The sequence below is a fragment of the Anaerovorax odorimutans genome (assembly GCF_024459955.1).
GTDB classification, from domain to species: Bacteria; Bacillota; Clostridia; order Peptostreptococcales; family Anaerovoracaceae; genus Hominibacterium; species Hominibacterium odorimutans_A.
In genome coordinates this window covers 346029-461371 of record NZ_JANFXK010000001.1, presented here as the reverse complement: position 1 = coordinate 461371, position 115343 = coordinate 346029, and the positions used below count along the sequence as shown (strand labels likewise).

The 115343-nt window shown below is 48.0% G+C and carries 112 protein-coding genes, 1 tRNA gene, 1 other RNA gene and 1 other annotated feature (1 of these 115 only partly in view); of the genes, 102 read left to right on the top strand and 12 right to left on the bottom strand.

Annotated features, from left to right (window positions below; all coding sequences use genetic code 11):
- The 7 genes from NE619_RS02055 to cls all read left to right on the top strand — a co-directional run.
- A protein-coding gene (locus NE619_RS02055) for a sensor histidine kinase (protein ID WP_256130687.1) crosses the window boundary here: on the top strand, window positions 1–806 show its 3' portion. Its footprint begins 127 nt before the window's first position; the window shows 806 of its 933 coding nt (coding positions 128–933); its start codon lies off the left edge, out of view; the stop codon is at window positions 804–806.
- A gap of 94 nt (window positions 807–900) precedes the next feature.
- On the top strand, window positions 901–1602 hold the full coding sequence (locus NE619_RS02050; RefSeq protein ID WP_256130686.1) for an ABC transporter ATP-binding protein: 702 nt from the start codon (window positions 901–903) through the stop codon (window positions 1600–1602).
- Between the two features lies 1 nt (window position 1603).
- Window positions 1604–4117 carry an ABC transporter permease gene (locus NE619_RS02045; RefSeq protein ID WP_256130685.1) on the top strand — a complete coding sequence of 838 codons (2514 nt, stop codon included), beginning with the start codon at window positions 1604–1606 and terminating at the stop codon, window positions 4115–4117.
- A 500-nt stretch (window positions 4118–4617) separates the two neighbouring features.
- Window positions 4618–5607 (top strand): ABC transporter substrate-binding protein, encoded by a 990-nt coding sequence (locus NE619_RS02040; RefSeq protein ID WP_256130684.1) that lies wholly within the window; start codon window positions 4618–4620, stop codon window positions 5605–5607.
- Window positions 5608–5610: 3 nt separating this feature from the next.
- Window positions 5611–6513: an ABC transporter permease gene (locus NE619_RS02035; protein ID WP_305146543.1), complete on the top strand. Its 903-nt coding sequence runs from the start codon at window positions 5611–5613 to the stop codon at window positions 6511–6513.
- Window positions 6506–7279 (top strand): ABC transporter ATP-binding protein, encoded by a 774-nt coding sequence (locus tag NE619_RS02030; RefSeq protein ID WP_256130683.1) that lies wholly within the window; start codon window positions 6506–6508, stop codon window positions 7277–7279. The genes NE619_RS02035 and NE619_RS02030 overlap by 8 nt, the downstream gene beginning before the upstream one ends.
- A gap of 29 nt (window positions 7280–7308) precedes the next feature.
- On the top strand, window positions 7309–8784 hold the full coding sequence (cls, locus tag NE619_RS02025; protein ID WP_256130682.1) for a cardiolipin synthase: 1476 nt from the start codon (window positions 7309–7311) through the stop codon (window positions 8782–8784).
- Window positions 8785–8869: 85 nt separating this feature from the next.
- Here cls and NE619_RS02020 read toward each other — a convergent pair whose 3' ends face one another.
- Window positions 8870–9307 carry a LysM peptidoglycan-binding domain-containing protein gene (locus NE619_RS02020; RefSeq protein ID WP_256130681.1) on the bottom strand — a complete coding sequence of 146 codons (438 nt, stop codon included), beginning with the start codon at window positions 9305–9307 and terminating at the stop codon, window positions 8870–8872.
- A 161-nt stretch (window positions 9308–9468) separates the two neighbouring features.
- Between NE619_RS02020 and NE619_RS02015 the strand changes: the two genes are divergently transcribed.
- From NE619_RS02015 to tuf, 36 genes are all read left to right on the top strand, one after another.
- The gene (locus NE619_RS02015; RefSeq protein ID WP_256130680.1) at window positions 9469–10185 is read left to right on the top strand and encodes a site-2 protease family protein; all 717 of its coding nucleotides are present in this window, start codon (window positions 9469–9471) and stop codon (window positions 10183–10185) included.
- Window positions 10186–10197: 12 nt separating this feature from the next.
- Window positions 10198–12414, top strand: coding sequence for an ATP-dependent helicase (locus tag NE619_RS02010; RefSeq protein WP_256130679.1), 2217 nt, complete (start codon window positions 10198–10200; stop codon window positions 12412–12414).
- Window positions 12415–12424: 10 nt separating this feature from the next.
- Complete coding sequence (gene ligA, locus NE619_RS02005) at window positions 12425–14389, top strand: NAD-dependent DNA ligase LigA (RefSeq protein ID WP_256130678.1); 1965 nt, start codon at window positions 12425–12427, stop codon at window positions 14387–14389.
- 34 nt (window positions 14390–14423) lie between these two features.
- Window positions 14424–15428, top strand: a complete 1005-nt coding sequence (locus NE619_RS02000; protein WP_256130677.1) for an AIR synthase family protein — start codon at window positions 14424–14426, stop codon at window positions 15426–15428.
- 457 nt (window positions 15429–15885) lie between these two features.
- Window positions 15886–15985, top strand: an RNA gene (gene ffs / locus NE619_RS01995) — signal recognition particle sRNA small type.
- Window positions 15986–16038: 53 nt separating this feature from the next.
- On the top strand, window positions 16039–17664 hold the full coding sequence (gene dnaX, locus NE619_RS01990) for a DNA polymerase III subunit gamma/tau (RefSeq protein WP_256130676.1): 1626 nt from the start codon (window positions 16039–16041) through the stop codon (window positions 17662–17664).
- Between the two features lie 9 nt (window positions 17665–17673).
- Window positions 17674–18027, top strand: a complete 354-nt coding sequence (locus NE619_RS01985; RefSeq protein WP_330640632.1) for a YbaB/EbfC family nucleoid-associated protein — start codon at window positions 17674–17676, stop codon at window positions 18025–18027.
- A gap of 3 nt (window positions 18028–18030) precedes the next feature.
- The gene (recR, locus tag NE619_RS01980) at window positions 18031–18630 is read left to right on the top strand and encodes a recombination mediator RecR (protein WP_256130675.1); all 600 of its coding nucleotides are present in this window, start codon (window positions 18031–18033) and stop codon (window positions 18628–18630) included.
- 118 nt (window positions 18631–18748) lie between these two features.
- Window positions 18749–19018 carry a pro-sigmaK processing inhibitor BofA family protein gene (locus NE619_RS01975; protein WP_256130674.1) on the top strand — a complete coding sequence of 90 codons (270 nt, stop codon included), beginning with the start codon at window positions 18749–18751 and terminating at the stop codon, window positions 19016–19018.
- A gap of 292 nt (window positions 19019–19310) precedes the next feature.
- Window positions 19311–20816, top strand: a complete 1506-nt coding sequence (locus NE619_RS01970) for an amino acid permease (protein WP_256130673.1) — start codon at window positions 19311–19313, stop codon at window positions 20814–20816.
- A gap of 330 nt (window positions 20817–21146) precedes the next feature.
- Window positions 21147–22691, top strand: a complete 1545-nt coding sequence (locus tag NE619_RS01965) for an amino acid permease (RefSeq protein WP_256130672.1) — start codon at window positions 21147–21149, stop codon at window positions 22689–22691.
- Between the two features lie 177 nt (window positions 22692–22868).
- On the top strand, window positions 22869–24563 hold the full coding sequence (locus tag NE619_RS01960) for an APC family permease (protein WP_256130671.1): 1695 nt from the start codon (window positions 22869–22871) through the stop codon (window positions 24561–24563).
- 400 nt (window positions 24564–24963) lie between these two features.
- Entirely contained in the window at window positions 24964–26895 is a 1932-nt protein-coding gene (locus tag NE619_RS01955; RefSeq protein WP_256130670.1) for an NADH-quinone oxidoreductase subunit L, read from the top strand.
- Window position 26896: 1 nt separating this feature from the next.
- On the top strand, window positions 26897–27760 hold the full coding sequence (locus tag NE619_RS01950; protein ID WP_256130669.1) for a respiratory chain complex I subunit 1 family protein: 864 nt from the start codon (window positions 26897–26899) through the stop codon (window positions 27758–27760).
- Between the two features lie 12 nt (window positions 27761–27772).
- Window positions 27773–28240, top strand: a complete 468-nt coding sequence (locus NE619_RS01945) for an NADH-quinone oxidoreductase subunit B family protein (RefSeq protein ID WP_256130668.1) — start codon at window positions 27773–27775, stop codon at window positions 28238–28240.
- Window positions 28241–28594, top strand: a complete 354-nt coding sequence (locus NE619_RS01940; protein ID WP_256130667.1) for an NADH-quinone oxidoreductase subunit C — start codon at window positions 28241–28243, stop codon at window positions 28592–28594. It abuts the gene before it with no gap.
- Between the two features lie 15 nt (window positions 28595–28609).
- The gene (locus tag NE619_RS01935; RefSeq protein WP_256130666.1) at window positions 28610–29689 is read left to right on the top strand and encodes a nickel-dependent hydrogenase large subunit; all 1080 of its coding nucleotides are present in this window, start codon (window positions 28610–28612) and stop codon (window positions 29687–29689) included.
- A gap of 9 nt (window positions 29690–29698) precedes the next feature.
- On the top strand, window positions 29699–30526 hold the full coding sequence (locus NE619_RS01930) for a 4Fe-4S binding protein (RefSeq protein ID WP_256130664.1): 828 nt from the start codon (window positions 29699–29701) through the stop codon (window positions 30524–30526).
- A gap of 63 nt (window positions 30527–30589) precedes the next feature.
- Window positions 30590–31087 (top strand): hypothetical protein, encoded by a 498-nt coding sequence (locus tag NE619_RS01925; protein ID WP_256130663.1) that lies wholly within the window; start codon window positions 30590–30592, stop codon window positions 31085–31087.
- 24 nt (window positions 31088–31111) lie between these two features.
- Entirely contained in the window at window positions 31112–32749 is a 1638-nt protein-coding gene (locus NE619_RS01920; protein ID WP_256130662.1) for a carbon starvation protein A, read from the top strand.
- A gap of 205 nt (window positions 32750–32954) precedes the next feature.
- Window positions 32955–33164 (top strand): helix-turn-helix transcriptional regulator, encoded by a 210-nt coding sequence (locus tag NE619_RS01915; RefSeq protein ID WP_330640649.1) that lies wholly within the window; start codon window positions 32955–32957, stop codon window positions 33162–33164.
- The gene (locus tag NE619_RS01910; RefSeq protein WP_256130660.1) at window positions 33154–33891 is read left to right on the top strand and encodes a hypothetical protein; all 738 of its coding nucleotides are present in this window, start codon (window positions 33154–33156) and stop codon (window positions 33889–33891) included. Before NE619_RS01915 ends, NE619_RS01910 begins: the two co-directional genes overlap by 11 nt.
- 94 nt (window positions 33892–33985) lie before the next feature.
- Entirely contained in the window at window positions 33986–34486 is a 501-nt protein-coding gene (locus NE619_RS01905) for a PaaI family thioesterase (RefSeq protein WP_256130659.1), read from the top strand.
- A 125-nt stretch (window positions 34487–34611) separates the two neighbouring features.
- A complete protein-coding gene (gene rpmG, locus NE619_RS01900) occupies window positions 34612–34761 on the top strand; it encodes a 50S ribosomal protein L33 (protein WP_256130658.1) in 150 nt (49 codons plus the stop codon).
- A 12-nt stretch (window positions 34762–34773) separates the two neighbouring features.
- A complete protein-coding gene (secE, locus tag NE619_RS01895; protein ID WP_256130657.1) occupies window positions 34774–35025 on the top strand; it encodes a preprotein translocase subunit SecE in 252 nt (83 codons plus the stop codon).
- A 210-nt stretch (window positions 35026–35235) separates the two neighbouring features.
- The gene (gene nusG, locus NE619_RS01890) at window positions 35236–35769 is read left to right on the top strand and encodes a transcription termination/antitermination protein NusG (RefSeq protein ID WP_148396247.1); all 534 of its coding nucleotides are present in this window, start codon (window positions 35236–35238) and stop codon (window positions 35767–35769) included.
- Window positions 35770–35786: 17 nt separating this feature from the next.
- Complete coding sequence (gene rplK, locus NE619_RS01885; RefSeq protein ID WP_256130656.1) at window positions 35787–36212, top strand: 50S ribosomal protein L11; 426 nt, start codon at window positions 35787–35789, stop codon at window positions 36210–36212.
- Between the two features lie 46 nt (window positions 36213–36258).
- Window positions 36259–36954 (top strand): 50S ribosomal protein L1, encoded by a 696-nt coding sequence (rplA, locus tag NE619_RS01880; protein ID WP_256130655.1) that lies wholly within the window; start codon window positions 36259–36261, stop codon window positions 36952–36954.
- Between the two features lie 8 nt (window positions 36955–36962).
- Window positions 36963–37099 (top strand) — a sequence feature (ribosomal protein L10 leader region).
- 37 nt (window positions 37100–37136) lie between these two features.
- Window positions 37137–37658 carry a 50S ribosomal protein L10 gene (gene rplJ, locus NE619_RS01875; RefSeq protein WP_256130654.1) on the top strand — a complete coding sequence of 174 codons (522 nt, stop codon included), beginning with the start codon at window positions 37137–37139 and terminating at the stop codon, window positions 37656–37658.
- A gap of 64 nt (window positions 37659–37722) precedes the next feature.
- Window positions 37723–38100: a 50S ribosomal protein L7/L12 gene (gene rplL / locus NE619_RS01870; protein WP_256130653.1), complete on the top strand. Its 378-nt coding sequence runs from the start codon at window positions 37723–37725 to the stop codon at window positions 38098–38100.
- A gap of 357 nt (window positions 38101–38457) precedes the next feature.
- On the top strand, window positions 38458–42156 hold the full coding sequence (rpoB, locus tag NE619_RS01865) for a DNA-directed RNA polymerase subunit beta (protein WP_256130652.1): 3699 nt from the start codon (window positions 38458–38460) through the stop codon (window positions 42154–42156).
- A 100-nt stretch (window positions 42157–42256) separates the two neighbouring features.
- Window positions 42257–46039 carry a DNA-directed RNA polymerase subunit beta' gene (gene rpoC, locus NE619_RS01860; protein ID WP_256130651.1) on the top strand — a complete coding sequence of 1261 codons (3783 nt, stop codon included), beginning with the start codon at window positions 42257–42259 and terminating at the stop codon, window positions 46037–46039.
- Between the two features lie 162 nt (window positions 46040–46201).
- Window positions 46202–46615, top strand: a complete 414-nt coding sequence (gene rpsL, locus NE619_RS01855; protein WP_256130650.1) for a 30S ribosomal protein S12 — start codon at window positions 46202–46204, stop codon at window positions 46613–46615.
- 204 nt (window positions 46616–46819) lie between these two features.
- The gene (gene rpsG / locus NE619_RS01850; protein WP_256130648.1) at window positions 46820–47290 is read left to right on the top strand and encodes a 30S ribosomal protein S7; all 471 of its coding nucleotides are present in this window, start codon (window positions 46820–46822) and stop codon (window positions 47288–47290) included.
- Between the two features lie 170 nt (window positions 47291–47460).
- Window positions 47461–49524, top strand: coding sequence for an elongation factor G (gene fusA / locus NE619_RS01845; RefSeq protein ID WP_256130647.1), 2064 nt, complete (start codon window positions 47461–47463; stop codon window positions 49522–49524).
- A gap of 88 nt (window positions 49525–49612) precedes the next feature.
- Complete coding sequence (tuf, locus tag NE619_RS01840; protein WP_256130646.1) at window positions 49613–50806, top strand: elongation factor Tu; 1194 nt, start codon at window positions 49613–49615, stop codon at window positions 50804–50806.
- 1040 nt (window positions 50807–51846) lie between these two features.
- On the opposite strand, the gene NE619_RS01835 is transcribed toward tuf, so the two are convergent.
- From NE619_RS01835 to NE619_RS01825, 3 genes are all read right to left on the bottom strand, one after another.
- Window positions 51847–53334, bottom strand: coding sequence for a Na+/H+ antiporter NhaC family protein (locus tag NE619_RS01835; protein WP_256130645.1), 1488 nt, complete (start codon window positions 53332–53334; stop codon window positions 51847–51849).
- A gap of 108 nt (window positions 53335–53442) precedes the next feature.
- Window positions 53443–54210 carry a response regulator gene (locus tag NE619_RS01830; protein WP_256130644.1) on the bottom strand — a complete coding sequence of 256 codons (768 nt, stop codon included), beginning with the start codon at window positions 54208–54210 and terminating at the stop codon, window positions 53443–53445.
- Window positions 54207–55943 (bottom strand): ATP-binding protein, encoded by a 1737-nt coding sequence (locus NE619_RS01825; RefSeq protein WP_256130643.1) that lies wholly within the window; start codon window positions 55941–55943, stop codon window positions 54207–54209. Before NE619_RS01825 ends, NE619_RS01830 begins: the two co-directional genes overlap by 4 nt.
- 810 nt (window positions 55944–56753) lie before the next feature.
- On the opposite strand from NE619_RS01825, the gene aroD reads away from it, so the two are divergent.
- The 7 genes from aroD to NE619_RS01790 all read left to right on the top strand — a co-directional run bounded on the left by aroD (window position 56754) and on the right by NE619_RS01790 (window position 70287).
- Window positions 56754–57539 carry a type I 3-dehydroquinate dehydratase gene (aroD, locus tag NE619_RS01820; protein WP_256130642.1) on the top strand — a complete coding sequence of 262 codons (786 nt, stop codon included), beginning with the start codon at window positions 56754–56756 and terminating at the stop codon, window positions 57537–57539.
- Between the two features lie 66 nt (window positions 57540–57605).
- A complete protein-coding gene (locus NE619_RS01815; RefSeq protein ID WP_256130641.1) occupies window positions 57606–58343 on the top strand; it encodes a hypothetical protein in 738 nt (245 codons plus the stop codon).
- A complete protein-coding gene (locus NE619_RS01810) occupies window positions 58344–59183 on the top strand; it encodes an energy-coupling factor transporter ATPase (RefSeq protein WP_256130640.1) in 840 nt (279 codons plus the stop codon).
- Window positions 59168–60031, top strand: a complete 864-nt coding sequence (locus NE619_RS01805) for an energy-coupling factor transporter ATPase (protein WP_256130639.1) — start codon at window positions 59168–59170, stop codon at window positions 60029–60031. The genes NE619_RS01810 and NE619_RS01805 overlap by 16 nt, the downstream gene beginning before the upstream one ends.
- Window positions 60028–60828 (top strand): energy-coupling factor transporter transmembrane component T family protein, encoded by an 801-nt coding sequence (locus NE619_RS01800; protein ID WP_256130638.1) that lies wholly within the window; start codon window positions 60028–60030, stop codon window positions 60826–60828. The genes NE619_RS01805 and NE619_RS01800 overlap by 4 nt, the downstream gene beginning before the upstream one ends.
- A gap of 62 nt (window positions 60829–60890) precedes the next feature.
- Window positions 60891–61523 (top strand): tRNA (guanosine(46)-N7)-methyltransferase TrmB, encoded by a 633-nt coding sequence (gene trmB / locus NE619_RS01795; RefSeq protein WP_256130637.1) that lies wholly within the window; start codon window positions 60891–60893, stop codon window positions 61521–61523.
- A gap of 241 nt (window positions 61524–61764) precedes the next feature.
- Window positions 61765–70287, top strand: a complete 8523-nt coding sequence (locus NE619_RS01790; RefSeq protein ID WP_256130636.1) for a Cna B-type domain-containing protein — start codon at window positions 61765–61767, stop codon at window positions 70285–70287.
- 134 nt (window positions 70288–70421) lie between these two features.
- Here the strand turns inward: NE619_RS01790 and NE619_RS01785 are convergent, their stop codons facing one another.
- Complete coding sequence (locus NE619_RS01785) at window positions 70422–71072, bottom strand: M23 family metallopeptidase (protein WP_256130635.1); 651 nt, start codon at window positions 71070–71072, stop codon at window positions 70422–70424.
- Window positions 71073–71224: 152 nt separating this feature from the next.
- On the opposite strand from NE619_RS01785, the gene NE619_RS01780 reads away from it, so the two are divergent.
- Complete coding sequence (locus tag NE619_RS01780) at window positions 71225–72463, top strand: pyridoxal phosphate-dependent aminotransferase (protein ID WP_256130634.1); 1239 nt, start codon at window positions 71225–71227, stop codon at window positions 72461–72463.
- Between the two features lie 353 nt (window positions 72464–72816).
- Window positions 72817–72890: transfer RNA gene (locus NE619_RS01775), tRNA-Gly, on the top strand.
- Between the two features lie 124 nt (window positions 72891–73014).
- Here the strand turns inward: NE619_RS01775 and NE619_RS01770 are convergent.
- A complete protein-coding gene (locus NE619_RS01770; RefSeq protein ID WP_256130633.1) occupies window positions 73015–73980 on the bottom strand; it encodes a DUF4352 domain-containing protein in 966 nt (321 codons plus the stop codon).
- A 223-nt stretch (window positions 73981–74203) separates the two neighbouring features.
- Between NE619_RS01770 and NE619_RS01765 the strand changes: the two genes are divergently transcribed.
- The 12 genes from NE619_RS01765 (at window position 74204) to NE619_RS01710 (ending at window position 83537) form a co-directional block, all read left to right on the top strand.
- Complete coding sequence (locus NE619_RS01765; RefSeq protein WP_256130632.1) at window positions 74204–74947, top strand: TraX family protein; 744 nt, start codon at window positions 74204–74206, stop codon at window positions 74945–74947.
- Window positions 74948–75355: 408 nt separating this feature from the next.
- The gene (locus tag NE619_RS01760; RefSeq protein ID WP_256130631.1) at window positions 75356–76711 is read left to right on the top strand and encodes an FAD-dependent oxidoreductase; all 1356 of its coding nucleotides are present in this window, start codon (window positions 75356–75358) and stop codon (window positions 76709–76711) included.
- Window positions 76708–77583: a tocopherol cyclase family protein gene (locus tag NE619_RS01755; protein WP_256130630.1), complete on the top strand. Its 876-nt coding sequence runs from the start codon at window positions 76708–76710 to the stop codon at window positions 77581–77583. The genes NE619_RS01760 and NE619_RS01755 overlap by 4 nt, the downstream gene beginning before the upstream one ends.
- Window positions 77584–77651: 68 nt before the next feature.
- A complete protein-coding gene (locus NE619_RS01750; protein WP_256130629.1) occupies window positions 77652–78215 on the top strand; it encodes a TetR/AcrR family transcriptional regulator in 564 nt (187 codons plus the stop codon).
- A gap of 109 nt (window positions 78216–78324) precedes the next feature.
- The gene (locus tag NE619_RS01745; RefSeq protein WP_256130628.1) at window positions 78325–79710 is read left to right on the top strand and encodes an MATE family efflux transporter; all 1386 of its coding nucleotides are present in this window, start codon (window positions 78325–78327) and stop codon (window positions 79708–79710) included.
- Between the two features lie 27 nt (window positions 79711–79737).
- Complete coding sequence (locus tag NE619_RS19275) at window positions 79738–79809, top strand: DUF4160 domain-containing protein (protein ID WP_420314497.1); 72 nt, start codon at window positions 79738–79740, stop codon at window positions 79807–79809.
- Window positions 79810–79894: 85 nt separating this feature from the next.
- On the top strand, window positions 79895–80167 hold the full coding sequence (locus NE619_RS01735) for a hypothetical protein (RefSeq protein WP_256130626.1): 273 nt from the start codon (window positions 79895–79897) through the stop codon (window positions 80165–80167).
- Window positions 80160–80417: a DUF4160 domain-containing protein gene (locus tag NE619_RS01730; protein WP_256130625.1), complete on the top strand. Its 258-nt coding sequence runs from the start codon at window positions 80160–80162 to the stop codon at window positions 80415–80417. The genes NE619_RS01735 and NE619_RS01730 overlap by 8 nt, the downstream gene beginning before the upstream one ends.
- A gap of 201 nt (window positions 80418–80618) precedes the next feature.
- The gene (locus tag NE619_RS01725) at window positions 80619–80783 is read left to right on the top strand and encodes a hypothetical protein (protein WP_256130624.1); all 165 of its coding nucleotides are present in this window, start codon (window positions 80619–80621) and stop codon (window positions 80781–80783) included.
- Window positions 80784–80991: 208 nt separating this feature from the next.
- Window positions 80992–82995, top strand: a complete 2004-nt coding sequence (locus NE619_RS01720) for a thioredoxin domain-containing protein (protein WP_256130623.1) — start codon at window positions 80992–80994, stop codon at window positions 82993–82995.
- A gap of 81 nt (window positions 82996–83076) precedes the next feature.
- Window positions 83077–83313 (top strand): YdbC family protein, encoded by a 237-nt coding sequence (locus tag NE619_RS01715; RefSeq protein ID WP_256130622.1) that lies wholly within the window; start codon window positions 83077–83079, stop codon window positions 83311–83313.
- A 68-nt stretch (window positions 83314–83381) separates the two neighbouring features.
- Window positions 83382–83537: a hypothetical protein gene (locus NE619_RS01710; protein WP_256130621.1), complete on the top strand. Its 156-nt coding sequence runs from the start codon at window positions 83382–83384 to the stop codon at window positions 83535–83537.
- 36 nt (window positions 83538–83573) lie between these two features.
- On the opposite strand, the gene NE619_RS01705 is transcribed toward NE619_RS01710, so the two are convergent.
- Entirely contained in the window at window positions 83574–83771 is a 198-nt protein-coding gene (locus tag NE619_RS01705) for a DUF378 domain-containing protein (protein WP_305146542.1), read from the bottom strand.
- Between the two features lie 87 nt (window positions 83772–83858).
- On the opposite strand from NE619_RS01705, the gene NE619_RS01700 reads away from it, so the two are divergent.
- The 4 genes from NE619_RS01700 to NE619_RS01685 all read left to right on the top strand — a co-directional run bounded on the left by NE619_RS01700 (window position 83859) and on the right by NE619_RS01685 (window position 87985).
- On the top strand, window positions 83859–85523 hold the full coding sequence (locus tag NE619_RS01700) for a nucleoside kinase (RefSeq protein WP_256130619.1): 1665 nt from the start codon (window positions 83859–83861) through the stop codon (window positions 85521–85523).
- A gap of 30 nt (window positions 85524–85553) precedes the next feature.
- The gene (locus NE619_RS01695) at window positions 85554–86456 is read left to right on the top strand and encodes a PfkB family carbohydrate kinase (RefSeq protein ID WP_256130618.1); all 903 of its coding nucleotides are present in this window, start codon (window positions 85554–85556) and stop codon (window positions 86454–86456) included.
- The gene (locus NE619_RS01690; RefSeq protein WP_256130617.1) at window positions 86453–87073 is read left to right on the top strand and encodes a lactate utilization protein; all 621 of its coding nucleotides are present in this window, start codon (window positions 86453–86455) and stop codon (window positions 87071–87073) included. The genes NE619_RS01695 and NE619_RS01690 overlap by 4 nt, the downstream gene beginning before the upstream one ends.
- Window positions 87074–87172: 99 nt before the next feature.
- A complete protein-coding gene (locus tag NE619_RS01685) occupies window positions 87173–87985 on the top strand; it encodes a PhzF family phenazine biosynthesis protein (RefSeq protein WP_256130616.1) in 813 nt (270 codons plus the stop codon).
- 31 nt (window positions 87986–88016) lie between these two features.
- Here NE619_RS01685 and NE619_RS01680 read toward each other — a convergent pair whose 3' ends face one another.
- Window positions 88017–88898, bottom strand: coding sequence for a hypothetical protein (locus NE619_RS01680; protein WP_256130615.1), 882 nt, complete (start codon window positions 88896–88898; stop codon window positions 88017–88019).
- Between the two features lie 530 nt (window positions 88899–89428).
- On the opposite strand from NE619_RS01680, the gene rpsJ reads away from it, so the two are divergent.
- From rpsJ to rplQ, 31 genes are all read left to right on the top strand, one after another.
- Entirely contained in the window at window positions 89429–89740 is a 312-nt protein-coding gene (gene rpsJ / locus NE619_RS01675; RefSeq protein ID WP_256130614.1) for a 30S ribosomal protein S10, read from the top strand.
- A 161-nt stretch (window positions 89741–89901) separates the two neighbouring features.
- The gene (gene rplC, locus NE619_RS01670; RefSeq protein WP_256130613.1) at window positions 89902–90537 is read left to right on the top strand and encodes a 50S ribosomal protein L3; all 636 of its coding nucleotides are present in this window, start codon (window positions 89902–89904) and stop codon (window positions 90535–90537) included.
- A gap of 25 nt (window positions 90538–90562) precedes the next feature.
- On the top strand, window positions 90563–91186 hold the full coding sequence (rplD, locus tag NE619_RS01665; RefSeq protein ID WP_256130612.1) for a 50S ribosomal protein L4: 624 nt from the start codon (window positions 90563–90565) through the stop codon (window positions 91184–91186).
- Window positions 91186–91476 carry a 50S ribosomal protein L23 gene (gene rplW, locus NE619_RS01660; protein WP_256130611.1) on the top strand — a complete coding sequence of 97 codons (291 nt, stop codon included), beginning with the start codon at window positions 91186–91188 and terminating at the stop codon, window positions 91474–91476. Before rplD ends, rplW begins: the two co-directional genes overlap by 1 nt.
- Window positions 91477–91491: 15 nt before the next feature.
- The gene (gene rplB, locus NE619_RS01655; protein WP_256130610.1) at window positions 91492–92325 is read left to right on the top strand and encodes a 50S ribosomal protein L2; all 834 of its coding nucleotides are present in this window, start codon (window positions 91492–91494) and stop codon (window positions 92323–92325) included.
- Between the two features lie 17 nt (window positions 92326–92342).
- Entirely contained in the window at window positions 92343–92621 is a 279-nt protein-coding gene (gene rpsS / locus NE619_RS01650; protein ID WP_256130609.1) for a 30S ribosomal protein S19, read from the top strand.
- Between the two features lie 19 nt (window positions 92622–92640).
- Window positions 92641–92973 (top strand): 50S ribosomal protein L22, encoded by a 333-nt coding sequence (rplV, locus tag NE619_RS01645; RefSeq protein ID WP_148396179.1) that lies wholly within the window; start codon window positions 92641–92643, stop codon window positions 92971–92973.
- Window positions 92974–92990: 17 nt separating this feature from the next.
- A complete protein-coding gene (rpsC, locus tag NE619_RS01640; RefSeq protein ID WP_256130608.1) occupies window positions 92991–93899 on the top strand; it encodes a 30S ribosomal protein S3 in 909 nt (302 codons plus the stop codon).
- A gap of 23 nt (window positions 93900–93922) precedes the next feature.
- On the top strand, window positions 93923–94354 hold the full coding sequence (rplP, locus tag NE619_RS01635; protein WP_148396181.1) for a 50S ribosomal protein L16: 432 nt from the start codon (window positions 93923–93925) through the stop codon (window positions 94352–94354).
- Window positions 94354–94557, top strand: a complete 204-nt coding sequence (gene rpmC, locus NE619_RS01630; protein WP_148396182.1) for a 50S ribosomal protein L29 — start codon at window positions 94354–94356, stop codon at window positions 94555–94557. Before rplP ends, rpmC begins: the two co-directional genes overlap by 1 nt.
- Window positions 94558–94575: 18 nt before the next feature.
- A complete protein-coding gene (rpsQ, locus tag NE619_RS01625) occupies window positions 94576–94836 on the top strand; it encodes a 30S ribosomal protein S17 (protein ID WP_148396183.1) in 261 nt (86 codons plus the stop codon).
- A gap of 12 nt (window positions 94837–94848) precedes the next feature.
- Window positions 94849–95217, top strand: coding sequence for a 50S ribosomal protein L14 (gene rplN / locus NE619_RS01620; protein ID WP_256130607.1), 369 nt, complete (start codon window positions 94849–94851; stop codon window positions 95215–95217).
- Between the two features lie 11 nt (window positions 95218–95228).
- On the top strand, window positions 95229–95534 hold the full coding sequence (rplX, locus tag NE619_RS01615; protein ID WP_256130606.1) for a 50S ribosomal protein L24: 306 nt from the start codon (window positions 95229–95231) through the stop codon (window positions 95532–95534).
- Window positions 95535–95551: 17 nt separating this feature from the next.
- Window positions 95552–96094, top strand: coding sequence for a 50S ribosomal protein L5 (rplE, locus tag NE619_RS01610; RefSeq protein WP_256130604.1), 543 nt, complete (start codon window positions 95552–95554; stop codon window positions 96092–96094).
- Between the two features lie 12 nt (window positions 96095–96106).
- Complete coding sequence (locus NE619_RS01605) at window positions 96107–96292, top strand: type Z 30S ribosomal protein S14 (protein WP_148396187.1); 186 nt, start codon at window positions 96107–96109, stop codon at window positions 96290–96292.
- 63 nt (window positions 96293–96355) lie between these two features.
- A complete protein-coding gene (gene rpsH / locus NE619_RS01600; protein WP_256130603.1) occupies window positions 96356–96754 on the top strand; it encodes a 30S ribosomal protein S8 in 399 nt (132 codons plus the stop codon).
- Between the two features lie 10 nt (window positions 96755–96764).
- Window positions 96765–97307, top strand: coding sequence for a 50S ribosomal protein L6 (gene rplF, locus NE619_RS01595; RefSeq protein ID WP_256130602.1), 543 nt, complete (start codon window positions 96765–96767; stop codon window positions 97305–97307).
- A gap of 18 nt (window positions 97308–97325) precedes the next feature.
- Window positions 97326–97688: a 50S ribosomal protein L18 gene (rplR, locus tag NE619_RS01590; protein ID WP_256130601.1), complete on the top strand. Its 363-nt coding sequence runs from the start codon at window positions 97326–97328 to the stop codon at window positions 97686–97688.
- Between the two features lie 16 nt (window positions 97689–97704).
- On the top strand, window positions 97705–98208 hold the full coding sequence (gene rpsE / locus NE619_RS01585; protein WP_256130600.1) for a 30S ribosomal protein S5: 504 nt from the start codon (window positions 97705–97707) through the stop codon (window positions 98206–98208).
- Between the two features lie 12 nt (window positions 98209–98220).
- On the top strand, window positions 98221–98403 hold the full coding sequence (rpmD, locus tag NE619_RS01580) for a 50S ribosomal protein L30 (RefSeq protein ID WP_256130599.1): 183 nt from the start codon (window positions 98221–98223) through the stop codon (window positions 98401–98403).
- An 18-nt stretch (window positions 98404–98421) separates the two neighbouring features.
- Window positions 98422–98862 carry a 50S ribosomal protein L15 gene (gene rplO / locus NE619_RS01575; RefSeq protein ID WP_256130597.1) on the top strand — a complete coding sequence of 147 codons (441 nt, stop codon included), beginning with the start codon at window positions 98422–98424 and terminating at the stop codon, window positions 98860–98862.
- A gap of 7 nt (window positions 98863–98869) precedes the next feature.
- A complete protein-coding gene (gene secY, locus NE619_RS01570; protein WP_256130736.1) occupies window positions 98870–100147 on the top strand; it encodes a preprotein translocase subunit SecY in 1278 nt (425 codons plus the stop codon).
- Window positions 100148–100159: 12 nt separating this feature from the next.
- Window positions 100160–100804: an adenylate kinase gene (locus tag NE619_RS01565; protein WP_256130596.1), complete on the top strand. Its 645-nt coding sequence runs from the start codon at window positions 100160–100162 to the stop codon at window positions 100802–100804.
- A gap of 2 nt (window positions 100805–100806) precedes the next feature.
- On the top strand, window positions 100807–101553 hold the full coding sequence (map, locus tag NE619_RS01560; protein WP_256130595.1) for a type I methionyl aminopeptidase: 747 nt from the start codon (window positions 100807–100809) through the stop codon (window positions 101551–101553).
- A 16-nt stretch (window positions 101554–101569) separates the two neighbouring features.
- Entirely contained in the window at window positions 101570–101791 is a 222-nt protein-coding gene (infA, locus tag NE619_RS01555; RefSeq protein WP_148396196.1) for a translation initiation factor IF-1, read from the top strand.
- A gap of 26 nt (window positions 101792–101817) precedes the next feature.
- Entirely contained in the window at window positions 101818–101931 is a 114-nt protein-coding gene (rpmJ, locus tag NE619_RS01550) for a 50S ribosomal protein L36 (RefSeq protein WP_147592648.1), read from the top strand.
- Window positions 101932–102265: 334 nt separating this feature from the next.
- Window positions 102266–102634 carry a 30S ribosomal protein S13 gene (gene rpsM, locus NE619_RS01545; RefSeq protein ID WP_256130593.1) on the top strand — a complete coding sequence of 123 codons (369 nt, stop codon included), beginning with the start codon at window positions 102266–102268 and terminating at the stop codon, window positions 102632–102634.
- A gap of 12 nt (window positions 102635–102646) precedes the next feature.
- A complete protein-coding gene (gene rpsK / locus NE619_RS01540; RefSeq protein ID WP_148396198.1) occupies window positions 102647–103045 on the top strand; it encodes a 30S ribosomal protein S11 in 399 nt (132 codons plus the stop codon).
- A 22-nt stretch (window positions 103046–103067) separates the two neighbouring features.
- Window positions 103068–103688, top strand: coding sequence for a 30S ribosomal protein S4 (gene rpsD / locus NE619_RS01535; protein WP_256130592.1), 621 nt, complete (start codon window positions 103068–103070; stop codon window positions 103686–103688).
- Window positions 103689–103744: 56 nt separating this feature from the next.
- Window positions 103745–104692: a DNA-directed RNA polymerase subunit alpha gene (locus NE619_RS01530; RefSeq protein WP_256130591.1), complete on the top strand. Its 948-nt coding sequence runs from the start codon at window positions 103745–103747 to the stop codon at window positions 104690–104692.
- A 14-nt stretch (window positions 104693–104706) separates the two neighbouring features.
- Window positions 104707–105048 carry a 50S ribosomal protein L17 gene (gene rplQ, locus NE619_RS01525; protein ID WP_148396201.1) on the top strand — a complete coding sequence of 114 codons (342 nt, stop codon included), beginning with the start codon at window positions 104707–104709 and terminating at the stop codon, window positions 105046–105048.
- A gap of 175 nt (window positions 105049–105223) precedes the next feature.
- Here rplQ and NE619_RS01520 read toward each other — a convergent pair whose 3' ends face one another.
- The 4 genes from NE619_RS01520 to NE619_RS01505 are packed head-to-tail and all read right to left on the bottom strand — an operon-like array spanning window position 105224 to window position 107186.
- A complete protein-coding gene (locus tag NE619_RS01520; RefSeq protein ID WP_256130590.1) occupies window positions 105224–105790 on the bottom strand; it encodes a hypothetical protein in 567 nt (188 codons plus the stop codon).
- Between the two features lie 10 nt (window positions 105791–105800).
- Window positions 105801–106307 carry a YeeE/YedE thiosulfate transporter family protein gene (locus NE619_RS01515; protein ID WP_256130589.1) on the bottom strand — a complete coding sequence of 169 codons (507 nt, stop codon included), beginning with the start codon at window positions 106305–106307 and terminating at the stop codon, window positions 105801–105803.
- Window positions 106308–106318: 11 nt separating this feature from the next.
- Entirely contained in the window at window positions 106319–106543 is a 225-nt protein-coding gene (locus NE619_RS01510) for a sulfurtransferase TusA family protein (protein ID WP_256130588.1), read from the bottom strand.
- Window positions 106544–106568: 25 nt separating this feature from the next.
- The gene (locus tag NE619_RS01505; RefSeq protein WP_256130587.1) at window positions 106569–107186 is read right to left on the bottom strand and encodes a YeeE/YedE thiosulfate transporter family protein; all 618 of its coding nucleotides are present in this window, start codon (window positions 107184–107186) and stop codon (window positions 106569–106571) included.
- Window positions 107187–107453: 267 nt separating this feature from the next.
- Between NE619_RS01505 and NE619_RS01500 the strand changes: the two genes are divergently transcribed.
- The 3 genes from NE619_RS01500 to amrS all read left to right on the top strand — a co-directional run bounded on the left by NE619_RS01500 (window position 107454) and on the right by amrS (window position 115234).
- Window positions 107454–112787: a fibronectin type III domain-containing protein gene (locus tag NE619_RS01500; protein ID WP_256130586.1), complete on the top strand. Its 5334-nt coding sequence runs from the start codon at window positions 107454–107456 to the stop codon at window positions 112785–112787.
- A 231-nt stretch (window positions 112788–113018) separates the two neighbouring features.
- Window positions 113019–114404: an AmmeMemoRadiSam system protein A gene (gene amrA / locus NE619_RS01495; RefSeq protein WP_256130585.1), complete on the top strand. Its 1386-nt coding sequence runs from the start codon at window positions 113019–113021 to the stop codon at window positions 114402–114404.
- A complete protein-coding gene (gene amrS, locus NE619_RS01490; RefSeq protein WP_256130584.1) occupies window positions 114401–115234 on the top strand; it encodes an AmmeMemoRadiSam system radical SAM enzyme in 834 nt (277 codons plus the stop codon). The genes amrA and amrS overlap by 4 nt, the downstream gene beginning before the upstream one ends.
- Window positions 115235–115343 lie beyond the last annotated feature (109 nt).

Sequence of the window (115343 nt, the reverse complement as noted above, 5' to 3'; positions counted from 1 at the left end):
GCGGCAAAGAGGAAATCGTTTTTGACGAGGAAAATGAGACGCTGACGGCAAAAATCCAGCTAAAGCTGCGGCAGCTCTACGAAATCCTGAGAGAGCGGAGCAGGCAGAGTCAAGAGGAAAAAAAGGAAATTCAGGAGATCGTTTCCGATATCTCCCACCAGATTAAGACGCCCATGGCCAATGTGCGGATGTACCATCAGATCATGATGAACCGGGAGCTGTCGGAAGAAAAGCAAAAGGAATTCCTGCAGGCCGCGGACAGTCAGGTGGAAAAGCTGGATTCCCTGATGCAGAGCCTGATTAAGCTGTCGCGTCTGGAAACGGGGATCATAGAAGTATCTCCGAAAACGGAACGGATCTACCCCCTGATCCAGCAGGCCGTATGTGATATCGCGCTGAAAGCGGAGAGCAAGGGGATCCGTATCGCTGCGGATTGCGGTGAGGACATCCGGGCCGTGTGCGACTATAAATGGACGCTGGAAGCAGTGTTCAACCTTTTGGACAACGCAGTAAAATATACGCCGGAGGGCGGCCGCGTTCGCATCGACGTTTCCAGGACGGATTTCTTTGTTAAAATCTCCGTAAGTGATACCGGAAAGGGAATCCCTCCCGACCATTTGAACCAAGTGTTCCAACGCTTTTACCGGGAGGCTGATGTCCACGAAACGGAAGGGGTGGGCATCGGGCTGTTTTTAACCCAAAAAATTGTTGAGAATCAGAAAGGCTTCGTCGATGCTTCTTCACGCGTGGGCGAAGGCTCCGTTTTTTCCGTACACCTGCCCGGTGAAGCGGAGACGGTGGCATGACGAGCAGATTATCACAAAGCTGTAACAATGTTGAGAAGCGTTTGTGATAATCTTTTTTTATACTAAAGCCATCAACGAAAAGAGAGGTACGAAGATGAGCTATATCTTGCAGGCAAAAGACCTGAAAAAATACTACGGAAAAGAACCAAACCTGACGAAGGCTCTGGATGGAGTAAGTCTGAACATCCGCCAGGGAGAATTTGTTTCCATCATCGGAACTTCCGGTTCCGGAAAATCCACCCTTTTAAATATGCTGGGAGGCCTGGACAATCCCACCTCCGGGAGCGTCGTTATCCGCGGCAAAGAGATCGAGCGGATGAACGATGAGCAGCTGACCGTATTCCGCCGCCGCAACATCGGTTTTATCTTTCAGGACTACAACCTGGTTCCGGTGCTGAACGTTTATCAGAATATCATCCTCCCCATTGAGCTGGACGGCAATAAGGTGGACCGGGAATATATTGACCGGATTATTCACTTCCTCCATTTGGAAGAAAAGCTTTCCAACCTTTCCAGCAATCTTTCCGGCGGCCAGCAGCAAAGGGTGGCCATAGCCCGGGCGCTGGCCAGCAAGCCGGCGATTATCCTTGCCGATGAGCCCACCGGCAATCTGGATTCCAAGACCAGTCAGGACGTACTGCGGCTGATGAAAGTCACCTGCAAACAGTTTCATCAGACACTGGTTATGATTACCCATAACCCCGAAATTGCGCTGATGGCAGACCGCATGATCCGCATCGAGGACGGCAGGATCGTCCGGGAATCTCAGACCGAAACCAGCGGGGGAGGTAGATAACATGCTGCGGAATAACAACAAGAAATTTATCAAAACCCTTTCCCAAAGCTGTCTAAAAGCCAGCAGATCCAGGAACATCATTGCTGTCGTGGCGATTATCCTCACCGCTATGCTCTTTACTTCCGTGGCGACGATTCTGCAGGGCAGCATGTACTGTATCAAAGAGCAGGCTATCCGCCAGTCGGGAACAAAGGCAATGGTTTCTCTCAAATATATGCCGGAAAAGAAGGCGGAGCAGATCAAGCGCGACCCGGCTTTTGAGGAAATAGGCACAATGCGTTTTGTAGGCACCAGTACCGACCCCAGACTGGAACGGCTCGCAGTCAATGTCGCCTGGCTGGACGAAACGCTGTGCGATCTGAATTTTATGGAACTGAAAGAAGGACAGCGTCCTGAGAAGGAAAACGAGGTGGCAGTGGATACCACAGTGCTGGATCTTCTGGACCTTCCCCATCGGGCGGGAGCCTCCTTTGATCTGTCCTATGAAGTAAACGGCAGGCAAGAGACGAAAAAAGTAACCGTCAGCGGCTTCTGGGAAGGGGAAAAAGACGAAACGTCTTCCAATATCGCGGTATCTGAGGCATTTGCGGACCGCGCCCTTTCCGGCGAAGCAAAACCAGAGGACGGAGAAACAGCGGCCGGCTGTCTGATTCTCATGGGAACCCTCAAATCCGATGAGAACATCAGCGAGCAGCTGGACAGCATTGTAAAGAGCGCAGGCTACGATCCCGGCGCGGATGTGGGAGAAAAAGGCTTTCTGCGGGCAAACGTAAACCCGGCTTATGAGCAGAGTGCTTCCCTGGCGCCGGAAATGATCGCAGCCGTTATCGGTGCGGCAATCCTGATCCTGGTTGCCGGTTACCTGATTATTTACAACATTTTTCAGATTTCCGTGCTAAAGGACATCCGTCTCTACGGGCAGCTGAAAACCATCGGAACTTCACCGAAACAGCTGGCCTATATCGTAAAACGGCAGGGCCTGCGGCTGTCTGTCATCGGAATACCGGCAGGGCTCATTCTGGGCTGGCTGCTGGGAAACGCGCTGCTGCCCCTGATTATGAAGTCGCTGGATGGGAGAACCGCGTACTTTGTAGCGCCCAATCTTTGGGTTATGCTGGCATCGGGTATTTTCGCCCTGCTGACCGTGTGGATCAGCTGCAAGAAACCGGGACGCACGGCAGCAAGGATTTCGCCCATTGAAGCCCTGCGGTACAACGGACAGGAAAACAGCAAGAAGGCGGTCAAGCGGGGAAAAGAATCGAAAATGCGTATCGTGCGTATGGCGTCGGCCAATCTGACGGGAAATAAAGGAAAGACTCTGCTGGTGGTTCTGTCCATCGCCCTCAGCATTGTAATCTTCAACAGTATCCTCAATCTGACCGACTGTTTTGATAAAGAAACCTATGCCAAGGGACGGGTTGCCGCGGATTTCCTTGTAAAAAGCTCCGATTCCGGCCAAACCGATTCACCCAACTACATGATCCCGGAAAATTTTTCGCAGTTTATCAAGGATCAGCCGCAGGTCAAAGACCTATCAAGCGTCTATTACCATCACGATATCAATGACATTTCCGCAGACCCCGCAGTAATCAAAACCAGGAACGGAAAGCCCTATGAGGACGAAAACGATCTGGGAGGAAAACAGGTCTACGGGTTCGATGAAAACGCCCTGAAACGCTGTAAAGTTTCCGAGGGAAAACTGGATATGAAAAAGTTTGCTTCCGGAAATTATGTGCTGGAGGTGGGTCCCCTGGACGATACCGGGCAGAAGGTCGACGCAGACACCTTTTCCCTTCATCCCGGAGATCGGATTACTGCCGATTTCCACGGAAAAGAAAAAACCTACGAGGTTATGGCATGTGTAGCTGTCAACTATGCATTGCTTTATGAAAGCAGCATCGGCGATTTTGGATGTCTGCTGCTGCCAAAGGAACAGTTCCAATCCCTGTATCCCCAGGAGGATCGGCCCATACGCCACATCTTTGATGCCGAAAAGGGAGGCTTTGCTGAACTCAATAAAGCCATTGAGAAATACCAGGATCAGCCGGGAGCCAATATCCGCGTGCAGACGCGAACCAGCGTGGACGCAGCGTTCGAGGAAACGAGACAGACCTACAGCATCAGCGGTACGGTGATCGCGGCGATCTTCGGAATAATAGGGCTGCTCAATCTGCTCAACGTGATTCTGACCGGAGCCATTGCCCGCCAGAGAGAATTCGCAGTGATGCAGAGCGTGGGCATGACCCGAAAACAGCTGCGCAGGCTCTTCGTTCTGGAAGGACTGTTCTATGCTGTGGCGGCAGCCCTTGCGGGAATTGTCCTCAGCGCGGCAGCCTCGGTGACGATTGTAAAGGGCCTGACCGCAGGATGGTGGTTCACATTGTACCATATGACCCTGCTGCCCGCATGCGCGCTGGCGCCGGTATACCTGCTGGCCGCCGCAGTGATATCCGCTCTGGTGGACCGCATGTGGAACAAGGGCAGCGTCGTGGAACGGCTCAGGCGCAGTAAATAAGTGTGTATATGGTTTCATTTTTGCCCGGTTAGTGCCCGGTTTGCGTCTGATTGGCACCCGGCCTTCCGGGCGTCAGCGTCAAAATGCAGGAAGAATATTGACACCGCCGGAATCAGGTGGTAAGATAGTCGCATATGAATGACGAAACCGAAGACGAGGGAGTAAAGCTGAGGGACGGTCTTCCAGCGAGTCCGGGGCGGTGTGAGCCGGACAGACGACAGTTTTGGCAGAATGGGCCTCTGAGGGCGAAGTGAAAGGCGGAAGGCCGCGGCGGAAAGCAAATGCATGTTCCGAACGCACAGCCGAAAACCGAGTAGCCGAGACGCGATGCCGGCGTAACGGGCAGAGAGTGTGATGGCACTCGCTAGAGAGGACGCACATGCGTCAAACAAGGTGGTACCGCAGGTCAAGCACTTGTCCTTGTAACGAGGACAAGTGTTTTTTTGTGGAAAATCTCTGGCAGAGAACATCCAAAAAACATGGATAAGGAGAGAGAAAAAATGAAAAAGAGAAGTTTAGCGATTTTAATGGCACTGGTAATGGTGCTGGCGGGCCTTTTGGCAGGCTGCGGATCAGGAGACAGCGGATCGGACAAGGAAACGGTCAAGATCGGACTTGTCCAGCTGGTGGAACATCCGTCGCTGGATACGATTCGTGAAAGCATCATCAAGCAGCTGGAGGAAGAAGGCTATAAGGAAGGGGATAATGTAACCATTGATTATCAGAACGCCCAGAATGAGCAGGCCAACCTGAAGACGATCTGCCAGGGCTTCGTGTCCGATAAATGCGATCTGATTATCGCCATCTCCACGCCGGCAGCCCAGGCGGCTTATGGAGAAACCAAGGACATTCCCATCATATTCTCCGCAGTAACCGATCCGGTGGCGGCACAGCTGGTGGAAAGCTTTGAAAAGCCGGGTGGAAACATCACCGGAACCTCCGACCTGATCGCAGTGGATAAAATCATGGGTCTGGCGCAGCAGATCACGCCGGAAATAAAGACCATCGGCGCAATGTACAATTCCAGTGAAGTCAACTCCGTATCCGTGGTAAACGACCTGAAAGAGTTTGCCAAGAAAAACGGTCTGACGGTAAAGGAAGCGGCAGTGACCAACTCCAACGAGATTCAGCAGGCTGCTCAGAGCATGGCGGGAAAATGCGACGCCGTATTCTCCCCGATTGATAATACGGTAGCTTCTGCCATGTCCGTGGCAACCACCGTGTTCAACGACGCTAAGATTCCGTTCTATGTGGGCGCCGACTCCATGGTAAAAGACGGCGGACTGGCAACCTATGGCATCAACTACGAGGTCCTGGGAGCAGAAACCGCCAAGATGGCCGCGGAAGTCCTGAAGGGCGGAGATACCAGCACAATGCCGGTCAAAGTCATGGACGACATGCAGGCTTATATCAATCAAGCGACAGCCGATGCCATCGGAGCAAAAATTCCGCAGGACATCCTGGACAGCGCGAAGAATTTGGGAGAATAGGAAATGATAACAGTCGGTGCACTCATAGGCTCCGTAGAATTGGGAATGATATATGCTATACTGGCATTAGGTGTTTTCCTGTCATTCCGAACACTCAATACGCCTGACCTTACAGTGGACGGGAGCATCGTCACAGGGGCAGCGGCTTCGGCCATGCTTTGCACCCTGGGCGTCCATCCGGTCCTGGCCCTTGTGGCGGCCTTCATCGGCGGAGCCTGCGCAGGCGCAGTTACTGCCCTGCTGAATACAAAACTGAAAATACAGGCGCTTTTGGCCGGAATTCTGGTTATGCTGGGCGTCTACTCGATTAATCTGCGCATCATGGGAAACAAGGCCAACCTGCCGCTGATGAAAAGCGAGACCCTCTATACGAAAGCGGAAGAACTCTTCCCTTCCCAGTGGGCCAAGCTGCTGGTGGGGGCCATCGTGCTGGTGGTAGTCATCGCCATATTCTTCTTCTTCCTTAAAACACGGATGGGCTTTGCCCTGCGGGCGACCGGGGATAATGAAGAAATGGTTCGGGCTGCCGGAATCAGCAGCGACAATATGAAGCTTTTGGGGCTTTCCGTTTCCAACGGATTCGTGGGACTGGCCGGCGGTCTGCTGGCGCAGTACCAGGGATACTGCGATATCGGTATGGGTGTCGGCATGGTGGTGATCGGACTGGCTTCGGTCATCATCGGCGAAGTGATCTTCGGTACCAGCAATTTGCTGAGAAGGTTGATTGCCGTGGCTCTGGGGGCTATTGTTTACCGGCTGATACTGGCCGTTGCCCTGAACTTGGGTATGCAGGCCACGGATATGAAGCTGGTTTCCGCGGTTATCGTAGTCATCGCGTTGTCCATGGGCGTGCTGGGGGAAAGCTTCTCCGCCAGAAAGAAGAAGAGGGGGGCGAAAAATGCTTGAAATCACCAATCTGACAAAGATATTCAGCCCGGGTACGGTCAATGAAAAGCTGGCTTTGAACAAGGTGAACCTCTCTTTGAAAAAAGGTGACTTTGTTACGATTATAGGAAGCAACGGAGCAGGAAAGTCCACTTTGATGAATTGTATCGCGGGCGTTCACGGCGCCGACGGCGGGAAGATTCTTCTGGACGGACAGGATATTACCCGCCTGCCGGAGCACAGACGGGCGAAAAAAATCGGCCGCGTATTCCAGGACCCGCTGAAGGGGACTGCCTTTGACATGACCATTGAAGAAAATCTTTCCATTGCCTATAATAAGATCCGCAGCAGGGGCTTTCAGCCGGGGATCAGCAAGAAGGACAGAGAGCTGTTCAGAGAAAAGCTGAGGCTTCTGGACATGGGCCTGGAGGACAGAATGAAGGAAAAGGCCCGGCTGCTGTCAGGGGGACAGCGTCAGGCGCTGACCCTCTTCATGGCAGTGATCGCCCGGCCAAAGCTGCTGCTCTTGGACGAGCACACAGCGGCGCTGGACCCTTCGGCGGCGAAAAAGGTTCTCGAGCTGACCGACCTGTTCGCGGGGGAAGACGGCATGTGTACCCTGATGATTACCCATAATATGAAGGCTGCCCTGGAACATGGAAACCGGACGATTCTCATGCGCGACGGACAGGTAGTCATGGATATCACCGGGGCGGAACGGGATGCGATGACCGTGGAAAAACTTATTGAGAAATTTGAAATCGATAATGACAGAATGCTTCTGTAGGTATATACTGGGGGAAAAGGGAGTTTACAATGTTTGACTGGTTTGGGATATGGCAGGAGCTGCCGCATTTCGCACAATTTACAAGCGTACTGTTTGTAGTGAATCTGATTATAGCGCTCACTATCATATTCCTTGAGCGTAAAAACCCGTCTGCAACCCTGGCATGGATCATGATATTATTCCTGCTGCCCATAGCAGGAATAATTTTTTATTTTTTGTTCTCTCAGAACATTGCCAGAAAAAAGATCTTCCGCCTGACCCGGGCGGAGGAAGAGGCCATAGACGGCAGCCTGCACCAGCAAATGCGGGAAATCAAAGAAGGCTCCTATCATTTTGCCAACCCGGAGGCTGAGCTGTGGAAGGATATGATCCACCTCAATCAGCTGTACGGCGAGGCTTACTATACCCAGAACAACCGCATCACCATCATGACCGGGGGCCGTCATAAGTTCCGCACACTTTTGCGGGATATTGAAAACGCCACCACTTCCATTAATATCATGTATTTTATCATTAAGAACGATGCGGTGGGCCGTCGTTTTATCGAAGCTCTGACGAAAAAGGCCAGGGAGGGCGTTGAGGTGCGCCTCCTGATGGACGCCATGGGCAGCCGGCAGATCAATGACCGTGTACTTAAAGACTTTATTGAAGCCGGGGGCAAACGGGCCTATTTCTTTCCGCCTAAATTTAAGATCGTCAACATCCGCTTCAATTACCGCAACCATAGAAAGCTGGCGGTCATAGACGGCGAAGTGGGTTATATAGGGGGATTCAACATTGCCCGCGAATATCTGGGCATGAAAAAGAAATTCGGCTACTGGCGGGATACCCATCTGCGGGTGATGGGCAGCTGCGTTCAGGATATCAATGCCCGGTTTTTGCTGGACTGGAGATTTGCGGCAAAGGAGAAGCTGGCAGTTTCACAGGCTTATTACAGCGATGTGATTGAGGTGGGAAACACCGGCGTGCAGATCGTTTCCAGCGGCCCGGATTCCGATCGGGTGAAAGTAAAGCGGGCTTACCTGAAGATGATTTCTTCCGCGCAAAAGAATATTTATCTGCAGACTCCCTACTTCGTACCCGATGCCAGCATTTTGGAAGCGCTGAAGATGGCGGCCCAGAGCGGTGTGGATGTGCGGATCATGATCCCCTGTGTACCGGATCATATATTCGTGTACTGGGCGACGTATGCCTATGTGGGTGAGCTGATCCATTCCGGCGGCAGGGCGTTTATTTATGACAAGGGTTTTCTTCACGCCAAGACCATTGTGGTGGACAGCGAAGTGGCAAGCGTGGGCTCGGCCAACTTTGACCGGCGCAGCTTTACCCTTAACTTTGAGGCCAATGCCTTTATCTACGACGGTGAAGAGGCCCGCAGGCTGGAAGCCATTTTCGAGAAGGATATGGAGGAATGTCACGAGCTGACTTTGGAGCTGTATGATAACCGTTCCCTTTGGATTCGCTTCAAGGAGAGCGTGGCGCGGCTGCTGTCCGATCTTCTGTGACGGCGGCTTTCCGGCGGCAGACCTTTTGTGCGGGCAAATTCCGCAGCCCTTAGCGGGCCGGGATTTTGCCTGCGCAAATTTTTTTTTAGAGCGGAATACAGATTTCCGTTCCGATCTGCAAGTTGTAGGGGTCGATCTTCGGGTTGGCGTTCATCAGCGCGTCCAGCGTTACCTTGTGCATCTTTGCGATCATGTACAGGGTGTCTCCGGCTTTTACCGTGTGCGTCTCCCGGCAGCACTGTTCCGGCGGAGTGTCCGGCTGCGGCTCCGGCGACTCTGGCGGTTGCGGTCCCGGTTCCGGGTTTTCCCCGGGATTGATTTCCGGAAGCGGTCGGGGAACCGATTCCTCCTGTGCGGGTCCCGGAATGCAGAGCTTGGTCCCGATCCTGAGATTGTAAGGGTTGTGTACTCGGTTGGCCCGCATCAAAAGGCCGACATCCACATTGCAGCGCTGAGCGATGGAATAAAGCGTATCTCCTGCCTGGACGGTATAAACATCCACGCAGACATATTTATTAGCCATAAAAACTGTCTCTCCTCCCTGGCCGGTTACGGCCGATTTCTTTCTCATTTATCATATTTAAAAACGGCCTGAATTGTGATAGAATATATAATACTTTATGTACAGGAACAAAAGTTTGCCGGATGGGACCGGCTAAAAGGTAAAAAGAAAGGATGAAGGATTTGAGAAGAAGAATAATTGACCCTGTTTTTTTGATATTTCTGGCGCTGATGCTGTTTACGTCGCTGCGCGCTTATTCCAGCCCCATGGAGTGGCTGATGCACACCATATTGATTATACCGGGGGTCGTAGTGGGAATTTCTTTCCATGAGTTCGCTCACGGGTGGGTAGCATACAAGCTGGGGGACCCCACACCGAAGTATCAGGGGAGGGTGACGGTCAATCCTGCGGCACATATCGATCCCATCGGTCTGGTGGCTCTGCTGTTCGCCGGCTTTGGCTGGGGCGTCCCCGTTGAGATTAACCCCAACAACTTTAAAAAACGCAGACGCGACGAGCTGCTCGTTTCTCTAGCGGGCGTGGTGATGAACTTGATTATGGCCGTTGTCTTCGGCTTTATCATGAAGCTGATCGTTATGATCGCGGGCCAGGGCTTCCTCCTGGGAGGTCTCGGAGAGGCTATCTGGGAGATTCTGCTTTATGTGGTACAGATCAATCTGGTGCTGATGATTTTCAACTTGATCCCGGTACCTCCGCTGGACGGTTTTTCCATCGTTACGGAGCTCTTCAACATCAAGCATACGCAGCTTTACTACACCATCTATAACAACGGATTCTTTATACTGATGTTCTTGATTCTGTTCAATATCACCGGTATGATTCTGACGCCGGGCGTGAACTTTTTCATGAATCTGATCTGGAACTATATTATATTTTAAGCGGAGGAAGAAATGGATTATTTAGACAATCTCAATCCGCAGCAAAGAGAGGCGGCTCTGTGTACAGAGGGGCCTCTCCTGATTTTAGCGGGCGCGGGAAGCGGCAAGACAAGCACCATGACCCATCGGATCGCCTACCTGATCGAAGAAAAGGGCGTCAGCCCGTACAACATATTGGCGGTTACCTTTACCAATAAAGCGGCCCAGGAAATGCGGGACCGGGTGGAAAGCCTCATCGGAGGCGGAGTCAACATGTGGATTCTTACCTTCCATTCGGCCTGTCTTCGCGTGCTCAGAAAACATGCCGGGCTTTTGGGGTATAAAAAGGATTTCGCGGTTTACGACCCTACGGATCAGAAGGCTGCCATGAAGAGCATCGTCAAAGAGATGAACCTGACCGATAAGCGGTACACGCCGGCTTTTTTCCTGAAAATCATCAGCGACTGCAAGGAAAAGGCGCTGGATCCGAAGCAGTATCTTGAGACATACGGCGAGGACCCCAGGACGAAGATCGTTTATCAGGTGTACCGCTCTTATGAAGCTCTGCTGAAAAGGAACAATGCCATGGATTTTGACGATCTGCTGCTCAATGCGGTGCGGGTGTTCAAGCAGGATGAGCTGGCTCTTTTGGAGTATCAGAATCGTTTTCGCTATATAATGGTAGACGAATACCAGGATACCAACTTCATCCAGTATACTTTCGTGAAAATGCTGGCGGAAAAGCATAACAATCTCTGCGTGGTAGGCGATGACGACCAGTGCATCTATCAGTGGCGCGGAGCCGATATCCGCAATATTCTGGAATTCGAAAAGGACTTTGCCGACACCAAGGTGGTGAAGCTGGAACAAAACTACAGGTCCACCGGCAATATTCTGGCCGCGGCCCATTCTGTCATTGAGAAGAACCGGGGCAGAAAGGACAAGAAGCTGTGGACCGCGAAAGAGGACGGCAATAAGATCGCCTATTATCGGGCCGATGACGAGCGGGACGAAGCCCGTTACATCGCCCAGGAGATCGACCGCCTTAAAACCGGCGACCGGCTTTACAGCGACTTTGCCATTCTCTACCGGACCAATGCCCAGTCCCGTACCTTTGAAGAGGCCCTTTCCCGGCGGGAGATCCCTTACCGGGTGCTGGGGGGACTGCGGTATTACGACCGCAAGGAAGTAAAGGATATTGTCAGCTATATGCGTCTGGTGCAGAATTCGGACGATGATCTGGCGCTTCTCAGGGTTATCAACGAGCCCAAGAGGGGAATCGGAACCAAGACTGTGGAAAAGCTCCAGGCTCTGGCCCGAGTTCGGAAGGAGAGCCTTTTTGACGTGCTTACCGATGATGAGGTGGTGAGCGGACTTTCTGCCAAGGCCGCCGCGGGAATTCGCGGGATGGTGGAAGTCATTCAGCAGTACAGCAAAGAGCAGTCTACCCTGCGGGTTTCGGATATTTACGATGGGCTGCTGGTCAAAACCGGATATTTAAAGGCTTTGGAGGATCAGAACAATCTGGAGGCGGAGAGCAGAATCGAAAACCTGATGGAATTCAAGTCCGTCATTTACGATTACGAAAAGGATGACGAGCAGCTGACCCTGCCCGAGTTCATGGAGCGGATCGCCCTTCTGGCGGAGGTGGACAACCATGACGAGAGCGAAAACGCCGTCGTGCTGATGACCATGCACAGCGCCAAAGGTCTGGAATTTCCCTTTGTGTTCCTGCCGGGTATGGAGGACGGCCTCTTCCCTGGATGGCGGGCCTTTGAAAAGGAGGACGGCCTGGAGGAGGAGCGTCGGCTCTGTTACGTGGGCATGACCCGGGCCAGAGAACGGCTCTGCCTTACCAGCGCCAATATGAGGACCCTGTACGGCAGAACGGATCTCACCAGAGAATCGCAGTTTTTGCGGGATATGGATAAACGGCTCATTGATGGGGATGCTATTTTTGAAAAGAAAAAAGAGGCCAGGAATTCTCTTTCTCTCGACGGATACAGCAGAGAAACTCCTTTCAATCCCTTCGATCAGCTGAAATACGTCAAGCAGCAGGTGAAAGAGAGAACTGCGGCGGCAGAGACCTTTCAGGAGGGGGACGATGTGACCCATCCCAAGTTCGGGCGGGGCACTGTGCTCAAAGCCAGTGATAAGATCATCGAAGTTTCCTTCCGGGACGGATCGGTAAAAAAGCTGGCGGCAGGCATTGCGCCTCTCACCAGATACATACCAAAAAATGAAAGGTAAGCAGGACAGAATGGAAGATAAACGACAGGAAATACAGGAAAAAGTGGATTTGCTCAATCAGGCCTCCCGCGCCTACTATCAGGAAAGCCGGGAGATCATGAGCAATTTGGAATACGACAAGCTTTACGATGAGCTGGTGCGTCTGGAGAAGGAAACCGGTATCGTGCTGGCCCAGAGTCCTACGGTGAACGTGGGCTACCAGGTGCTGAGCGATTTGCCCAAGGAGCGCCATCCGTCGCCCATGCTTTCGCTGGACAAGACCAAAGAGGTGACTGAGCTGGCGGACTGGCTGGGGGATCAGAAGGGGGTGCTTTCCTGGAAGATCGACGGTCTGACCATTGTGCTCACCTATCGGGATGGGAAGCTCTACAAAGCGGTTACCCGGGGAAACGGCGAGGTGGGAGAAGTCATCACTTCCAATGCCAGAGTTTTTAAAAACATTCCGGTGAATATCCCTTTCCAGGGGGAGCTGATTCTCAGGGGAGAGGCCTGCATCAAATATTCGGATTTTGAAAAGATCAATGAAACCATAGAAGATGTTTCCGCCCGCTATAAGAACCCGCGGAATCTCTGCAGCGGCAGCGTGCGCCAGCTCAACAATGAGATTACGGCCCAGCGGAACGTGCATTTTTTTGCCTTTACACTGGTCAGCGCTGAGGGCATGGACCAGACTTCCCGGGAAGAGCAGTTTGTCTGGCTGACCCGTCAGGGCTTTGAGGTGGTGGAGTATAAGGTCGTCACCCAGGAAAATCTGAGCCGCCAGGTGGAATGGTTTGCCAGTCATGTGGAAAAAAACGATGTGCCTTCCGACGGGCTTGTGCTCATATTGGATGATATCGCCTATGGCGCGTCTCTGGGCGCGACTTCCAAGTTCCCCAGGGATTCCATCGCTTTCAAATGGCGCGATGAAATAAAAGAGACGACCCTCAAGGAAATTGAATGGAGCGCTTCCAGAACCGGACTGATTAATCCGGTGGCTATTTTTGAGCCGGTTGAGCTGGAGGGAACGACGGTCAGCCGGGCTTCGGTTCATAATGTCAGCATACTCAAAGAGCTGCATTTGGGGCTGGGCGATAAAATTGAGGTTTATAAGGCCAACATGATTATCCCGCAGATTGCCGATAATCTGACCAAAAGCGATAATCTGACCATTCCCGATGCCTGTCCGGTATGCGGAGAAGAGGCGGTTATAAAAAAGGAAAAGGATGTGGAGGTGCTGTACTGCACCAATCCTGAGTGCCTGGCAAAGCAGATCAAGTCGTTGACCCATTTTGTCAGCCGCAATGCCATGAACATCGACGGGCTTTCTGAGGCAACGCTGGAAAAGCTGGTATCCCGGGGTTATATCAAGGAGCTGGCCGACCTCTTCCGCCTGGAGCGATATCGGGAGGAGATCACCTCCATGGAAGGGTTTGGAGAAAAGTCCTTTGAGAACCTGATGAAGGCGCTGGAAACGGCCAGAAACACCACTCCGGCCAGGCTGCTCTACAGCCTGGGCATACCCAATATAGGCGTGGCCAACGCCAAGGTGATAGCCAGGGCTTTTAAAAACAAGTGGGAGCAGATTCAAAACGCGACTGAGGAAGCGCTGGATGCTATTGACGGTATCGGGGAGATCATGGCTGCGGGCTATGTGGCTTATTTCCAGGAAGAAAAGCACCGGGAGATCGTCAGGGATTTGCTAAAAGAGCTGGTGCTGGACGAAAGCTTTGAGGAAACCGCGGATCAGGTTTTTTCCGGCAAGACCTTTGTCATCACCGGAAGTCTGGAGCATTACGAGAACCGGGATGCTCTGAAAGCGGTCATTGAGGCGAAGGGCGGCAAAGCTGCCGGATCGGTCAGCAAAAAGACGGATTATTTGATTAACAATGACAGCCAGTCGGCGTCATCGAAAAATAAAAAAGCCAAGGAGCTGGGAATCCCGATCATTACGGAAGAACAGTTTCTGAAACTTCTTGAAGAAGCGGATAATTAGAGTGAAAACAAAAGTCTGAAAAGGAGAAAACGCAATGCTTAAAACAGGAAAACTGGACAGTGAACTGCTGGAAAAAATCGTATTTGACAACATTAAATTTAAGAGGCCGGAGGTCCTGACAAGACCGGGAATCGGCGAGGACTGCGCGGTGGTGGATTTCGGGTCCTATGAGTGCATTATGTCTACGGATCCCATTACAGCGGCGATCAGCGAGATCGGAAGACTGTCCATTCATATTTCCTGCAACGATGTCGCTTCCAACGGTATCCAGCCCCTGGGAATCATGCTGGCGGTCATGCTCCCTGTGGGAACGACGGAGGAACAGATCGAAGAGATGATGCGTCAGGCCGGTGAGGCATCGGAGGAGCTGGGCGTTGAGATCATCGGAGGACATACGGAGATTACCCCTGCCGTGACCAAGCCGGTGATCGTTTCTACAGCCATCGGCAGAGGCGAAAAATGGGCTTCTCAGCATTCCGAAAACATGAGGCCGGGGGATTACATCATGATAACCAAGTCCGCCGGTCTGGAGGGCTCGGGGATCATTGCCTGTGACTTTGAGGACCAGCTGAAAGAAGTGCTGACCCAGGAAGAAATTGAGAAAGCCAAGAGCCTGCTGGGTCAGGTCAGTGTTGTAAAGGAAGGCGTGGCAGCCGGCGAAGTGGGTACCCACGGCATGCACGATGTGACCGAAGGCGGAGTGCTGGGCGCTGTCTGGGAAATGTGCCAGATCGCGGGTACCGGCGCTGAGCTTTGGGTGGACCAGGTTCCGGTGGAGCCGGTGACCAGGAAGATCTGCGATTACTTTGACATTGATTATCTGCGGCTGATCTCCAGCGGCTGCATGATTATCATGGTGGCTCCCGACAAAAAGGAAGAGATGGAAAAGGCAATGGCCGCAGCGGGCGTTGCAGCCTCTTACATAGGTGTCATCAAGGATTCCTCCGCGGGCATCTGCATGAATATTAAGGATGAACTTATTGAGATCGCGCCGCCGGCCAGCGATGAGCTATATAAGGTGGTTGGCGAACAGGAATAAGCGTTATTTGTCCGGGGTGGATTCATGAGAAAGCTGCCTGAAAAAATGCGTAGCTGTGATGGCGGATTTGGAAAAACTGCGTTTTGTGTTCCGTACCATGGTTTCTGCGGCAGAACGGAACATAAAATAAATTTGTTTAAGCTTGCAAAAGCATTAAATTGCTCTAAAACTGTGGATTACATAGATAAATTTGCACTTTTGCTTCCGAAAATGCTGCGAATTGTCTGGATGCTTCGAACAATTTGAGAAAAGTGTGTTCACAGAATTGACGCAGAGTGCCATTTGGAACATAAATCAGCATATTCCTATTTTCCTGAGTCCTGGGATGGATTTTATCTGTGCAATTTAGATTTATATGTAAGCCGTAAGCCTATAGAAAGAAATCCTTGACTAAAGGTAATAAAAATAATATAATTGATAAGCATGAAATTGCCCTTTGATAGCTCCGTCTGGTATGGTTGGGGTCCTGCGCAATAAGACTCCGTGAACCTTGTCAGGTCCGGAAGGAAGCAGCAATAAGCGGAAGCTCTTATGTGCCGCAGATCAGCCTTTGCTAACGCCTTGCGGAGCTTTCAAAGGGCAATTTGTTTTAATTTGAGTGAGGATGAATATGTATACTGCACTATACAGGGCCTACAGACCGGAGGTCTTTGAAGAGATCCTGGGTCAGGGCCATATCATTAAAATATTAAAAAATCAGCTGGCTTCCGATTCGGTGAGCCACGCTTATTTATTCTGCGGGACAAGGGGCACCGGCAAGACGACTACGGCCAGAATTCTGGCAAAGGGCGTCAACTGCACTGCGGACGGAGAGCGTCCCTGCGGTGTCTGCGCCAATTGCACGGCAATAAAAGAAGGCACCTTCATGGACGTGATCGAAATTGACGCGGCTTCCAATAACGGCGTGGAAAACATCCGTGAACTGAGGGAAAGTGTCAAATACCCGCCGGCAGTGGGCAGAAAAAAGGTGTACATCGTAGACGAGGTACATATGCTATCCACAGGAGCCTTCAACGCTTTACTGAAAACGCTGGAAGAGCCGCCGGAAAACGTCATGTTCATACTGGCAACCACGGAGCCCCAGAAGCTGCCTGCTACCATCCTTTCCAGATGTATGCGGCTGGATTTCAAGAGGGTGCCGGAGGAGACCCTGGTGCGGGGCATGGATGATATCTGCGCGCAGAAGGGGATCGAGGTTTCTCAGGGAGCCCTGCGACTGATCGCGGCCAATGCCGACGGATCGGTGCGCGATGGCCTGAGCATACTGGATCAGTGTATTTCCGGGGGACAGACCAGAGTGGAGAGAGAAGACATCCTCGATTTTCTGGGAACTGCCGGAGAAGAAATTTTTCTGGAGCTTACCGACAAGATTACCCTGAGGCAGCCCCAGGAAGCGCTTTTGCTTTTGGAACAGATTCTGGCGGATGGAAAGGATGTAAGGCAGTTTATGAAGGACTGGCTTTCCCACTACCGAAATCTGCTTATCACAAAATTTATTAAAAACCCGGAGGACATGCTCAATCTTTCTCCGGAAAATGTAGATCGGATCCGCCGCCAGAGCGACAGCCTGGACCTGGCGGATATCAACAATGCAATTATCGAGCTGTCCCGAACCATGTCAGAGGCCAAGTGGTCTACGCAGCCGAGAATTCTGCTGGAACTGTGCATGGTGAAGATGGCTACGGACCTGATCGACCCGGGCAGCGCGGCACCCAGAGCAGGCTCAGGAACAGTGCCCAGAGCGGCATCAAGAGCTGCGTCCGGAGCGGCCACAGGAGTAGGATCAGGAGCGGCGTCAGTGTCCAAGAGGAATTCGGCTCAAGCGCAAAAGGAGACATCCGCAGAAGCCGGAAATCCCGCAGAGCCGTCGCAGAACCAGTCGGAGGCGGAGGAAGAGCCGGCTCCGGAAAAGAGCTATGACTACGATAGCCTGTGGCATGCCATTTTTGAAGAAGCTGAAGCTTCGCGAGGCAGCTTTAACTTAATCCGCAGCGGCACAAGGCTGACTGAAATGACCGATGAAATATTCACAGTCGTTGCCTCCAACGCAGCCGTAGGCGGATATGTGGAAAACAACCGGCAGGTTCTGGAGGACCTGATGGAAAAACATACAGGCAGGAGAAGAGGGCTGCGCTGTGAGCTGGAGGGCGAGGACTGCGCTCCGAAGGCGAGCGACGCGGAGCGTCTTGCCAAAATAGCGGAAAGCAAACTCGGATTGAACATTGAGATTGAATAGGAGGATAAAATGGGAAAAGGTATGAGAGCCGGCAAAAAACCGAAAGCCGGCGGTATGGGAAATATGCAGAAGCAAATGCAGCAGATGCAGGCTATGCAGCGCAAGATGGATGAGCTGCAGGGTGAAATCGACCAGATGGAGACGACAGCCACATCTGGCGGCGGCGCGGTAACTGTCACAGTGACCGGCAAGAAGGAGATTAAATCCATTGAGATCAAACCGGAAGTGGTAGACCCTGACGATATTGAAATGCTGCAGGATCTGATTCTGGTCGCTTCCAACGAGGCGCTGAGACAGATGGAAGAAATCTCGCAGAACGAGATGAACAAGCTGACCGGAAGTTTGGGGATTCCGGGGCTGTAGACTATGAAATACTACGCCAAACCGCTGAGCAAACTGATCAGCGAACTATCCAGGCTGCCGGGCATTGGTGGAAAGACTGCCCAGCGGCTGGCTTTTCATATTCTTTCGATGGAAGAAAAAGAGGCCCTTGCTTTGGCAGAGGCCATTACCGAAGCGAAAAAAAACATGAAATACTGTTCGGTGTGCGGTAACCTGACCGATACGGACCCTTGCGCAATCTGCTCGGACCCGTCCAGGGACCGCAGCGTTATTTGCGTTGTGGAAACCCCCAGAGATGTGGTGGCTATGGAACGGATCAAGGAGTACGGCGGTCTGTACCATGTGCTCCACGGAGCCATTTCCCCCATGGAAGGCATCGGCCCGGAAGACATCAACCTCAAGCAGCTGATCGTGCGGCTCCAGCAGGAGGATGTAAAGGAGATTATTTTAGCGACCAACCCCAACATAGAAGGGGAGGCAACTGCTATGTACGTCGCAAGGCTGGTCAAACCCTCCGGGATCAAAGTTTCCAGAATCGCCCATGGCGTACCGGTAGGCGGAGATTTGGAATACGCGGACGAGATTACGCTTCTCAAAGCCATGGAAGGCCGCAGAGAATTGTAAGGAATTATCTGAAAACAAGAAAGATCATTGGACCCGTTGCTGAGAACGGGTCTTTTTTTAATGCTTTTCGCATAGCCTGTTACATAAGAAACAGTAGACAAAGGTTAAGGAGGGTATTATGAGCTTTGGATTGGAAGCCGGCATCTTTGTGGCCTATGCAGCGGGGCTTTTTTTGATTTACATATTGGGGAAACTGCTGATCGTGCCCCTCAAATGGGCAGGAAGAATGCTCATCAGCAGTATGATAGGGGCTGTGCTTATAATTTTAATAAATATTTTGGGAGGGAAGTGGGGCCTTTTCGTGCCGTTGAATCCTCTAAGCGCTGTAATCATAGGGATTCTTGGCGTTCCGGGAGCCATTGGGCTGCTGTTGTTTTTTAATTTATAATGTTGCATAAATATAAACAAAATTGGTAGCGGCTTTATTGATATAAGTGCCAGCCAAATCGGAAAATTCAAAAAAAGGGGCATTTTTTTCTCGAAAATGATACAAGAAAAAATCAATTTCGAGAAAATTCTCATAAATATTGACATTTTAGCACGAATATGAAAAAATAGAGCAGTCCATTAAGTAACTGAAAATTTCGAATTGCCTTTTACCCTTGGAAAGGCAGGGCCTGCTGGGAAAAATGGACAATCTAATCATATTCATATATTGTATATGTGAGAAGGAGGCAAAAATGTCAGAAGAAAAAAATGTTGTTGAACAACAGGGTGAAAGCCAGGAACTTAAACGTGGTATTAAGGGCTGGCAGGTTGCATTCATCGGGCTGGGTGGTGTAATCGGTTCCTGTTACTTCCTGGGGCTGGGTCTTTGTATAGGAGATATGGGACCCGCGGTATTCGTCGCATTTGCGGTGGTTGGACTTATTGTATACGGACTTATGATTGCTTATGCTGAATTATTGGTCAACCTTCCGCGAAAAGGTTCGTTTGTAGCCTATACCAACGAATTTTTGGGCGACACCATATCGACAGGTATGGGTTGGGCATTCTGGTTTAACTGGGTGTGCTATGTACCGTCGGAGGCCATTGCGGTTGCTACGGTTCTGCAGGATCTGACAGGATCCAAGAGCAGCGTTTCCTATGTAGCGTTCGCAGTAGGCGCCCTGGCAGCATTGACCATCATCAATCTTTGCGCGGTTGATATCTTCGCAAAGATCGAGTCAGGACTTGCTATCACAAAAGTCTGTGTAATTATCTTATTTATCGTTTTGGCCTTTGGAATCTGGGTTGGCCTGTGGGGCAGCGAAGGATTCCTGGGAGCGACCGTGAACTTCGGAGACGCAGATGTAAGCTTCATGTCACAGCTCTTCCCGAAAGGCGCTGGAATTGTACTTACATCCATGGTTGTTGTACTGGTTACTTTCCAGGGAACGGAAATCGTTGGACTTACTGCCGCAGAAGCAGAAAATCCGGACGAATCCCTTCCGAAGGCCTGCAAGAGCGTTACATATCGTATCGTTGGACTCTACATGGTACCGATTCTGCTGGTAGTACTGGTATTCCCATGGAGCCTGGGTACGGACGCTACACCGATTTTCTCGGATGTTCTGAAAATGTATAACCTTAACGGATTTGCTCTGATCATGAGTGCGGTCGTACTGGTAGCTGCTTTCAGCTGTGCCAATACTGGTTTCTACGGAACAGTTCGCTGCATGTTCGGTCTTTCCATCGAAGGCCTTGCTCCGAAATTCCTGGGCAAGCTGAATAAGAGCGCAAATCCAAAGAATTCTGTACTCTTTACACTGGCGTTCATGTGGATCGTGCTAATTATTGGTCTGGTTTCCCAGATCACAGGCGCGCTGGAAAGTCTGTATGGAAGTCTGCTTTCCATGTCCGGCTTCACCGGAACTCTGGCTTGGATCGGAATCATCGCATCGCAGATTCTCTTTAGAAGACGTCTCAAGAAGAGAGGCTATGATCCTGAAACCTGCCTGAGAGCAAAAGTGAAAAAGTCTCAGTCATGGATTCCGTGGTTCGCGATGATCGCACAGTTCATCTGCCTGGTAATGCTGGCCTTCGGCGAAGGACAGCTGCCAATCTTCATTTTGGCATGTTCGGCTGTAGTCGTTCCGATGATCGTTCGTGTTATCGCTAAGAAAACAGGACACGTTCGCGATATCAACGCACTGGGCAACGGAGAGAAAACATTTGATGAAACTTTCCCGGATCTTACAAAGTAAATTTACAATCGCATACAAACTAATCCAAGGGAAATAGAAAAAAAGGCCGGTTCGTTCAAAAAGAGCGAGCCGGTCTTTTTGTGGAGAAAAAAGGAGGAAAAGCTCTTTTGATGGGGAAACTTTTGTCTGCAATATCTCAACAATAAGAAGGCTAAAATTCAGAATTGAGAAATTTCTCAGAATCGTTGACAATGACTGATAAGTATGAAAAAATAGAAAAGTCCTAAAATACTGACAACTCCAACTCGGCTTTACCCTTGGAGAAGAGGAGGAACAGCCAGTTGAGGACAAATCTAATCATATTCTTTAATATGTGAGAAGGAGGCAAATATGTCAGAAGAGAAAAGAGCTGTACAGACAGCAGAAGAACCTCAAGAACTGAAAAGAGGGATTAAGGGCTGGCAGGTAGCGTTCATCGGTCTCGGCGGCGTTATCGGTTCCTGTTATTTCCTTGGTGTCGGCTGGTGTATCCAGGCTATGGGGCCTGCGGTATTCATCGCCTTCGCGGTAGTTGGTCTTATTGTTTATGGTCTTATGATTTCTTATGCGGAGTTATTGGTTAATTTACCGCGAAGCGGTTCCTTTGTAGCGTACACCAACGAATTTTTGGGTGAAACCATGTCAGTGGGCATGGGCTGGTCTTTCTGGTTCAACTGGGTATGCTATGTACCGTCGGAAGCCATCGCGGTGTCCTATGTGCTGCAGAGCCTGACCGGCAATAAGAGCGCTGTCGCTTATGTTGCTTTTGCGCTGGGGGCTTTGGCCGCATTGACCATTATCAATCTCTGCGCGGTTGATATCTTCGCGAAGATCGAGTCTGGTCTTGCGATCACCAAAGTTATTGTAATTATTCTATTCGCCCTCCTGGCCTTCGGTATCTGGGTAGGCCTGTGGGGAAATCCGCAGGGAGTTGTTCAGGGTGCTGTGGAAGACGGATTCAAGGGCATGGGCGTAAACTTCGGCGATGCAGAATTTATGGCAGACCTGTTCCCCAACGGCTTTGCGATCGTACTGACCTGCATGGTTGTTGTACTGGTTACCTTCCAGGGAACGGAAATCGTCGGTCTTGCGGCTGCTGAATCCCAGGATCCGGACAAATCCGTACCGAGAGCCTGCAAGAGCGTTACATACCGTATCGTCGGCCTTTACCTGGTGCCGATTCTGCTGGTAATCCTGGTTTATCCGACTGATCTGGGAACCGATGAAACTCCGATCTTTGCGGACATCATGCATGCTTACGGCATGGGGCCCTTTGGCTTCATTATGAGCGCGGTCGTATTGGTAGCGGCATTCAGCTGCGCCAACACTGGATTCTATGGCACAGTTAGATGTATGTATGGTCTTTCGGTTGAAGGGCTGGCTCCGAAGTTCCTGGGCAAGCTGAACAAGAGCGCCAACCCGAAGAACGCGGTACTCTTCACTTTACTGTTTATGTGGATCGTGCTGATTATCGGTCTGGTTTCCGAGCTGACCGGATTCTTATCTAATCTGTACACCAATCTGCTGTCCATGTCGGGTTTCACAGGAACCCTTGCGTGGGTAGGAATTATCGCTTCCCAGAAGCGGTTCAGAGTCAGACTTAAAAAGAGAGGTTATGAGCCGGATACCTGTCTGAGAGCGAGAGTCAGCAAGGGACAGTCGTGGGTTCCGTGGTTTGCGATGATCGCGCAGCTTTGCTGCCTGCTGCTGATGGCCTTTGCCGATCCGGAGATCACCGGCGGCGGCCCGATCGTATTTGCGGTAGCGTGTGCGGCTGTAGTTATTCCGATGATCGTACAGAAGATTACCAAAGCCATGGGCAAGACCAGAACCGTCAATTCTCTTGCCGCAGGCGAAAAGACCTTCGACGAAACCTTCCCGGATCTTACAAAATAGGTGGAAACTATTTACAAGGGAGTAAGATTTGAGAAAAAATATAACAAATTTGATATTAAAAGAGAACGGTTTTGCTGTTCTCTTTTAATTTGTTTCAATTTATTGATAATTCAAACAAAACGTGTATAATGGATTCTGTACTAATTCTATATTATTATGTTTTGAGGAGGTAAAGACATGAGTGAACAAAAAAGCACTGCAGCCATGGATGTTGGCGAACATGGGCTGAAAAAGCATGACATTAAAGTATCCACCGTGGTGTTCATGATTTTCTGTCTTGTTGCTGCCGGATGTTACGGAATCGAGGAAATGATTCCGGAGTGCGGCCCTGGTCTGACCATAGTTATGCTATGCGTCCTGCCGTTCGTATGGGGACTGCCTTTCGGCCTGGTTGCATCGGAACTGGGTTCCGTGAGACCGCAGGAAGGCGGCTACTACAAGTGGGTCCAGGAGGCTCTCGGTGAATTCTGGGGTTTCCAGGCAGGCTGGTGGAGAACGATTTCCATCTACATAGATAATACATCATATGTAATCTTGGCCGGAGGATATGCCGCGACCGTTTGGGATATGACTTGGACAACGGAATTCGCGCTTAAATTCGGTATGATTCTGATCTTTACGCTGATCAATATCAGAGGCGTAAAAGATGTAGGTATTGCGAGCACGATCTTATCTATTTTAGTAATGGTAGCCTTTGGTGTAGTTGCGATATGCGGATTCATCAACTGGGGAGGCGACGCGGAGACAGCGTCTACAATTTCCTTCCAGATGACAGCAGAGCCGGCCGAAGGTCTCGGCGACTGGTTCTTCTATATAGCAGGAGGTATTTCCATCGGTATGTGGATGTACTCCGGGTATGAGTCGATGTCAACCATAGCGGGAGAGGTTTCCAATCCTCAGGTTATTCCGAAAGGTACGCTGATAACCATTCCGCTGATCATGGCCGTATATATTCTGCCGACCACGGCAGGTCTCGGTTCTCTGGGAAACTGGGAAAATTGGGGAACGGAAGGCGATGCCGTAGGATATGCGGAGGTTGTTGCTCACTTCTGGGGTCCTGTGTTCGGTGTCATCTTTGCGATTGTTGCCATATTGGCCCAATGTTCAATCTATAATACTTATATCGCATCGGGTTCGAGAGGGTTCTTTGCGCTGGCCGACGACTATCTCGCTCCTCCGGTAATGGTAAAATGCGACAAGAAGTATGGTGTTCCCTATGTGGCAGTGCTGTCCGTAGGAATTTTCAACCTGATCTTCTGTATGTTCCCGTTCGGGTTTATCATTATTCTGGATGTAGCGCTGTTGATGGCTTCTTATATACTGGTATACATTTCGGCGATGGTTCTCAGAAGAAGAATTCCAAAAGAAGAATATGTGTTCCGGATTCCGGGAGGCAACGGTCTGCTGGCCCTGATCTGCATAGTTCCAATCTGTGTGGCGATATTTGCCAACTTTGTTAACGGCTCAGATTACTATTTGGGCGGAATGATCGGTATTATAACGGGTCCGATCCTGTACTTCATCTGGAGAAGAAGATATGGTGGTCTTACCAGGAAAGATCCGGAACGTTACCCGAAGAACGAGAAGACGGGCCTTGCCGTAGGGGATACAAGGAAGATAGCCTTCCTGTTCCTGGTTATGAGTATTATGAACGGTATTGCTCTGCTGTTCGAGCCTTGGTATGAAGGCTGGGGTACGGAGGATGCCTGGGAGTCCGGCGACTACTTTGACGGTGTCCTGGAAGGCGCGGATGTAAATGCGATCGTTGGAACGATTCAGGTTGGACTGGGTATTCTGACAGCGGTTTGCGCAGTGGCGTGCATCGTATTCTTCATCCTTTCCAAGAAGGTCGAACCACAGAAAGAAAACTAAAACTTGTGATTTAATTATCAGGAGCGCCCGGGCTGATTAGCTACGGGCGCTCTTTTCGTTTTTGGGGCGCAATCTCAAAAAAGAGACTCCCGGATATTGGAACGTCTTATTTAGCTGGTGAAGATATCATAAAAAGGCAATCTTTAGGGAATCTTTAAAGTGAGAATGTATACAGAATCCAAGGTAATTTCTTTCATAGTCCGTCAAAAAATTGTCTTTTTTTTGAGACTTTTTTGCGCAAAAATTACAAACCCATGAAATTCAACGATTACAGCCGTTAGACCGAAGTTTTCAGAACATTGAAAATATAATTGAACCGCTTGTTATTAAATATATATATAGGTATAATGAGGTGTGAGAAATTGGCACTCATAAAAGTTTTATTTATTAGGAGGATAAAATGGGCACTATATTTTTTCTAATCTTGTTTCCATTAGTTGTGGCCTTTGTTCTTTTAGTAGTTAAAGCTGACGCAGCAAGAGGTGTGATCGTTAAGCTGGCGGCACTGGTTATCGCAGCCGCTTCCATCTACCTCGCAGTACAGTATTTCCAAGGCGGTGATCGTTACTTCGATTTTAGTAACGAAAACGTCAATTACGTTCTAATGGTAATTGAAGTATGTCTGGCGGTGTATATTGTCATCACCGGCATCAAGCACAAGAAATACCTGGCATCAGTTTTTGCAATCATCCAGACTCCGGTCATGGTATGGTTCGAACTTACTGAAGGACATCACATTGAAGTGGCGCATAATCTGTATTACGATCGCCTTTCTGTGATTATGGTACTCATCATTGGAATTATCGGAAGCTTAATCACTGTGTACGCTTTAGGCTACATGAAAGACTTCCAGCATCACCATGCAGGTGAGAAAGACAGAAGACCTTGGTTCTTCTTCGTTATGTTCCTTTTCCTGGGGGCTATGTTCGGACTGGTAATGTCCAACAACCTGACCTGGGTGTACTTCTTCTGGGAGATCACGAGCTTATGTTCCTTCTTCCTCATCGGATACACCAAGACAGGAGAGGCGACCAACAATGCGTTCCGCGCCCTGATCATGAACCTTCTGGGCGGTATGGGCTTCGCGACGGCAATCCTCATTTTAGGATTTGTTTATCAGACTTTAGAGCTGAGCACGATGATTACATACGGAATGATGTACTCCGGTATCATGGCGATCCCGGCGGCATTCCTGGCTTTCGCGGGAATCACCAAGGCGGCTCAGATGCCGTTCAACAGCTGGTTGCTCGGCGCTATGGTAGCACCGACACCTACTTCCGCGCTGCTCCATTCATCAACAATGGTTAAAGCTGGCGTATTCCTGATTATCAAACTGGCTCCTTGCCTGGGAATGGGCAACTTTGCCGGACTGATGACCATGACGGTAGGCGGAGTAACGTTCCTGATGGCATCCTTTGCGGCAATCTCGCAGAGCAACGCCAAGAAAGTTCTGGCTTACTCCACAATTGCGAACCTGGGACTGATCGTAACCTGCGGAGGCATCGGAACAGCCGGTGCGGTATGGGCAGGTATCATGCTGATCATATTCCACGCGATTACCAAGTCCTTACTGTTCCTGTGCGTAGGTACTGCTGAGCACAACATCGGCAGCAGAAACATCGAAGACATGGACGGATTATTCGGCAGAATGCCTCGTTTGGCAGCATTCATGATGATCGGTATCGCTGGCATGTTCCTGGCGCCTTTCGGAATGCTGATCTCAAAATGGGCATCCATGACAGCTTTCGTAGATTCCGGAAATCTGATCCTGGTGGGAATTATCTGCTTCGGAAGTGCGGCAACGGCCTTCTACTGGACAAAATGGCTGGGAAAATTATCGGCCATCGTAGCTGGCACAGAAAATATTCAACAGAATGTACATAAAGAAGAGTGGTTTGTTCACGCCACACTGGTAGTGCTGACAATCGTAGCCTGCCTGGCGTTCCCGCTCATCTCCAGCACTACGCTCGTTCCGTACCTGGAAGGCGTGTTCGGAGGACTTTCTTCCATGGCATTATCAGCGGACAACATGATTATCATGGTTGTTATGGTAGCGGTTGTTCTGCTTCTGGTCGCTTTCTTCTTCGGAAAGACCAAGAAGAAAATCGTACCAATCTATATGTCGGGTGTTAACGAGGGAGACAACCTGCAGTTCCATGGTTCCATGGACAAACCGGTATCCGCTTCCCTGAGAAACTGGCACATGGAAAAATATTTCGGCGAAATTAAGATGAACGTTATCGGATGCGTAATAACCTCAGCGGTTATTATCATCGGACTGGGCCTGATGATCGGTTCGCTGGTTGCAATCATGACAGGAGGTGCTGCTTAAAATGATTAAGATAATAATATTTGTAGTTGCATATCTTGTTCTTGCGCCGCTCGTTGGGGGATTCCTCGCGGGTATCGACCGTATCATTTCGGCAAGAATGCAGGGCAGAGTCGGCCCTCCGGTCCTTCAGCCGTTCTACGACGTATTTAAGCTGAGGGAAAAAGAAGCGATCACAGTTAATAAAGTCCAGGACTTCTATGTAACTTGCTTCTTTATCTTCGTACTGGTTACAGGCTGTTTCTTCTTCGCAGGCGGAGATTTACTGCTGGTAATCTTTACACTGACTTTGGCAAGCGTATTCCTCATCGTGGCAGCCTTTTCATCCAACTCACCCTACTCACAGGTGGGAGCGGAAAGAGAACTGCTGCAGATGCTGGCTTATGAGCCAATGGTACTTTTAACAGCGATTGGATTCTACATCTATACCGGAAGCTTTGAGGTTCGTCAGATCCTTTCCGGCGATGCGATGGCCTTCCTGCCGCTGATCGGAGTATTCTTCGGCTTCATATTTATTCTGACTATCAAGTTCAGAAAATCGCCTTTCGACCTCTCCATGTCGCACCATGCGCATCAGGAGCTGGTAAAAGGTCTGGTTACGGAATTTTCGGGAAAGACGATGGCTCTTATCGAGGTGGCTCACTGGTATGAGAACATTTTCCTTCTGGGCTTCGTGTTCCTCTTCTTTGCCAACGGCACAATCTGGGGAACCGTGATCGGCGTAGTCGTTTGTCTGGCCGCTTACTTCCTGGAAGTTCTGATCGATAACTGTTTCGCAAGAATGAAATGGCAGGTTGCTCTCAATTCAGCGTGGATCGTAGCGCTGGTACTGGGAATGATCAACCTATTCATCGTATATTTAGTATAAGGAGGTGTAGAGATGTCATATGTAACAAAATCACCATGGGTCATCCATTATGACGGTTCCAGCTGCAACGGATGCGACATAGAAGTACTGGCATGCCTTACACCTATGTACGACGTTGAGCGGTTCGGTATTATCAATACCGGAAACCCAAAGCACGCGGATGTATTCCTGGTGACTGGTTCTGTAAATGAACAGAATAAAGAAGTTGTAAAACAGATTTATTCACAGATGCCGGAACCGAAAGTTGTAGTAGCGATCGGCATCTGCGCCAACAACGGCGGTATTTTCAAAGAATGTTATAACATTTTAGGCGGTGTGGACACCGTGATCCCTGTGGACGTATACGTTCCGGGATGCGCGGCAAGACCGGAAGCTATCATTGACGGCGTTGTAAAAGGCCTGGGCGTTCTTCAGGAAAAGAGAAACGCTATGGACGGAAATACAGCGGCTCCGGCACCTGCGGAAAAGGAGGAAGCTTAAATGAGATCATATAAAGAACAGATTATTGAGCCCGTTGCAGCTTCTGATCTTTTGCCTACGGTCAGAAACATGAAAGCCGAAGGCTATAGAATGCTGCAAATCTGCGCCACAAAGGTTTCCGAAGGATTCGAAATTTTATATTCCTTCGATAAGGATCACGAGCTCACCAATCTGAGAGTAACGATCCCGGAAGAAGAGGAAGTGCAGAGCGTTACCGGCGAATACTGGGGCGCGTTCATCTATGAGAACGAAATGCACGATCTCTTTGGAATCAAGATTGTAAATAACGAATTGGACTATGGCGGACATTTCTTCAAGGTGGCTGAACCTACTCCATGGAATCCAAAGAACTAAGAAAGGAAGAAAGATATGGGTAAAAGAACGATTATTCCTTTCGGACCGCAGCATCCGGTGCTTCCGGAACCGGTTCATCTCGACCTGGTGCTTGAAGATGAAGTGGTAGTAGAAGCGATTCCTTCTATTGGATTTATACATAGAGGACTGGAAAAGCTGGTGGAAAAAAAGGAATATACCGAAATGGTATATGTTATAGAGAGAATCTGCGGTATCTGCAGTTTTGGACACGGATGGGGCTACTGCGCATCTGTGGAAGGAGCTATGGATGTTGAGATTCCGGAAAGAGCGGAATACCTGAGAACCATCTGGCACGAGCTGTCCAGACTTCACAGCCATATGCTGTGGCTGGGACTTCTGGCCGACGCTTTCGCGTTCGACAGCCTGTTCATGCACTGCTGGAAGCTCAGAGAAACGATTCTCGATATTTTTGAAAAGACAACTGGCGGCCGGGTTATTTTCTCGGTTTGCAAAGTCGGCGGTCTGAGAAAAGACATCGACAACGAAACACTCAAAGAGATCGTTGATACGCTTAAAGGACTCAAAAAAGAAATTAAAGAACTGACAGATGTATTCATCACGGATACCTCTGTTAAAAACAGACTGTGCGGCGTTGGCGTCCTGTCCAAGCAGGATGCGATCGACCTGAGCGCTACAGGCCCGGTGGCAAGAGGGTCCGGACTGGTTCAGGATTTGAGACTGAACGGACCGGGAGTATATCACAAGCTGAACTTCGAGCCGGTTGTAGAAGAAGGCGGCGACTGCTACGCAAGATGTAAAGTAAGAATCGGAGAAGTTTTCCAGTCCATCGACCTGATCGAGCAGGCTGTTTCACAGATTCCGGACGGACCGATCGATGTACCGGTTAAAGGAAATGTGAAAGGCGAGTTCGCAGTAAGACTGGAACAGCCAAGAGGCGAAGCGTTCTACTACGCCAAAGGCGCGGATTCCAAGTTCCTGGAAAGAATGAGAGTCAGAACTCCGACCAACATGAATATTCCTGCGCTGGTTAAGATGCTGCAGGGATGTGACCTGGCCGACGTACCGATTCTGATATTAACTATCGACCCTTGCATCAGCTGTACAGAAAGGTAGGTGAGAGTAATGGCAACTTTTAGAATTGGAAAAGTAGTATTAAGAAGCTTGTTCAAAAAGCCCGCGACTCTCATGTACCCGGTAGTGCCGAGAGAGTGGCAGGAGCGGACAAGGGGACACATTGACATTCGTAAAGAGGACTGTATTGTCTGCGGTATCTGTGCGAAAAAGTGCCCTGCAAATGCGATTACAGTAGATAGAAATAAACGTACATGGACGATTGAAAGAATGCAGTGCATCCAGTGTAACTGCTGTGTTGAGGCTTGTCCAAAGACTTGCCTGATCATGGAAAATCAGTATACGGAGCCGGGACCGGAAAAGGTTGTGGATACCTTCGAAATTCCCAAGCCGGAGAAAGCCGCGCCCAACAAGGGCAAAGCTGATGGCGGAGCTGCTGATGGTGAGCTGACCTGCAATCTGGATGAATGTATCTATTGCGGACTTTGCTCAAAGAATTGTCCGTGCGACGCGCTGACGGTAGACAGAAAAGAAAAAGTCTGGAAAGTGGATACGGACGCCTGCGTAAGCTGCGGAGCCTGCGTAGAAAAATGTCCGAAGAAGTGTCTGTCCCTGGGCGGTGCGGACGCGCCGGCAGCTGAGGCAGACAAGAAGGCTGAAAAACCAAAGGAAGCTGAGTACAGCTGTCCGGAGGACGAAGCCGGTCTGAGATGCAAAATCAGCGATTGTATTTATTGCGGACTTTGCGGAAAGGCCTGCCCGGTTGAAGCCCTGACCATTGACAGAAAAGAAAAAGTCTGGAAAGTCGACAAGGAAGCCTGTGTTACATGCGAAGCGTGTGTAAGTCAGTGCCCGAAGGACTGTCTGGAAGTTATTTAGAAAAAAGCAGATTGAGCGGCTGACTGGTTCGGCCGCTCTTTTAGTGGGGAAGGATTTGAGAAAATGGAAAAAAAGCAATACTTGGAACTGATTCGAAAGCGGCTTTCCGCTAACTTTGAAATTGAGGCGCCGGCGATTGACGAGGGCGAAGAATTTCTGATGATCGCCCGCTATCACCAGATTTCCGGCCGGCTCTTTCTGACAAAGAAAGATATTATTGATAAATATGAGACTTTTGAGACATGCTACATGAAAGAGATCTTGCAGCCCACGCTTTCCGATATTGAAGCCTTTTTTTCCTGGCTGACGAAAAAAGCGGAAAAAATCCAGCCCGGAAAAGACCATTTCTATACGGATATAACCGGGATTCTGGTCAGCGATCATATGCCGGATGGCACTGCCGGACTGCTGAGAGGGTTAAACTTTCAAAAGTCATTTTTGCTCTTTTTTCGTGGATATTTGAAAATCCGCCTGATTTGTGTTGACTTGGGTGATGGAAACGTGTATACCAATAAACTGGGAAAAGAAATTAAGAGGGTTTATCAGTGGCAAAACGCCTAGACAAATGATTTTGAGGAGACAGATATGAATGCAGCGTTATTGTTAATTATTGGGATCGTGTTATTTTTAGTCGCGTATGCGACTTACGGCAGGTTTCTTGCCAAGAAATGGGGAATTGATGCCAGAAGGTCAACGCCGGCCCATACTCTGAGGGATGATGTGGATTACTGTCCGGCGGACGCCAAAGTGATTCTGGGTCATCATTTTTCATCCATCGCGGGAGCAGGCCCTATCACCGGTCCGATTCAGGCGATTATTTTCGGGTGGCTGCCGGTTTATCTCTGGGTAGTGATCGGGAGCATTTTTTTCGGAGGAGTCCATGACTTTGGCTCCATTTTCGCTTCCCTGCGCCATGACGGCAAGTCCATCGGTGAGGTGGTGCGTCAGAATATCGGGCAGACGGGAAAGCTTTTGTTCAACCTTTTTTCCTGGCTGGCGCTGGTTCTGGTGGTGGCTGCCTTTGCGGATATCTGCGCGGGGACCTTTGCCTATGATCCGGCCAACCCGGACAATCTGACAGGGGCCATGGCCGGTACGGCCTCGGTGCTTTTCATTGCTTTAGCGGTGTTGTTCGGAATTTTCGTCTATCGGAAGAACGCCAATATTGCGGTCTCTACAGTAATTGGAGTGGCTGCTCTGTTTGTATGTATCTGGGTGGGATACACCTTCCCCGTACTTACCTTATCCAAGACCGCGTGGATCGTCATTGTGCTGGTTTATATTGTCATAGCGTCGGTTATGCCTGTATGGATTCTTCTCCAGCCGCGGGACTATTTGTGCTCGTTTTTGCTCTATGCGCTCCTGATCGGCGCTGTTGCGGGAATTTTTATCAAACATCCCAACCTGGAGCTGGACGCGTTCACATCCTTTGCGGTCAGTGACGGAACCTCGATACAGTATCTTTTCCCGATTCTGTTTATCACCGTCGCCTGCGGGGCGATTTCCGGCTTCCACTCCCTGGTGGGTTCGGGCACCACATCAAAACAAATCAACAAGGAGTCGGATGCCAAACTGATCGGCTACGGCGCCATGCTCATTGAAGGGGTGGTGGCAATCGTGACGATTATCGCAGTGGCATATACGGCGGTGCAGGTTGACGGGACTCCGGCAGTCCGCTTTGCCGCCGGCGTGGCGACCTTTATGTCAGGATTCGGGCTGCCGATGAAAGTGGGAACCGTATTTATTATTCTTTCCTTCTCCGCCTTTGCGCTGACATCTTTGGATACGGCCACGAGAATCGCCAGGTATATGTTCCAGGAACTAATGGGAAAGGGAGAAAAAGAGGATCAGCCCCAATTTCAGAGATTTCTGCAGAAACCGATCGTGGGGACTGTGGTTACAGTGGGGTGCGCCGCTTTACTGATGCTCTATGGCTATGAAAAAATCTGGCCGATTTTCGGGGCCTCCAACCAGTTGCTTGCCGGGCTGGCCTTATTGGCGCTGACCGCCTGGTTTGCAAGAACAGGCAGAATCAAGCTGCCGACAGCGATTCCCATGGTAATCATGTTTGCGGTAACCCTTACTGCGCTGGTTATGCTTGCCAGGAACTTCTTCGGTGCGGGAAATTTCCTGATGGGAGGGGTCGCGTCAGTTCTGTTCATCTTAGCCATTGTACTGATCCTGACTACCATAAAATCGCTGAAAAAAGAGGCGCGTCTGTAAAATTAGTGCGCTGTAAATCCGAAATAAATACTGGAGTGAGGGCCCTCTTACGCGTACAATCTTTGGATTTACGCGCGGGAGGGCCCCTTTTTATATCCTGAAAGCCGTTGACAGTGATTGTTGTCAGTGATATGATTGAATGACAAAAATAATTGTCATTTTGTAAATGAAACTGGTCAAAAGAAAGAGAGGGGCCGCAATGCCGCTGAGAAACAGGCTAAAAGAATACAGAGCCAGGCTCAATATTAATCAGCAGGACTTCGGCAGACTGGTGGGGACTTCCCGTCAGACCATCAGTCTGATTGAACGGGGCGACTATTCCCCTTCCGTTACTTTGGCGCTGAAGATCGCCAAAGCGCTCGATGCGCGGGTGGAAGACGTGTTTGTCTATGAGGAGGGGGAGCATGAAGAATAATCGGATCAGAAAAGAAAACGGGGGACTTATTTTTATTGGAATTGTAACCCTTTTATGTGTGATCGCGATTCTGGGGATCTTTGCGGTTTTGCTTTATTTTGAAGTGAGCGGCAGCCTGGCTGATTTTCAAAGAGGGGAGCTGAGGAAGTCCGTCAATTTGCTGACGTGGATCATGATCGGCATTGATCTGGCAGCTTGCGCGACAGGATGGCTTTTTCGCTTTGAAAGTGAAGACGCCGGAAAACAAGAAAAGACCTCGCGGCTCAATGACCCTGAGAAGATAGAAGATGGGCTGGAAACAGCGGACTATCTACTGGAACTGTTTATGATGCTGACATTTCTGTTTATAGGGATTCGCTTTTTCCTCTGCAGCGCTAGAAGCATCAGTGCGGGAATCTGGATGACAGTGCTGCTTTTGGCGATTCTGGCGGCATTGTGGTTTACGAAAAAAATGCTGGCAGGTCTCAGCACCAGGCCCAGGCTCAATCAAAAAGGGAACCTGCGGGATGAAAGGGTGATTCGTGAGAGGATGATCGCTTACAGAAGCGGATACAGGACCTTTAAAATGATGAATCGGGTCCTCGTGGGCGCCATGCTGCTTATCATGGTACTCAGCCGTTTTACAACGTCCCTTGCGACAGCGCTGTTTCTGGAGGCCGGAGCCGTGTGGGCAGTAATGAACGGACTGTTTCGCCTGGAACGGAGAAGACTGAGGAAAAAAGGCTGATCCCGGTCACTTGACGGCGCAAAAATAAAGGAATATAATAACATTATAAAAATAAAGCTGCGGCATGTACCGCAGTTTTAAAATGGAGAAAATCATGAAGCAAAAGATAAAGAGGAAGCAAAACAACAGTGCCAGGTGCATCGTCTGCGGCGATCAGAACAAAGCCAGCCTGGGCTGCCGCTTTTACGAACTGGAAAATGGAGAGATCGCAGCTACTTTCCGTTCGGAAGACTGGCACCAGAGCTATCCGGGCAGAATGCACGGTGGTATGGCCGCAGGAGTTTTGGACGAACTGATCGGACGGGCGGCCGCCCAGGGAAGCGACGATTTCTGGGGCGTGACAGTGGAGCTGCATATGAAGTACAAAAAACCGATTCCAACGGAAGCGGATTTGAAAGCTGTCGCCAGGGTCACCAAAAAAAACCGCAAGCTCTTTGAGGGCACTGGCGAGATCCTGCTGCCTGACGGTACGGTTGCGGTAGAGGCCTGGGGGAAATATATGATTCTGCCGCTTTCGAAGATCAGCGACGGAGGCTTTGCCGAGGAAGAGTGGTACCAGATTGAAGAAGACGACCCAAAAGAAATCGATCTTTAGAATTGGCAAAAATCTCTTGACATTGACGGGCCACTAATATACAATTATCAAGCGACTTTATGATGATAATTACAAACAGAGCTACATGAGGCTCTGAATTTTGAGTTAAACGGAGGACAATCAAGATGAGAGTTAAAGTAACATTAGCTTGCACGGAATGTAAGCAGAGAAACTACAATACAATCAAGAACAAGAAAAATGATCCTGATCGTATCGAATTCAAAAAATACTGTAAGTTCTGCAAGAAGCACACGATCCACAAAGAAACCAAATAAGGAGTAGTAATCATGGCAAAAAAGGACAAGGAAGTAAAACGAAAAGTTCCTGTAGCTCCTCCTAAGAAAAAAAGAGGCAGCCTGAAAGACTATTTCAAGGGTGTCAAACTGGAAATGAAGAAGGTAGTATGGCCGACAAAACAGGAGCTGGGCTCCTATACGGTGGTCGTACTAGTTACCTGTGCTGTCTTTGCTGTCGCTTTCTGGGCAATTGATACCGGATTTCTGGCAGTACTCAAAGGATTGCTTGGTATTACTATGTAATGAAGGATAAAAAGGACTGAAGGTATAATGGGAGAGAACGAAAAGGATACTATCATGGAAGAGAACCTTGCGGTGGAAGAGACTCCTGAGACGGAAGAAGCTGCTGAGGCGGTGATTCCTGAAGAAGAGACGATTCAGGAAGACGTACAGGACGAAACGGAAGAGATTCCGGCCGAAGAACCTCCGAAGAAAAAGCTCAACATTGAAGAGCTGGAGGGTCTCAGAGGCGACGGAGAGGCTAAGTGGTATGTAGTCCACACCTATTCCGGCCACGAGAACAAGGTAAAAGTGAATATTGAGAAGATCGTTGAAAATCGGGGAATGCAGGATCTGATCCTTGACGTTGTTGTGCCGACAGAAGACCGAGTGGAGATCAAAAATGGACAGCGTAAGATCAAAACCAGAAAAATGTTCCCTGGATACGTTATCGTAAAAATGATTGTTACCAACGAATCCTGGTACCTGGTGAGAAACACACAGGGCGTTACGGGTTTCGTAGGTCATGGCTCCGATCCGATCCCTCTTTCCACGGAAGAGGTAAGAAGAATGGGTATCGAAAAAATATACATCGATCTGGATGTGGAAGTGGGCGACAGTGTAAAGGTTATCAATGGACCATTCGAAAGCTTCATGGGAGTAGTAGAAGAGGTCAATATGGAAAAACAGACACTGAAGGCCAGAATCTCCATGTTCGGTCGAGATACACCTGTGGAGCTTGACTTCGCACAGGTAGATAAAATCTAAGAGAAAGGAGAAAAAACATGGCTAAGAAAGTTGAAGGTTATATCAAACTTCAGATCCCGGCCGGCAACGCAAACCCGGCACCTCCGGTAGGACCTGCTCTGGGTCAGCACGGCGTTAACATTATGGACTTCTGTAAACAGTTCAATGCCAAGACTCAGGACCAGCCAGGCATGATCATTCCTGTAGTAATCACAGTTTACGCGGACAGATCGTTTTCATTCATTTGCAAAACACCGCCTGCAGCAGTACTGCTGAAAAAGGCCGCAGGTCTCGATACTGCTTCCGGTGAGCCTAACAAGAAAAAGGTGGCTACACTGACAACAGCTCAGGTTGAAGAGATCGCAAAGACAAAGATGCCGGATCTTAACGCAGCAAATCTTGAATCAGCTACAGAGATGATCAAGGGAACTGCAAGAAGCATGGGAATCGTAGTAGAAGACTAAGAGAGTGGGAGGCCGAAAGGCCGTCAGTACCACAAGGAGGTTAAAAATGCCTAAAAGAGGTAAGAATTACAAAGAATCATTAAAAGCTTATGACAGACAGGCGGTATATGATGTACCGGAAGCGATGGACATCATCATCAAGACCGCTAAAGCCAAGTTTGATGAAACTGTTGAAGCGCACATCAGACTGGGCGTAGACGGAAGACACGCCGACCAGCAGGTTAGAGGCGCGATCGTACTGCCCCACGGAACAGGCAGAACAAAGAAAGTACTGGTATTCGCAAAAGGACCGAAGGCTACGGAAGCAGAGGCGGCAGGCGCTGACTTTGTAGGAGCTGAGGAAATGGCGCAGAGAATCCAGACAGAAAACTGGTTTGATTTCGACGTAGTAATCGCGACTCCGGACATGATGGGTGTCGTAGGACGTCTGGGTAAGATTTTAGGTCCTAAGGGCCTGATGCCAAACCCGAAATCCGGTACGGTTACCATGGACGTTGAAAAAGCGATCCAGGAAGTAAAAGCAGGTAAAGTTGAGTACCGTCTCGACAAGAGCAACATTATCCATACACCGATTGGAAAAGCTTCCTTCGGTAAGGAAAAACTGGCAGATAACTTCAATGCGCTGCTGGATGCTGTTATCAAGGCAAAACCTGCTGCAGCAAAAGGTCAGTACCTGAAGAGCGTAACGGTTGCTTCGAGTATGGGACCTGGAGTCAAAGTCAACGCACAGAAGCTTGGCTAAGACCGGAATTAAAATCTGAATAATAACCGTAGACAGCGGGGGCGAGTATTTCGGTACGAGCTTAATCATCCCGCCGAGGTACAATATAAATGAATGTATATTGGCCTTGGTTTGTCTTCACAGATCAAGGCTTTTCATTTACGGCGTACCGCAAACCAAATCTCAGGAAAGGAGAGAGACGTATGTCAAAAGAAGCATGGCAGGAAAAACAGGCCGTTATTGACGAGATCAAAGAAAAGCTGGAAAAAGCGCAGGCTGCCGTAGTCATCGACTACATGGGAATCACAGTTGCGCAGGCTGACGAAATGAGAAAAAAGCTTCGTGAGGCAGATGTGGACTATACCGTCTACAAGAACACGCTGGCAAAGAGAGCCATCGAAGGCACTAAATACGAATGCCTGGCCGATGCTCTTGCAGGACCCAGTGCGTTCGCCATCAGCTACGAAGATGCGACAGCACCGGCAAGAGTCATTAACGGAGTGATCGAAGAATACAAAAAAATGGAATTTAAAGCAGGTGTTATCGAAGGCGAATTTTTCGACGCGGAAGGCGTAAAGCAGATCGCGAAGATTCCGTCAAGAGAGAACCTGATCGCAAAGTTCATGGGAAGCGTTCAGTCCCCAATTGCCAACTTTGCACGTGTGCTTAACCAGATCGCAGAAAAAGGCGAAGGCGGCGAAGAAGCCGCACCGGCAGAAGCATAAATATATTTTAAATGTAAGTTTTATTACGAATCATCAAATAAATTTTAATTGGAGGTAAATTAGAATGGCAAAATTAACAACAGCTGAATTTATTGAAGCTATAAAAGAAATGTCCGTACTGGAATTAAACGAGCTTGTAAAAGCATGTGAAGAAGAATTTGGTGTATCCGCAGCGGCAGGCGTTGTAGTAGCGGCAGCTGACGGAGCGGCAGCAGGCGGAGCAGAAGAACAGACTGAATTCACAGTAGTTCTGGCAGAAGTTGGCGGCGAAAAGATCAAGGTTATCAAGGCTGTAAGAGAAATCACCGGTCTGGGCCTGAAGGAAGCCAAGGAGCTGGTAGACGGAGCTCCATCCAACGTGAAGGAAGGCGTAGAAAAGGCAGAAGCAGACGCACTGAAGGCTCAGCTGGAAGAAGTTGGCGCAACAGTAGAACTGAAATAAGTGAGGCTATTGACTTACTCCGGCAGGCGGGAACAGGATTCCCGCCTGCTTTTGCTTTTCGGTCGGCGGTGAGCGGCTCTAGCCGGCGGAAGTTAACGCTATTTATATTCGAAACACTGCAATTTGCCGGTGATGTCCATATAAATACGGCTTGCGGCGGCAAAAAATCGTTGGATATTGAGTATTTTGAGGCAAGTTTGAACAAACTTGTATACAAAATTTGCAATCTTTACAATTTGGGCCCGAAAGCAAAAGGCTAGAAATTTCCAAAAATATGTTGACAAATTGACATCGGGGTGATATCATATTAGACTGCCACGCAAATGTAATTTGTTAGAGATATAAGGAGTGATAAATATGCCAAAGCCAGTAAAATTAGGTAGAAAAGACCGTATGACATTTTCCAAGATCAATGAGGTCGCGGAAATGCCAAATCTGATCCAGATTCAAACGGATTCCTACGATTGGTTCATCAAAGAAGGCCTGCAGGAAGTCTTTGAGGACATATCCCCGATTAAGGATTATGCAGGAAATTTAGTGCTTGAATTTATCGATTATTCCTTAAACGACCCTCCAAAGTACGAACAGGAGGAATGTAAGGAACGCGACGTAACATACGCAGCTCCACTTAAAGTAAAAGTAAGACTGATAAATAAAGAAACAGGGGAAGTAAAAGAACAGGAAGTGTTCATGGGGGACTTCCCGCTGATGACCGAGAAAGGTACCTTCATTTATAACGGCGCCGAGCGAGTGGTGGTAACTCAGCTGGTGCGTTCACCGGGACCTTATTATGCGGTAGAAATAGACAAGTCGGGTAAAAATTTGTTCTCGACGACCATTATTCCAAACAGGGGGGCATGGCTTGAATACGAGACAGACAGCAACGAGATCATCTCGGTAAGAGTTGACCGTACGAGAAAACAGCCTGTCACTACACTCCTCAGGGCGCTTGGGATGGGCTCCGATCAGGAAATTATCGACACCTTCGGCGAAGATGCCAGACTCAGGAGAACCTTGGAAAAGGATGCTACTGACAGCTATGAAGAAGGATTAAAGGAAATCTATAAAAAGCTGAGACCGGGCGAACCTCCTACAGTGGAAAGTGCCGAGTCCCTGCTCAACTCATTGTTCTTTGACCCTAAGAGATATGACCTTGCCAAGGTAGGCAGATATAAATATAACAAAAAACTGGGACTGTTCAACCGTATCGCAGACCGGGTGGCCGCAGAAGACATAACGGATCCGAATACCGGTGAGATTTTAGTGGAAAAGGATCAGCGGATTGACGCGCAGATGGCTCGCCAGATCGAAAATGCCGGTGTCCACCATATCTTCGCATACGGAAACGATGAAGAGACGGTTACGAAAATAATCGGCAACCAGTTTGTTGACATCAGCGCTTATGTGGAATTTGACCTGTCGGATACCAAGATCCCCGACAAGGTTTATTACCCTGTGCTGATGGAAATCCTCAGCGAGAACGAAGGGAATGACGATGCGGCAATCAAGGAAGCCCTGGTTTCCAGAAAGCATGACCTTTCCCCGAAACATATCCTGATCGCGGATATCATCGCGTCCGTCAGCTATATCCTCAACCTGAATTACGGTATCGGAGAGACGGACGACATCGACCATCTGGGCAACAGAAGACTGAGAACTGTGGGAGAACTTTTGCAGAACCAGTTCCGCATCGGCCTTGCCAGAATGGAAAGAACCGTTAAGGAAAGAATGACTACGCAGGATATCGAGATCGCAACGCCTCAGGCGCTGATGAATATTCGTCCGGTTACTGCGTCTATTAAGGAATTCTTCGGAAGTTCCCAGCTTTCGCAGTTCATGGACCAGACCAATCCGCTGGCGGAGCTGACGCACAAGAGAAGACTGTCCGCTCTGGGACCAGGAGGACTGTCCAGAGAGAGAGCCGGATTCGAAGTCCGCGACGTACACCATTCCCACTACGGAAGAATGTGCCCGATCGAGACGCCTGAAGGACCGAACATCGGTCTGATCGGCTCGCTGACCACCTATGGAATTATCAACGAATACGGCTTTATCGAAACTCCGTATCGTGTTGTAGATAAGGCAACCGGAAGGGTAACGGATGAGATCCATTACCTGACGGCTGACGATGAGGAAGACAAGATCGTGGCTCAGGCCAACGAACCGCTGGATTCTGAGGGACACTTCGTAAACCTGAAAGTCGCTTCCCGTGGAGTGGGCGGCGAAATCGACCTGGTTCCAAGAGACCAGATCGACTATATGGACGTATCGCCGAAGCAGGTAGTATCCGTTGCTACGGCCATGATTCCATTCCTGGAAAACGACGACGCCAACCGTGCGCTGATGGGTTCCAACATGCAGCGTCAGGCCGTACCTCTTCTGGTAACGGAAGCGCCGATCGTAGGAACCGGTATGGAGCATAAAGCGGCTAAAGACTCCGGTGTCGTTCAGCTGGCGAAAAACGCCGGCACTATAGAATTTGTCGACGCGGACAGAATCACCATCCGCAGAGACGACGGCAAGGGCACAGACAAATATACCCTGCTCAAATTCAAGCGTTCCAACCAGGGAACCTGTATCAATCAGAGGCCGATCGTCTGCCACGGCGAACACGTGGAAGCGGGCGAAGTAATTGCCGATGGTCCTTCCACCGAAAACGGCGAAGTGGCACTGGGCAAGAACCTGCTGATCGGCTTCATGACCTGGGAAGGATACAACTACGAGGACGCGATTATCCTCAACGAAAGACTGATTATGGAGGATGTGCTCACATCCATCCATATTGAAGAATATGAATCCGAAGCCAGAGATACCAAGCTGGGACCTGAGGAAATCACCAGAGACATTCCAAACGTAGGTGAAGATGCTCTCAGAGACCTGGACGAAGAGGGTATCATCCGCATCGGCGCAGAAGTTAATGCTTCCGATATTCTGGTGGGCAAAGTAACGCCAAAGGGCGAAACGGAGCTGACAGCGGAGGAAAGATTGCTGCGAGCCATTTTCGGAGAAAAAGCCAGAGAAGTTAGAGACACCTCACTGCGCGTTCCTCACGGCGAGACCGGTATTGTGGTTGACGTTAAAATCTTCTCAAGAGAGAACGGCGACGAGCTGCCTCCTGGCGTAAACAAGCTGGTTCGCTGCTATATCGCCACAAAGAGAAAGATCAACGTAGGCGACAAAATGGCCGGACGTCACGGAAATAAGGGTGTAATTTCCCGTATCCTGCCGGAAGAAGATATGCCGTTCATGGAAAACGGCCAGTCTCTGCAGGTCATGCTGAATCCTCTGGGCGTACCTTCCCGAATGAATGTCGGTCAGGTACTGGAAGTCCATCTGGGTCTGGCGGCCAAGAGAAAAGACTGGTATATCGCCACCCCGGTATTCGACGGAGCCAATGAAAGAGACATCATCGAACTGCTGGATGAAGTGGGCATTGATAAGAGCGGTAAGCTGAAGCTGAGAGACGGGCGTACCGGCGAAGAGTTCGACAACCCGGTAACAGTGGGCTACATGTATATGCTCAAGCTCCATCATCTGGTTGACGATAAGATCCATGCAAGAAGTACCGGTCCGTACTCACTGGTAACGCAGCAGCCTCTGGGCGGTAAAGCTCAGTTCGGCGGACAGCGTTTCGGAGAGATGGAAGTTTGGGCGCTGGAAGCATACGGCGCCGCATATACTCTGCAGGAAATCCTTACGGTTAAATCCGACGATATCGTAGGCCGTGTGAAGACTTACGAAGCCATCGTCAAGGGCGAGAACATTCCGGAACCGGGAATTCCGGAATCCTTCAAGGTACTGATCAAAGAAATGCAGAGCCTTGGCCTGGACGTGAAGGTCCTGACAGAAGACAATGAAGAGATCGAAATCAAAGAGGCACAGGAGCTGGAAGGCCTGTCCGCAATCGAAGACATTATCGACGCGGACCCTGGTGTCGCCGATGAGGAAGAGATCTTTGATGAAGGTGGTTTCTCAGAAGAGGGGCCGGACGATGACGATTTAGAGGATGACCTGGAAGACGATGTACCGGCCGAAGATCCTGAAGAACGTTTGTAATGGTTCTTCCATTGAAAACAGCGTTGCTGAGAAAAGTGAGAACCATTGAAACGGGGCGGAAACAGCTTTCGAGCCCGTTATAGGGAAGGAGAAGTGACCAATGAGTGAAAACAACAACTATGAGTTAAATAATTTTGAATCCCTGCAGATCGGCCTGGCTTCCACGGAGAAGATCATGGAATGGTCGCATGGAGAGGTTACAAAACCTGAAACTATTAACTACAGGACCTTAAAGCCGGAGAAGGAAGGACTTTTCTGCGAAAGGATATTTGGACCTCAAAAGGACTGGGAATGTCACTGTGGTAAGTACAAGCGCATCCGTTACAAAGGGATCGTTTGCGACCGCTGCGGCGTAGAAGTTACAAAAGCAAAGGTAAGAAGGGAGAGAATGGGCCACATCAAGCTGGCCGCTCCTGTTTCTCATATATGGTATTTCAAGGGCATCCCATCGAGAATGGGCCTGGTCCTGGATATATCACCCAGAAATCTGGAAAAAGTTCTGTATTTCGCAGCTTATATCGTACTGGATCCGGGTACGACGGAATTCGCTTACAAAGAAGTTCTGACCGAGCAGCAGTACAGAGAAGCAAAAGATAAATACGGCAGTGAATTCAAGGCCGCTATGGGAGCCGAGGCAGTGAGAGAGCTGTTGACCCATATCGATCTGGATGAACTGTCCACAGATCTGCGGGGCAAGCTGAAGGACGCCACCGGGCAGAAGAAAATCAGAATCGTAAGACGTCTGGAAGTGATCGAAGCTCTGAGAGCTTCCGGCAACAAACCGGAGTGGATGATTCTGGAAGTGATTCCGGTTATTCCGCCGGATCTGAGACCGATGGTTCAGCTGGACGGCGGCAGATTTGCCACATCCGACCTGAACGATCTCTACAGAAGAGTAATCAACAGAAACAATAGATTGAACCGCCTTTTAGAACTGGGCGCTCCGGACATTATCGTAAGAAACGAAAAGAGAATGCTGCAGGAAGCGGTAGATGCTCTGATCGATAACGGCAGACGGGGCAGACCGGTAACCGGTCCGGGATCAAGACCGCTGAAATCCTTATCCGACATGCTCAAAGGTAAGCAGGGACGTTTCAGACAGAACCTGCTGGGTAAGCGAGTTGACTACTCCGGCCGTTCGGTAATCGTAGTCGGTCCGGAGCTGCGTTTCTGGCAGTGCGGGCTTCCGAAGAAGATGGCGCTGGAGCTGTTCAAACCGTTTATCATGAAAAAGCTGGTGGAAAACGGCTACGCCCACAATATTAAGAGCGCCAAGAGAATGGTGGAAAAGGTGAGACCTGAGGTCTGGGACGTACTGGAAGGCGTTATCAAGGAACATCCGGTAATGCTCAACCGTGCCCCGACTCTTCACAGATTGGGTATCCAGGCATTCGAGCCGGTACTGGTAGAAGGCAAAGCCATCAAGCTGCATCCGCTGGTATGTACCGCTTTCAACGCGGACTTTGACGGCGACCAGATGGCGGTACATGTGCCGCTTTCCGTGGAAGCTCAGGCAGAAGCCAGATTCCTCATGCTTTCCGTCAATAACATTCTGGCGCCGAAGGATGGTTCCCCGATCACCACGCCGACACAGGACATGATCCTGGGAAGCTATTATCTGACCCACCCTGGCGTAGAAGAAAGAAACACTGCGGCGGAAAAGGGTGACGGCAAAGTATTCACCGACATCGACGAAATGCTGATGGCGTATCAGAATAAAGAGGTAGGCCTCCATGCGAAAGTCAAGGTCCGCATGTACATGGACGAAGACGACAAGCGGGGCAAGCTGGTGGAATCCACAGTAGGGAGATTTATCTTCAACCAGGAGATTCCGCAGGATCTGGGATTTGTGGACCGGGACGCGGACCCTTACGCGCTGGAAATCGACTTTCTGTGCGATAAGAAAAAGCTGGGACAGATCATCGACCGCTGCTATCGTATCCACGGCAACACTGGTACCGCTATCATGCTGGACTATATCAAGGATATGGGTTTCCATTATTCAACGAGAGCAGCGATTACAATAGGTATTTCCGACATGGAGATCCCGGAAGCAAAGCAGGGAATCATCGAAGAGTCGGAAAAAATGGTAGATAAATACGAAAAGGCCTTCCGTAAAGGTCTGGTATCCAACCAGGAACGTTACGAAAAGGTTATAGAGATCTGGAACAAGACAACTGACGATGTGGCAGACGCGCTGATGGATTCCCTGGGAACCCTGAACAATCTGTTTATCATGGCTCATTCAGGAGCTCGAGGCAGTAAGAACCAGATCAGACAGATCGGCGGTATGCGTGGTCTGATGGCCAACGCCACCGGTAAGACCATCGAAATGCCGATCAAGGCTAACTTCCGTGAAGGGCTGTCCGTACTGGAGTACTTCATTTCCTCCAACGGCGCCAGAAAGGGACTGGCCGATACGGCTCTGCGAACAGCTGACTCCGGTTACCTGACCAGAAGACTGGTTGACGTTTCCCATAACGTGATCGTCCGTGAATTTGACTGCGGAACAGACGAAGGTATCGAAGTAAGAGCGTTCACAGACGGAAAAGAAGTAATTGAATCCCTCAAACTGCGTATCATCGGCAGAACATCGCTCACGGACATTTATCATCCGGAGACAGGCGTAATGCTGGTAGAGCAAAATGAGGAAATTACGGAAGATCAGGCTCAGGCCATCGAAGACGCGGGCATCGAATCCGTGGCGATCCGTTCGGTTATGACCTGCCACAGCAAGACCGGCATCTGCGCCAAGTGCTACGGCCGCAATCTGGCCACCGGCGAGGCGGTAAACATCGGTGAAGCGGTAGGTATCACAGCGGCTCAGTCCATCGGTGAACCGGGTACGCAGCTGACCATGAGAACCTTCCATACCGGAGGTGTAGCGGGTTCCGATATCACCCACGGTCTTCCAAGAGTTGAGGAGCTGTTCGAGGCCAGAAAGCCAAAAGGTCTGGCTGAGATCTGCGAAGCGGACGGTACTGTGGTTTCCATCGAAGCCAGAAAAGACAATAAGACTTTGGTTAAAGTCCGCGGAGAAGAGGAACGGGAATATATCGTACCTTACGGTGCCAGACTCAATGTCAAAGAAGGCGACTATATCCTCGCGGGACAGAATATCACCAGAGGTCCGCTGGATCCGAAGGATATCCTCAGACTCAACGGCGTAGAAGGCGTTTACCAGTATCTGCTTAAGGAAGTACAGCGTGTATACAAGCAGCAGGGTGTAGATATCAACGACAAGCACGTGGAAGTAATCGTAAGCCAGATGCTTTCCAAGTGCAAGATCACCGACGCGGGAGATACCAAACTGCTCCCTGGCGGACAGTACAGCAAGTTTGAGATTGAAGAAACCAACGCTGCCCTGGATGAAGATCAGGAACCGGCCAAGTACGAACGGATACTCCTGGGAATCACCAAGGCATCCCTGGCAACCAACTCATTCCTGTCAGCGGCCTCCTTCCAGGAGACCACGAGAGTGCTCACCGACGCGGCGATCAAGGGTAAGAACGACAAGCTGCAGGGCTTGAAGGAAAACGTTATCATCGGTAAACTGATTCCTGCGGGAACCGGCATGAAACGCTATAAGAACATCGATCTGGATTACGGTGTCAATACAGCTCTTATGGAAGCTTATACGGCTATGATGGCAGAGCAGGAGGAAGAGGATGATGACTTCCTGGCAGAAGCTCCGGAAATGGAGACTGCAAGTCAGCCGGTCATAGATGAAGCTTTAGGTGAAAGCGAAGAAATATTTGAAGTTGAAGATGATGACGCTGATCTGGAACTGGCGGAGACGGATGCGGACCTGGACGCACAGGAAGCTGTTCCGGCGCCCATTGAAGGCGAAGCATCCGATATCATCGAGTTTGATGAAGAATAATTATGAATTTAATTTGACTTTTTGTGGAAACCTATGATAGAATTAACTTCGGTCTCGGGCTTGACAAAGCCCGAGATTAGAGTGCTTACAAAGATTTTAAACTTTTAAGGTTTAAAATATAGAAACCAGGCTGCGAAAAGCAGCGGAAGAAAGGAGAAAAGAATGCCTACTATCAACCAATTAGTACGTCAGGGCAGAACCAGCAGCGTGAAAAAGTCAACTGCACCGGCTCTAGGTAAAGGAATGAACTCCATCAGAAGAGTTCCTACCGATGTTAATTCACCTCAGAAAAGAGGCGTATGCACTTCTGTAAAGACCGTTACCCCGAAGAAGCCGAATTCAGCTCTTAGAAAAGTTGCAAGGGTTCGTCTTACGAACGGTATCGAAGTAACAGCATATATTCCTGGTATTGGTCACAACCTGCAGGAACATAGCGTTGTGCTCATCAGAGGCGGAAGAGTTAAGGACCTGCCAGGTGTAAGATACCACATCGTTCGCGGTACACTTGACACTGCTGGCGTAGCGGACAGAGGCAAAGCCCGTTCCAAATACGGCGCTAAACGCCCTAAGAAGTAGTAATCGGGAAATAAAGCGTGTTCTTGATCATAGATTTTATGTATGTCATGAGCGCCACGGGGATTATTGCGGGATAAGGCTCTAATCCACGAGTACCGAAAGCACACTTGCCCGTTTTCGATTCGGTTTATCAAAGGAAGCGGGGAGAGTAACTTTTCACGAGACCGTGAAAGGCGAAGTTATTATGGCAAGGAGGGAAGAGAAGTGCCAAGAAAAGGAAACGTACCAAAGCGTGAAGTGCTTCCGGATCCAGTATACGGAAGTGTTGTTGTAGCAAAGCTGATCAACAGCATCATGCTGGATGGAAAAAAAGGAACCGCACAGGCCATCGTTTACAATGCTTTTAAGCAGGTAGAAGAGACGACCGGCGAAGATCCTTTGGAAGTATTTGAAAAAGCAATGAACAACATTATGCCAGTTCTGGAAGTAAAGGCAAGACGTGTCGGCGGTGCCAACTATCAGGTGCCGGTAGAAGTAAGGTCGGAAAGACGCCAGACTCTGGGACTGAGATGGCTCACAAAATACACAAGAGCCAGAGGCGAAAAGACAATGGCCGACAGACTGGCCAAGGAACTCATGGATGCGTCCAATAACACCGGAGCGTCCGTGAAGAAGAAAGAAGATACGCATAAGATGGCAGAAGCGAATAAGGCGTTTGCGCATTACAGATGGTAGTGTGATTTGCCAAAATCGCCCACAGCGTCACTGGCTGCGATTCGTGCGGTTCACGTACTTATTTGTACGCCCGCTTTCAGCGTTTTGACGCCTGGCTGCGAACGATTTTTTCTGCATCACACGATGACGTATCACTTAATTAAAAAACAACAGGTAGAAGGGAGGATATGATGCCTAGAAGTTTTCCATTAGAAAAAACTAGAAACATTGGTATTATGGCGCACATCGACGCCGGTAAGACCACAACCACAGAACGAATTCTTTTCTATACAGGAAGAACGCACAAGCTTGGCGAAACGCATGAAGGCGCGGCGACAATGGACTGGATGGAACAGGAACAGGAACGTGGTATCACTATCACCTCTGCTGCTACTACAGCTCAATGGAAAGACGTTAGAATCAATATTATCGATACACCGGGACACGTGGACTTCACCGTTGAAGTAGAACGTTCCCTGCGAGTACTGGACGGAGCGGTCACTGTACTTTGCGCAAAGGGCGGGGTTGAACCTCAGTCCGAGACTGTTTGGAGACAGGCGGAAAAGTACGGTGTTCCGAGAATGATCTTCGTCAATAAAATGGACATCATGGGAGCTGACTTTTACAGAGTCGTAGACATGGTAAAAGACAGATTGAAGGCCAATGCAGTGCCTATCCAGCTGCCGATCGGTGCCCAGGAAGATTTTATTGGGATTATCGACTTAGTAGAGATGAAAGCAGAGATATACAAAGACGATCTTGGAAAGGAATTTGCCATTGAGGAGATTCCGGATGACCTGAAAGATACTGCTCAGGAATGGAGAGACAAGCTGGTAGAATCCGTTGCCGAAACGGATGAAGAGCTGATGATGAAATTCCTGGAGGGCGAAGAACTGACAAAGCAGGAAATCAAAGACGCCATCAGAGTACAGACTCTGGCCGGTGAAATGATTCCGGTAACATGTGGTTCCGCCTACAGAAACAAAGGTGTTCAGATGATGCTGGACGCAGTTGTGGATTATATGCCTTCCCCGCTGGACATCCCGCCAATCAAGGGAACTGTTCCGGGAAAAGAAGAGGAAGAGGAAAGACCTGCTGACGATAAGGGACCTTTCTCCGCTCTGGCATTCAAAATCATGGCTGACCCGTTTGTTGGAAAACTGGCCTTTTTCAGAGTATACTCCGGTACGCTCAAATCAGGCTCCTATGTTTACAACTCAACGAAGGGCAAGAAGGAAAGAATCGGAAGAATCCTGCAGATGCATGCGAATAAGAGAGAGGAAATCAGTGAGGTTTACTCCGGAGATATCGCAGCTGCCGTAGGTTTGAAAGATACGACGACAGGTGATACTCTGTGCGACGATAAGCACGAGATCATTCTGGAGTCCATGGAATTCCCGGATCCGGTAATTGAAATCGCCATTGAGCCGAAGACAAAAGCCGGACAGGAAAAGATGGGTATCGCTCTGGCGAAACTCGCTGAAGAAGACCCGACTTTCAAAACTTATACCAACGAAGAAACAGGACAGACTATCATCGCCGGTATGGGTGAACTCCACCTTGAAATCATCGTAGACAGACTGCTGCGCGAATTCAAAGTAGAGGCCAACGTAGGTAAGCCGCAGGTTTCCTACAAAGAGACTATTTCGCAGCTTGCTGACGTGGATCACAAGTATGCCAAGCAGTCCGGCGGCCGCGGCCAGTATGGTCACGTTAAGATTAGGATCTTCCCGAGAGAGCCGGGCGAAGGCTTTGAATTCAAGAACGCTATCGTGGGCGGTGCGATTCCGAAGGAATACATCCCCAAGATCGAAGAAGGAATCAAAGAAGCGATGCAGACCGGTCCTATGGCAGGATATCAGGTTGTCGATGTCGGCGTAGAGCTGTATGACGGTTCTTACCACGAAGTCGACTCCTCTGAAATGGCGTTTAAGATCGCTGCGTCCATGGCCTTTAGAGAAGCCTGCAAAAAGGCGAAACCGGTACTCCTTGAGCCGATCTTCAAGGTTGAGGTTACGGTTCCTGAAGAATATATGGGAGACGTAATCGGCGACATCAGTTCCAGAAGAGGAAGAATCGAAGGTTCCGACATGAATAACGGTGCCGTAGCCGTAAGAGGATACGTGCCGCTTTCCGAAATGTTCGGATACGCAACAGACCTTCGTTCCAAGACACAGGGCAGAGGCGTTTATGTAATGCAGTTCGACCACTTCGAAAAACTGCCTGATAGCTTAGTAGAATCTATCAATAAATAACCCTTTCTTTGATTAGGACGGCGTCAGCCGGAAGGAAGAAGGGATTGCGGTTCGCACAATTTGCGAATCGACAGAAAGGAGAATTAAAATGGCAAAGCAAAAGTTTGAAAGAAACAAACCGCATATTAATATCGGAACCATTGGTCACGTAGACCACGGTAAGACAACTCTGACAGCAGCGATCACAACAACTCTGCAGCAGAGATATCAGCTGGGTGAAAAGGTAGCTTTCGACCAGATCGATAAAGCCCCGGAAGAAAAAGAAAGAGGAATCACCATCGCTACGGCTCACGTAGAGTACGAAACTCCTAACAGACACTACGCTCACGTAGACTGCCCGGGACATGCTGACTACGTAAAGAACATGATCACAGGAGCTGCTCAGATGGACGGAGCGATCCTGGTAGTAGCAGCGACAGACGGCCCGATGCCGCAGACAAGAGAACACATCCTCCTGTCCAGACAGGTAGGCGTACCATATATCATCGTATTCCTGAACAAGTGCGACATGGTAGACGACGAGGAACTGCTGGATCTGGTAGAAATGGAAGTAAGAGAACTGCTGGATGAATACGAATTCCCAGGAGACGACACACCGATCATCAGAGGATCCGCGCTGATGGCGCTGGAAGATCCTGCTGGCCCATGGGGTGACAAGATCGTGGAACTGTTCGAAGCAGTAGACAGCTACATTCCGGAACCGGAAAGAGATAACGACAAGCCGTTCATCATGCCGGTAGAGGACGTATTCTCCATCACAGGCCGTGGTACGGTAGCGACCGGAAGAGTAGAAAGAGGCTGCCTGAAAGTCGGCGAAGAAGTAGAAATCGTAGGACTGACAGAAGAGAGAAGAAAGGTAGTCGTAACCGGAATCGAAATGTTCAGAAAGCTGCTGGACGTAGCGGAGACAGGCGACAACATCGGAGCGCTGCTGAGAGGCGTGCAGAGAGATGAAATCGAAAGAGGCCAGGTACTGGCAGCACCGGGAACCATCAACCCGCATACTAAGTTCAAAGGCGAAGTATACGTGCTGAAAAAGGAAGAAGGCGGAAGACACACACCATTCTTCAACGGATACAGACCGCAGTTCTATTTCAGAACAACGGACGTAACAGGCGATCTGCAGTTACCGGAAGGAACTGAGATGTGCATGCCTGGAGACAACATCACGATGACAATCGAACTGATCACACCGATCGCGATTGAAGAAGGACTGAGATTCGCCATCAGAGAAGGCGGAAGAACAGTAGGATCCGGAGTCGTATCCGGCATCATCGAGTAGTCAAAAACAACTTGACATATAGTAGACAAAACCACCGGAGATCCGGTGGTTTTGTCGTATCTGATTCGTATCTGGTTTGAGGCTGCTGCCGCACTGTGGGTTGCCCGCTCCTGACTTGCCGGGGCAGTTTCATTGGAGAATCGGGAGCCAGGTGGGGCTTTTTCAAGCAATCCGTATATTTGTCCAACAATGGACTCATTTCAGTCTAATTGTTGAACCATTTTCAAGGTTTGCTGCCTCTTTCCTGGCTCGAATTCACATATCGGCCGAATTTTTGTGCTTGCGTGCGCTGTACCCTTGAAAAAGAGTCAACAGGAACCGGGTTTTTCGCTGGGTGTTGATAAAAATAGCGATTTACTTTTTTGTCAGCTTTTTCTACACAGCCTGACTTTTTCCAATAATTGCGTAATTTCCAACGACCCTGCAAATTTCGAAAGAGCCAACAGCACAAATCTTTACTCTCCGACCGCCCATCAGCAGCCCCGGGCGCCTCAATTTGGATGTTCCCGCCTGCGGCCCGTCGGTCCAGCCTCTAGCTGGGCGGCGGGCGGTAACTTTTTGCGAAAAAAGAAAAAAGTTACGCAAAGTTGTGGGTTTGAGGCTGCTCGTGCCGGCTGAAAAGAATAATTTGTGCTATCTGTTGCGATTGACGCCGTGAGAACGTTGGAAAATGCGTAACTTTTGACAAAAAATCGCTTTGGTTACCGGGGCGCCACCTGCCGGTTGTGATCGCAGCCATAGCGGGCCGGAAGATCTGAATATCAATAGGGTATATTCCATTGCTCTATTTTGATAGTTTTATGAAAATTTCGCTGCGTTCTTGCCTGAAAGTATCATTTCCCCTTTAAATAATTATACCCTTTGATATTCCTTCTTATTTTCCAATGCCAGCCCAGGCAATACTATCATTTTTTGGAGCCTATCTGATATTTAAGGTGGATTTGCGGAACAAAAGAAAAATTGAAAGGACAGGAAGCTTCCAAGAGGATATGCTCCCTGTCCTTCTTTCATATATTCCGTATACGCCGCTGGCCGATAACTCAGAAGATGAAGCCGCAGATCAGGAATCCGACAGCCGCGATTACGCCCGCCAAAAGTCCGAAGGGCATCTGCGTAAAGGCATGACGGAAATTGTCACAGCCACAGGCGGAGGAGGTCAGGATGGTGGCGTCAGAGTAGAAGCAGCAGTGGCTTCCCAAAACGCCGGCGGACAGAACTGCGGCCACAGCTAACGCCATGTTTACATCCAGTTCTGTGGCAAGGGGAATTACAATAGGAAGCGCAATAACGTACATTCCCCAGTTGGTACCGGTAATGAATTCTGTAACAGCCAGTGCCATAAAAATGATAAATGGCATCAGAGCAGGAGTCATGAGTTTGGCGGCGGAATGGATTACATAGGCAGTAAAGCCAATCTGATCGTTTACCTCTGCAAAAAGGAAGGCCAATACCATCAGCATGAGCGGTAAAATCATGCTCTGGAGTCCTTTTACGCACACATCGGCGAATTCCATGGCAGACATGAGCCCCTGTATTAAGTAAAATGCAAACATAAATACTAATGTACAGAGAACGCCCATCTCCATTTTCACATCAAAGATAATCGTGGAACCAATTAATACTAGAATTGGTAAAAATAAATTCATCATCTTTGGATGGTCAGGCATTTCCATTTCACTGCCTTCCCCATGAATGTCGATTTTTTCCGATCCCGGAGGCGCCAAAGGGCCGCCTTCCGCAACACGCTTTTCCGCACCCTTCATAGGACCGAAGATGGGAATCAAACCGATAACGATGAGGGGGACAAGAAGAGCGGCAGCCCAGCCGTAAAAGTTAAAGGGAATCGTATAAATGAAATAGATAAGCCCTTTGCCTTCCGGTGCCCAGCCGTTAGATTCCAGCAGCCTGCCGCAGAATACGGCCCAGGTGGAAATAGGAATCAATACACATAGAGGTGCGGCTGTTGAGCTTACCACATAAGACAACATCTCGCGGGGGACTTTATGCTTGTCAGTCAAGGATGTCATACAGGAACCTACAGTCAGCGAGTTGAGGTAATCGTCGATGAAGATAATAACCCCTAGAATCCAGGTCCAGATGAGTGCGGATTTTCGACTCTTTGCTTTTGTTGCGGCCCATTCGCCGAAGGCAAAGGCGCCGCCAGAACGTTCAATCAGGCTGATGATACTGCCCATAAGGCCGCAGACCACGATGAGCCAGGCGATGTCTTCAGACATCATAACTCCGATTAAAGAATCACTGAAGGTCTTTAAAAGATTGCTTCCGTCAGAAACCATGATGAATCCCATGATAGATGCAAGGGTGAGGGATTCCAAAATCCTTTTGGTTGCAAAAATGTAAATAACTAAGAATAATGCAGGTATAAGCGACCATGCTCCCAAATCTGAAGCATCATTGGGAATAAATAATTTTGTAATCAAATAAGTTGCTAAGATTACAACGACTACAGCGATCAATGATCGCAACGGTTTAAAATTGCGGGCTTCCGCTTTTAGCTTGTCTGTCATTTTCCACTCCTTTCTTTTACTTTGATATGAAAATAACAATTAAAAAAACCAACGCAAATCACTTTGCATTGGTTTTAATAAACGAACAGATAAAGGACTGTTTTTTTATTAACCTTTCCAATGAAACGTCAACTTATTAATATCCCTTCTTGGGTCAATGGTGATTTCAGATACTTCTACATCCATGTTTAAGCAATCTGCGATCAACCTACTGATCTCCGGTCCTTTAATAGAGAAAAACAATTGCCTGTTTTGTTTAATTATAGCAATATTCTGAAAGTTGTCAAGCAGTGTTTTTTCATAAGGCGTTAAAACTCCAATAGCGGTAATTTCAAGACTGCTGTCTGTGATAAGGACCTTCACATCCAAGGGACCCTTGCCGGTGAAGGTCTTCAAAAAGGCGGAAAAATCCTTTTTTATGGAAGCTTCAAACTCCTTTTTGTGGGACAGAACCGTCACTGGCAGGGAGCTGCCTGTCGCGGACCTTTTTTCGGCTTCACTGGCCATGAGCGTCAGCTCTTCCATGAGGTCCGGAAGATCCAGCGGCTTGACAATATATTTGTCGATTCCCACATCAACTGCGTCAAGAATCACTTTCGACTCGCTGACTGCCGTGGTTATAATAACAAAAGGTTTGTTCCCGTCGGCTCTGATTCGCCGGATCATATCAACGCCGCCCATTTCCGGCATGAAAAGATCGGCGATGATGATTTCCGGTTCATAGGTGCGGTAAAGCTCCAGGCCTTCGGCTCCGTTTTTCGCCGTAAACAATCTGCCTACACGCCTTTTCAGCATGGAAGCCAGGGCATCCCGGGCGTTGTCGTCGTCTTCCACATAGAGAACTTTTACTTTGCTGAGGGGAGTGTTTTCATTCATGATGCTTCTCCTTTTGTTGGTATTTCGATAATACAGCTTACTCCACGGCTGCGGTTGACAAGGCGGATGGTGCCGTTCATACGCTTTTCAATGATGATCCTTGAGATGTACAGTCCCAGACCGGTGCCCTCGTCGGCCGGTTTGGTTGTATAATACTGGTCGAAGACTTGAGACAGCTGTTCGTCATCGATTGGCATACCTGCATTGTAGATCTCCAGCTGCGTAAACTGGGTTCCGCTTTTCATGCAATGGCGCAGGTCAATGCGTATCCGGCGGTCATCCGTGCGGCTGTCCAGGATCGCGTCCCGGGCATTGTTCAGTACGTTAAAGAGCACATGGGAAAACTCGTTGGCGTTTCCATATGCCCGATAGGTTTCTTTCGTGTCGAAATCCACGGAGATATTATTGCGTCTCAAACTTTCTTCCATCAGGGAGACGGCAAGTGCGATACAGCGATTGACTTCAAAGGAACTGTTCTCCGCCGGCGGCTTGAGAAACTCGGTGAAATCGGTGATGGTCCGCGCCATGGTTTTGGTGATGGTCTCAATTTTATCGGCGGCCGAAGTCATGGTTTCCCGGTCCAGCGCATCATAGTTATAGGCATCCAGGAGGTTTTCGATAATCAGATGGATGCTGTTGAGCGGCTGTTTCCACTGGTGGGTGATATTGCCCATCATTTCACCGATCTTGGCCTGCCGGGCCTGATAGACAAGCAAAACGTCTTTTTCATAATTCTCTTTTTCCAAAAGCAGCTGTTTTTCCTCAATTGGCTTTGAGAAGGCCCGGGAAAAGAAAATCGCGACAATGATAATGGCGCCCAGGGTGATGATGAAAATTAAAAGAAATGCGTTTTTTAACTGGGAAATCGCGGCGTAAACCTCCGATTGGGGCTGTACTGTAGCCAGGACCCAGCCGTTGGACAGCGGGGCATAAGCCATCAGCAGCTTTTCATCGGCAGTGAATTCCGTTACGGCAGCCTGGCCTGGTTTTATATAACTCGGTGCCTGGGAATCGGCGGGGGCGATGATGGGATGGAGGTTTTCATCCAACAGGAAGGCGTAGCCGTGGGGATAAAGCCTCATGGAACTGACCAGATCCAGAGTGGTGCCTGTGGTGATATCCGCCCCGGCAACACCGATGAAATGGCCGTCTATGCGGATTGCTTTGGAATAGGAAAGAACATTCAGACTCACATCCTTATCAAAGTAAGGGCCTGTCCAGGAAGATTTACCGGTTTCCTGGGGCCTGAAAAAATAGGCCATATCTTCCTCGTAAGGCAGAGAGAAATCCCGCTTATTCGCTGCGAAGTCTGCGGCAATGTAGGTGATCCGCCCGTCCATACGGGCGAACCAGACCTCATCGTTGTGTGAAGTGAATTCGGGGTTGTAAGTCACATACAGACCGTGAGCCAGTTGGGTGGCGGAAAGGCTGTTTTTGATGATTTTTTTCAGATCCCGGTTAAAGGAGCTTATATAGTTGGGATCCGCCTGCTTTTTTTTCACATCGAAAGAAGCCATCACTGTGCCGGCCAGCGAGTCGACCAGACCTTCAATATGGCTGAATTTAGCGCTCAATCCGTTGGCCTGCTCTTTTGTGGAAGAGAGAATCTGCGTCTTAGTTTCATTCTCCAGCAGAGAAGAACTTCGGTACAAAGTTGTAGCACCGATAACCAGGCTCACGGAGAGGGATATTAAAATAATTGTGAAGATTAATCTTGCGGTTATACTTTTCATGGTTACATTATAACAGTTATTGTTCGTCCCGGGGAGTCCTTGTTTTTTGCAGGCGGTGTTTGGCCGCCCATCGGTCCGGCGGACTTCCGACGGGATAACGGACATGATGGAAGTCAGCGCCCCCTCCTACGATCTAGCGGTCTTTGTTGCCCATCGGTCCGGCCTGCCAGGTCGGGGTGCCTGCTTCAATTGAAGCTTTTTAAGGCAATGTACCTATTTGTACAACAATGGATTCATTTCCAATTTATTGTTGATGTTTTTTCAAGGTTTGAGGCCTCTGCTCCCGTTCAAAGGCGTGTATGGATCGGATTTCTATACTCACATGCCTCCGTATCCTTGAAAAAAGGTCAACAAGGCCTTGGCTTTTTCGCTGAGTGTTGATAAAAATAGCAATTTGTCTTTTGGGCAGTGTTTTAGATGAGCCGATTCTTCCGTCCGCCCATCTGCGGCCCCGGACAGGCGGTAACTTTTCGCAAAAAAAGAAAAAAGTTACGCAAAGTTGTGGGTTTGGGGCTGCTGATCCCGACTGAAAGGTAAGATTTGTGCTATCTGTTGCTCCTGATACCGTGAGAACGTTGAAAAATGCGTAACTTTCCACAAAAAAACCGCTCTGGTTACCGGAAGGTTTCACTTGCCGGAGCCGCCGGAAAGCATCGCTTAAAACGACAAAACCCGTCGGAGAGCGCAGGTCCAATCCCAGAGGCGTCCTCCGAGAGCCTTGCTGCGGCAAAACATTGCGCCGCCTCCTTGACGAACCCCCGAAAGTGTACTAAACTAAGGAATAGCAAAGCATTGAGGAGAATTGAGAATATGAAGACATTGACAATAGGAGACCTGGTTCTAGGCGAGGGAATGCCCAAAATCTGCATACCTCTGACAGGGTCCGGACAGGACGAGATATTAAAAGAGGCAGAGCTTGCAGAAATGCTTCCGTGCCAGCTGGTGGAATGGCGTGCGGATTACATGCTGGAGGCAATGAAGGGCGAAAGCCCGCAGAGACAGGGCGAAAAGCTGAAAAAGGTGCTGGGATATCTGCGTATAGCGCTGGACCTGCCGATCCTTTTTACAATTCGCACTGTCAAAGAGGGCGGAATGGCGGATCTGTCAAAAGAAGACTACTATCTGATTAATAAAATTATCGCCGAAGGCGGGATGGCGGATCTCATCGATATTGAAACCTTTGACGGACCGGGAAAGGTGGATGAAGAGAAAATCCGCGATTTTATTGTTTATGCCCATAAAAATGGATCAAAGGTACTGCTTTCCAATCATGATTTTGAGCAGACTCCGGATCTGGAGGAAATGCTGACAAGATTTTTTGTTATGCAGGAGCTGGGTGCGGATATGATGAAGCTGGCCGTAATGCCTGAGTCGGAAAGCGATGTGTTCAGCCTCCTGGAGGTCTCGGCTTTGATGAGGGATACTTATGCGGAAATCCCTTTTATTGCCCTGTCGATGGGTGAGCTGGGCGCCACCACAAGGATCTGCGGCGGTGAATTCGGCTCTGTCATTACCTTTGCGGCAGGAAGAAAAGCTTCGGCGCCGGGGCAGCTGGACGCCAAGACGCTGCATGATTTCCTCGTACAATATTACTGATGCGCAGATGAGATTCCTATGATATAATAGATCGGATATGAGGTATTGTTTTGGGAAGGAACGGATATGAGAAGAAAGGCAGTTGTTTTCATGCTGCTGGCTGCTGTCATGGCGCTTACAGCGTGTGGAAAAGACCCTGTGGACATTCAGAAAGAGTATGTGTCTCTGATGGAAACGCCGGTATCTGAGCAGCAGATAGAAAAAGTGGAAACCTACCTCGAAGAGAACCTTTCCGATATGAAGGAAGAAGCAGCCGATGAAATGCTGATCGAATACGAGGCGTATATTTATCCTTATTATAATGGAAATGTTGATTATGACAGGATACGGACGCTTTACGGCAAATATGCCAGCTCACACTATGAGGACCTGTGCGGGATGAAAGAGAAGGAACAGCAGAATCCCGCTACAAAGGCCGGCAAGCTGGCGATCTCGAGAGCAGAGCTATGTGCCAGAGCCAATGAGCTTGAGATTCTGATTGGAAAGGACCCGGAAAAAAAGGCGATTCGGCAGGATGCGGACGCTCTGTATAAAAACTATGTAAAACTGCTTTTGGCAGGCGCGGCGGACAGTCCCAATTTTGATCTTAAGACCGGAGCTTTTCTGAAGGAAGCGGAAACGGCATACCGGACTTTTCTGAAGGAAAATCCGGATACTGTGCTTGCGGGAATCCTCGGTGAATATCTTGACTATGTGCAGCAGATGGGCGGCAAGCTGGATCTCAGCGATGCGGAGGCCGGCAAGGAATACTATAATACCTGCACCTATCTGGAGGCAGAAGCAGGAAAGAGAGTAATGGAATAAATGAATAAGATGATACAAATCGAAGATTTGGTATTTGAATATACGCGGGACGAGGATCAGGAGCGCGTCCGTGCCATCAAGGGCGTCTCTCTTGCGATCGAGCGGGGGAGCTTTACGGCGATCATCGGCAAGAACGGCTCCGGAAAATCTACCCTGGCAAAGAATATCAACGCCTTGCTGCTGCCCAGCAGCGGGGCTGTTTATGTTAACGGTTATGATACGAGAAAGGAAGAGAACGTCTGGGATATTCGCCAGAGCGCAGCGATGGTTTTTCAAAACCCGGATAACCAGATCGTGTCGTCTATCGTAGAGGACGATGTAGCCTTCGGGCCGGAAAACCTGGGAGTACCTCCGGAGGAAATCCGAATTCGGGTCGATCATTCCCTTGAGGCCGTGAATATGTATCAGCACAGGAAAAAGGCTCCTCACCTTCTTTCCGGCGGGCAGAAACAGCGGATTGCTATTGCCGGCGCCATAGCAATGAGGCCGGAGTGCATTGTCTTTGATGAGCCGACAGCCATGCTGGACCCTAAAGGACGCAGCGAGGTTATGGATATCATAAAGGGACTGCATAAAGAAGGCATTACCGTGGTTTTGATTACGCACTTTATGGAGGAGGCGGCGGAAGCGGAGCGGGTCGTGATTATGGATCAGGGGGAAGTTGCCCTCGACGGTACCCCGCAGGAGGTGTTTGCCCAGGGCGACAAGATCCGGGCAATGAACCTGGACGTTCCTCTGGCTGTTGAACTGTGCCACAGACTGAGAAAAAAAGGCATTGGAGTGCCGGAGGACATTATCAATATGGAAGAAATGGTTGAATTCTTATGTCAATACAAGTAAACAACTTAACACATATATACAGTGAAGGCATGCCGCATCAATCGGTTGCCCTGGAGGATGTGACCTTCAGCGCCGATGACGGACAGTTTATCGGTATTATCGGGCATACGGGGTCCGGAAAATCTACGCTGGTTCAGCACCTGAACGGTCTGCTCAAGCCCAAGTCAGGGACCATTGTTGTCAGCGGGACCGATATTACGGCCTCCGGCGTAGTGATGCGCGACATCCGCCGAAAGATCGGTCTGGTATTTCAGTACCCCGAGTATCAGCTGTTTGAAGAAACCGTGGAAAAGGATGTGGCTTTCGGACCTCTGAACCTGGGGTTGGACGAGGCGGAGGTGAGCGTGCGGGTACGGGAAGCGCTGGACCTGGTGGGCCTGGATTATGAAGAAATTCATGAAAGGTCGCCCTTTGATCTTTCCGGCGGGCAGAAACGGCGGGTGGCCATCGCAGGTGTGATTGCCATGAAACCGGAAGTTCTGATTCTGGACGAGCCAACAGCCGGACTGGACCCTAAAGCTCATCAGGACGTACTGAAGATGATCGAAACCGTCCACGCCCATGAAAAAAATATTATATTTTTAGTGTCTCACAACATGAATGATATTGCCCGCATGGCCGACAAGATTTTGGTTATGGACAGCGGAAAGCTGGTGATGCATGGAACCCCGGAGGAAGTCTTTTCGCGGGAAGAAGAGCTGACATCTATGGGACTTGCCCTGCCGGAACCCGCCCAGCTGATGAAACTGGCCAGGCAGAAGGGACTCCCCTTTGACGGCAGTTTCCTGCGGGTGGAAGACGCGGAAGAAGCATTATATCAATTTTTAAAAAAGGACTCGTTTAAATGATAAGAGATATTACGCTGGGGCAATACTACCCAGGCGAATCCTGGGTCCACAGGCTGGACCCCAGGATCAAAATCATAGTTACACTGGCTTACATTGTGGCCCTCTTTGTGGTGACAGATTTCTGGGGACTTTTGATTGCTGTCGCAGTGCTGGGAATTGTGATCGCAGTATCCAGAGTGCCCCTTAAATTTATGCTAAAAGGTCTGAAACCCATATTCCTGATTATTCTGTTCACCTTTGTGCTGAATATGTTCATGATACCGGGAAAGGTGATCGCGCATATATGGATACTTACCATTACGGAGGAAGGTCTGAATACTGCGTTTTTTATGGCTTCACGGCTGGTCCTTCTGATTATTGGTTCGTCGCTGCTGACGCTGACGACCAAGCCCATCAGCCTGACGGACGGTATCGAAGCTCTGCTGTCGCCCTTAAAGCGGATCGGCGTTCCGGCTCATGAGCTGGCAATGATGATGACAATTGCTTTGCGGTTCATTCCCACTCTGCTGGAGGAAACGGATAAGATTATGAAAGCGCAGCAGGCAAGGGGAGCGGATTTTGAAAGCGGCAATATCATCAGAAGGGCCAAAAGCCTGATTCCGCTGCTGGTACCGCTGTTCATCAGCGCCTTTCGTATCGCGCAGGAACTGGCGATGGCTATGGAAGCCCGCTGTTACCGGGGTGGACAGCATCGAACCAGAATGAACGGCATGAAGCTGGGAAAGCGGGATCTGGCAGCAGTCATTCTGCTGATCGCTTTTCTGGCAGTGATCGTGCTGGAACGGATTTTGCTGTGAAGACGGAATACTTGATCCGGGATGCGGCGATCGGGGCATTTAGAATATAAAGGAATCTTAGAATGAGACAGAGAAAAGCAAAAAATATGGAAGAACGCCTGACTGCATTGAAACACTATTTGATTGAAACGCCAGGCGAATATAAAGGAGACTGGCACTCGGTTTTCGAGAACAAAGGCCCGCTCTATCTGGAGCTGGGTTGTGGGAAGGGCCAGTTTCTAATCGGCCAGGCCCAGGCCAATACCGATGCGAATTTTATCGGTATTGAAGGACAGGACAGCGTACTGCTGCGGGCGCTGGAAAAGACAGACGCAGCAGAAATCGTCAATATACGATTCATTCATATGTTTGTTCGTGATATCCGGGATCTATTCGGCGATGGTGAGCTTTCCGGCATTTATCTCAACTTCAGCGATCCGTGGCCGAAGGCCCGTCACGCTAAAAGGCGTTTGACCTATGGAGAGTATCTGGTCCGCTATAAGCAGGTCCTGAGAGAGGATGGATTTATTGCTGTCAAAACCGATAACGACGGACTGTTCGATTTTACCCTTGAGGAGATCGAAAGACTGGGGCTGGAAATAAAGGAAATGACCAGAGACCTGCACAGCAGTGATTATGCGGCTCGGGAGATTACGACAGAATATGAGGATAAGTTTCGAAGCGCGGGAAAGAATATCAATTATGTGCTGTTGTAAGTAGCTCAGAGATATTGAAATTAAAATAGATATTTGTAGTTTAGGAACTGCCGTAAGTGTTTAAAAAAACTTACGGCAGTTTTATTTATAATAAAGGGAAAAAATTTTAAATAAAAAGTAACAATGTAACCTATATGTAACTTGATAAGATTATAATGTGACTAAATGGAATATTGCGAATATCACTTTAATTGCTCCGAGCCGGAGAGCGGACAATTAGTGGAATGCAGGAGGATGAAAAATGAAAGGTATACGCAAAAAAAGATGGCGCAGGATTGTTGCAATCATGACAGTTGTCGCGATGGCATTTATTCAGGCGACACCTGTGTCTGCAGCAGCGAGTAAAGCAGCTCAGGGCAGCGAAGTTCAGATTACGGATGCCAGCAAAAATGTGCAGACATTTGAAAACGGCGATCTGAAGATTGACAAATACATTCAGGGCACAGATACAGAAAATGTATTTAATATCACATTGGATGTGACGACAACAGAGAGGTTGGACGAGATACCTACTTCGGCGGATGCCGCGGTTGTACTTGTCATGGACGCATCCAACAGTATGAGCGACAACTATGTGTCACTGGGTAAGAGCCGGGCAGCCGCAGCCGCCTCTGCAGCAAAAAACTTTGTGGATGCTTTTGGTGACGTGGAGGGAACTCCTACCAGTAAAAGGCTTGTAAAGCTGGTGCAATTCGCCAGTAACGCAGAAGTAAAGAATGGCTGGAACTGGGAGAATGTCATAAGCGCCGAGGGAAAGAAGGCAAGCAAAGATGATATTGGAAGTATTACTTGGTTCAAAAATAACAATTTAAAGGGCGGTACCAACATAGAGGGTGGCCTCCAGCTGGCATATAATGTAATAAATGCGGCGAAAAAGGATGACACGTTAAAAGGCATTGAAAATGTCAACGTTATCCTATTGACAGATGGATGTCCCACCTATCATATAGCGGACAGCGCAGACCGCGATGCTACCAACGAGATAGCGGGAACCCGAGGGGGCGGTGACGTAGCTTCCTGGGAGGATCACAACTCGGTTACCAGAGCTGGAGGGATCGCTGAGAAGATAAAGAATTTAAAAGTAAACGACAGCCCGGTTTCCTTGTATTCCATAGCCTTTGCTATAGGGGATGCGGAATTCCAGAATGCAAACGGTAAGTATGAAGAAAAAAATGTTTACAGGTGGCTGAGTGGATTTTCCAGCAAAGCTTTTAAATCAACAGACACATCGGGTCTGATGGATAATTTCAAGACTATATTGGAGCTGATAAAACTGGGTGCAGAGGCATGGTATGTGACAGACCCCATGGCAGAAAACATTATCTATCAGGGAAAGAGCAGCCAGAGCGGAACCGATAAGAATAACGCCTTTACCTATAGCAATGGGACAAAAAAACTGCTATGGGATATTAAGAACAGTCCGAGAACAGAGAAAAAAGAGGGAAATAAGACTTATTATACCTACACGCTGACTTATCCGGTCGCATTGGATACGACCAAAGAAAATTTTGAGTTCAACAAAGCTGCTAATACAAATGGGAACACGGATTTAGCATACTTTATGTTCTCAAAGGCAAACGATGATGGAGTCGAGAGTGAATTAAAGTATCAGAGATTCCATGTTCCGGCGGTAAAAGGCCTGGCAGGAGCTTTCAGCTTTCAGAAAGTAAAAGAGGACGGCAAAACGCCTCTGGCAGGAGCGACCTTTACTCTCAGCGGTAAAGCGACAGGCAGTAAAAAAGATGTCGTGCTGACGGCAGAGTCAAAGGACGGAACGGTATCCTTTAATCGGATTCCGGCCGGGAACTATACGCTTCAAGAAACCAAGGTACCGGATGGATATCAAACTCCGGCAGAAGATCAGAAGCACAGTATCACGGTTTCATACGGCGAGGTGACGATAGATGGCAAACCGGCATCGGAGTTTAAATCCGTAGCCAATACGCCAAAACCAGTTGAGCTGAAAGTGAAGAAAACCATTAAGCTTGAAAAAAGCACAAGTAAGGATGAAATTCCGGAAAACCTTGCCTTTGTCTTTAATCTGTACAAAAATAGCGGAACAAAAGATAACCCGCAGGCAGAAGGAAATGCCTTACAGACACTGACGATTACCGCAAAAGAATTAAAAGAAACGGGTTTGACCTTTGAAAAAGCTTTTGGACAAAAAGTGGGAAGCGGTGAGTATGTCATCATAGAGAAGGCTTCCCAGGTGCCGGTAGGCTGGAAATATGATACAAAGAAGCTTGCTGTTACCGTAGCGGATGGAAAGGCGGCTTACAAAGACAGAACCAACGAGTTTAAAAATAAATTCTATGGCGTTACAGATGTGACTGCTACAAAGACTTGGAAATCCGCAGGTTTCCAAGACAAAACGGTTCCTGAATCGGTCCAGTTTGAGCTGTGGCAGAAAATTGGCGGACAGGAGAGCAAAGTTAATATTGAAAATAATCCTGCGACGCTGACACCTGTACAGGCGCAGGGTGGAACCAAGACATGGAACGAAACGACCGAAGTTAAGTGGGAAAACCTTCCTAAGTTTTTAATTGCGGAAGATGGAACCGCAGCACAGATTCAATATTTTGTAAAAGAAATTAAAATAGAAGACGATGATGCGGATAACTACGTTTCCAACGTGGATAAAAGCGGACTGAATGTTACCAACGAGTATAAAAAGACCGGACCGGTCCCGGAAATTTCCAAGGCACTTGAGAAAGCAGGAACGGACGCAGGAACAATTCCTAAAGAATTCTCCTTTGAGTTCAAGCTTTACAACAAGGATAACCAAGTAATCGGTTCTGCGGCAGTTACCGATGATACGCAGGTAAAAGACGGCGTTTACGGACCGGTTAAGTTTGTCGATTCAAACAAGAACCCGGTCAAACTGGACAAAGGCGAGTATACAATTAAAGAAACTCCCGTTTACGGCTGGAAAACAGCTGCCGACATTCCGGTTCGGGTAGATCAATATGGAGACATTACTTATAACGGTAAAACCAGTGTGACTGCTGCCAATACATGGCTTGGACTGAAAGATGTCGAGGCCCAAAAACAATGGGATGATAAAAATAATCAAGACAACGTAAGGCCGGGTGAAATAATCCTGGGACTTAAAAAGGGCGGGCAGCTTATAGATAAGAGCCAGCAGACGGTCACGGTCAATAAAAATGGGGATCCGGATACCGCAGTATGGGAGAATCTTCCTGTATATAATCCGGATAAAACAAAGATTAAGTATACGGTCGTTGAGTTCAATAAAGATGGGCAACAAGTGGCTCAAGGAGCTAACTACAATGACAACTATGTAGCTACTTATGATGGCCTGACGGTAACCAATACCCATCAGATATATCAAACAAAAGTGACTGTTAAAAAAGATTGGGTAAACGACGGGAATCAGGCGCCTGAGGGGGCCAGTGTCAAAGTACAGCTGTATGCTGTCATCGACAAAGTTGAAAACGAAGTTAAAGGAAAAGTTATTACGCTGTCCGCCGCCAACGAGTGGCAAGGAGAATTTACCGGTCTCGACAAAAACAAGAACGGCGAAGCGATTGCTTATACGGTAAAGGAAGTAGAGGCGCCGGCCGGTTATGATGCACATGTTGAAACGACAGCCAAGGACGGAGAATTTATCGTTAAGCTGACCAATGCGAAAAAGGCAGATAAAACAGCAGCTGAGGACTTTACCTTCGGAGCTGATAACGAGCTGACCTATACGATTAACTTTAACAATTATAAAAACGATAAGGCGGATATTGCCATTACAGACACAATTGACGCCAAGACTTCCTATGTGAAAGACAGCGCGTCGGTTACCATTTCCGGAGCAGCGCAGGCTGCCGAACCTACAGTAAGCGGCCAAAAGCTTTCCTGGGAGTTTAAGGATGTGGCATCAAAGGCTAGTGGAACCCTGACCTACAAAGTAAAGGTGAAGGAAGACGCAGTGGGGGATATTGTGAATGCGGCAGACGTTACGGTGGACAACGATCCTAAGGTCGATGTGAAGGCAAAGACTACGATTAACGATGTGGACCCGGAGAAGGACGTTACGGATGGAACTGTAAGCGTCAATGGGAAGGCTGTAAATATCGGATCAGAATTCTACTATACGGTTACTTACAGGAACAACACGGATAAAAAGGCAGACATCACGATAGAAGATAAGCTTCCGGATGGACTGACTTACGCCGATGAAGAAAGTGTAATCCTTGGTGGAGCGACGCTTGCGAAAAGCGGCTATGAGTTTGATTCTTCCGCAGGGCTTTTCGGCAAAGAGGGAAAAGATCTGCAATGGACAATCAAGGATGTGCCTTCCGGTAAATCAGGCATTGTAAAATTCAAGGTCAAAGTGACAAAAGACGCAAAGGACAAATTGGTCAACAAAGCCTTGGTCAATCATGTTTCTACAAATGAGGTGACCAATACGGTCGTTCCGGATACGGGCATCACGGTTCAGAAGGTTTGGAATGACAGTGAGAACCAGGACGGCGTGAGACCGGACAATGTTACTGTACAGCTGCAGAAAAAATCAGGAGTTTCCTGGAGTGATGCAGGCGATCCGCAAACGCTTAACAGCAGCAACCAGTGGACAAAGAACTGGGATGTACCGCTCTATGAAAAAGACGATTCAAAGACCCCGATCGAATACAGAGTCATTGAGACAAAGGTAGGCGGCGCAGCGGTGGGCGACAATAACCAGGCGGCCTGGACGGACGCAGAGAAAGGTAAAATCGTTTATCGGAGCAAGGTGGAAAGCAGTGCAGGACAAAACACAACGATCTTTACAGTGACAAACTCTTATGAGGCTAAAAAGACAGAGATCAAAGGAAAGAAAACCTGGGTCGGCGACAAAGGCTCGGCAGTGACTATGACCCTGCAGAAAAAAGTTGGAACCGGCAGCTGGACAAATGTGTCCGGACAAAACAATCAGCCGCTGACAGCTGTGGCATCAGAAACGAGCGGTTGGAAATACTCCTTTGGCGAGCAGCCTGTATATGAAAAGGGAACGAAGATCCAGTACAGAGTCGTAGAGACCGTACCGGAAGGATACTTCGCAGGCTATGAGGGCTACGATGTGACCAATGCGCAGAAACCTGAAAAAGAGGTGACTGCGGGAACGACAGAGGGCAAATTTGATTTCAGCAAAAATCCGGATAAAGTTCTTATTTATAAAATCAGCTTCCATAATCCGGACGGCGACAATACAAAAGTAACCATCGTCGATACCATTGACAGTCAGGTGAGCTATAAGGCGGGAACCGCAAAACTAACCCTGAACGGCACTGAGAGTCAAAAAGAGCCGTCAATCAACGGAAACAAGCTGACCTGGACAATTGATAACGTCGCAAAAGGCGCATCAGGAAATATCACTTATCAGGTTAACGTAAAAGATACGGCAGTAGGGGAAATCGAGAATGGCGCGGACGTTACCATCAATGACCATAAGGCAACCGTAACAACAAAGACCCCAATCATCCCGGTTATCCCTGAAAAAACGACAACCGCAGGAGACTTAAATGTGGGAGATGAGCTCACATATGAAATCACTTATAAGAACAATGCGGTGGATGAAAAGAATAAGCCGGCAGAGGCGGTAGTCACAATTACAGATATGCTGCCGAAGGGACTTTCTTACGTGGATGATTCCGCGACAACAGGCGGAAATATCGAGAAATTTGAAACAAAAAAATCAGGAGATGTTGTAAACCTGATCTGGACAACAAAGAAGCTTGCGCCGGGAACATCGGGAACGGTTTCCTTTAAAGCAACAGTAAACGCGGATGCGGTTGACTCCGTGACCAATCAGGTAGAGGTGAAAGATCCGGCCGGAACATACAAGGCTGAGCCAGTTACCAATCCGGTAGGCGATACGGTTTCCGTTTCCGTAGAAAAACAGTGGATGCCGAAGGCGCCTGCGGGAGCGAAAGTGACGGTGGATCTGTACCGCGCTGAAAAAGCAGGGGCAGAGCCAAAGCTGTATCAATCGAAAGAACTCAGTGAGGAAAACTGGTCCCATACCTTTACCGGCTTACCGAAGTTTGTCGTAAAAGGCGGTGAGCTGACCAACGATCAATATATCTATACGGTAAAAGAGCGCAGCGCTATAGATGGCTACATTTCAACGGTACAGAAAATTGATGATAACCAGTTTACGATTACCAATTCCAAGCCAGCGAAAACAGCGAAAGCGACTGCAAAGCCAGACCTGAGCGATAATGAGCGTTATGCAACCGTAGGCGAGAATCTGCCGTTTGAGATTTCTTACTACAATGCGGATAAAGACGCAAATATTACCGTGACGGATGAACTGCAGAAGGGACTGGAGTATACGGCCAATTCGGCGACAGTGACAATTAACGGAGCCGGTGCGGCATATACGGAAAAGATAGAGTCTCTTGCAAGCGGAGCGGTGAAAGTGACCTGGACGATTGAAAAGGCTGCCAAGGGCAATGTTAAGGTAAGCTTTGACGCAAAGGTTACGGAAGACGCAGGCCAGCAGATTAAGAATACCGGCGTTGTAATCGTCGGCGATGATCCTAATGTAAAGGCTGAGACAGAGCCGGTTATCGTTACGCCTCTGATTGATGTCAAAGGTACGAAGGTTTGGGCCGACGGTGATGATCAGTTTAAGACCCGGCCGGACAGCGTTGAAGTAACTCTCTTTGCCAATGGTAAAGCGACCGATCAAAAGATTACGGTAACCGCAGATAAGGATTGGGCATATGAGTTTAAGGACCTGCCGCTGTATGACGGAGCTACGAAGCTCAGCTATACGGTAAAAGAAACGAAGGTGGGTGATCAGGACGTAAAGACAGAAAATGGACAGGAAAAAGCGGACGGCTACGTTGTGACGTATAACGGGAATAACATTACCAACACGTTGGATGATTATGAAGCTTATTCCTGGGATGGAAGCATCAAGGTGACCAAAAAAGTTACTGCTGACGGCAATCCGCAGAAAGTAACGGATACCTTCTATGTGGCGCTCTTCAGCGATGAGGATTGCACGGTAAGGGCTAAGATGCCGGATCCGAGCGTAGAGGGACAGGGCGGAGATATCAATATCCCTGTTCAGAAAATCGAGATAAAGGGAAGCGATTCCGGAACTGCTGAATTCAAAGGCATCCCGGTAGGAACCGTGGATAACCCGGTTACGTACTATATTGCCGAGGTGGCGGATGAGAGCGGTCAGGCTTTGGCCAGTGATTACGAATACAAGGCATCCGTTCAGGTTGACGGAAAGTCGGGCAATATGACCGCGCTGACCGTTAAGAACCACGACAGCCAGGCGGAAGTGACCAACGCCTTTGACAATCAGACATCCGTAAACGGCATTAAGAACTGGGCAAACGATACTTTCGTAGCTGATATGTTCCGGCCGGACAGCATCACAGTAAAACTGCTGCAAAACGGGAACAACTATCAGGAAAAGACAGTAAGACCGGATGAGTCCGGAAACTGGGCATACAGTTTCGACAAACTGCCGAAATTCGATAAGGACGGAAATCTGTATCAATACACAATCGATGAGGCAGCGGTAGACGGATATGCGGTAACAGCCGAAGGCATGGATCTGACCAACACTTTGGAAGGATATCTGGCGGGGTCCGTAAGCATTACAAAGAAGGTAACCTTAAACGGAAATCCTTACAATGTGGCAGGCGTATTCTATGCAGGCGTATTTACGGATTCTGCGTGCGAAAACATTTTAACGATTAATATGGATGGCAGAGAAGTTCCTGCATTGGCGGCCCTTCCTGTAGACGGGACAGAGAGCCAGGCGGTTGTCATTGATGGATTGCCTTTGGGAGCAGGCGGAGAACCGGTTAAGTACTATATAGCCGAGACCGACAGCCAGGGCAACGCCATCACAGCCGGAAACGAGTTTACAATCAGCATTGATAATCCGGAGGTGACTGCCGACGCACGGGGAACAAAGGCCGTGACCATCACCAATGAGTATGCTGAAAAAGCGGCCCTGACGGGAACCAAGACCTGGAACGACGATAATAACGCCGGGAACAAGAGGCCGGATTCCATCAAGGTAACCTTGCTGCAGAACGGAAAGGTTTACAGAGATCCGATTACAGACAGCGCTCTTGTGAAGACCATTACAGCAAAAGATGACTGGACTTACAGCTTCGTAAATCTTCCTGGCACCGACAGCAACGGAAAGGCTTATGAATATTCGGTAATAGAAACGGGAGCCGAGGCCGATTATACGGCGGAAGTAAACGGTATGAACATTACCAACACCCTCAACGTGGAACAGTTCTATTATGAAGGAACCATTGATATTACCAAGAAAACCATGCTGAGAGATAAAGCCTATAACGTTGATGACGTGTACTACGCGGGTATTTTCACGGACAGCGATTATACAAAACTGCTGAAGGATGAGAACGGTGAAGACGTTATTTACGCGATTGCGCTGGATAACGAATCGGAAGCCACGATCAAAGTGCCTGTACCGGCGGGAGCGAAGGGAGAAGCCGTAACCTACTATGTAACAGAGGTAGACGAGTATGGAACTCCTGTGGATAAGGCCGGCGGCCAGCAGTATACCTGCGAGGTAAAAGGAGGAGTCTGCTCGGTTAAGGGTGGAGATACGGAAAATGTAACGTTTGTCAACACTTATCAAGTGAAGAAAGTGCCCCAGACGGGCGATGACTCTAACATTCTGTGGCTGATGCTTCTGATGACGCTTGCGGCAATCGCAATGGTTTACGCAGTGCTTAGAAGGAGAGCGGTACAGAAGAAAAGCTGATAAAAACGTAAACCCCAATTCGGCTTTGCATTAAAAAAAGAAATATGGGCGCTGCGCGGGCAGGCCCATATTTCTTTTACTGGAAAAACCATATACAAGAGAGGCGGCAGGTCTCCTTGTGTATGGTTTTTGTTTTACAGCCCTTTAATATATTCCGTCGGATCGACATACGCGCTGTCTCTGGTCATTTCCAGATGCAGGTGGGATTCTTCCAAGGTTTCGAATAACGCGGTTTCGCCTACGGCTCCGATCACTTCTCCCTGCTTTACCGCATCTCCCTCTTCTGCCAGGCCCTTTTCCGCAAGGTTGGAATAAATGGATACAATTCCGTTTCCGTGGGTTACCTCTATTGTCATGCCATAACGATCATCTTCGGCGACTCTGGTTACAGTGCCGTTTGCGATGGCTTTGACCTTTGTGCTCATAGCTGCTGCGATATCTATGCCCGGATGGGTCATATACTGATCCAGAGTCTTGGAATAAATGGGCATATCCATTGAATATTCCATTTGTATCTTTCCCTTTAAGGGTGCGATGTAATCGACAGATGCCTTTTCCTCAGTCTTCTTTTCCGAATTCTTGCTGTCCACCACCGGCGTCTGCGCTGCCGCCTGGGTGCCCTCCGTTTCCGTTTTCGTACTTTTGGAAATTTCCATATTCTTGTCTTCGGTATTCAATTTATCCAAATTGGATTTAACTGCAAATACTGAGGTAAGCGCTACGACACAGAAACACAGGACTAATGCCAGTGCTGCCCGATCTTTTTTCTTTTTCTTTTCTCGCATAAAGTTTCACCTCCAATATTCTTTATTATCGCCATAGATGAAAATTTTCATACTGTCAATTGCTTGTAATTAAATGGAGTTCGTATTATACTGTGAGAAGTATATTTTGAAAACAAATTTGAAATTATGATGAGATTATGAGGAGAGATTTAATGTCGGACTACATTCTAGCGAAACAGAACGGAAGAAAAATTCCTTTGGAGGATAAAATATTCGGTATCAGCAATCGTGCGAAAAAGATGATTGCTGAGGAGGGAAAGGATAAGGTCATCAATGCGACGATTGGGTCGCTGCTCGATGATGACGGAAATCTGGTGGTGCTGTCTTCTGTGGTGGAGGTAGTAAAAGAGCTGGAACCTGTTGATTTTGCTGATTATGCGCCTATCGGAGGAATCCCTCCGTTTCGTGAGGCGGTTAAAAAGGCGGCATTCGGAAGTTTTCAGCCCAAAAGATTTACGGAAGCGGTTTCCACGCCTGGCGGCACGGGTTCGATTCGAAATACGATTGCCAATTATTCTTCCCCCGGGGACAAAATTCTTACATCTGATTGGCACTGGGCCCCGTACAATACCATTGCCGGAGAAATGGGAAGAAGCATCGATACCTACCAGATGTTTGATGAAAATGGAAATTTTAATGCTGCTGCCTTTGCGAAAAAAGTTGATGAGCTGACTGCCGTACAGGGAAGTCTGGTGGTTATTCTCAACACTCCCGCGCACAATCCGACGGGCTACTCGCTGACAATGGAGGACTGGGAGCAGGTGATGCAGGCTGTCAAAACCGCGGCTCCAAAAGCGGAAAGTATCGTACTTTTGGTGGATGTGGCATATATAGATTTTGCGGGGGATGAGGAGGAATACAGAAAGTTTTTACCAAAGCTGGAGGATGTTCCCGAAAACGTTCTGCCGATCATAGCGTATAGTCTGTCCAAAACATACACGCTTTATGGCACCCGCTGCGGGGCTATGATCTGTATGGCGCAGACTCCGGAAATTGCTGCTGAGTTTAAACGCGTCTGTGAATTTTCCTCAAGAGGTTCGTGGTCCAACAGCGCGAAACTGGCTCAGGTGATTTTATCAAAAATTTATAAGGATCCTGCCTTGCTGAAAAGAGTCAATGAGGAGAGGGCCGGCTATCGGGAAATGCTGATTCGCAGAGGACGCGCCTTTGAAGAGGAAGCGAAAAAATGCGGCCTGAAAATCGTGCCGTTTGATGCCGGGTTCTTTGTGTCGATTCCATGCGATAATCCTGATGAAATCAGTAAAAAGCTGGAGGCGGATGGGCTGTTTATTGTACCGCTGGCAAAAGGTCTGCGCGTATCGGTAGCTTCCATTTCCGAAGCTTCCTGCCGAAAGCTGCCGGCTATGATTAAAGCTGCGATGGCAGAATAACATCAAAGGCCGGGCCAAATAGATAAGTATAGAGCAACGGATACAAAGAATGGAACGTTCGGTTTTTTGTATCCGTTTGTTAATTTTTTATAACGTAGGAAATATCGCCTTTGGCGATGTTGACGAAGTTTCAAAGAACGTACCTTGCAAAGCGTCGCCCCTTGCGGGCGACATGTGTGCATAGGAATCTTTGATTCCGTCATGCACACGCTTTTTACAGGGGTTCCATTTCCCGGCTGGAGACGGAGCATGAAAGGAAAATGGCCGCATATGAGAATGTTTTTCGAAAACCCTATTTACTATATGGAAGAAATTCGATATAATAAATAACAGTTGTTGGTCAGCATTAATATGCGGATGTGGTTCAATGGTAGAACTCCAGCTTCCCAAGCTGGCAACGGGGGTTCGATTCCCCTCATCCGCTCCATGTTGAAAACCCGCTAAAGCGCAGTAATTCAAGCGCTTGGCGGGTTTTTGTTTTTTGCTGTTTTTGAATGCTGCTGCCCGAAATGGCTATTTGGGCTATTAAGTGTTGCGCAACTTATGGTTTTTTATACGGCCATCCTGTCAAGGGAAAAGGTACCATCATATGTTTTTAATTTCAACACGCCATTTCCTACGGATTTTATGGTATAAATTTCACCGGTATCCAGTTCGAGCTGATCACCTCTTAGCCAATATTGCCCTTCGATCGACTTAGAGTCGTTATCCTCATAATATATACTGCAATAAAATTCTCCGTTTTTTAGAAAATCAAACTCAATACGGCTATTGCTCATCCAGTCACCGGCCCACATTCCCACAATTTTATTTCCCTCGGAAGTGGGTTCACAGTATCCGTGGCCATTGCTGTCTGTTTCGGATGAACTTTGTGATGGCGTTTCAGTCGTTGGCTGCGAACTCTCCTTTTTCGCTGCTTTAGCAACATCTGCGCTTTGCTGTAAATTAACGATTGCAGATTTTCCTCCGGATTTAAACTCGATAGACATATCGCTGGTATCATCGCCCAGTTCCTTGGGATAGCTAAAATGTAAAGCTCCCGTTTTAGTTGATAAAGGTTCAAGCGTTGCATTATTTAAATCTTCCTGATATCCCAGCAACAGCGTGGGGCTGTATTTATACTTTTGTTTGCAGATCAAAGTCACAAAAGTATCCTGATTTTCTTGCACAATCGGCGGCACAAAAATTCTTTTCTCGCTAAAATTATTTTTTATCGTTATGAAAGCGGCCAGAAACTGATCCGTATCCTCGTCAGGGGTATATGTCATAAATTGGTCTTCAGCGGAAGGAACCACAGCGGCACTTTCGATGGTAAATTCCCAATCGTTCAAGGAAACCACTTCGCCTATCTTATAAATTTTTTCTTTGGGTTTCGGATCTTTTTGGCTTTTCTCTTTTTCGTTTTCATTGCAGGATGAAAGGAGAGCGGCTGCTAATAAAAATATGGTGACAAGAACAATAACTTTCGGCAGACTATGGCAGTTAACGGTGTCGCGGTATTGGGGGCGCAATTTCATGATTAATCCTCCTAAAACTTGTAAACTGAGTCGAATAAGCCACACATCGCAGTTCGTTTCCGATAAAGATGGAGTTGTGCTTAATAACGGAATATTCTATCTAATTATATCATATTATCCTCACAAAAAATTAATATTTAGAACAGATAATTGTTAAGAAATATATGGTAGGATATAATCAATATAGAAAACAGATTTAAAAGACCGGAAAGGAACGTCAAATATGCAAAAAATAGGATTAAGCTCATTTCAGCTAAAATTTATCGCCCTGCTTTTTATGACCCTGGATAATACGGTGATCCTTTTGAACCAGGAGCCGTTTCCCTATTACCACATCTTTTCGCGATTCGTGGGCGCTCTGTTTGCCTATCTTCTGGTGCAGGGATTTTTCCATACCTCTGATCGGGCCAAGTATTTTATAAGGTTGGCTGCTGCCGGAATTATCATGTGGGCAGGAAATAAGCTGGTGGCATATTTGACGGGAAATGATGCTCCCATCGGCCACAGCATGTTCCTGACCCTTGCTGCTGGATTTGGCGCTATCTGGATTTTTCAATGGTCGCGGAAGAATGCCGAAACGATACAGAGTAAACTCATAGCCTTTACCGCTGCTGCGGTTGTCGCAGTGATTGCGATGATCTATACGGAAGGTGGGTTCTGCATAATTCCGGTTATCGTTGCCAGCTATTTTCTATACGGGAAAAAATGGTGGCTCAGCCTGGTCATCATTGTCATTTCAGCCATACTTGCCGTGACCAGCATTACCTATAGTTCATCGGGAGACATTCAATGGGATGTGTTCTTCGCCGTAAACTGCGATTGGGCAATGGTGACCGTTATTCCGTTTATTCTGCTGTACAACGGAAGGCGGGGGCCGAAAAACGGATTTGCCAAGTGGATGTTCTACGTATATTATCCGCTGCATATTTGGGTATTTACAATCGTGGGAACACTGCTGCAGCAATAAATCGCTGCAGCGTTCCTTCTTTCTATGAAAGGGATGTCGCATTAGTTGATAAAACCTGAACGCTGCCATTTGTTCGGATATGGGTCAAGAAGTACAGATCTGGGGAAGTTTGCCACATTCAGGATTTTTTATCCATTTTAAGCAGAAAAAACGTCTGTATGGATAAAAGTTGTGGCCAGGAGAGGTCTGTTTTAGACCATTTCCTGTTAAACAGCCCGATTTTAAAAAATGAAGCCCTCAGACCGTTGCAAAGTTATCCATATTATTCTTAAAAGAAGCAAATATGGATAACTTTTTATTATACGATATTCACCAATTGAGTCGGCTTCGCCGCAAGGTTGAATATGCGTGAAATTTACGGAGGATTTTTCCGACAAAATCGGTTCATACTAAGCCTGAGGTAGAATTATGAAAAACGGAAAATCCATTTGGCAGAAAACAATTGAACAGAAAAATTATCCTCAGCTTTCCAGTACCATAAAACGAGAGGCTGTCGTGGTCGGCGGAGGACTGGCGGGAATCCTGACCGCGTACTTTCTCCAAAGCCGGGGTGTGGACGTGGCAGTTTTGGAAGCGGACCGCGTTGGAAGTGGGCAAACCGCCAACACCACTGCTAAGATCACCAGTCAGCACGGTGCTGTTTACCACAGGCTGATTGCGTGGTTTGGCGAAGATGGGGCCGGGGAATACGCACTCCGCAATCAGAAAGCGATTGAGGACTACGCGCAGATTATCAGCAAAGAAAGAATCGATTGTGATTTTCAGAGGCTGCCGGCATATTTATACACGAAAAAACAGCGGCAGGTTTTGAAACAGGAAGAAGCGGCCGCCCGCTCTCTGGGAGTTCCCTGCAGATTTCACAATGAAACAGAACTTCCTTTCGAGATCGGCGGTGCATTGGAATTCGAAAATCAGGCGCAGTTCCATCCGCTCAAATTCCTTACGGCGCTGGGGGAGAAACTGGAGATTTACGAAAAAACGCCGGTACTGAAGGTAGAGGGCAAGCGAATTTTTACTCCCCGGGGAGGGGTCCTCGCGGGGACGATTGTTTTTGCGACGCATTATCCCTTTATTAACCGTCCCGGATACTATTTTATGCGTATGCATCAGGAGCGAAGCTATGCGGCGGCTCTGGAAAACGCTCAGCCCCTGAAGGGTATGTATTACGGTATTGATGCGGATTTTGGCTGGTCGTTTCGCTGTGCCCGGGAAAAACTGGTGATGGGCGGATGCAACCACAGGACCGGGATGATCCCGGGGGAAGATCCTTACAGGCAGTTGTCAAAGCAGGCCAAAATCCTCTGGCCCGAAAGCCGGATATCTGACTGCTGGTCGGCACAGGACTGTATGACTGCGGATCATATCCCTTATATCGGAAAGTTTTCGCACAAAACACCTGACTGGTATGTGGCGACTGGTTTCAACAAATGGGGTATGACGCATTCAATGGTCAGCGCCAGGCTTTTAACGGAAAAAATTCTCGACAGAAGCGCCGGCAAAAAGAGTATTTTCAGCCCGCGGAGATTCAAGTGGTCCAGGGGAACCGCCGCTATGCTTAAAGATGGGGCCATCAGCGGAAAGAATCTTTTTCTGGCCTGGGCGGGAGCTGCCCCTAAATGCCCACATCTGGGATGCCGGCTGAATTGGAATCCTTATGAGAAAAAATGGGAGTGTCAATGCCACGGTTCACGATTCGACGAGGACGGAGCATTGCTTGCCGGCCCGTCGCAGACCGACCTTCTGAGGAAGGGTGTGAAGAAATGAGTCACTTTCACGGGAATGGAAAACACAGCGCCTACTTTGAAGGCTGGTACTTTAAACAGACAGGTGAGGATGGAACCGCAGCGTTTATTCCGGCCTTTCACATTAACGCAGATGGGAGAAAGTGGGCCTCTTTGCAAGTCATAACGCAGCAGACGGTTTTCGATGTGGAATACTCCGCACAGGAATTCCATGCCGCCCAGAGCAGATTTCTGGTGGAATTGGGAATGTGCCGATTCTCCCGGGCGGGTTGCCGGCTGGAAATAAAATCGGGGGAGCATAAAGTAACGGGAATCCTGAATTTTGAAGAAATCAAGAAGCCCAAGTACGATATTATGGGTCCGTTCGCTTTAGTGCCGTTCATGGAATGCCGCCATAAAGTAATCAGCCTTCACCACCGTGTTGAGGGACAGCTTTTGATTGACGGAAAGAAATACCGGTTTCAGCAGGGCCTGGGATATATAGAGGGTGATCGTGGGAAGTCTTTTCCCAGGGGTTACTGCTGGACGCAATGCTACTTCACAGGCGGGAGCATCATGCTTTCCGTTGCGGAGATTCCCTTTGCCGGCCGCCGTTTTATAGGATGTGTGGGTTTTATTTATCTCAATGGAAAGGAGCACCGCCTGGCGACTTATCTGGGAGTCAAGCTGCATAAAGTAACGAAAGAGGAGATCCGGCTATCCCAGGGGAATATCCAGATGACGGTGCGTCTGATTGAAGAAGATTCGAAGCCTTTGAAGGCTCCCCGCCAGGGCAGTATGGACCGCATTATTCATGAAAGTCTTACCTGCACGGTCTTTTATGAAGTGCGGAAAAATGGGAAAACGCTTTTGGAGCTTTACAGTCAGAACGCTGGCTTTGAATGGGATATGTGATCAGGCTTGACAAAATACAAGGAAACGTATAATATTAAACATAAGTTCAATATTGAAAGGCGAAAACTATGCCCCAGGTTTTGAAGGATGAAATACGCACGAATATTTTGGATGCGGCTCAGAGAGATTTTTATGAAAAAGGCTTTTCAGGAGCTACAATGCGGAGCATCGCCGCCAAGGCAAAGATCCCGGCCGGTTTGATCTATTCCTATTACAAAAGCAAGGATGCTCTCTTTGAAGCAGTGCTTAGACCCGTCAGTTATGACTGGAAGCGTGTATTCACCGCAGGGGATCAGCGTCATGAAGGTGAGGGGTCCGACTGGCTCAGCCGGGAGGAGCGGGACTGCCTCATAAATCTGCTGCGTCACAGGCAGGCTTTTCTCATCATGATGGACAAAAGCGAAAATACCAGGTATGGAAACGAGAAGGAAAAACTGATCGGCCAGATTGAGGAGCATCTCAATTTGCATAGAGAGCAGATCGAAGATTATGATCCCGTGTACATACATATTATCGCCAGCAATTTTGTCGATGGCCTGCTGCAGATTATGTATCATTATAAAGGAGAGGAATGGGCGATGAAGCTGTTGAATAAACTGGCAACTGCATATTTACAAGGAATTGGCTTTTAAGTCGGTTCCTTTTTTTATTGAACAATATTGAACGATTGTTTATTATTGGGAACGGTGACTCTGAGCGCCGAGGCGGTAAAAGGACACCGGAAATTCAGGAGGTATCATTATGGCAGAAAATGAAACAAGGCTTTACATTCTTAAAGCGGAACCCGTACCCCGGGCTTTGCTAAAACTGGGCATACCGACAATGACAGGTATGTTGGTATCGGCGCTGTACAATGCCGTCGATGCTTATTTTGTCGGCGGTCTGGGCACGGCACAGATGGGAGCGGTTTCCGTTGTTTTTCCTATTGTGCAAATCATCATTGGGCTGGGAATGATGTTTGGTGCCGGAGCATCTTCCTATATCTCGCGGCTTCTCGGCAGCCAGGATTACGAACGGGCCAGTCGGACCGCTTCTGCTGCGCTGTTTTCTGGTTTGCTTGTAGGGGGAATAGCTATTTCCTGTATCCTGCTGTTTTTAAAACCTGTACTGGCTGCTCTGGGGGCGACGGCTACTATACTGCCCTATGCGAGAGTGTATGCCAGAATCTATGTGGCCGGGTCGATTCTTAACGTCTTTAACGTAACGATGAACAATCTGCTGACCGCCCAGGGCGCCGCTAAGTTTACAATGACTGTTATGATCAGCGGCAGCCTGTCCAATATCATTCTGGACCCGATTCTAATCTATGGGCTGGATTTAGGTATTGAAGGTGCCGCAATAGCGACAGTTCTTTCCCTGTGTATGAATGCGGCGTTATATATTGGTTATCTTTTGAAGGGAAAAGGTGTGCTGCGATTTTCATTCAGATATGTATCGACCGACGGGGAGATTTACGGGGAAATTCTTAAAATAGGCATACCGGTTTTGGCTTTTCAGCTTTTTACCAGCGCAGCTCTGGGGCTGACCAATATCGCCGCCAAAAGCTACGGAGACTATGCAGTGGCGGCCATGGGAGCGGTTACGCGGGTGATGACGATTGGTATCTATATCGTGTTCGGGTTTATGAAAGGTTTTCAGCCTTTTGCGGGATTCAACTATGGCGCCAGGCAGTACAAAAGGCTAAAGAGGGCGACGCGTCTTTGCCTGCTGGGCTCAACCTGTTTTTGTGTGTTTATGGCGGCTGTCTGCATTTTTTTTGCGACGCCGATCATCAAGCTTTTTGGCAGCAATCCGGATATGATCAGCCTGGGCGCACGGGCGCTCCAAATCAGTGCGGCTCTTTTTACTGCTTTTGGGTTTCAGATGGTATACGCTTCCCTGTACCTTTCCGCAGGCAAGAGCTTGCCGGGAAGTATTTTAAGCCTTGGAAGACAAGGCATCTTTTTCATCCCGCTGATTACTGCGCTGCCTGCTTTTATGGGAATTACCGGACTGATTTTGGCCCAGCCGCTGGCGGACCTCTGCTCTTCTGCAGTCACATGCGTCTTTGCGGCACAAATGGACAAGCGGCTGGGTATTCCGACAAAAGCTGAGAATGAGTCGAAGGAGGGACCATATGCAGGATGAAAAAATCCGACCGGAAGTCTTTCGCCTTTGGGAAATTGCTTTTTCTTTTGGTCCAACGAAAATAGAGAACCGCCGCATATTCATGTGTGCACATATTGAAAATAGAATGAGTCACTGAAATAAATTTGTGCTATAATATATACAATTAAAGTATGGTTGATTTTGGAGATTTGGAGGCATCATTATGATAAATTATTATAGTACGATTGATGAAGTAGTGCTTACTTTTTCTAATATAAAGCGAAATGAACAGGGATTCGAGACTATTATAGCCAGGTTTGAACGGGCCAATAATAATGGCTTTGATTATGCCGAATGGAAACTGCCTTGCATATCAAACATTAAGGGTTTTGGGTTTTCGGAAGATGAAATATTAGAACAGGAAAGGTATTTACGCAACAATTCCATCTTGATTTGGGAAATTGCGAGGGAAAAGGAGTTGAGTTCAATTGCCTAAAGCATTACTTGACTTTCTGGGATATTGCTTTTTCTTTTGGTCCAACGAAAATGAAGAACCGCCGCATATTCATGTATGCAAAGGGAAGCCATCCAAGAATAGCACAAAGTTTTGGATACGCGATGATGAAATTGTACTGGAACATAATAATGCAAATATACCAGCTAAAGATTTAAAGAAAATTCAAATGTATATCAGTTTGAATAAGAAAGATATTATATATGAATGGTTTAGACATTTTAACCAGTAACATATAAGCGGTTTTTCGTGGATTAATCAGGGCAAGCAAAGATATAATTTTTATAATCACTAATTTGAAATCTGTAGAGAAATCCATATGAATAGCAGCCAAACGATACAAAGGATTGAGGCGGGACTTTTATGCCGGGACTTTTATATCCTGCATTTCAAAAGTTTTATAGCGCATTAAGTAGTTTAGAAAGGTTTGAAGATGGTGGATTGTGATTTAAATGAAAAAGAATACGTTTTTGATGGCACAAGATTAGCGGATATGAATTATATCGTTAATAAATTCCATAATGGTATTAAAAATAGCCTGGATTATGGAAAATTAAATTTAGCACCCATTATAGCTGCGTTTAAAACACAAAAATAAGGAATCATTGATTTACTCTTTTAGATAGAACAAACTGGCTCTTCTGTGGTTCAGAAGAATGCCAGAACGGATTCTATAAATATCAATGATGTACAGGGTATAACAACATCAATTGTTTGGGAAGATAAAATAGAAAGATATTTAAGATAAAGAAAAAAGGGTATTTGTAAAAGACAGATACTCTTTTATATTACAAGGAAGTGATGAAATGAACAATCAGAAAACCGTACCCAATAGATTAGCAAACGAAAAATCTCCGTACCTGCTGCAGCATGCAAATAACCCGGTAAACTGGTATCCATGGAGCGAAGAAGCCTTTGACAAAGCGCAGGAGGAAGACAAGCCGGTCTTTCTCAGCATCGGATATTCAACCTGCCACTGGTGCCATGTGATGGCCCGGGAATCCTTTGAAGATGAAGAGGTGGCACAGCTCCTGAACAGAGATTTCGTTTCCATAAAAGTAGACCGGGAGGAACGGCCGGATATTGATTCCGTCTATATGTCGGTCTGCCAGGCCCTCACCGGTTCCGGGGGCTGGCCGCTGACCATCGTTATGACGCCGGGAAAAGAACCGTTTTTCGCAGGGACCTATTTCCCCAAAAGAGGAAGGAGCGGGGGAGTCGGCATGATAGAGCTGCTGGAGTTTATCCACGAGGCATGGCGGAAGGATAAGAAAAAGCTGATAGCGGAAGGGCAGAAAATAACATCCTTTATAAAAGAAAATATGGAAACAGACAGCAAAGGCGCGGTCAGTGAAGACACTCTGATTGAGCAGGCAAAGCACTACTTCCGAAAGACCTTCGATGAAAAATGGGGAGGCTTTGGTCCAATGCCCAAATTTCCGTCGCCCCATAATCTGCTGTTTCTAATGGAGCAGCGGGATGAACATAGTCTGCGTATGGCAGAAAAAACGCTGGTTCAGATGTACCGGGGCGGTCTGTTCGATCACATCGGCGGCGGATTTTGCCGCTACTCCACGGATGAACGCTGGCTGGCGCCCCACTTTGAGAAGATGCTTTATGACAACGCCCTGCTGATGCTGGCATATGCCCAGGGATACGCTGAGACGGGAAACGAGCTTTATGGGAAAGTGGCGGAGAAAACAGCGGCGTACACAAAGCAGGAGCTGACTGCTGAGGAGGGCGCTTTCTACTGTGGTCAGGATGCGGACAGCGACGGAGTTGAAGGGAAGTATTACGTTTTTTCGCCCGGCGAAATCATGGACGTACTGGGAGAGGAAGAGGGAAAGGAATTTTGCGCACGGTTTGATATTACTGCCAGTGGAAACTTTGAGGGCAAAAGCATTCCCAACAGGCTTAAAGATCCGCAGTATGAAGCAATACCGCAGGAAGGACAGCTGGCAAAACTGCGCCAATACCGAAAAGAAAGAACGAACCTTCACAGAGATGATAAGGTGCTGACTGGCTGGAACGGCTTGATGATCGCTGCGCTGTGCAGGACCGCCAGATTGCTCCGCCGTCCCGAATACTTGGAGAGAGCGGAGCGGGCCGCAGACTTTATATGGAACAATCTGCAGCAGAACGGATACCTCAATGCGAGATGGAGACAGGGACATGCCGCCCATGCGGGAACGCTGGAGGATTATGCTTTCTTCGCCTGGGGACTGCTGGAATGTTATCGCAGCACCTTTTGCGCCGATTATCTGAAACGTGCGATTCGAATCGGAGAGCGGATGCTGGAACAATTTTTTGATGGGGAACATGGGGGATGTTTCCTTTACGGGAAGGATAGCGAGCAGTTGTTTATCCGCCCTAAGGAGACTTACGATGGGGCTATGCCGTCGGGAAATTCCGTAGCAGCGCTTGTGATGGACAGGCTGGCATTTTATACGGGCGAAGACAGGTGGCTTTGCGCGAAGGAAAAGCAGCGGGAATTTATGAAAGGCAGAGCCGGAGAACGCCCGGCGGCACATAGTTTTTTCCTCTGGCAGCTTTCGCGGGAAAAGGACGATGCGCAGCTGATATGCGTTTCTGAGGGAGAATTGACTGCGACGCAATTCAATGATTTTGATACGGAAGTCATAGTAAAGACAAAAGCTAATCAGCAGACTATGGAAGAGATCGCGCCCTTCCTCAGAGAATATCCTATACCCAAGGAGGGTGCAGTCTATTACCTTTGCAGAGGACAGCGCTGCGAAAGCCCGGTAAAGAGCTTTAGTGAACTGGAAGAAAAATACAAAAAAGGAGATTGACATAAAATGTAAAATATTATATAATATGGATGCGGGCAAAAGGGGGCCTGTATCCATTTTGGGAAAGGAGAGATACATAAAATGCATGACAATGACAGAAGTGAGATCGTCTTTGAGATCAAAGAACGAATCGGTGTGATCAAGCCGTATCCGACCGGCTGGAACAGGGAATTGAATCTGGTGTCGTGGAACGGGAATCCGGCTAAATATGATATCCGAGACTGGGACCCGGATCACGAACATATGTCCAGGGGAATCACACTGCATCCCAGTGAGATGCGTAAAATTCTTTTGCTGCTCAAAGAGCGTGACGTTTGACGGAAAAGCACACAACCGGGAAGATTGCATATAGTGATAGAAAAAGACTTTTTAGGAGGTATTTCCATATGAGATGTTATAACAGAAACGAAGAAGGCATTGAGCCTGCTCTGCTGTTTTTCTTTTTGATCCTTGTGCTGATCTTCTGCAAGCCGGGAATCGTTGGATGCGGGCAGGAATGCTGCGAGAACGAATCGGTTTGCGAACCGGCCTGCGACTGCTGACAGCTTGTCTCACGCAAACAAAAATTCCGTCTGAGTTCAGACGGAATTTTTGCTTTTGTCAAAGAAGAATGAAATGGCATAAAGTCCGGAAAGCCCGACTACAGCGAAAATGATTTTGCTGATGAAGAGCAGGCTGTCTCCAAAGATAGCGGTGACCAGATTAAAGTTAAAAAAGCCAATCAGCCCCCAATTCAGTGCGCCAATGATAATCAGTGCAAGAACTAATTTTTTCAAAGTACTCACCCCTTTCAACAGGTATTTTGCCCATTTTTACATAAAATATGATATACTAATCAGTAATCGTTTTAAGGAGGAAGTCACGTGAAAATTAAATTGAAAAAAGGCCCCAAAGAGCCGGAACGTGAAATCGAAATAACAAGTCCCATCACTATAGAAGAATTACTCAATATCCATGGCCGGGATCTGCCTTATACGATTCTTGCGGCCAAAGTGGATAATAAGATAGAAGAACTGACCATGAAAATAGAAAAGGACTGCCATATCGAGTTTTTGGATATGCGTACGCAGGCGGCGAATCTGATCTATCAGTACAGTCTGTGCCTGATCTATCTGAAAGCGATCGAGGATGTTCTTGGGAAGGTGCCGGTAGAGATACAGAATTCCCTGAACAAAGGACTTTATACGGAGATCAAAACGGCCCGGGCAGTGACCGAGCCGCAAGTCCGTGCCATTGAAAAACGGATGCGAAAATTGATAAAAGAGGATAAGCCTATCGTAAAGGAAGTGGTTTCCTGGGATAAGGCAATCGAAATTCTTTCGGAAAAAGGATATAACGAAAAAATTGAAATCCTGAAAAATCATCCGGAGATTAAGAACCCTGTGTTTTACTGTCTGGACGGCTATAAAAATTTTTTTTACGGGGACATGGTTCCGTCTACGGGATATATCCAGTTTTTTGAATTGAGAAAGTATCGGCGGGGCGTTATTCTCAGATTTCCATACCCATCTGATCCCGGCAGGATTCCCCAGTATGTGGATGAGAAAAAGCTATGTGCCGCTTTCGGGGAAGCGAAAAAGTGGCACCGGCTCTTGAGGGTGTCCTATTTGGCCGATCTCAACGAAAAGGTGAGGGACGGTGAATATAAGGAGCTGATGCTGCTTTCGGAAGCGCTGCATGAAAAGAAGGTAGCGGAAATCGCCGATAAGATAACCAAAGGCAAAAAGCGCATCGTGCTTATCGCAGGACCGTCGTCCTCCGGAAAGACTACCTTCGCAAGACGGCTGTGCATACAGCTTAAAGTCAATGGTCTGGACCCTCTCTATATGGGAACGGACGACTATTTTGTCGAGCGGAAGGATACGCCTCTGGACGAAGAGGGAGAACCGAATTATGAAGACCTTTCTGCCATTGATATTGAGCTTTTCAACAGCAATATGAACGGACTTCTCAGCGGAAAGAACGTAGACCTGCCCACCTTTGATTTTATTCAGGGAACCAAAGTATACGGAAAACGAATTACATCGATCAGGCCGCATCAGCCGATCGTTATAGAGGGAATTCATGCTCTCAATAAAGAGCTGACCAAGTATATCCAGGAAGAAGAAAAATTTCGGATTTATATCAGTCCGTTTACCCAGCTGAACATCGACAGTCACAATCGGATACCGACAACGGATGCCAGAATCCTCAGGCGTATGGTGAGAGACCATCTTTACAGGGGACATTCGGCTAAAATGACCATTGCGGATTGGCCCAAGGTGCGTAAGGGGGAGGATAAGAATATATTTCCATTCAGCAGGGAAGCGGATGTGCTGTTCAATTCGGCTCTGACTTATGAGCTGGCCGTACTGAAAAAGTACGCGCAGCCGCTGCTGGAAGAGATCGATCGCTCTGAGCCGGAATACAGCGATGCCCGCAGGCTGCTCAAGTTTTTGACTTTCTTTGAAGTCATAGAAGATGAGTCGATCATTCCCAACAATTCGATTTTGCGGGAATTCGTCGGCGGAAGCATATTTGCAGAATAGTTTATAGAAGAGAATAAGGAGAAACTTAGAATGAGTGAGATTACAGTGATTGGCGGAATTAAAGGAAAAATTGTTGCAAATGCGGGAGAGCAGATGATGGCCGAGCAGGAAAATGCAGGTGTCATTTCCGCGACATACACGGGAACAGCACGAAATATCGCAGAAAATTTGGGACGTCTGGGCGCTGATACGGCCATAGTAGCCATGGCTGGGGCTGATTTTGTGGGAAAAGGCGCGAAGTCGCAGCTGGAGGAGCTGGGAGTCGATACCTCGCAGCTGCATCTGATCGAGGGGGAGAACACGGCTATGAATATCGCGATTCTCAATATCGTAGGTGATTTGGAATTCGGCGTGGGTAATGTGGATGTGTACGACCGCCTGGGTACGGAGCAAATCGATGAAGCGCTTTCGATGATCAACGGATCGAAGATGGTCTGCGCGGACGGCACTTTATCTGAAGAGGTTTTAAAATACTTGACGGAAAAGACTGAGGTGCCTCTCTTTTTTGACCCCCATTCAGAAGAGGACGCGAAAAAGGCCAGGGACTTTTTGGGCGCGTTCCATACGATCAAACCCAACCGCGGTGAAGCATCCGCCATCTGCGGCATGGACATTTTCAGCGAGGAGCAGCTGATGGAAGCCGGAAAATGGTTTGCCGATCAGGGTGTAAAACGAATCTTTATCACCATGAGCGGAGGCGGCGTCTATTATAAGGAAGGTATGAAGGAAGGAATTCTGCGTCCGGAGCAGGTGCTGCCCTTTGCCAATGAAGAGGGCGCGGGAGATGCTTTTTCCGCTGCCATTCTCGACGGAACGGTAAAAGGGATGGATATAGAAGCCATCGCCGCATACGGAATGAAAGCGGCAGCGATTGCTTTAGAGTGCAAATGCCCGGTAAATCCGCAGATGAGCGAGGGGAGGATAAATGAATGAATGAACATGTGAAAACAGCCAATCAAAAACGGATTGAGGCGATCATTAAGAATCTGGAAGCCAGGAACATGAGCGGCTACTATTGTGAGAATGCTGAGGAGGCCAAGGCAAAGATTTTGTCTATGATCGATGAGGATGATCTGGTATCCTGGGGCGGCTCCGCTTCGCTGGACGAACTGGGAATTAAGAAAGAACTGAAAAATGTGCTGGACGGAACTGCGCCTTCTCCTGAGGAAGCTTTGGAAAACCGCAGGAAAGCATTTATGGCCGATGTTTATCTGACGGGGACCAATGCCATTACCATGGACGGTAAGCTGGTCAATATTGATAAGACTGGCAACCGGGTGGCTGCCATGTGCTTCGGACCTAAAAAAGTAATTGTCATAGCAGGGGTCAATAAGATCGTCGAGGATGAGGACGCAGCAGTAGGGCGGATTCGGACCGAGGCCTGCGTACCAAATGCGATCAGGCTGGGGCTCATGACGCCATGCGCGGTAACGGGAAAGTGTGCCGAATGTCTGGGTCAGTCGATGTGCTGTTATACAATGACTACTAGAGCCAGTGCGGTCAAGGATCGGATACATATCATACTGGTTAATGAGAATTTGGGATACTAAGATATCATCGTGATTAAGAGAATGAACGCCTGCATTGAAGACGGCCCTTTTAGGAGCTGGCTTTCTGCGGAGCGTTCTTTTTTTGAAAGGAGCAGAAAAATGAAAATAAACTACTATATTGTCGACGTCTTTACCAAAGAGAGGTTTGGAGGAAATCCTGCGGCGGTCTGCCTTTTAGACGAAGCTATTCCTACAGAGCTGCAGCAGAAAATAGCGGCTGAGATAAATTTGTCGGAAACTGCCTTTGTTCTGAAAAATGGTAATGCCTATGATCTGCGGTGGTTTACGCCGAAAGTAGAGGTGGAGCTGTGCGGCCATGCTACCTTGGCCTGCGGATATGTTTTGTACGAGCAGGAGGAAATCGAGTCGGAAGCAATTCGCTTTAATACTTTGTCCGGAGTGCTGTCAGTTGCCAGGGAGTACGGCCGCTACTGGCTGACGCTGCCCAAGAGAAAACCAGAGCCAAGCAGGCATTACCGGTCTTTTGATCGGGCCTTTGGAACAGATCGGTTTCAAACGCTCAAAGCCAGCGATTTCCTACTGGTTTTCGATTCGCCGGAAGAAGTGATTAATTTAGAACCAGATTTTGAGAAACTTAAACTGGTGAAAGAGGAGGCAGGGGTGCCTGATGATGTGTTTGGTGTAATTGTAACTGCCAAAGGGGATGGCTTTGGCTGTGATTTTGTTTCGAGATTTTTTGCCCCTAACGCAGGGATTAATGAGGACCCGGTTACTGGCCGGGCTCACAGCAGCCTTGTGCCTTATTGGTCAGAAATATTAAAGAAAAAGCAAATGACGGCAAAACAGATGTCAGCCAGACGGGGAGACATTGCCTGCATCAACAATGACGATGAGACGGTAAGCCTGGGTGCGGAGATTCAGATCTTTTCCCAGGGCGTAATTGAAATTTAAACTTATTCGGGGGCTGTAACAGCCCCTGAAATTATTCCTGGTTTTCGTCCTCGTACGGCTCATCGCTTAAGTCTTCCAAATCTTCCTGCGTCAGACCGGTCAAATCTTCGATTTCTTTGGCAGAGAAGCCTTGAAGCCGCATTTTCTTTGCGATTGCCTTTGCGCCCTGCACAAGGCCGTCTGCCTTGCCCCGCGCATAGCCGTCCTCTTCCCGGATTGCTTCGCATTCTTCCCGGGTAAGAGCCTCAAACAAAAAACTCATAATATCACCACCGTTCTTCTTCAGGAAATCGGTCAACACTCCCTGTCTGATACAGAGATCGATCGCATCCCGGATGGCAGATTCAAGGTGATTTTTTTCTTCCCAGTTTTTCCGCACCAGGTAGATAAACTGACTGTACTGAGCCAGTGTCCGGCAGCGGGCCAAAAGCTCAGCTCCCTGCTCGTAATTGACATTGATGACCTTGACTACTGCTTCTAAGGATAGTTTACCACATTTTTCGATAAATGCATCAGAAAGTTTCAGCTCCTGTTCCAGGGGCGCAGGCGCTTTTCCATTATAGAAAACGTACAATTCCGGTGTGGGGATTTTGACCAGCTTCTTACTGTAGATGGCCTCCGAAAAGTAGAGACGTTCATATTCTCTGGCGATATAAACAAGCATCCGCAGGGGCATATTAAAACTGATGCTCGATTGATGTTCGATGAGAATAATCAGCCGGTCATCAATAATAAAAGCCAGATCGTTTTTTATGTCTCCGAAGATCGCGTCTTCCAGTGTGACGATTCGAACTTTGGTGCCTTTTGGATAATGACTGCCGGATAACGCGTTGTATAATTCCAGAAGCTTTTCTTCATTATTGAACAGAGTACGGAACGTGCCGTCTTTATAAGAACGTTTTGCTTTACCCATGAGAGGCCTCCTTTAGCAGGTGATGGAAATATATTACAGTAATTTTATTACATTTTTACGGCGATGTCAATATATTTACGTCAAGATACACGAAATATAGTGGATATACATTGAGATTTCAATATTTATCCACTAAATTCAAGTAAGCGAGAAACACACGGAAGCGTGTACAGAATGAGGGCTTTCAATCAATTGAAAATGCGGCGTTTGGCCTGTCCAAAAAAATTAAAAAACATCTCAATTTTTTTGCCAAAAACTCTTGCAATTTCCAGTGGGGTGGTATATACTACAAAAGCTTGTGTAAGGCGATGAAGTAGGAAGTTACCTTGCTATAGGATAATTTCTACGGAGAATTGTCCCCACCGGATGGGGGCGAAGGGATTCGCCGGCTTTTTGCTTTGTGTAAAAAACTAGGAAACACACGGAGCCGTGTACTTGACAAGCGAGATCCCGTACACACGTTGAAAAGCGGGCATCAGAACCCCTTGTACGAGCATAGCGAAAACAGTACAAAAATTTAGGAGGATGAAATGAGCGAATTACAGAAAATCAGAATTAAGCTTAAAGCTTATGACCACGCACTGCTTGACCAGAGCGCGGCGAAGATCGTTGAAACAGCCAAGAAGACTGGCGCAGAAGTTTCAGGACCGATTCCGCTGCCGACGGAAAAAGAAGTTGTTACAATCTTGAGGGCGGTTCACAAATACAAGGACTCCAGAGAACAGTTCGAACAGAGAACGCACAAGAGACTGATCGACATCACCAGCGCGACACCGAGGACTACGGACGCTTTAACAAAGCTGGATCTGCCTGCTGGCGTGGATATCGAAATCAAGCTGTAAAACTCGGAGCCGAGATGATCATTTATCCGGCGCAAACCGAAACAAAAGTGTAAGGGAACTCCCCTTAGTAAGATTGCATGAGAGGGAAGGGCGAAGTTAAGAGTTGCAGACAGCCATGATCCAAACCAGAGCAATCCGCTGTAAGAATTAGGAGGAAAAATATGAAAGCGATTTTAGGAAAGAAAGTCGGAATGACTCAGATCTTTACTGACGCAGGCGAAGTGATCCCTGTAACAGTGATCGAGGCAGGTCCGGAAACAGTAACACAGGTCAAAACAGTTGAAAACGACGGCTATGCCGCGGCTCAGGTGGCTTTCGAAGACACGAAGGCTCACAGAGTGAACAAGCCGATGACAGGCCATTTTGAAAAAGCGGGCGTTTCCGTAAAGAAGCACCTGGCGGAGTTCAGAATTGAAGACGGCGAAGCTTACGAAGTAGGACAGGTCATCACAGTTGCTGACTTCGAAGAAGGAAAAAAACTGGACATCACAGGAACTTCCAAAGGTAAGGGAACTCAGGGCGAGATCAAGAGACACGGACACCACAGAGGCCCGATGACCCACGGTTCCAAGCACAAGAGACTGCCGGGCGGTAAGGCCGGCGCATCCTATCCGGGAAGAGTTTTCAAAGGAAACAAAGAGTCCGGTAGAATGGGACGCGACACTGTGACCGTACAGAATGTCGTTTTAGTAAAAGTTATTGAAGACAGAAACCTGATGCTGGTAAAAGGTGCTGTACCGGGAAACAAAGGTGGCCTGGTCCGCATTCAGTACGCAGTAAAGGGTGAGGACAAATAGAAGACTTCAGGAAGGAGGAAGTAAAATGGCAAAAGTAACTATGCTTAACATGACTGGAGCAGAAGCCGGAACCATCGAACTGAACGATGAAATCTTCGGAATCGAGCCTAACCAGAATGCAGTACACGCTGTAGTAAAAAATTACTTGGCGAACCAGAGACAGGGTACACAGTCCGCAAAGACAAGAGCCGAAGTAAGAGGCGGCGGCAGAAAGCCTTTCAGACAGAAGGGTACGGGACGCCACAGACAGGGAAGCACGACAGACCCATCTCAGGTAGGCGGCGGAGTAGTATTCGCACCAAAGCCAAGAAGTTACAGATATACATTGCCTAAGAAGCTGAGAAGACTGGCAATGAAATCCGCGCTTTCCTCAAAGGTAGAGGAAAAGGAAATCATCGTTTTAGACGAGCTGAAATTCGATGCTCCTAAAACAAAGGAAATGGTAAAAGTTCTGGAAAACATCAAAGCTGGCAAAAAAGCGCTGATCGTTATGGCTGAAAAAGACGAAAACGTAATTCGTTCCGCAGCCAACATTCCGGGAGTCAGAACAGAACTGGTATCTACAATGAACGTGTATGAGATCATCAATCACCCAAGCTTCATTGTTACCAAAGATGCGATTAACAAGATTGAGGAGGTGTACTCATAATGAAAACGCCTTACGATGTAATTTTAAAACCTGTCATCTCCGAAAAAAGTATGGAAGATGCTCAGAATAAAAAATACACATTCAAGGTTGCAGTTGATGCGAACAAGACACAGGTCAAGCACGCTGTAGAAGAAATCTTCGATGTGGAAGTTAAAAAAGTAAACATTATGAACGTTGTTGGCAAGCAGAAAAGAATGGGAAGAAACGTAGGTATGACTGCCGCTAGTAAAAAGGCAATCGTTACTCTGACAGATAAGAGTAAAGAAATCGAATTCTTCCAGAGCTTATAATAGGAGGTAGAAAGAATGGCGATTAAAAAATACAATCCGACTACTCCTGGTCTGAGAGGAATGACGGTTTCGGCTTTCGAAGAAATCACAAAGACCACCCCAGAGAAATCCCTTACGGTAACGCTGAAAAAGCACGCTGGCAGAAACGTCAGAGGTAAGATCACCGTAAGACACAGAGGCGGCGGTTACAGACCAAAATACAGAATCATCGATTTCAAAAGAAATAAAGATGGTGTTCCGGGAACAGTTGCGGCGATCGAATACGATCCCAACAGAAGCGCGAACATCGCGCTGATCAACTACGCGGACGGCGAAAAGAGATATATCCTTGCTCCTGAAAAGCTGATGGTCGGCGATATCATCGAATCCGGCACAGAGGCCGATATCAAAGTAGGCAACGCTCTTCCGCTGGCAAACATTCCAGTAGGTACCGTGATCCACAACATCGAGCTCAAGCCTGGCAAAGGCGGCCAGATGGTAAGATCCGCAGGTAACGGAGCGCAGCTCATGGCTAAAGAAGGAAAAGAAGCACAGGTAAGACTTCCTTCCGGCGAAGTGAGAAAAGTAAGAATGGAATGCAGAGCTACCATCGGAGAAGTTGGCAACGGAGACCACGCCAACATTCAGATCGGTAAAGCGGGAAGAAAAAGACACATGGGCATCAGACCTACCGTTAGAGGTTCCGTAATGAACCCGAACGATCACCCACACGGCGGTGGTGAAGGTAAGGCCGGAATTGGTCGTGTAAGTCCGGTTACACCTTGGGGTAAGCCTGCGCTTGGATACAAAACAAGAAAGAAGAACAAGGCTTCCGACAAGTATATCGTTAAGAGAAGAAATGAAAAATAAGGAAGGAGCATAGATTAATGGGTAGATCACTGAAAAAAGGCCCTTTCGTCGATCGAAAGCTGCTTGCGGCAATTGAAACTATGAACGCAGCCAACGAAAAGAAAGTTGTTAAAACATGGTCAAGACCATCCACAATATTCCCGCAGATGGTGGGACATACAATCGCAGTGCATGATGGAAGAAAGCACGTACCTGTATATATCACTGAGGATATGGTAGGACACAGACTTGGAGAATTCGCTCCAACCAGAACTTACAGGGGTCACGCTGCAGACAAGTCATCAAAAGTAAAGTAAGAAAAGGAGAACATGAAAAATGGAAGCAAAAGCAATTGCAAAATACGTAAGAATGTCTCCGATCAAGCTTAAACCTGTTGCAGATCTTGTAAGAGGAAAAGACATTAATGAGGCACTTACTATATTGAAGTTCACACCGGGTAAAGGTGCTGAAATCGTAGAGAAGGTTGTTCAGTCCGCTCTGGCTAACGCTGACGTTAAGGAAATGGACACAGACAACTTATATGTAGCGGAAGTTTATGCCAACCAGGGACCGACTATGAAAAGATGGAGAGCTGGATCACAGGGCAGAGCATCGATCATCTTAAAGAGAAGCAGTCATGTCGGCGTCACTTTAAGAGAAAAGAATTAAGATAGGAGGTTCATTTAATGGGTCAGAAAGTAAGTCCACATGGATTGAGAGTGGGCATCATCAAAGACTGGGATTCCAAATGGTATGCTGACAAAGGAAACTTTGCCGACTACCTGATCGAAGATAATAAAGTAAGAGAATTCGTAAAGAAAAAGCTCTATGTAGCAGGCGTTTCCAAGATTCTGCTGGAACGTCAGGCTGACAACAAACTGAAAGTCATCGTACTGACCGCTAAGCCGGGTATGGTCATCGGAAGATCCGGAAACGGCATCGACGAACTGAAAAGCGATCTGGAAAAGATGACAGGAAAGACTATTTCCATCGAGATCAAAGAAGTAAGAAGATCCGAGCTGGATGCGCAGCTGACAGCTGAAAGCATCGCACAGGCGCTGGAAAGAAGAATTTCCTTCAGAAGAGCTATGAAGCAGGCCATCGGCAGAACCATGAAAGCCGGAGCAAAAGGTATCAAGGTACTGGTTTCCGGAAGACTGGGCGGAGCTGAAATCGCCAGAAACGAAAAGTACAGCGAAGGAAACGTTCCTCTCCACACGCTGAGAGCTGATATTGACTACGGTTTCGCGGAAGCGGATACCACTTACGGCAAGATCGGCGTTAAAGTTTGGATCAACCACGGCGAGATCCTCGACAAGGGACTCAAGAGCGCGGTCCGCGACGAAGGAAACGGCAGAAGAGACGGCAAGCGGGGCAGAAGAGACGGCGACAGAAGACCGAGAAGAGATAACGACAACAGAAGAAGAAACGACAGAAGAAGAGACGACAAACCGGAGCTTCCAAAGGCAGTAAATCCTAGAAAGAGAAAAGCTCCGAAGGAAGAACCGGCAAAAGCAGCCGAAGCTCAGACAGCTGAGGCGCAGACCACTGAAGCACAGGTTGATGCGGCACCAGAAGCACCAACTGAAGAATAGACAGCAGAGAGGAGGAAACGCTGATGTTAATGCCAAAGCGCGTTAAACGCAGAAGAGTCCACAGAGGTAGAATGAAGGGCGTTGCTACCAAGGGTAACAAAGTTACTTACGGTGATTACGGTCTGGTGGCTACCGAATGCGGATGGATTACTTCAAATCAGATCGAGGCAGCCAGAATTGCCATGACAAGATCGGTAAAAAGAGGTGGTAAGGTTTACATTAAAATCTTCCCGCATAAGTCAGTAACAAAGAAACCTGCAGAAGTACGTATGGGTTCCGGTAAAGGTGCTCCTGAGTACTGGGTAGCAGTTGTAAAACCAGGCAGAGTTATGTTTGAAATCGAAGGTGTAACCGAGGCCCAGGCAAGAGAGGCTATGCGTCTTGCATCTCACAAGCTGCCTGTTAAATGTAAATTTGCCATCAAAGAAATGGAAGCAAAGGGTGGTGAAGCATAATGGAACTGAAGAAGATGAGAGAAATGTCAGAAGTGGAACTCAATGCTGAACTGGTAAAGATGAAGAAGGATTTATTCAATCTCAGATTCCAGCACGTTACCGGACAGCTTGAAAACCCGATTAAAATGAGAGATACAAAGAAAGACATCGCCAGAGTCAAGACGATCATCAGAGAAAAACAGCTTGAAAAGGCTCAGGGCTAATAGAAAGGAGGATGTAATATGACAGTTGAAAGAAACCTCAGAAAAACAAGAGTTGGCGTTGTTGTAAGCGACAAAATGGATAAGACTGTTGTCGTTGCGCTGGAAGACTTCGTAAGACATTCCCTTTATGGTAAAGCTGTAAAGAGAACCAAAAAAGTCAAGGCTCACGATGAAAACAACGAATGCAACATTGGTGATAAAGTTAGAATTATGGAAACAAGACCTCTGTCCAAAGACAAGAGATGGAGACTTGTTAATATCGTAGAGAAAGTTAAATAAGGAGGCACCAGAATGATTCAGACAGAAACAAGACTGAAAGTCGCTGACAACTCCGGTGCAAAAGAACTTCTGTGTATCCGTATCCTGGGCGGAACAAGCCGTCAGTATGCGAACATCGGAGACGTGATCGTTTGCGCAGTTAAGGATGCAACACCGGGCGGCGTTGTTAAAAAAGGCGACGTTGTAAAGGCAGTTGTAGTAAGATCGAAAAAAGGTGCCAGAAGAGTTGACGGCAGCTATGTAAAATTCGACCAGAACGCAGCTGTAATTTTGAAGGATGATATGACACCGGTCGGCACTCGTATCTTCGGACCAGTAGCCAGAGAGCTGAGAGAGAAAAACTTCATGAAGATAGTGTCGCTGGCACCGGAAGTATTATAGGAGGCGAGCGGATGCGAATTAAGAAAGACGATACAGTAATTGTACTTACTGGAAAAGATAAAGGTAAGACCGGCAAAGTGCTGAAAGCTATGCCGAAAGAAGGCAAAGTGATCGTAGAAGGCGTCAACATGCAGACAAAGCATCAGAAGCAGACGCAAAAAGAGCCTGCTGAGATCAAGCATCAGGAAGGTCCGCTGGACGTTTCCAACGTTATGTACTACGACACAAAAGCTAAGACAGCCACCAAAATCGGCTACAAGATGGAAGGCGACAAGAAAGTCAGAGTAGCCAAGAAGACCGGAGAGGTAATCGATTAAGAAAGGAGGAGACGATTTTGACAGCCAGATTAAAAGAAAACTATGACAACAATGTGTTCAAAGCATTGATGGAAAAATTCTCATATAAGAATGCAATGGAAGTTCCAAAGCTGGAAAAAGTGACGATCAACATGGGTCTTGGCGAAGCCAAAGACAATGCGAAAATCATGGAAAGCGCAGTAGAAGAACTGGCACTGATTACTGGTCAGAGACCTGTAGTTACCAAGGCAAAGAAATCAATCGCCAATTTTAAGGTAAGACAGGGTATGCCTGTAGGAGCGAAAGTCACTTTAAGAGGAGAGAACATGTATACGTTTGTTGATAAATTCTTCAACATCGCTCTTCCTAGAGTAAGAGACTTCAAGGGCGTCAGCAAGAATTCCTTTGACGGAAGAGGAAACTATTCCATGGGAATTAAAGAGCAGCTGATCTTCCCGGAAATCAACTACGATAAGGTTGACATGGTCAAAGGCATGAACATTGTATTCACTACAACGGCTAAAACAGATGAAGAAGCGGCAGCTCTGCTGGAACTTCTCGGAATGCCGTTCGAGAAATAATAGGAGGGAAACATGGCAAAGACATCTCTCAAAATAAAACAGCAAAGAAAACCGAAGTATTCAACACGCGCATATACAAGATGCAGAATCTGCGGAAGACCGCATTCCGTTCTGAAAAAGTATGGAATATGCCGTATCTGTTTTAGAGAGCTTGCTTACAAGGGGGAAATCCCCGGCGTGAAAAAAGCGAGCTGGTAAAAAGTTAACATTGCCAGAACTGCCCGGTGGGGCAAAGCTGGTCAAGAAAGGAGAAATACTGTAATGACAATGACAGATCCAATAGCAGACATGCTGACAAGAATCAGAAATGCCAATACTGTAGGTCATGACACGGTTGATATTCCGGCTTCAAAGATGAAGAAATCCATCGCGGGAATTTTAACGGAAGAAGGCTACATTAAAGGATTTGACGTTATAGACGACAACAAACAGGGCGTTATCCGTGTTCAGATGAAATATGGTCCTGACAAAGAAAGAGTTATCACTGGGATCAAAAAGATCTCTAAGCCAGGCCTGAAGGTTTATGCCAAGGCAAGCGATGTTCCAAAAGTTCTCGGCGGACTGGGAATCGCGATCATCTCCACTTCCAACGGAGTTATCAGCGATAAAGAAGCCAGAAAATTGGGCGTTGGCGGCGAAGTAGTTTGTTATGTTTGGTAGGAGGTAGACAATGTCAAGAATAGGTATCAAACCTGTTGATCTTCCTGCTGGCGTTGAGGTTAAGGTTGACGGTAATAACGCAGTTACTGTTAAAGGACCGAAAGGCGAACTTACAGAGCAGATCAGCAAGTTGTTAAAAGTAGAAATTAAAGATAACACAGTTACAGTTTCCAGAGAATCCGACGCAAAAGCTTACAGAGAGCAGCACGGACTGGCAAGATCATTGATTCAAAATATGGTGACCGGAGTTACCGAAGGATACGAAAAGAAACTGGAACTGGTCGGCGTTGGATATAAGGCGGAAAAGAAGGGCAAGAAACTGGTCCTGAGCCTTGGATATTCACACCCGGTAGAACTGGAAGATCCCGAAGGGATCACTACGGAAGCACCTTCCAATACGGAAATCACCGTAAAGGGAATTGATAAAGCTGCCGTAGGCAACTATGCTGCGAATATCCGCGCATGGAGAAAACCGGAGCCTTACAAGGGCAAAGGTATCCGCTATGTCGGCGAGCATATCCGCAGAAAAGAAGGTAAAACCGGAGCAAAATAAGGAAAGGAGTGAAATAAGATGGCAAACAGCAGAAATGATAAGCGTGTCGCAAGACACAAGAGAGTTAGAAAAGACCTTTATGGAACTCCTGAGAAGCCTAGACTTTGCGTTTACAGAAGCAATAAGAACATTTCCGTTCAGATTATTGACGACGTAAATGGAGTTACCCTCGCTTCCGCTTCCTCACTGGATAAGGAGCTGAAAGGCCAGATCGAATATGGCGGCAACAAAGACGCAGCCAAAAAGGTCGGAGAAGCTATTGCTAAGAGAGCGCTGGATAAGGGCATCGAAACCGTTGCTTTTGACAGAGGCGGATTCCTCTATCACGGACGTGTAAAGGAACTGGCTGACGGTGCTCGCGAAGCTGGACTGAAATTCTAACAGGAGGTAATAAGGAATGCGAAATACTATCGATGCTTCCAAGCTAGACTTAAACGAAACTATCGTCAGCATCAGACGTGTAGCCAAGACAGTTAAGGGCGGTAGAAACATGAGATTCAGCGTAACCGTAGTAGTTGGCGACGGCGAAGGTCACGTAGGCGTTGGTCTCGGAAAAGCTCAGGAAATTCCTGAAGCAGTGAGAAAAGCAACGGAAGACGCAAAGAAAAGACTGATCGAGGTTCCAACTGTAGGAACAACGATTCCACACAGAATTCTGGGAGTGTTTGGAGCAGGCAGAGTACAGCTGATGCCGGCTGCCGAAGGTACCGGAGTTATCGCGGGTTCATCCGTACGTACGGTTTTAGAAGCTGCGGGAGTAAAGGATATCAGAGCTAAGTCCATTGGCTCAAACAATACTGCGAACATGGCTTACGCAACCATCGAAGGCCTGAGAAACCTGATGACTGTAGAAAAGGTTTCCCGCCTGAGAGGCAAGAGCAAAGAAGAAATCTTAGGATAAGGAGGAAGAACAATGGCTAAAATGATTAAAGTCACTTTAACAAAAAGCACGATTGGCGCTTCCCCAAAGCAGAAAAAAGTAGTAGAAGCGTTAGGACTAAAAAAGATGCACCAGTCAGTTGAACTTGTTGACTCTCCGGTAGCCTGGGGTTCCATCAACAAGGTAAAGCATCTTTTGACTGTAGAAGAGCTATAGGATTGGAGGTGCAAATAGATGAAACTGCATGAATTACAAGCTGTCCCGGGCGCAACAAAGGCGCCCAAGAGAAAGGGCCGCGGTACTGCTACCGGACAGGGTAAAACTGCCGGAAGAGGTATGAACGGCCAGAACTCCAGAAGCGGCGGCGGTACAAAGCCAGGATTTGAAGGCGGCCAGATGCCCCTTTACAGAAGAATTCCAAAGAGAGGATTCACCAATATCTGGGCAACAGAGTATACCATTTTAAACGTTGATGATTTAAACAGATTCGACGCGGGTACTGTTGTAACGCCGGCACTGCTTAAAGAAGTAGGGCTTGTTAAGCAGGTGAAGGACGGAATCAAAATTCTGGGGAATGGAACCCTGGAAAAGAACATTACGGTTCAGGCTCACAAGTTTAGCAAGACAGCGATCGAAAAAATAGAATCTGCCGGAGGAAAGGCAGAGGTGATTTAAAATGGAGATGTTCAAAACAATCGCCAAGGCCTGGAAAATCATAGATATCAGAAAGAAGATCATTTTTACTCTCCTGATGCTGGTGATTTTCCGTATTGGCTCCAATATCCCAGTGCCGGGCATCAATAGAACTTATTTAGCCCAGGCAATGAATACGGATGAGGGATTGTTTGCTCTGTTTAATCTATTTTCTGGTGGTGCTTTCAGTAACTTTACCATATTTGCTCTAAGTATCACCCCATACATCACGGCTTCCATCATACTGCAGCTTTTAACCATTGCCATCCCCAGGCTGGAACGTCTGGCCAAGGAGGGCACGGAAGGGCAGAAAAAGATTGCCCAGTACACCCGTTATCTGACGGTGGTGCTGGCGATCATCCAGGCCATCGGCATGTCCGTCGGCATGTTCCGGCAGGCGCTGATCAATACGGACTTCTTCTCCGTAGCGGTCATCGTGCTGGTTCTGACAGCGGGTACGGCTTTCCTTATGTGGCTGGGTGAGAAAATCAATGAAAGCGGTATCGGAAACGGTATTTCTCTGATTATTTTCGGAGGAATCATTGCCAGACTGCCCAGCGGCATCCACGAGATGTGGGTGAAATACACAGAAGGTACGATGACGTTCGTATCCTTGGCGCTGTTCGTAGTCTTCGCGGTGATCGTTATTATCGGAATCATCGAGATCCAGCAGGGTCAGAGAAGAATTCCGGTACAGTACGCCAAGCGCGTTGTAGGAAGAAAGATGTACGGCGGACAGTCAACGCACATTCCGCTGAAAGTAAACCAGGCGGGGGTTATCCCGGTAATCTTTGCCATGTCGTTTTTACAGTTCCCGCTGACCATCACCTATTTCATGTCAGCTGACAGTTCCGCGTCCATGTGGATCACCAAGTGGCTGTCGCCGCAGGGTTCACCGGGCGTATGGGTATATGCCGTATTCAATGTGATACTGATTTTATTCTTCACATATTTCTACACGGCGGTTACGTTCAACCCTATGGAAGTCGCTCAGAACATGAAGGCCAACGGCGGATTTATTCCGGGAATCAGACCGGGTAAGGCCACGGTTGAATATTTAAACAAAGTAATGACAAGAATCACTTTTGTAGGAGCTGTTTTCCTGGCTCTGGTGGCTGTAATGCCGACAATCGTCAGCCAGTACACGCATATGAACCTTCATTTCGGAGGTACGTCGCTGCTGATCGCGGTCGGTGTTGCCCTGGATACGATGAAACAGCTGGAAAATCAGATGGTCATGAGAAACTATCAAGGTTTCCTTAAGTAGGGAGGTTAAGAAATGAACTTAATTTTATTAGGCCCTCCGGGTGCCGGAAAAGGTACTCAGGCAGTAAGACTTGTAGAAAAATATGGAATTCCACAGATTTCTACCGGCGATATCTTCAGAGCTAATATCAAAAATGGTACGGAGCTTGGTAAGAAAGCCAAGGCATATATGGATAAGGGCGAACTGGTTCCCGATGATCTGGTGTGCGAAATCGCAACAACCAGATTGCTTGAGGACGACTGTAAAGACGGTTTTCTGCTGGACGGTTTCCCAAGAACGGTTTATCAGGCAGAGAAACTGGACGAATTCCTTGCAAAGCACGGTAAGAAAGTAGATAAAGTACTGGATATCGCGGTTGAAAAGGAAGAACTGATGGAACGGCTCATCAACAGGCGGGTATGCAAAGCCTGCGGTGCCACTTATAACGTGAAGAACATGCCTCCCGCAAAGGAAGGCGTTTGCGATAAATGCGGCGGCGAACTGATTCAGAGAGCCGATGATACAAAAGAAACTGTTGAAAACAGAATCGAAGTATATAATTCGCAGACAATGCCGCTGGTTGAATACTATGAGAAGGCCGGAAACATCGCTCATATCGACGGTGCGATCGGACTTGAAAACGTGTTTAACCACATTGTGAGCGTCCTGGGTGAATAAGTATGATCATCATCAAGTCAGAACAGGAAATAGACATAATGCGCGAATCCGGAAGGGTTACGGGGCTGGTACTCAAAGAATTGGAAAACTTTATAAAGCCGGGCATTTCAACGATGGATATTGACCGGTTTGTTGAAGACACGATCAGAAAAAATGGGATGACGCCGTCCTTCAAGGGACTGTACGGGTTCCCGGCGAGCGCCTGCGTCTCCATCAATGAGGAAGTGGTCCATGGGATTCCTTCGAAAAAGAGAAAGCTGAAAGAGGGCGATATCGTCAGTGTGGATGTGGGGTCAACCTACAAAGACTACGTCAGCGACGCGGCCAGGACATATCCTGTAGGCAAAATCGATCCGGAGGCACAGCGTCTGATCGATGTGACAAGAGACAGCTTTTTTGAAGGCCTGAAGTTCTGCAAGGTGGGATACAGGCTTTCGGATATCTCTCATGCCATCCAAATGAGGGCTGAGGGTGAAGGATACGGTGTGATTCGGGATTTTGTAGGCCACGGCGTAGGAAGAGATATGCACGAGGAGCCGCAGATTCCCAACTATGGGGCGCCGGGCAGGGGACCAAGACTTGCAAAAGGCATGGTTTTCGCCATTGAGCCCATGATCACACAGGGTGATTATGAAGTTGAGACGCTTCTCAACAATTGGACTGTAGTCACTCTGGACGGCAAGCTGTCCGCCCATTATGAAAATACTGTTGTTATTACTGATGGTGAGCCAGAGTTGCTTACATTGTAAAAAGAGAGGTGTTATTATGGCGAAGAAAGACGTCATTGAAGCAGAAGGTACGGTTGTAGACGCTCAGCCCAACGCAATGTTTGTAGTAAGGCTGGAGACCGGCCACGAAGTGCTTGCACACGTTTCAGGAAAAATCAGAATGAACTTTATCCGGATTCTTCCGGGAGATAAAGTAAAGGTTGAGCTTTCTCCTTATGATCTGACAAGAGGCAGAATCACCTGGAGAGGTAAAGCGTAAACAAGAAAGGTTAGGAGGAGTGCGAAATGAAAGTTAGAGCTTCCGTAAAACCGATCTGCGAAAAGTGCAAAGTAATCAAGCGTAAGGGGAAAGTAATGGTTATCTGTGAAAACCCTAAGCACAAGCAGAGACAAGGTTAAAAGCGCGAAAACATTTTACTCCGGCAAGGTCCTCGGCCGGCGCCGTATCGCTTGCGCGATACGCCGTCCTGCGGAGTTTGCCTTCGCAAAATGTTTTTGCTTGACAGGAGATTATTGACTTGAGGCGGGGCGAATGGACTTGGCATAGAGCTATTGCTCAAACCGGGTTCGCGGCTGCATGGCCTGCCGGAGTTGATGGTTTCTAAATAAAAAGTTATTTTAAATTGCAAGACGCAAAAGAACATCCCGTTTATATTACGGCCACTGAGCGCCTAGGGCCTTCGGCCTGGCGCAAGGTAGGTAGCGTGACGGAAGATGGGAATAGGAGGGAAATATGGCTCGTATAGCCGGTGTCGATTTACCAAGAGAAAAGAGAGTTGAAATTGGTTTGACATACATTTACGGTATTGGCAGACCGACAGCAAACGCAATTTTGGAAAAAGCCGGAGTAAACCCTGACACAAGAGTCAAGGATTTATCCGAGGATGAAGCTGGTAAGATCAGAAAGATCATTGACCAGGAGTATGCAGTAGAAGGTGACCTGAGAAGAGATGTTTCACTGAACATCAAGAGACTCATGGAAATCGGATGCTACAGAGGCATCAGACATAGAAGAGGTCTTCCGGTGAGAGGACAGAAAACAAAGACAAACGCCAGAACTCGTAAAGGTCCTAAAAAGACTGTAGGAAGAAAGAAAAAGTAAGGAGGTAGAACAATGGCTAAAACTGTGAAAAAAACAGCTAGAAAAAAGAGAAGAGAACGCAAGAACATTGAAAAAGGCCAAGCACATATTCAGTCTACCTTTAACAACACGCTTGTAACTCTTACAGATCTTGCAGGAAACGCTTTATCCTGGTCCAGTGCCGGTTCACTGGGATTCAAGGGATCGAGAAAATCCACTCCGTTCGCTGCTCAGATGGCTGCTGAGGAAGCTGCCAAAGGCGCAATGGAGCATGGTCTGAAAACCGTTGAAGTGTACGTAAAGGGTCCGGGTTCCGGAAGAGAAGCAGCTATCAGAGCGCTTCAGAGCGCTGGCCTTGAGATCACCATGATCAAGGACATCACTCCGATACCGCACAACGGATGCAGGCCGCCGAAGAGAAGAAGAGTCTAATTGAAGGGAGGAGCAAGGTAGAATGTCAAGATATACAGATGCTAGCTGCAGATTATGCAGAAGAGAAGGACAGAAACTGTTCTTAAAAGGCGACAGATGCTACAGCACAAAGTGCGCCATCGAAAAGAGAAACTTTCCTCCTGGACAGCATGGTCAGGGAAGAAAGAAAGTTTCTGACTATGGACTTCAGTTAAGAGAAAAACAGAAGACTAAGAGATTTTATGGACTGCAGGAAACTCAGTTCAGAAACCTATTTGATAAAGCTGCGAGAAGAAAGGGAATCACAGGTGAAAACCTGCTGATTATGCTGGAATCCAGACTGGACAACGTTGTATTCAGACTGGGATTCGCTTCTTCCAGAAAAGAAGCAAGACAGCTTGTTACACACGGTCACTTTACTGTAAACGGTAAGAAGGTAGACATTCCTTCCTACGAAGTAAAAGCAGGCGACGTGATCAAGGTTAAAGAAAAGAGCACAAGTTCTCCGAAATTCAAGGAGATTAAGGATATGACCATCACTGCCCCGTCATGGCTTGCAGTGGATGTTGAAAAGCTGGAAGGCAAGGTTGTTACGCTGCCGACTAGAGAGGATATCGATACTCCGGTCGCAGAGCACCTGATCGTCGAATTATATTCCAAATAACAGGTTGATTAGCGTTTGTTAGTTGACTGTGATTTGGGAGAAAAGGAGGGTTTTGAGTGATAGAAATCGAAAAACCAACAATTGAATGTGTATTTTCAAACGAAGATCCCAACTACGGGAAGTTCGTTGTAGAGCCTCTGGAAAGAGGTTACGGCACTACGCTGGGAAACAGCCTTAGAAGAATTCTTTTAAGCTCACTGCCAGGAGTAGCTGTCACATCTGTTAAAATCGACGGAATACTTCACGAGTTTTCAACCATTCCAGGAGTCAAAGAAGACGTTACAGAGATTATTTTAAATCTGAAAAAGTTAGCAATTAAATTAAACGGCGAAAATACAAAGAAGGTTCTGATCAATGCCATCGGGCCCAAAGAGGTAACTGCTGCGGATATCATTGGAGATTCCGATCTGGAAATCTGCAACCCGGATCTGCACATCGCTACCTTGGAGGAAAATGCGACGCTCGTTATGGAAATGAATCTGGCCAGGGGCAGAGGTTATGTCTCCGCTGACCAGAACAAAACGGAGAGTACACCGATCGCAGTGATTCCGACGGATTCGATTTATACGCCGGTGCGAAAAGTTAACTTTACTGTTGAAAATACCAGAGTTGGTCAAGTTACTGACTACGATAAGCTTATTTTAGAGATCTGGACAGACGGTTCGATCACACCGAGCGAAGGGGTGTCCATCGGCGCCAAGATCATGCAGGAGCATTTGAACCTGTTCATCGAGCTGACGGACAGCACGGATACGATGGAAATCATGGTCGAAAAGGAAGAAGACCAGAAAGAAAAAGCTCTGGAGATGACCATCGAAGAGCTGGAACTTTCCGTTCGTTCTTTCAACTGCTTGAAGCGTGCGGCCATCAATACTGTCGAAGAACTGACACACCGTTCAGAGGAAGACATGATGAAAGTCAGAAACCTTGGTAAGAAATCTCTAGACGAAGTAAAACATAAACTAGAAGAATTAGGTCTTGGATTAAGACAAAGCGATGAATAAAGGAGGATTTAGCGATGCCAGGATATAGAAAACTAGGCAGACCTACTGCTCATAGAAAAGCAATGCTGAGAAATCTGGTTACGGATCTCCTGAGAGAAGGACGGATTTCCACAACAGAGCACAGAGCGAAGGAAGCCAGACGTCAGGCTGAGAAAATGATCACTCTTGCGAAACGCGGCGATCTCCATGCCAGAAGACAGGTGCTCGCGTACGTTTACGATGAAGACGTGGTTTCAAAGCTGTTCGATGAGATTGCACCGAACTACGCTGACAGAAACGGCGGATATACAAGAATTTTGAAATTAGGACCAAGACGCGGCGATTGCGCGGAAGTCGTATTTTTAGAGTTGGTATAAGCGAAGATCATAAAAAACCGCCTCTTACGGGAGCATTTCCCGGAGAGGCGGTTTTGATTTATTAAAATATTACTGTTTATTCATAATGTCCTTCCGAAACCAGGACGCGTTCGTCCCAGGCTTCCTTTACCAGAACCCGCTGACTTGCAACACGGCAAGTTTTATGCATGCCGCTTCACCCGCCGTGAGCGTCCTTGTGGACTTGAAACTCTCCGGTTGTGTTGAACGTTGCGCCGCAATAGTTGCAGGTTACTATTTTTTTTGTTTCGTAGACAGCGTCATGGTGAACCGTCTTATATACGGGCGGTACCCATTTCCGTTCACTCTTACCCGTGCTGTCAGATGCCGGCGTTTCTTTTGTCTGCTTTTTGGAAGAGTCTGAAACCCGCTTGTCGTCTTTTTTGCTGCTGTCCTGGGTGGCGGTGCTTTCATGACTGCTGCTGTCTTTATTTGCTTTACTTTCCGTATTATCCTGAACTGTTTCGTGCTTATCTTTTTTTTCGCTGCTGCCTTTTGGATCGTCGTCTGCATTGCCTGTGCTTTCCTCAATTGACGCAGAAGGAGCTACGGCCTGTGGTGAAAGCTCTGCAGGAACAAGATGGGTTTTGACAACAGGCAGTCCTGCGCCGGTTAAAAGAAAGCATAGCAGCACGACCGCAATTACGCGCTGTTCCTTTTTATAGGTGTTGATACCGCGTATTATATTCTTGATTTGATTTTTAATCTTTTTCGCTGTTTTCATTTTATATCCTCTACAAAAACTTGTATAAGAGCTTGACACCAACAAATGCTCCGGCAAATAAAAATATCAGAAAAATCCATGCCGAAAGAGACAGAGAAGCCGCGGCTGTGAAAAAGGCACTTATATTGCATCCGCCTGCTGTTCCTGCGCCGTAGCCCATAAGAAGTCCGCCCGCCGCGGCAGCAATGACCTGCTTCGTGGATCTGATCCCTTTAATCTTAAATCGTGCACAGGTGAAAACGGAGATGAGGGCACCCACCAATAAACCAAGGTTGCGAATATTGGGTCCGACAGCAAGCATTGCGTTCTCTTGACATGACAGTCGGTCGCAGGCAGTTCCGGATAAATTTTTCCATATATCCTCAAAATAGAAGAATGCGCCTGTCACCGACCAGCCGGATTCCAGCATGATATAATGAACGATGTTTAAGATCCCCAGAAGTACGGCTCCTGTCAAATAGCTGAACGGACTTGCGATTATTTTTTTGTAGCGTTCGTTTTCATGCAGTTTAACCATGAACTTACCCTTCAATTCTTTTTCAAAACAATATTCCATTGCCCTGCGCAGACTTCTTTGACCTGACAGTCATATCCTTTTTTCTCCGCCCATTCAGGTATATTCCTAATCGCACAGTTGTGATCTACTTCAACGATTAGAATATCTCCTTTTTTTAAGGCTGCGAGTTTCTTTTCTGTTTTCATTAATGGAATCGGACATGCCTCGCCCAAACAATCCAGTCGCTTTTCTTTCATGATGTACCTCCCTGCATAATTGAATTTAAATGCTTTTCTTTGCTTCCCATTTTATTGCTGCCGCATAGAGCAAAAGAACGATTGCGATATTTATAAAAACCCCGAAAAACCATCCGCACTTTTGCGGAAGGAATATGACCGGCGCGTCCACAATGTATAGACTCCATATTTTTTCACGGTGACTGTTTGCGAACACATAACCGATTATGACGCATACAAGCGTTATGATCTGCACCGTATGTCCTTCTGCCAGTCGGATAAACATACCGGAGGCACAGCATCCGGAAATTACCATGCCGATACCAAACATGAATGCTCCCAGCATCAAAGGAATGCTTATGGCCGAAACTCCTAAGAGATCCAGTGTACCCGATGATAAATATTTTATAGCCGTAATTCCCAGGGATGCCGCTAAAATTCCCATCAGAACCGCACGAAACTGAGACGTTGATCCGCTGATAAACGGGTCTCGTGCCGATGCGGTAAAACATATGGACGAACGCTGCATAACATAGCCAAATGCCAATCCTAATACCCAGTACCAGATCAGATCTCCGCCCTGCTTAATCAGCCAGATTCCCAAAACTGCGGCAAGGACCAACAGGATGACGCCAATGCGTATTTGTGAGGATTTTTTGTTCATAAAGTTAACTCCTGTACGATAGTTTTAACATACTCATGATCTCATAGGAAATAGGCAAATACAAGCGATTATGGAAAAGTATAGATATTTCGTATATTAGGTGCTTGTTTTATAGAGGATCACAATTCTGGCGAAAATCGTTTGTGTAGGCAGTTGTGATGGTGCTATCATGAGGTGGAAAAATCGCGGGTGCCGATTTAATGGCTTTTCTGGCGATTTTGGTGGTTTTAAATCTAAAATTGTTGGAATTAAGAGGAGGAGTAAGAGTTGAGAAAGAAACAACTATTGGCAATCGTGCTCAGCATCATAATGGTGCTTTCATGCCCGATTTCCGCATTTGCCACAGACGGAGCATCGTCCGGCGGCAGTGGCCCAACTGCGGTAGAAAAAGCAGCAGCCGAAGAAATTGATGCTTCGGTATGGGTCGCAAAAGATTTTACGTACACAGATTATGAAAAACTATTATACGGCTGCGATTATGCAAGGCAAATTACCATCAAGGGTACGGCAATTTCCGGTTTTTCCGAAACAGGAGAAAAGAAGCTGGAGAAAAATAAAGACCTTGTTTTGCCTGCGGTTGATGATAAAGGAACGGCCGTAGTCGGAGTAGCGGAAAACGCATTCTATGATAAAGGACTTACTTCGGTGAAATTCCCCACCGGAATGATGATCAGCTATGACGATACGGTTACGCATAGAGTGACAAAGCGAGGCAACTTTGTGATTGCGGAAAACGCTTTCGCAAAGAATGAGCTTACTTCTGTCAACCTGCCGGAGGGCGTCATTGCATGCTTGTCATCGGCGTTCAACAATAATAAAATTACGACGGTAAAACTGCCGAAAACAATCTGGTGGCTTGAGACAATGTCCTTTGCCAGCAACCGGATCACAACGGTTAACTTTCCGACAACCTGTGATTTCCAGCTGGAAATGCACGGGATGGCTTTTGCTAAAAATTTTATTAAATCCGTAAGACTGCCGGATTTTACTGAGGTGGTCAACAAGGATACCTTTGTCTGGAACACAGGAAAAGAGGCTCTTGCTGCTGATGCGAAAGCCGCTTATAAAACCTATACGGTAGAGGACAAGACATATGATGCCGGAGTCGTGTATATGTATGCGGATAATGCGGAGCTGGAGCTTAAAGACCGCATCCATCATACAGGAAAGTCCACTGCGTCACAGCAATCAGACGTACAAAAACTGGTTATCAATGAGGGTACGGGAGAGACGCAGAATCCGGATCTGCCATGGAACATTAATGATTTTAATGTGGAAGGCACAGTGGTCAAGGGCCTGTCCGCGTCTGGCGAAGCCAAGAGAGCAACCAATAAGAACCTGGTGATCCCTGACATCAATAAGGACGGGCAATATATTACAGAGATTGCTGCGGCGGAAGGCAGCGGCAATGGTTTGTTCGGCAGCGCAGATGAGGGATTCGACACGGTGAATCTTCCCAATGAACTGACAAAGATCGGTGATTTTGCTTTCCAGAAATGCGGAATCAGTGAAGTTTCCTTTCCGGCTAGACTGGAAAAAATAGGGATAGCAGCCTTCCAGACCAATAACCTTACCAGCGTTATTTTGCCGGATACCGTAACAACTCTGGGTTCGGGCGCCTTCGCTACCAATCCAAAACTTGAACGTATCAGCATTTCCAATGGCCTGACCGAGATCCCGGCATCTGCGTTCGGGTGCAGTGATGCCAAAAACTGGATGGAGGGCCTCACAAGTATCCAAATCCCCGAAGGGATAACTGCCATTGGGAGCCGTGCGTTCGCAGGAAATAATTTTCATGAAATAACCATTCCGGCATCTGTGAAAACCATAGGGACATATGCCTTTTCTACGAAGAATTACCTGAAAGACCCCTGCGTTGTAACATTGAATGAAGGCCTTGAAACCATCGGGGCCGACGCTTTCCGAAATAAATGTATCAGCGACATTGGTATCCCGAAAACTGTAACAAAGATAGACAAAAATACCTTTCGGAAAGAGTACTCCGATAGTACGGAGGCCATTGTTACGAAAGTTTATGTATCCTTAAAATCACAGTATGAGGATAGGACCAATTTCCCCGCTTCCGATTACCATAAACTGTACCTGACCGATACGTCGGAGTGGACAGCAGAGGATTTCCTGTATCAGGAACAGTCCTTCACACTCTGGCCTGCGGATGAATATCAGAGTACGCCTAATTTTACCGCCTGGGTAGTCAAGGGCCTCTCGGAATCCGGCGAGAAAAAGCTTGAATCCAATAAAAATTTAGTGATTCCGGAAAAGGACCCTGACGGGAAAACGGTACAGGGCATCGGCGACAGTGCGTTCAGCAAGAAGGGCGTTACTTCTTTAACCTTACCGGAGGGAGTAAAGACAGATTATGATGACTCGACTTGGGAGACAACCGGAAAAGGGCTCACCAAACGAGGTGATTTCTTCATCGGTGCGAATGCGTTCCAGGGCAACGCCCTCACAACGCTCGACCTTCCGGATGGAGTGATCTATGTGGGCAGTAATGCCTTTAAGAATAATCAGCTTACGGCTGTAAACTTACCCAAATCGCTTATGATGATCGGAAACGGTTCATTTGCGGCAAACAGCATTTCATCACTGATGTTCCCGGAGCAGACAGACTTTAACCTCCAAATTGATAGCATGGCTTTTGCCATCAATAAGATAACCTCTGTCCGGATCCCGTCAAATACAGAGAAACTGATAGGAACAGTATTTTTGAAAAATACCGGGATGGAGCCGGTAACATCAGGAACAAGTGCTGCCGAAAAAGAGAGCGGAATCGTATATATGTACAAGGCGCAGGAGGGCGGCGGCCTGATTGAACATGTGGACGCAGGAAACTCAAAGGTACAGAAACTGATTATCGGCAGCATACCGAATGATCAGGCGCCCTGGAATGAGAAGGATTTTACATACGATCAGGAAGGGACCGCCATTACAGGCCTTTCAGAGGAAGGTCAGAGCAAGATTAAAAAGAACGCGGCTTTGATCCTGCCGAAGCAGGGCCCGGAAGGGAAGACGATCACTGCGCTTGGTGACGGCACAAACGCAAAAGGCATCTTTGTATACACAGAAGGTGATACAAATTATGCACCGGAAAGCATAATCCTGCCATCAACCTTGGAGAAAATCGGCAACTCTGCGTTTGCTTTGAATCCTTCGGCGGGTTACGAGAAAGAGATGACTGCAGTCGTTTTTCCAAAGGGATTGAAAGAGATTGGGCAGACCGCGTTCCAGAACGCAAAGCTCACATCAATTGTAATCCCCGATAGCGTAACTACGATGGGAAGCGAAGCATTTACAGGCTGCGGCGCTCTGACGGAAGTAAAGCTTTCAAAGAATATGGAGGCGATTCCGGATGCTGCGTTCGACGCCGGAACATCCAAGACAATAAAGCTAAAAAACCTGGAAATTCCGGATGGAGTCAAGACAATAGGCAAAAACGCCTTTAGCGGAACACACGTGGAAAAGCTGGCACTTCCAAAAACACTTACAGCAATTGGAAACTATGCGTTCCAGAACCATCAGCTGACAGATCTGGATATTCCTGAGAGCGTCAAAACGATTGGAAAATATGCCTTTAAAATTACCGAAGAAGGACTTACCAATGGACTCACGAGTGTTACTATGCACGAAGGTCTGGAGACAATTGGACAAGAAGCCTTCATGGGAAATAAGCTTACAAGTATTGATCTGCCAGGTACAGTAATTTTGTCCCATGCTAATAAACCTGCCGACTGCATATTCGGTAATGCGAAGACGCCGGCAAGCCCTATTGTGCAGTTGAAAACCTCCAATAAAACGCAGGTTGAAGAGGGAAACACGGAATTTGCCAATTCCTATTCCCATAAAGTTGTATACGACAAGCTGATAGGTACGGGCTGGACAGCAAACGATTTCACTTATGACGAAGAAAGCGGTACGATTACCGGATGGTCCGACAGCGGCAATGCGGCAAGAGCGGGCGTAAAGGCCCTGGTGCTCCCGGATCAAACGCCGTCGGGCAAGGATATCGTCGCTATCGGCGATGAAGCCTTTAAAATTCCTGACGATGAAGTCACAGTTACCAAGTTTGGAATTGAATCACCGGGAGGTATGACCTCGGTGAATCTGCCTGCCAATTTAAAAAAGATTGGAAAATCGTCCTTTGCTCAGAACGCACTTGATACAGTTGATCTGACCGGTCTTACTTCAATCGGCGAGAGCGCTTTTTATGGCAATCAGCTTGCAAAGGCTGAAATCCCGGACACGGTAGTTGATCTGGGAAATGGTGCCTTTTCCAACAACAATATCACCAAGCTTAAGCTTTCGGCGGGTGTTACAAAAATACCGCAGGGCGCGTTCTCTATGAATATCAGACTTGAACAGGTGACCATTCCCAATACCGTCACTGAAATTGGCGCCACCGCGTTTGCCGGAGCAAGGCTGACTTCGCTCAATATCCCATCCTCGGTAGAGAAAATCGGCGAAAAGGCCTTCCACCTGCATCACCTGACAACGCTTACGATCCCCGGAAACGTTAAAGAAATCGGTGCGTCCGCCTTTGAAGGAACTTACAAAGCAACGACCCTTGCAAAGCTCACGATTGGAGAAGGAGTCAGCACTATCGGAAAGTACGCGTTCAAAGAGGCGCTGCTGGAGACCGTTCATTTCCCCAACAGCGTGCAAACAGTAGGAGAGCAGCCCTTCCTCAACAATAAGGGCAAGAACGGAAGCCATGTTGTGGAAGTTACGACAAACAATATCGCGCATACAAAGTTAAAAGACGATACTTATAAAGTCAAGTACCTGGGCGCTCACACCATAAAGAGCAGCAGCGCGGCTGTCTGGGAAAAGGGGAATGCCGGTTTAACCTTCCAGACAAACGCTCTGACGGAACAGCTTGAAAAAGTTGTTGTTAATGGAAAAACGCTGTCCAAGGGCACGGATTATGTTGTGGAAAAAGGAGAATACCTTAGAATCGCGCTGAAACCGGGGTATCTGGAGTCCCTTGCGTACACCCTGAACGCAAAGACCTTTAACGTCGAGATCGTATCGACCTTTGGAACAGCCAAGGCTTCGTTTACTGTAAAGCCGACCATTCGTACCGTATCGTTATCGAAGGCGGCGTATGCCTACAACGGCAAAGTCAAGAAGCCATCCGTAATGGTAAAAGACAATCGGGGCCAGGCCATTTCAAGGTCAAACTATACGGTGACTTACGCAAAAGGCAGAAAAAACGTAGGCACGTATAAAGTTACGGTTAAGTTTAACGGAAGGCCGTACAGCGGAACCGTAAGCCGGACATTCAAAATTAATCCGAAAGCCACAAGCGTAAAACTGAAAAAAGGGAAAAAACAGTTTACGGCTAAGTGGAAGAAGGTTTCGAAACAGGCGACCGGATATCAGATTCAGTATTCAACGAGCAAAAAATTTAAAAGCAAAACCCGGACAATAACCGTAAAAGGATACAAGAAAACTTCGAAAACCATTAAGAAACTCAAGAAGAACCGCAGATACTATGTTAAGGTCAGAACCTATAAAAAAGTGGGAAAAACAAAATACTATTCAAGCTGGTCAAAAGTGAGAAGTATTAAAACAAAGTAAATATTTTCATGCTCCTGCGGCCGTCCTTTGTTATGGCCCATAATCTGGTATGGCTCCACAGCAGGATACAAAACGATCAACTATCATAAAAAGAGGCTTGTCGCATCCGTTTTTTGCTGATGCGGCAAGCCTCTTTGAATTTCTTTAAAAAAGACAGTGGATAAAAATTCATAACCGTTACCTTTATCCAAACGTGCTATAATGAGAAAAAACGGAAAGGAGTTGATCTTCATGTATATTACAGGCGCGTTTATGGTTCCTCACCCGCCGCTGATCGTTCCCGAAATTGGAAAAGGGCAGGAATCGTCTATCAGCGATACGACGCTGGCGTACAAAGCGGTTGCCCAGCAGATCGCCCTGCTGGAGCCGGAAACCATTGTCATTATTTCACCCCACGCCACCATGTATGCCGACTATTTCCACATTTCTCCCGGACAGCAGGCTCACGGAGACTTTGGCCAGTTTCGGGCAAAACAGGTGGCTTTTGACGCAGTATACGACACGGAACTGGTAAAGGAGATATCCGCCGTCTGCAGAGACAGACACTTAATGGCAGGACCGCTGGGGGAGCAGGATGCTTCTTTGGATCACGGCACTATGGTGCCGCTCTATTTCATCGATCAGGTATACCGGGGCTATAAGCTGGTGAGAGTCGGGCTTTCAGGGCTGCCCCTGACCGATCATTATGCCCTGGGACAGGCGATCAGGGAAGCGGCGCAGCGTATGCGGCGACGGACAGTGATTGTTGCCAGCGGAGATTTGTCCCACTGCCTGAAAGAGGAGGGACCTTACGGATATAAAGAAGAAGGTCCGGTTTACGATAAACATATCATGGATGTGATGGGAAGCGGCAACTTCTTCCGTCTCTTTGAATTCACCGACGATTTCAGGAGAAATGCCAGCGAGTGCGGCCATGGGGCCTTTACCATCATGGCCGGAACTTTGGACCGAACGGAAATAGAAGCGCAGCGTCTTTCCTATCAGGATACCTTTGGCGTGGGCTACGGAATCTGCGCCTATCGGGTAATCGGTGAAGACAGCGAGAGGAATTTTAAGGAACAATATGAGGAAAAGGAGAGGCGCCGTCTGAAGGAAAGAAAAGCCGCCGAGGATATCTATGTGCGTCTGGCGAGGGAATCCCTTGAAACCTACGTGACTACAGGAGAGATGCTGTCAATGCCGGAGAATTTGCCGGACGAGCTGACAGGCCGCAGGGCGGGAGCTTTTGTTTCCCTGGAAAAAGACGGCAGGCTGCGGGGCTGCATTGGGACGATTGGCCCGGTGCGGGAAAATCTGGCGGCAGAAATTCTGGAAAACGCGGTCAGCGCGGGAACGAGGGACCCGCGGTTTTCGCCTGTGGGACAGGAGGAACTGACAAAACTGGAATACAGCGTCGATGTGCTGGGAGAGCCGGAGCGCATAGCGTCGGAAGATGAGCTGGACACTGAGAAATACGGCGTCATTGTAACCAAAGGAAGCAAGCGGGGACTGCTGCTTCCCAATCTGGAGGGAATCAACACGCCTCAGGAGCAGATTGCCATTGCCAGACAAAAAGCGGGCATTGGCCCGGATGAACCCGTCAGCCTGGAACGATTTGAAGTGGTGAGACACAAATGAAGACCAGATGCGAAGTCTGCATGCACCGCTGCCTTTTGGAACCGCAGCAGCCGGGAATATGCGGAGCGAGAAAAAACGAGGGCGGAACAATCATCAGCACAAACTACGGCAAGGTAACAGCTCTGGCGCTCGATCCGATTGAAAAGAAACCCTTAAAGCGGTTTTTCCCGGGGAGCGGAATTTTGTCCGTGGGGAGCTATGGCTGTAACCTCAAATGTCCCTTCTGTCAAAACTACCAGATTGCCCAATCCGCATCCTGTGAGGAGGCTTTCGGGATTTATGACATTTCCCCTTTGGAGCTGGTGGAAAAGGCTTTAGAACTGAAATCAGCGGGTAATATCGGCCTGGCATTCACTTACAACGAGCCGCTGATCGGCTTTGAGTTTGTACGGGATACGGCAAGGCTGGCGCAGAGCAGGGGGCTGAAAAACGTCGTGGTTACCAATGGCTCAGTCACGCAAAAGACGGCGGAAGCCGTGCTTCCCTATATCGACGCCATGAATATCGACCTGAAAGGCTTTACGCAGCGGTATTATAAAATGCTGGGCGGCGATCTGGAGACGGTCAAAGCCTTTATCCGGCGGGCTGCCGGCAGCTGCCACGTGGAGCTGACGACTCTGATTGTGCCGGGCGAGAACGACTCGGACCGGGAAATAAGAGAGCTGTCACAGTGGATAGCGGCAATAGATCCGGAAATCCCCCTGCATATTACCCGATTCTTTCCCAACTGGAGGATGCGGGACAGAGGGCCCACGGAAGTAAAACGAATTTACGAACTGGTGGATATCGCCGGACAATATCTAAACTATGTTTTCGCGGGAAACTGCTGATGTACTCGAATTTATTAAAAAGTCAAGGGGCGTTTATTACATGAAAAAGGCTGTTTGATACAGGATGTCAGTGTAACAAATTTCTCGATCTTAAAGAGCCGCAAACCGT

Bases quoted from the DNA above. Each gene is read 5' to 3' on its own strand.
- NE619_RS02050 (WP_256130686.1), top strand. From the start codon at position 901: ATGAGCTATATCTTGCAGGCAAAAGACCTGAAAAAATACTACGGAAAA.
- NE619_RS02045 (WP_256130685.1), top strand. From the start codon at position 1,604: ATGCTGCGGAATAACAACAAGAAATTTATCAAAACCCTTTCCCAAAGC.
- NE619_RS02040 (WP_256130684.1), top strand. From the start codon at position 4,618: ATGAAAAAGAGAAGTTTAGCGATTTTAATGGCACTGGTAATGGTGCTG.
- NE619_RS02035 (WP_305146543.1), top strand. From the start codon at position 5,611: ATGATAACAGTCGGTGCACTCATAGGCTCCGTAGAATTGGGAATGATA.
- NE619_RS02030 (WP_256130683.1), top strand. From the start codon at position 6,506: ATGCTTGAAATCACCAATCTGACAAAGATATTCAGCCCGGGTACGGTC.
- cls (WP_256130682.1), top strand. From the start codon at position 7,309: ATGTTTGACTGGTTTGGGATATGGCAGGAGCTGCCGCATTTCGCACAA.
- NE619_RS02020 (WP_256130681.1), bottom strand. From the start codon at position 9,307: ATGGCTAATAAATATGTCTGCGTGGATGTTTATACCGTCCAGGCAGGA.
- NE619_RS02010 (WP_256130679.1), top strand. From the start codon at position 10,198: ATGGATTATTTAGACAATCTCAATCCGCAGCAAAGAGAGGCGGCTCTG.
- ligA (WP_256130678.1), top strand. From the start codon at position 12,425: ATGGAAGATAAACGACAGGAAATACAGGAAAAAGTGGATTTGCTCAAT.
- NE619_RS02000 (WP_256130677.1), top strand. From the start codon at position 14,424: ATGCTTAAAACAGGAAAACTGGACAGTGAACTGCTGGAAAAAATCGTA.
- dnaX (WP_256130676.1), top strand. From the start codon at position 16,039: ATGTATACTGCACTATACAGGGCCTACAGACCGGAGGTCTTTGAAGAG.
- NE619_RS01985 (WP_330640632.1), top strand. From the start codon at position 17,674: ATGGGAAAAGGTATGAGAGCCGGCAAAAAACCGAAAGCCGGCGGTATG.
- recR (WP_256130675.1), top strand. From the start codon at position 18,031: ATGAAATACTACGCCAAACCGCTGAGCAAACTGATCAGCGAACTATCC.
- NE619_RS01975 (WP_256130674.1), top strand. From the start codon at position 18,749: ATGAGCTTTGGATTGGAAGCCGGCATCTTTGTGGCCTATGCAGCGGGG.
- NE619_RS01970 (WP_256130673.1), top strand. From the start codon at position 19,311: ATGTCAGAAGAAAAAAATGTTGTTGAACAACAGGGTGAAAGCCAGGAA.
- NE619_RS01965 (WP_256130672.1), top strand. From the start codon at position 21,147: ATGTCAGAAGAGAAAAGAGCTGTACAGACAGCAGAAGAACCTCAAGAA.
- NE619_RS01960 (WP_256130671.1), top strand. From the start codon at position 22,869: ATGAGTGAACAAAAAAGCACTGCAGCCATGGATGTTGGCGAACATGGG.
- NE619_RS01955 (WP_256130670.1), top strand. From the start codon at position 24,964: ATGGGCACTATATTTTTTCTAATCTTGTTTCCATTAGTTGTGGCCTTT.
- NE619_RS01950 (WP_256130669.1), top strand. From the start codon at position 26,897: ATGATTAAGATAATAATATTTGTAGTTGCATATCTTGTTCTTGCGCCG.
- NE619_RS01945 (WP_256130668.1), top strand. From the start codon at position 27,773: ATGTCATATGTAACAAAATCACCATGGGTCATCCATTATGACGGTTCC.
- NE619_RS01940 (WP_256130667.1), top strand. From the start codon at position 28,241: ATGAGATCATATAAAGAACAGATTATTGAGCCCGTTGCAGCTTCTGAT.
- NE619_RS01935 (WP_256130666.1), top strand. From the start codon at position 28,610: ATGGGTAAAAGAACGATTATTCCTTTCGGACCGCAGCATCCGGTGCTT.
- NE619_RS01930 (WP_256130664.1), top strand. From the start codon at position 29,699: ATGGCAACTTTTAGAATTGGAAAAGTAGTATTAAGAAGCTTGTTCAAA.
- NE619_RS01925 (WP_256130663.1), top strand. From the start codon at position 30,590: ATGGAAAAAAAGCAATACTTGGAACTGATTCGAAAGCGGCTTTCCGCT.
- NE619_RS01920 (WP_256130662.1), top strand. From the start codon at position 31,112: ATGAATGCAGCGTTATTGTTAATTATTGGGATCGTGTTATTTTTAGTC.
- NE619_RS01910 (WP_256130660.1), top strand. From the start codon at position 33,154: ATGAAGAATAATCGGATCAGAAAAGAAAACGGGGGACTTATTTTTATT.
- NE619_RS01905 (WP_256130659.1), top strand. From the start codon at position 33,986: ATGAAGCAAAAGATAAAGAGGAAGCAAAACAACAGTGCCAGGTGCATC.
- rpmG (WP_256130658.1), top strand. From the start codon at position 34,612: ATGAGAGTTAAAGTAACATTAGCTTGCACGGAATGTAAGCAGAGAAAC.
- secE (WP_256130657.1), top strand. From the start codon at position 34,774: ATGGCAAAAAAGGACAAGGAAGTAAAACGAAAAGTTCCTGTAGCTCCT.
- rplK (WP_256130656.1), top strand. From the start codon at position 35,787: ATGGCTAAGAAAGTTGAAGGTTATATCAAACTTCAGATCCCGGCCGGC.
- rplA (WP_256130655.1), top strand. From the start codon at position 36,259: ATGCCTAAAAGAGGTAAGAATTACAAAGAATCATTAAAAGCTTATGAC.
- rplJ (WP_256130654.1), top strand. From the start codon at position 37,137: ATGTCAAAAGAAGCATGGCAGGAAAAACAGGCCGTTATTGACGAGATC.
- rplL (WP_256130653.1), top strand. From the start codon at position 37,723: ATGGCAAAATTAACAACAGCTGAATTTATTGAAGCTATAAAAGAAATG.
- rpoB (WP_256130652.1), top strand. From the start codon at position 38,458: ATGCCAAAGCCAGTAAAATTAGGTAGAAAAGACCGTATGACATTTTCC.
- rpoC (WP_256130651.1), top strand. From the start codon at position 42,257: ATGAGTGAAAACAACAACTATGAGTTAAATAATTTTGAATCCCTGCAG.
- rpsL (WP_256130650.1), top strand. From the start codon at position 46,202: ATGCCTACTATCAACCAATTAGTACGTCAGGGCAGAACCAGCAGCGTG.
- fusA (WP_256130647.1), top strand. From the start codon at position 47,461: ATGCCTAGAAGTTTTCCATTAGAAAAAACTAGAAACATTGGTATTATG.
- tuf (WP_256130646.1), top strand. From the start codon at position 49,613: ATGGCAAAGCAAAAGTTTGAAAGAAACAAACCGCATATTAATATCGGA.
- NE619_RS01835 (WP_256130645.1), bottom strand. From the start codon at position 53,334: ATGACAGACAAGCTAAAAGCGGAAGCCCGCAATTTTAAACCGTTGCGA.
- NE619_RS01830 (WP_256130644.1), bottom strand. From the start codon at position 54,210: ATGAATGAAAACACTCCCCTCAGCAAAGTAAAAGTTCTCTATGTGGAA.
- NE619_RS01825 (WP_256130643.1), bottom strand. From the start codon at position 55,943: ATGAAAAGTATAACCGCAAGATTAATCTTCACAATTATTTTAATATCC.
- aroD (WP_256130642.1), top strand. From the start codon at position 56,754: ATGAAGACATTGACAATAGGAGACCTGGTTCTAGGCGAGGGAATGCCC.
- NE619_RS01815 (WP_256130641.1), top strand. From the start codon at position 57,606: ATGAGAAGAAAGGCAGTTGTTTTCATGCTGCTGGCTGCTGTCATGGCG.
- NE619_RS01810 (WP_256130640.1), top strand. From the start codon at position 58,344: ATGAATAAGATGATACAAATCGAAGATTTGGTATTTGAATATACGCGG.
- NE619_RS01805 (WP_256130639.1), top strand. From the start codon at position 59,168: ATGTCAATACAAGTAAACAACTTAACACATATATACAGTGAAGGCATG.
- NE619_RS01800 (WP_256130638.1), top strand. From the start codon at position 60,028: ATGATAAGAGATATTACGCTGGGGCAATACTACCCAGGCGAATCCTGG.
- trmB (WP_256130637.1), top strand. From the start codon at position 60,891: ATGAGACAGAGAAAAGCAAAAAATATGGAAGAACGCCTGACTGCATTG.
- NE619_RS01790 (WP_256130636.1), top strand. From the start codon at position 61,765: ATGAAAGGTATACGCAAAAAAAGATGGCGCAGGATTGTTGCAATCATG.
- NE619_RS01785 (WP_256130635.1), bottom strand. From the start codon at position 71,072: ATGCGAGAAAAGAAAAAGAAAAAAGATCGGGCAGCACTGGCATTAGTC.
- NE619_RS01780 (WP_256130634.1), top strand. From the start codon at position 71,225: ATGTCGGACTACATTCTAGCGAAACAGAACGGAAGAAAAATTCCTTTG.
- NE619_RS01770 (WP_256130633.1), bottom strand. From the start codon at position 73,980: ATGAAATTGCGCCCCCAATACCGCGACACCGTTAACTGCCATAGTCTG.
- NE619_RS01765 (WP_256130632.1), top strand. From the start codon at position 74,204: ATGCAAAAAATAGGATTAAGCTCATTTCAGCTAAAATTTATCGCCCTG.
- NE619_RS01760 (WP_256130631.1), top strand. From the start codon at position 75,356: ATGAAAAACGGAAAATCCATTTGGCAGAAAACAATTGAACAGAAAAAT.
- NE619_RS01755 (WP_256130630.1), top strand. From the start codon at position 76,708: ATGAGTCACTTTCACGGGAATGGAAAACACAGCGCCTACTTTGAAGGC.
- NE619_RS01750 (WP_256130629.1), top strand. From the start codon at position 77,652: ATGCCCCAGGTTTTGAAGGATGAAATACGCACGAATATTTTGGATGCG.
- NE619_RS01745 (WP_256130628.1), top strand. From the start codon at position 78,325: ATGGCAGAAAATGAAACAAGGCTTTACATTCTTAAAGCGGAACCCGTA.
- NE619_RS01735 (WP_256130626.1), top strand. From the start codon at position 79,895: ATGATAAATTATTATAGTACGATTGATGAAGTAGTGCTTACTTTTTCT.
- NE619_RS01725 (WP_256130624.1), top strand. From the start codon at position 80,619: ATGGTGGATTGTGATTTAAATGAAAAAGAATACGTTTTTGATGGCACA.
- NE619_RS01720 (WP_256130623.1), top strand. From the start codon at position 80,992: ATGAACAATCAGAAAACCGTACCCAATAGATTAGCAAACGAAAAATCT.
- NE619_RS01715 (WP_256130622.1), top strand. From the start codon at position 83,077: ATGCATGACAATGACAGAAGTGAGATCGTCTTTGAGATCAAAGAACGA.
- NE619_RS01710 (WP_256130621.1), top strand. From the start codon at position 83,382: ATGAGATGTTATAACAGAAACGAAGAAGGCATTGAGCCTGCTCTGCTG.
- NE619_RS01695 (WP_256130618.1), top strand. From the start codon at position 85,554: ATGAGTGAGATTACAGTGATTGGCGGAATTAAAGGAAAAATTGTTGCA.
- NE619_RS01690 (WP_256130617.1), top strand. From the start codon at position 86,453: ATGAATGAACATGTGAAAACAGCCAATCAAAAACGGATTGAGGCGATC.
- NE619_RS01685 (WP_256130616.1), top strand. From the start codon at position 87,173: ATGAAAATAAACTACTATATTGTCGACGTCTTTACCAAAGAGAGGTTT.
- NE619_RS01680 (WP_256130615.1), bottom strand. From the start codon at position 88,898: ATGGGTAAAGCAAAACGTTCTTATAAAGACGGCACGTTCCGTACTCTG.
- rpsJ (WP_256130614.1), top strand. From the start codon at position 89,429: ATGAGCGAATTACAGAAAATCAGAATTAAGCTTAAAGCTTATGACCAC.
- rplC (WP_256130613.1), top strand. From the start codon at position 89,902: ATGAAAGCGATTTTAGGAAAGAAAGTCGGAATGACTCAGATCTTTACT.
- rplD (WP_256130612.1), top strand. From the start codon at position 90,563: ATGGCAAAAGTAACTATGCTTAACATGACTGGAGCAGAAGCCGGAACC.
- rplW (WP_256130611.1), top strand. From the start codon at position 91,186: ATGAAAACGCCTTACGATGTAATTTTAAAACCTGTCATCTCCGAAAAA.
- rplB (WP_256130610.1), top strand. From the start codon at position 91,492: ATGGCGATTAAAAAATACAATCCGACTACTCCTGGTCTGAGAGGAATG.
- rpsS (WP_256130609.1), top strand. From the start codon at position 92,343: ATGGGTAGATCACTGAAAAAAGGCCCTTTCGTCGATCGAAAGCTGCTT.
- rplV (WP_148396179.1), top strand. From the start codon at position 92,641: ATGGAAGCAAAAGCAATTGCAAAATACGTAAGAATGTCTCCGATCAAG.
- rpsC (WP_256130608.1), top strand. From the start codon at position 92,991: ATGGGTCAGAAAGTAAGTCCACATGGATTGAGAGTGGGCATCATCAAA.
- rplP (WP_148396181.1), top strand. From the start codon at position 93,923: ATGTTAATGCCAAAGCGCGTTAAACGCAGAAGAGTCCACAGAGGTAGA.
- rpmC (WP_148396182.1), top strand. From the start codon at position 94,354: ATGGAACTGAAGAAGATGAGAGAAATGTCAGAAGTGGAACTCAATGCT.
- rpsQ (WP_148396183.1), top strand. From the start codon at position 94,576: ATGACAGTTGAAAGAAACCTCAGAAAAACAAGAGTTGGCGTTGTTGTA.
- rplN (WP_256130607.1), top strand. From the start codon at position 94,849: ATGATTCAGACAGAAACAAGACTGAAAGTCGCTGACAACTCCGGTGCA.
- rplX (WP_256130606.1), top strand. From the start codon at position 95,229: ATGCGAATTAAGAAAGACGATACAGTAATTGTACTTACTGGAAAAGAT.
- NE619_RS01605 (WP_148396187.1), top strand. From the start codon at position 96,107: ATGGCAAAGACATCTCTCAAAATAAAACAGCAAAGAAAACCGAAGTAT.
- rpsH (WP_256130603.1), top strand. From the start codon at position 96,356: ATGACAATGACAGATCCAATAGCAGACATGCTGACAAGAATCAGAAAT.
- rplF (WP_256130602.1), top strand. From the start codon at position 96,765: ATGTCAAGAATAGGTATCAAACCTGTTGATCTTCCTGCTGGCGTTGAG.
- rplR (WP_256130601.1), top strand. From the start codon at position 97,326: ATGGCAAACAGCAGAAATGATAAGCGTGTCGCAAGACACAAGAGAGTT.
- rpsE (WP_256130600.1), top strand. From the start codon at position 97,705: ATGCGAAATACTATCGATGCTTCCAAGCTAGACTTAAACGAAACTATC.
- rpmD (WP_256130599.1), top strand. From the start codon at position 98,221: ATGGCTAAAATGATTAAAGTCACTTTAACAAAAAGCACGATTGGCGCT.
- rplO (WP_256130597.1), top strand. From the start codon at position 98,422: ATGAAACTGCATGAATTACAAGCTGTCCCGGGCGCAACAAAGGCGCCC.
- secY (WP_256130736.1), top strand. From the start codon at position 98,870: ATGTTCAAAACAATCGCCAAGGCCTGGAAAATCATAGATATCAGAAAG.
- NE619_RS01565 (WP_256130596.1), top strand. From the start codon at position 100,160: ATGAACTTAATTTTATTAGGCCCTCCGGGTGCCGGAAAAGGTACTCAG.
- map (WP_256130595.1), top strand. From the start codon at position 100,807: ATGATCATCATCAAGTCAGAACAGGAAATAGACATAATGCGCGAATCC.
- infA (WP_148396196.1), top strand. From the start codon at position 101,570: ATGGCGAAGAAAGACGTCATTGAAGCAGAAGGTACGGTTGTAGACGCT.
- rpmJ (WP_147592648.1), top strand. From the start codon at position 101,818: ATGAAAGTTAGAGCTTCCGTAAAACCGATCTGCGAAAAGTGCAAAGTA.
- rpsM (WP_256130593.1), top strand. From the start codon at position 102,266: ATGGCTCGTATAGCCGGTGTCGATTTACCAAGAGAAAAGAGAGTTGAA.
- rpsK (WP_148396198.1), top strand. From the start codon at position 102,647: ATGGCTAAAACTGTGAAAAAAACAGCTAGAAAAAAGAGAAGAGAACGC.
- rpsD (WP_256130592.1), top strand. From the start codon at position 103,068: ATGTCAAGATATACAGATGCTAGCTGCAGATTATGCAGAAGAGAAGGA.
- rplQ (WP_148396201.1), top strand. From the start codon at position 104,707: ATGCCAGGATATAGAAAACTAGGCAGACCTACTGCTCATAGAAAAGCA.
- NE619_RS01520 (WP_256130590.1), bottom strand. From the start codon at position 105,790: ATGAAAACAGCGAAAAAGATTAAAAATCAAATCAAGAATATAATACGC.
- NE619_RS01515 (WP_256130589.1), bottom strand. From the start codon at position 106,307: ATGGTTAAACTGCATGAAAACGAACGCTACAAAAAAATAATCGCAAGT.
- NE619_RS01510 (WP_256130588.1), bottom strand. From the start codon at position 106,543: ATGAAAGAAAAGCGACTGGATTGTTTGGGCGAGGCATGTCCGATTCCA.
- NE619_RS01505 (WP_256130587.1), bottom strand. From the start codon at position 107,186: ATGAACAAAAAATCCTCACAAATACGCATTGGCGTCATCCTGTTGGTC.
- amrA (WP_256130585.1), top strand. From the start codon at position 113,019: ATGTATATTACAGGCGCGTTTATGGTTCCTCACCCGCCGCTGATCGTT.
- amrS (WP_256130584.1), top strand. From the start codon at position 114,401: ATGAAGACCAGATGCGAAGTCTGCATGCACCGCTGCCTTTTGGAACCG.